The 115343-nt window shown below is 40.5% G+C and carries 74 protein-coding genes, 1 tRNA gene and 2 pseudogenes (2 of these 77 cut by a window edge); 51 read left to right on the forward strand and 26 right to left on the reverse strand.

Annotation, left to right across the window (positions count from 1 at the left end):
- From IPO27_03560 to IPO27_03615, 12 genes are all read left to right on the forward strand, one after another.
- Positions 1–1631, forward strand: partial view of a peptidoglycan DD-metalloendopeptidase family protein gene (locus IPO27_03560; protein ID MBK8845674.1) — the 3' portion only. It extends 418 nt beyond the left edge of the window; only the last 1631 of its 2049 coding nucleotides appear in the window; its start codon lies off the left edge, out of view; the stop codon is at positions 1629–1631.
- A 294-nt stretch (positions 1632–1925) separates the two neighbouring features.
- On the forward strand, positions 1926–2117 hold the full coding sequence (locus IPO27_03565; protein ID MBK8845675.1) for a hypothetical protein: 192 nt from the start codon (positions 1926–1928) through the stop codon (positions 2115–2117).
- 75 nt (positions 2118–2192) lie between these two features.
- Positions 2193–3899 (forward strand): hypothetical protein, encoded by a 1707-nt coding sequence (locus IPO27_03570; protein ID MBK8845676.1) that lies wholly within the window; start codon positions 2193–2195, stop codon positions 3897–3899.
- A 310-nt stretch (positions 3900–4209) separates the two neighbouring features.
- Complete coding sequence (locus IPO27_03575) at positions 4210–6255, forward strand: T9SS type A sorting domain-containing protein (protein ID MBK8845677.1); 2046 nt, start codon at positions 4210–4212, stop codon at positions 6253–6255.
- 21 nt (positions 6256–6276) lie between these two features.
- Positions 6277–8328 carry a PKD domain-containing protein gene (locus tag IPO27_03580; GenBank protein MBK8845678.1) on the forward strand — a complete coding sequence of 684 codons (2052 nt, stop codon included), beginning with the start codon at positions 6277–6279 and terminating at the stop codon, positions 8326–8328.
- 22 nt (positions 8329–8350) lie between these two features.
- Entirely contained in the window at positions 8351–10402 is a 2052-nt protein-coding gene (locus IPO27_03585) for a PKD domain-containing protein (GenBank protein ID MBK8845679.1), read from the forward strand.
- 12 nt (positions 10403–10414) lie between these two features.
- Positions 10415–12451: a T9SS type A sorting domain-containing protein gene (locus IPO27_03590; GenBank protein ID MBK8845680.1), complete on the forward strand. Its 2037-nt coding sequence runs from the start codon at positions 10415–10417 to the stop codon at positions 12449–12451.
- A gap of 11 nt (positions 12452–12462) precedes the next feature.
- Positions 12463–14493, forward strand: a complete 2031-nt coding sequence (locus tag IPO27_03595; protein ID MBK8845681.1) for a hypothetical protein — start codon at positions 12463–12465, stop codon at positions 14491–14493.
- Positions 14494–14606: 113 nt separating this feature from the next.
- A complete protein-coding gene (locus IPO27_03600; protein ID MBK8845682.1) occupies positions 14607–16628 on the forward strand; it encodes a PKD domain-containing protein in 2022 nt (673 codons plus the stop codon).
- Positions 16549–16755 (forward strand): T9SS type A sorting domain-containing protein, encoded by a 207-nt coding sequence (locus IPO27_03605; protein ID MBK8845683.1) that lies wholly within the window; start codon positions 16549–16551, stop codon positions 16753–16755. The genes IPO27_03600 and IPO27_03605 overlap by 80 nt, the downstream gene beginning before the upstream one ends.
- Positions 16756–16904: 149 nt before the next feature.
- Entirely contained in the window at positions 16905–17408 is a 504-nt protein-coding gene (locus tag IPO27_03610) for a biotin/lipoyl-binding protein (protein ID MBK8845684.1), read from the forward strand.
- A gap of 33 nt (positions 17409–17441) precedes the next feature.
- Positions 17442–19511: a tungsten formylmethanofuran dehydrogenase gene (locus tag IPO27_03615; protein ID MBK8845685.1), complete on the forward strand. Its 2070-nt coding sequence runs from the start codon at positions 17442–17444 to the stop codon at positions 19509–19511.
- Positions 19512–19519: 8 nt separating this feature from the next.
- Here IPO27_03615 and IPO27_03620 read toward each other — a convergent pair whose 3' ends face one another.
- The 7 genes from IPO27_03620 to IPO27_03650 form a co-directional block, all read right to left on the reverse strand.
- Positions 19520–19942: a CAP domain-containing protein gene (locus tag IPO27_03620; protein MBK8845686.1), complete on the reverse strand. Its 423-nt coding sequence runs from the start codon at positions 19940–19942 to the stop codon at positions 19520–19522.
- Between the two features lie 260 nt (positions 19943–20202).
- Positions 20203–21240, reverse strand: a complete 1038-nt coding sequence (locus IPO27_03625; GenBank protein MBK8845687.1) for an asparaginase — start codon at positions 21238–21240, stop codon at positions 20203–20205.
- A 69-nt stretch (positions 21241–21309) separates the two neighbouring features.
- Positions 21310–22200 carry an ATP synthase F1 subunit gamma gene (gene atpG, locus IPO27_03630; protein ID MBK8845688.1) on the reverse strand — a complete coding sequence of 297 codons (891 nt, stop codon included), beginning with the start codon at positions 22198–22200 and terminating at the stop codon, positions 21310–21312.
- A gap of 383 nt (positions 22201–22583) precedes the next feature.
- Positions 22584–22655: transfer RNA gene (locus IPO27_03635), tRNA-Arg, on the reverse strand.
- Positions 22656–23337: 682 nt separating this feature from the next.
- A complete protein-coding gene (locus IPO27_03640; GenBank protein MBK8845689.1) occupies positions 23338–23817 on the reverse strand; it encodes a sterol desaturase family protein in 480 nt (159 codons plus the stop codon).
- A 74-nt stretch (positions 23818–23891) separates the two neighbouring features.
- A complete protein-coding gene (locus IPO27_03645; protein MBK8845690.1) occupies positions 23892–24425 on the reverse strand; it encodes a YceI family protein in 534 nt (177 codons plus the stop codon).
- Between the two features lie 26 nt (positions 24426–24451).
- The gene (locus tag IPO27_03650; GenBank protein MBK8845691.1) at positions 24452–25162 is read right to left on the reverse strand and encodes a pirin family protein; all 711 of its coding nucleotides are present in this window, start codon (positions 25160–25162) and stop codon (positions 24452–24454) included.
- Positions 25163–25342: 180 nt separating this feature from the next.
- On the opposite strand from IPO27_03650, the gene IPO27_03655 reads away from it, so the two are divergent.
- Positions 25343–25663 (forward strand): RNA-binding protein, encoded by a 321-nt coding sequence (locus IPO27_03655; protein MBK8845692.1) that lies wholly within the window; start codon positions 25343–25345, stop codon positions 25661–25663.
- Between the two features lie 77 nt (positions 25664–25740).
- Here the strand turns inward: IPO27_03655 and galE are convergent, their stop codons facing one another.
- Both galE and IPO27_03665 read right to left on the reverse strand, forming a co-directional pair.
- A complete protein-coding gene (gene galE / locus IPO27_03660) occupies positions 25741–26763 on the reverse strand; it encodes a UDP-glucose 4-epimerase GalE (protein ID MBK8845693.1) in 1023 nt (340 codons plus the stop codon).
- 1001 nt (positions 26764–27764) lie between these two features.
- The gene (locus tag IPO27_03665; protein ID MBK8845694.1) at positions 27765–28169 is read right to left on the reverse strand and encodes a hypothetical protein; all 405 of its coding nucleotides are present in this window, start codon (positions 28167–28169) and stop codon (positions 27765–27767) included.
- Positions 28170–29248: 1079 nt separating this feature from the next.
- Here IPO27_03665 and IPO27_03670 point away from each other — a divergent pair.
- Both IPO27_03670 and hemW read left to right on the forward strand, forming a co-directional pair.
- Positions 29249–42502, forward strand: coding sequence for a T9SS type A sorting domain-containing protein (locus IPO27_03670; GenBank protein MBK8845695.1), 13254 nt, complete (start codon positions 29249–29251; stop codon positions 42500–42502).
- A gap of 356 nt (positions 42503–42858) precedes the next feature.
- Entirely contained in the window at positions 42859–43989 is a 1131-nt protein-coding gene (gene hemW, locus IPO27_03675) for a radical SAM family heme chaperone HemW (protein ID MBK8845696.1), read from the forward strand.
- Between the two features lie 74 nt (positions 43990–44063).
- On the opposite strand, the gene IPO27_03680 is transcribed toward hemW, so the two are convergent.
- Both IPO27_03680 and IPO27_03685 read right to left on the reverse strand, forming a co-directional pair.
- Entirely contained in the window at positions 44064–45545 is a 1482-nt protein-coding gene (locus IPO27_03680; protein MBK8845697.1) for a hypothetical protein, read from the reverse strand.
- Positions 45546–45641: 96 nt separating this feature from the next.
- On the reverse strand, positions 45642–47135 hold the full coding sequence (locus IPO27_03685; protein MBK8845698.1) for a hypothetical protein: 1494 nt from the start codon (positions 47133–47135) through the stop codon (positions 45642–45644).
- Between the two features lie 214 nt (positions 47136–47349).
- Between IPO27_03685 and IPO27_03690 the strand changes: the two genes are divergently transcribed.
- The 4 genes and pseudogenes from IPO27_03690 (at position 47350) to IPO27_03705 (ending at position 52530) form a co-directional block, all read left to right on the forward strand.
- Complete coding sequence (locus IPO27_03690) at positions 47350–48825, forward strand: proline--tRNA ligase (protein ID MBK8845699.1); 1476 nt, start codon at positions 47350–47352, stop codon at positions 48823–48825.
- A gap of 288 nt (positions 48826–49113) precedes the next feature.
- Complete coding sequence (locus IPO27_03695; GenBank protein MBK8845700.1) at positions 49114–50292, forward strand: hypothetical protein; 1179 nt, start codon at positions 49114–49116, stop codon at positions 50290–50292.
- A gap of 168 nt (positions 50293–50460) precedes the next feature.
- A complete protein-coding gene (locus tag IPO27_03700) occupies positions 50461–51024 on the forward strand; it encodes an NfeD family protein (protein ID MBK8845701.1) in 564 nt (187 codons plus the stop codon).
- Between the two features lie 13 nt (positions 51025–51037).
- Positions 51038–52530: pseudogene (locus IPO27_03705) on the forward strand (flotillin family protein).
- A 108-nt stretch (positions 52531–52638) separates the two neighbouring features.
- Here IPO27_03705 and IPO27_03710 read toward each other — a convergent pair.
- The 3 genes from IPO27_03710 to IPO27_03720 form a co-directional block, all read right to left on the reverse strand.
- The gene (locus IPO27_03710) at positions 52639–54882 is read right to left on the reverse strand and encodes a M4 family metallopeptidase (protein ID MBK8845702.1); all 2244 of its coding nucleotides are present in this window, start codon (positions 54880–54882) and stop codon (positions 52639–52641) included.
- 48 nt (positions 54883–54930) lie between these two features.
- Complete coding sequence (locus IPO27_03715) at positions 54931–56013, reverse strand: hypothetical protein (GenBank protein ID MBK8845703.1); 1083 nt, start codon at positions 56011–56013, stop codon at positions 54931–54933.
- Positions 56014–56268: 255 nt separating this feature from the next.
- Complete coding sequence (locus tag IPO27_03720; GenBank protein ID MBK8845704.1) at positions 56269–57054, reverse strand: hypothetical protein; 786 nt, start codon at positions 57052–57054, stop codon at positions 56269–56271.
- Between the two features lie 104 nt (positions 57055–57158).
- Here IPO27_03720 and IPO27_03725 point away from each other — a divergent pair, with 104 nt between their 5' ends.
- Both IPO27_03725 and IPO27_03730 read left to right on the forward strand, forming a co-directional pair.
- The gene (locus IPO27_03725) at positions 57159–57740 is read left to right on the forward strand and encodes a thymidine kinase (GenBank protein ID MBK8845705.1); all 582 of its coding nucleotides are present in this window, start codon (positions 57159–57161) and stop codon (positions 57738–57740) included.
- Positions 57741–57884: 144 nt separating this feature from the next.
- Positions 57885–59450, forward strand: coding sequence for a glutamate--tRNA ligase (locus tag IPO27_03730; GenBank protein ID MBK8845706.1), 1566 nt, complete (start codon positions 57885–57887; stop codon positions 59448–59450).
- 3 nt (positions 59451–59453) lie between these two features.
- On the opposite strand, the gene IPO27_03735 is transcribed toward IPO27_03730, so the two are convergent.
- Genes IPO27_03735 through cyoE form a run of 3 tightly spaced genes read right to left on the reverse strand, consistent with a single transcriptional unit; the run spans position 59454 to position 60954 of the window.
- Complete coding sequence (locus tag IPO27_03735) at positions 59454–59735, reverse strand: cytochrome c oxidase subunit 3 (protein ID MBK8845707.1); 282 nt, start codon at positions 59733–59735, stop codon at positions 59454–59456.
- Positions 59671–60042: a hypothetical protein gene (locus IPO27_03740; protein ID MBK8845708.1), complete on the reverse strand. Its 372-nt coding sequence runs from the start codon at positions 60040–60042 to the stop codon at positions 59671–59673. The genes IPO27_03735 and IPO27_03740 overlap by 65 nt, the downstream gene beginning before the upstream one ends.
- Positions 60043–60054: 12 nt before the next feature.
- The gene (gene cyoE, locus IPO27_03745; protein ID MBK8845709.1) at positions 60055–60954 is read right to left on the reverse strand and encodes a protoheme IX farnesyltransferase; all 900 of its coding nucleotides are present in this window, start codon (positions 60952–60954) and stop codon (positions 60055–60057) included.
- Positions 60955–61159: 205 nt separating this feature from the next.
- Between cyoE and IPO27_03750 the strand changes: the two genes are divergently transcribed.
- The gene (locus tag IPO27_03750; protein MBK8845710.1) at positions 61160–63580 is read left to right on the forward strand and encodes a choice-of-anchor B family protein; all 2421 of its coding nucleotides are present in this window, start codon (positions 61160–61162) and stop codon (positions 63578–63580) included.
- Between the two features lie 50 nt (positions 63581–63630).
- Here the strand turns inward: IPO27_03750 and IPO27_03755 are convergent, their stop codons facing one another.
- Entirely contained in the window at positions 63631–66246 is a 2616-nt protein-coding gene (locus IPO27_03755; protein ID MBK8845711.1) for a lamin tail domain-containing protein, read from the reverse strand.
- Between the two features lie 325 nt (positions 66247–66571).
- Here IPO27_03755 and IPO27_03760 point away from each other — a divergent pair, with 325 nt between their 5' ends.
- Positions 66572–67456, forward strand: a complete 885-nt coding sequence (locus tag IPO27_03760; GenBank protein ID MBK8845712.1) for a hypothetical protein — start codon at positions 66572–66574, stop codon at positions 67454–67456.
- Positions 67457–67493: 37 nt separating this feature from the next.
- On the opposite strand, the gene prfB is transcribed toward IPO27_03760, so the two are convergent.
- A protein-coding gene (gene prfB / locus IPO27_03765) for a peptide chain release factor 2 (GenBank protein ID MBK8845713.1) occupies positions 67494–68571 on the reverse strand; the annotation gives its coding sequence in 2 pieces (ribosomal slippage) (positions 67494–68510 and positions 68512–68571; 1077 coding nt in all).
- A gap of 100 nt (positions 68572–68671) precedes the next feature.
- Between prfB and IPO27_03770 the strand changes: the two genes are divergently transcribed.
- The 10 genes from IPO27_03770 (at position 68672) to IPO27_03815 (ending at position 78957) form a co-directional block, all read left to right on the forward strand.
- On the forward strand, positions 68672–69190 hold the full coding sequence (locus IPO27_03770; protein MBK8845714.1) for a TlpA family protein disulfide reductase: 519 nt from the start codon (positions 68672–68674) through the stop codon (positions 69188–69190).
- A 12-nt stretch (positions 69191–69202) separates the two neighbouring features.
- Complete coding sequence (locus IPO27_03775; GenBank protein MBK8845715.1) at positions 69203–69838, forward strand: thioredoxin family protein; 636 nt, start codon at positions 69203–69205, stop codon at positions 69836–69838.
- A gap of 101 nt (positions 69839–69939) precedes the next feature.
- Positions 69940–71568 (forward strand): hypothetical protein, encoded by a 1629-nt coding sequence (locus IPO27_03780; GenBank protein MBK8845716.1) that lies wholly within the window; start codon positions 69940–69942, stop codon positions 71566–71568.
- A 25-nt stretch (positions 71569–71593) separates the two neighbouring features.
- Complete coding sequence (locus IPO27_03785; protein ID MBK8845717.1) at positions 71594–72412, forward strand: Omp28 family outer membrane lipoprotein; 819 nt, start codon at positions 71594–71596, stop codon at positions 72410–72412.
- 20 nt (positions 72413–72432) lie between these two features.
- Positions 72433–72930: a YkgJ family cysteine cluster protein gene (locus IPO27_03790; GenBank protein ID MBK8845718.1), complete on the forward strand. Its 498-nt coding sequence runs from the start codon at positions 72433–72435 to the stop codon at positions 72928–72930.
- A 6-nt stretch (positions 72931–72936) separates the two neighbouring features.
- Positions 72937–73413 (forward strand): nuclear transport factor 2 family protein, encoded by a 477-nt coding sequence (locus IPO27_03795; protein ID MBK8845719.1) that lies wholly within the window; start codon positions 72937–72939, stop codon positions 73411–73413.
- A 74-nt stretch (positions 73414–73487) separates the two neighbouring features.
- On the forward strand, positions 73488–74015 hold the full coding sequence (locus IPO27_03800; protein ID MBK8845720.1) for a 3-hydroxyanthranilate 3,4-dioxygenase: 528 nt from the start codon (positions 73488–73490) through the stop codon (positions 74013–74015).
- 22 nt (positions 74016–74037) lie between these two features.
- Entirely contained in the window at positions 74038–75048 is a 1011-nt protein-coding gene (locus IPO27_03805) for an amidohydrolase (GenBank protein ID MBK8845721.1), read from the forward strand.
- Between the two features lie 451 nt (positions 75049–75499).
- Entirely contained in the window at positions 75500–77308 is a 1809-nt protein-coding gene (locus IPO27_03810) for a hypothetical protein (protein ID MBK8845722.1), read from the forward strand.
- Positions 77305–78957 carry a T9SS type A sorting domain-containing protein gene (locus IPO27_03815; GenBank protein MBK8845723.1) on the forward strand — a complete coding sequence of 551 codons (1653 nt, stop codon included), beginning with the start codon at positions 77305–77307 and terminating at the stop codon, positions 78955–78957. Before IPO27_03810 ends, IPO27_03815 begins: the two co-directional genes overlap by 4 nt.
- A gap of 1222 nt (positions 78958–80179) precedes the next feature.
- On the opposite strand, the gene IPO27_03820 is transcribed toward IPO27_03815, so the two are convergent.
- Positions 80180–80593 carry a hypothetical protein gene (locus IPO27_03820; protein ID MBK8845724.1) on the reverse strand — a complete coding sequence of 138 codons (414 nt, stop codon included), beginning with the start codon at positions 80591–80593 and terminating at the stop codon, positions 80180–80182.
- Positions 80594–80690: 97 nt separating this feature from the next.
- On the reverse strand, positions 80691–83684 hold the full coding sequence (locus IPO27_03825; GenBank protein ID MBK8845725.1) for a GH92 family glycosyl hydrolase: 2994 nt from the start codon (positions 83682–83684) through the stop codon (positions 80691–80693).
- Positions 83685–83810: 126 nt separating this feature from the next.
- Between IPO27_03825 and metF the strand changes: the two genes are divergently transcribed.
- On the forward strand, positions 83811–84764 hold the full coding sequence (metF, locus tag IPO27_03830; GenBank protein ID MBK8845726.1) for a methylenetetrahydrofolate reductase [NAD(P)H]: 954 nt from the start codon (positions 83811–83813) through the stop codon (positions 84762–84764).
- A 74-nt stretch (positions 84765–84838) separates the two neighbouring features.
- Here metF and IPO27_03835 read toward each other — a convergent pair whose 3' ends face one another.
- Positions 84839–87487 carry a M1 family metallopeptidase gene (locus IPO27_03835; protein MBK8845727.1) on the reverse strand — a complete coding sequence of 883 codons (2649 nt, stop codon included), beginning with the start codon at positions 87485–87487 and terminating at the stop codon, positions 84839–84841.
- Between the two features lie 617 nt (positions 87488–88104).
- Here IPO27_03835 and IPO27_03840 point away from each other — a divergent pair.
- The gene (locus IPO27_03840; protein ID MBK8845728.1) at positions 88105–88977 is read left to right on the forward strand and encodes a YicC family protein; all 873 of its coding nucleotides are present in this window, start codon (positions 88105–88107) and stop codon (positions 88975–88977) included.
- A 288-nt stretch (positions 88978–89265) separates the two neighbouring features.
- On the opposite strand, the gene IPO27_03845 is transcribed toward IPO27_03840, so the two are convergent.
- Entirely contained in the window at positions 89266–90756 is a 1491-nt protein-coding gene (locus IPO27_03845; GenBank protein ID MBK8845729.1) for a T9SS type A sorting domain-containing protein, read from the reverse strand.
- A 194-nt stretch (positions 90757–90950) separates the two neighbouring features.
- A complete protein-coding gene (locus IPO27_03850) occupies positions 90951–92963 on the reverse strand; it encodes a choice-of-anchor B family protein (protein ID MBK8845730.1) in 2013 nt (670 codons plus the stop codon).
- Between the two features lie 344 nt (positions 92964–93307).
- Here IPO27_03850 and IPO27_03855 point away from each other — a divergent pair, with 344 nt between their 5' ends.
- Both IPO27_03855 and IPO27_03860 read left to right on the forward strand, forming a co-directional pair.
- Entirely contained in the window at positions 93308–94312 is a 1005-nt protein-coding gene (locus IPO27_03855) for a T9SS type A sorting domain-containing protein (GenBank protein MBK8845731.1), read from the forward strand.
- 16 nt (positions 94313–94328) lie between these two features.
- Positions 94329–94822, forward strand: a pseudogene (locus IPO27_03860) (ferritin).
- A 45-nt stretch (positions 94823–94867) separates the two neighbouring features.
- Here IPO27_03860 and IPO27_03865 read toward each other — a convergent pair.
- Positions 94868–96298 carry a hypothetical protein gene (locus IPO27_03865; GenBank protein ID MBK8845732.1) on the reverse strand — a complete coding sequence of 477 codons (1431 nt, stop codon included), beginning with the start codon at positions 96296–96298 and terminating at the stop codon, positions 94868–94870.
- Positions 96299–96459: 161 nt separating this feature from the next.
- Between IPO27_03865 and gcvH the strand changes: the two genes are divergently transcribed.
- Together gcvH and IPO27_03875 are read left to right on the forward strand one after the other, a co-directional pair.
- Entirely contained in the window at positions 96460–96840 is a 381-nt protein-coding gene (gene gcvH, locus IPO27_03870; GenBank protein ID MBK8845733.1) for a glycine cleavage system protein GcvH, read from the forward strand.
- An 11-nt stretch (positions 96841–96851) separates the two neighbouring features.
- Complete coding sequence (locus IPO27_03875) at positions 96852–97250, forward strand: VanZ family protein (protein ID MBK8845734.1); 399 nt, start codon at positions 96852–96854, stop codon at positions 97248–97250.
- Position 97251: 1 nt separating this feature from the next.
- Here the strand turns inward: IPO27_03875 and IPO27_03880 are convergent, their stop codons facing one another.
- Entirely contained in the window at positions 97252–97659 is a 408-nt protein-coding gene (locus IPO27_03880) for an SRPBCC domain-containing protein (GenBank protein MBK8845735.1), read from the reverse strand.
- Between the two features lie 120 nt (positions 97660–97779).
- On the opposite strand from IPO27_03880, the gene IPO27_03885 reads away from it, so the two are divergent.
- The 12 genes from IPO27_03885 to IPO27_03940 all read left to right on the forward strand — a co-directional run.
- A complete protein-coding gene (locus IPO27_03885; protein ID MBK8845736.1) occupies positions 97780–98544 on the forward strand; it encodes a T9SS type A sorting domain-containing protein in 765 nt (254 codons plus the stop codon).
- Between the two features lie 217 nt (positions 98545–98761).
- A complete protein-coding gene (locus tag IPO27_03890) occupies positions 98762–99088 on the forward strand; it encodes a SprB repeat-containing protein (protein MBK8845737.1) in 327 nt (108 codons plus the stop codon).
- An 8-nt stretch (positions 99089–99096) separates the two neighbouring features.
- Complete coding sequence (locus IPO27_03895; GenBank protein MBK8845738.1) at positions 99097–100140, forward strand: T9SS type A sorting domain-containing protein; 1044 nt, start codon at positions 99097–99099, stop codon at positions 100138–100140.
- Positions 100141–100628: 488 nt separating this feature from the next.
- Positions 100629–101651 (forward strand): SprB repeat-containing protein, encoded by a 1023-nt coding sequence (locus IPO27_03900; protein ID MBK8845739.1) that lies wholly within the window; start codon positions 100629–100631, stop codon positions 101649–101651.
- Positions 101560–106545 (forward strand): T9SS type A sorting domain-containing protein, encoded by a 4986-nt coding sequence (locus tag IPO27_03905; protein MBK8845740.1) that lies wholly within the window; start codon positions 101560–101562, stop codon positions 106543–106545. The genes IPO27_03900 and IPO27_03905 overlap by 92 nt, the downstream gene beginning before the upstream one ends.
- Positions 106546–106797: 252 nt before the next feature.
- Positions 106798–107016 (forward strand): T9SS type A sorting domain-containing protein, encoded by a 219-nt coding sequence (locus IPO27_03910; GenBank protein MBK8845741.1) that lies wholly within the window; start codon positions 106798–106800, stop codon positions 107014–107016.
- 633 nt (positions 107017–107649) lie between these two features.
- Positions 107650–111612 carry a hypothetical protein gene (locus tag IPO27_03915; protein MBK8845742.1) on the forward strand — a complete coding sequence of 1321 codons (3963 nt, stop codon included), beginning with the start codon at positions 107650–107652 and terminating at the stop codon, positions 111610–111612.
- On the forward strand, positions 111560–113935 hold the full coding sequence (locus tag IPO27_03920; GenBank protein MBK8845743.1) for a SprB repeat-containing protein: 2376 nt from the start codon (positions 111560–111562) through the stop codon (positions 113933–113935). The genes IPO27_03915 and IPO27_03920 overlap by 53 nt, the downstream gene beginning before the upstream one ends.
- The gene (locus tag IPO27_03925; GenBank protein ID MBK8845744.1) at positions 113901–114410 is read left to right on the forward strand and encodes a hypothetical protein; all 510 of its coding nucleotides are present in this window, start codon (positions 113901–113903) and stop codon (positions 114408–114410) included. Before IPO27_03920 ends, IPO27_03925 begins: the two co-directional genes overlap by 35 nt.
- Positions 114400–114588 carry a hypothetical protein gene (locus tag IPO27_03930; protein ID MBK8845745.1) on the forward strand — a complete coding sequence of 63 codons (189 nt, stop codon included), beginning with the start codon at positions 114400–114402 and terminating at the stop codon, positions 114586–114588. Before IPO27_03925 ends, IPO27_03930 begins: the two co-directional genes overlap by 11 nt.
- On the forward strand, positions 114548–114742 hold the full coding sequence (locus IPO27_03935) for a T9SS type A sorting domain-containing protein (protein ID MBK8845746.1): 195 nt from the start codon (positions 114548–114550) through the stop codon (positions 114740–114742). The genes IPO27_03930 and IPO27_03935 overlap by 41 nt, the downstream gene beginning before the upstream one ends.
- A 554-nt stretch (positions 114743–115296) precedes the next feature.
- Positions 115297–115343 carry the 5' end (the start) of a hypothetical protein gene (locus IPO27_03940; GenBank protein ID MBK8845747.1) on the forward strand. It continues 310 nt past the right edge of the window, so 47 of the gene's 357 nt are visible here — the first part of the coding sequence; it begins with the start codon at positions 115297–115299; its stop codon lies off the right edge, out of view.

Here is a 115343-nt window from a genome sequence, read left to right on the forward strand (position 1 = left end):
AGGTTGAAGTTATAGCTGCCGCTCCTGGTACTATAATCTATAAAAGCAATGGTAACTTTGACCGCAGTTGCACTACCAACAACAACCAATGGAATGCCATTTATATTCAGCATAACGATGGCAGCATTGCCTGGTATGGTCATCTTAAAAATAATTCGATTACCTCCAAAGCTGTGGGTGCAACGGTGACCCTTGGCGAGTACCTGGGTGTAGTAGGAAGTAGTGGCAACAGCACCGGCCCACATTTACACTTTGAAGTATACGATCCCAACGGTGCGCTTGTAGACCCCTGGCAAGGCACATGCAACACTAAGAACGCAAACTCCTGGTGGGCGGCTCAAGTTCCCTATACAGAGTCAGGACTAAATGCATTGAAAACACACAATGCTGCCCCGGTTTTTCCCGCATGCCCTGCTACAGAAACATTAAACTATAAGGATAATTTTTGTGGAGGCAACACGGTGTATTTTGCCAGCTACTATCACAATCAACAAAATGGCCAAACTGCGCAGCATAAAATTTATATGCCTAACAATTCCATCTGGCAACAATGGACACAAAACTTTACTGTTTTCTACTCCGCTTCGTGGTGGTACTGGACATGGGTCTTGCCAACTAATGCAAGTACCGGCACATGGCGATACGAGATTACCTACCTTGGAAATACCTATACACATTTCTTTACAGTTGGTGCGGTGGCAACTATATCGCCCGCAAGCCCAACAATACTTTGCCAGGGGCAAAGCACCGTTTTAACTGCTAATGGTGGTAACTCCTATCTGTGGAGCAACGGTGCTACAACACAGTCTATCAGTGTGTCATCTTCAGGAACATATACGGTGTCAGTTACTAATAGCTGTGGTGCAGTCAGTTCATCGCCACACCAGGTAACAGTGAATTCGTTACCCACAGCTACTATTACTCCTGCAGGTGCCACTACCTTTTGCAAAGGAGCTAGTGTATTGTTGCAAGCCAATACCGGCCAAGGGCTATCCTATCTATGGATGAAAAACAATGTAAGTATTTCGAATGCTACGCTCTCAAATTATACAGCTACGTTATCAGGAACCTATAAAGTGCGGGTAACCAATGCCAATGGATGTACTAAAGTTTCTGCCGGACGGGCAGTTACAGTTAGTCCTATGCCTGCTGCTACTATTACCCCATCGGGCAATGTAAGTTTATGTGCTGGCGATAGCCTCCAGGTGCAAGCCAACAATGGAAATGGCCTTGCCTATCAGTGGCGTAAGGGATCCAATGCCATCAATGGCGCAACCGCAAATAGTTATCAGATTAAGTCTGCAGGAACGTATAGGGTAGTAGTTACAAATTCATTTGGCTGTACCAAAACTTCTCCGTCAACTATAGCAACTATCAATTGCAAAGTTAGTTCTGAGTTAAAATCGGGTCCGTCATTTTCTTTTGATTTGGGTACACAAGCCGTCAGCTTGAATACGAACGATAAGCAATATGAATTTATAGTTGTCAATGACTTGGGTGAGCTAGTGTGGAGCCAAATGGTGAAAGGGATAAACACGTTTCAGTTGCCACAAGAGTGGCAACATGGTGTTTATATTGCTTCGTTATATAGTAATGATGATGTGCATACTATAAAGTGTATTAAACATTAATAATATACCTTTTCATAAAAGTAAAAGGGCTGCTGTGGCAGCCCTTTATTTGTTTGAATTAGAAGATTTAACATGTAATTATTCATGCCATTTAACAAATCGACTTCTTGTTTGTTTATATAAATAAATTTTAAGGCAAGAATAAATAAGCCTAAAAAGAATTGTTGGTGGTAAGCATAAAGAAAGCATAGGCAAAAATTTTATGAACAAAATTGGGTAAATCATAGATAAAAACTTTGCATACTATTTGCTTTACATCATCGTTTGATATTAGTTAATTAGCACCACTTAAATCTGAACCATATGTTTGAATACACCAAGCAGGTTTTGCAAAAGGTAAGTTTTGACCGAGAACTATTTCGCAAAGAATTATATAAAGCCCTCCAATGGCTTAAGAATGATGAAAAGAAAATGCTTATGATGTGGTGCATTGCCACTTTTGGAGCAAAATACATGGACATTATACAACAGGCGTTTAAGAAATAAATTTTATTTTTTCTTTTTCCTGCAGCAGCGGGCTTCAATTCTATTAAATTTGGTAGCCCAAATAATAAGCTGTTTATGAAATCACTTTACCTTGCAATCGTAATGTTTACGCTAAGTCCCTCTGGGTTGCACCTTGCCGCTCAAGACGTTTCGAAAAAATATTTAAAGAACCAAACGGTAACAGTTGCCGAGTGCAATAGCTTCTACTTTAACCTTAGCGATAATTTCGAAAATGTTACTATAAACGAAGAAGGCCTAAGCGATGCCAATCGCCCTATATATTCCGTATTACTCACCTCTGATGCCAAGTATGATAGTACTAAGCTTTGCCTGATGATAATGAATGGCATTCATCCCGGAGAGCCTTGTGGAATTGATGCTTCAATGAATTTTGCCTATTGGTTGCTTACCGAAAGCAAGGCAATTCTCTCCAAAATTAACGTGATAATTATTCCAATATATAATGTGGATGGAGCACAAAATCGCAACGGTTTTTCACGAGCAAATCAAAACGGACCAGAAGAATATGGATTTAGAGGCAATGCGATAAACCTTGATTTAAACCGTGACTTTATAAAAGCTGATTCACGAAACACCTTGGTGTTTCAGCAATTGTTTCATCGATATAAACCGCATATTTTTGCCGATACACATATTAGTGATGGAGCCGACTATACCTATACGATGACGCTGATTGATTCACAAAAAGATAAAATATCTCCAGTAATTTCCAGCTACATGCAACAATCTTTTTTGCCTCAACTGTATAAGATTATGAAAAAAAGGAACGATGAAATGATTCCCTATGTTGAAACCATTGACGAATCGCCCGATTCGGGGATAGTTGCCTTTATGGATGGTTGCCGATATTCTACCGGGTACACCAGTCTGTTTAACACATTTTCGTTTGTTACTGAAAGCCATATGCTAAAACCATACCCGGAGCAGGTGCAATCAACATTTAATTTATTGCAATCAATAGCCGAGTACTCCTCGCAACATGGTAACGATATAATATCCATAAAGAAAAAAGCAGAAGAGTATACCAAAACACAAAAAGTGTTTGGATTAGATTGGCAACTGGATAAGACGAAAAGCGATAGCCTTTTGTTTAAAGGATATGGCGCAGAGTATGTTACAAGCACAGTAACTAACTCACCTTACATAGTCTATAACCGCAGCAAGCCTTACGAAAAGATGATACCATACTTCAATACCTATACAGCAACCGTTACAACAAAATTGCCACAGGCGTATGTAATACCCCAGCAATGGGAAAAGGTAGTTGAGCGGTTAAGACAATCGAATATCGAAATGAGCAGGCTAAATGCAGATACTACCATATTGGTTACTGCTACCTATATTAAGGATTATAGCTCGCCCAAGCGTCCTTATGAGAACCACCATCTTCACTCAAAAATTGAACTTACCCGGGAAAATCATCATGTGCAGTTTAGCAAGGGAGATTTTGTTATCTACTGTAATCAGGCAGGTAATGCTTACCTGGCAAATGTGCTTGAAGCAAATGCTCCGGATGGTTTTTTTGCATGGAATTTTTTTGATGCCATACTTAATCAAAAGGAATGGTTTAGCCCTTATTTGTTTCAACCAATTGCACAAAAACTTTTGTCTCAAAACCCCGAATTAAAATCGGATTTTGAAAAGTATGTGCGTGATAACAAATTTGAGAAAAATGAATGGGAACAGCTAGCATATATTTACCGCCACTCTCCTTACTACGAAAAATCACACAATCGTTACCCCGTATTCCGTATCGAATAATCTTTGATTACTTATTTTTTTGAATTCAGGTTTTAGCCTGCTGTAATGGGTAATACTTGTCAAAAAATAATCAATACCCAACGGGAAACTGTGTATTTATTTGTATGAAAATTCGTGACTACACCTTTTTGATTTTTATTGTGCCTTTTCAATGCCTTTAGATTAAAGCAATTTTGATAGCATAAGATGCATTTTAACAAATAAATCTGCTTTTCAACCAATACTTACTTTCAAAGGTTTATTTTAATATGGTTTTTTAAAAATAAGCTTACATTTGAAACCAACTTTACAAAACCTAAATTGTCAAAATATGAGAAAAATTTACTCGATTATCTTTTGTTTTCTTACCACAATATCAGTAGCACAAAAGGAGACCATCCTGTGGTATTTTAGTAATACCTGTGCGCTTGATTTTACAAGCGGTGTTCCAGTGGCTTTGGGCAACAGTGCGATGAATCAATATGAAGGCAGCAGCAGCATCTGCGATAAGCAAGGCAATTTGCTGTTTTATACAGATGGTATGAGTATATGGAACAGCAATCATGTTAACATGCCCAATGGTACCGGCTTAATGGGGAATTTCTCTTCCAATCAGTCGGCACTCATCGTGCCCGATCCTGCCAATACACAACAATATTATGTGTTTTGTAATTCGATGTCTGACCTTTATTACTCGGTAGTTGATATGACTTTAAACGGAGGACTAGGTGATGTTACCACAAAAAATGTCTTTCTTAAGTCGAACATTTCAGAAAAACTTGCGGGTGTAAAACATGCCAATGGAAGTGATTATTGGATAATGGTTCATGGTGCTGGCAACAGTGAATTTTATGCTTATCTGCTAACTTCTGCAGGTGTAAATTTGGTTCCGGTAACCACTACAACCGGAGCGCCTGATGCAGGTTCAATTGGTCAAATGCAGTTTTCGCCTGATGGTAAGTGGGTTGCGTTTACCACCTACGCTTCATCAACTAATGCATGCGTATCAGAGTTTGATAATACTACAGGAATTCCTTTTAATTCATTTAGCATTCCATATTCCAACCAAATTTATGGCTGCACTTTCAGTCCAAATAGTAAGTATTTTTACCATCAGGGCAATCCATCTCCGGCAGGGGTTTTTCAATATGACCTCACCCTGGGCAATTCGGCAGCAATTATTGCTTCGGGCACAAGTGTGGGCACAGGAGTAAGCGGACATCATATGGGTCAAATGCAAATAGGGCCTGACAAAAAAGTATATCTTGCAATGGATGGCTTAAATTATTTGGCTGTTATTAATAATCCTGACTCGCCTGCAGCTTCAGTAAACTTTCAGCAAAATGGGGTATCATTAATTGGAACCAATGGATTAGGATTGCCCAACTACGTAGCAAGTTATTTTACGAATAACGCCATCATTCAAAATTTCTGTTTTGGCGATTCTACCTCGTTTGTTGTAGCCGACTCTGCAGTGCTTGCTGCTGTAGCATGGGACTTTGGTGATCCAAGTACAGGGCCACTAAATGCAAGTTACAGTTTCTCGACCAATCATGTTTTTTCTGCTCCGGGTACATACACTGTGCAACTAATAGTTGTGTATCTAAATACTACGGTCGATACACTGAGTTATCAGGTTGAAATAAAATTATGCAATGCTGTAGTTGCAAACCTTGCATCAAGCGATACGCTTTTCTGCGATAAGAATTGCATCGACTTTTACGATCAATCGCAATTTAACCCTTCTTCTTGGCAATGGACATTTACAGGCGCATCGCCATCTTCGTCTACCGATCAGAATCCAACTAATATCTGTTATAACAATTATGGCAGTTTTAATGTCTCGCTTATTGCCTGCAATGCTGCAGGTTGCGATACGGTCACCTTCCCCAATTTTATTGTCGACTTTCAATTGCCAGCGGCACCCGTAATTACCTTAACCGGCAATGTTCTTAGTTGTACGCCAGCATTTAGTTATCAATGGTACATTGTAGGCGATACCAATGTGTATAGCACCGCACAATCATTTACTCCTACTGTTAACGGAAATTATTATGTTCTCATTACTGATAGCAACGGATGTCAGAATCCAAGTAATGTTATCGGGTTTTATTTGGATGTGTCAACGGTGGTTTCAGCAAATGGTTTTGTAATTTCTCCTAATCCATTTAATGACTTTATTAATGTGCAGTATTTGAATGGATTAAACGGACAATTAAACTATGTGGTTTATGACATTACATCACGGGTAGTTAAGCAAGGTATAGTAAGCGAACAGAACAATTTAATTAATCTTCAAAAGTTGTCACGTGGAGTATATACGCTTGCCTTGTTAAGCGAAACAGCGAGCTACAGATTTACGCTCGTAAAACAGTAACAATTAAAAATTCTTAATTATATGAAAACAAAAATCACTCTTGCACTGATTATATTGGTGCAAATTTCTTTTGCTCAATATGAAACTACCAAATGGTATTTCAGCAATAACTCGGCACTTGATTTTATAAGTGGAACACCGGTGGCATTAACAAACAGCGCCATGAATCAATATGAAGGCAGCTCAAGTATTGCCGATAATCAGGGAAATCTATTGTTTTATACAGATGGTGTTACAGCGTGGAACGCCAACCATCAGGTAATGCCCAATGGCAGCGGTATGTTTGGTAATTCTACTACTAATCAGTCGGCTCTTATTGTTCCCGACCCGGCCAATACCAATCAATATTATATTTTCTCTAACTCTACCGTTTCAATTTATTACTCCATTGTAGACATGACACTGAACGGAGGCCTTGGTGATGTAACCGCTACCAAAAGCGTCTTTCTTGTTTCCGGTATTTCGGAAAAACTAGCTGCGGTAAAACATGCTAATGGCACCGATTATTGGATAATGAGCCATGGTAACAGTAACAATACGTTTATTGCATTTTTGCTGACAGCGGCAGGTGTAAACAATGTACCCGTTAACTCCAATGTAGGGATTGTGGATAATGGCGCTATAGGTCAAATGCATTTTTCGCCTAATGGAAAGCATGTAGCCTTTAGCACAGTAAGTGGAACTTCTACAGCAAGTGTTTGCGATTTTGATAACCTTTCAGGTGTTGTTTCAAATGCTACCAATGTGCCTATCAGTACCCAAATATATGGATGTGGATTTTCACCTAACAGCCGCTTTTTTTATCATATACAAAATCCAACACCCGGTGCGGTATATCAATATGATTTAGATGCCGGTAATTCGGCTGCCATCATTGCATCACAAGTTAATCTTGGTCCGGGCCCTAACCAATACAATCTTGGGCAAATGCAAATTGGACATGATAAGAAATTATACATTGCACTGGATGGGAATACTCAATTGGGGGTTATTAATTATCCCGATTCGCTTGGAGCAGCTTGTGGATATTCGCTCTCAGGACCATCGTTGGGCGGCAAAACCTGTGGGCTTGGTTTACCTAATTTTACCTCCAGTTATTTTACTCAACAAGCGCTAATTAATAATTTTTGCTTTGGCGATACAACCACATTTGTAGCTTCTGATAGTTTGGCGCTTGCAGCCATAGCATGGGATTTTGGTGACCCAAGTACAGGGCCATTAAATGTGAGCTACAGTTTTTCAACCAGCCATGTGTTTTCGGCACCAGGCAATTACACGGTTCAAATGGTAGTGGTTTATCTCAACACAGTAATTGATACATTAACTTTTGATGTGGAGATTAAATTATGCAATGCAGTGGTTGCAAACCTTGCCTCAAGCGATACGCTTTTCTGCGATAAGAATTGCATCGACTTTTACGATCAATCGCAATTTAACCCTTCTTCCTGGCAATGGACATTTACAGGCGCATCGCCATCTTCGTCTACCGATCAGAATCCAACTAATATCTGTTATAACAATTATGGCAGTTTTAATGTCTCGCTTATTGCCTGCAATGCTGCAGGTTGCGATACGGTCACCTTCCCCAATTTTATTGTCGAGTTTCAATTGCCAGCGGCACCCGTAATTACCTTAACCGGCAATGTTCTTAGTTGTACGCCAGCATTTAGTTATCAATGGTACATTGTAGGCGATACCAATGTGTATAGCATCGCTCAATCGTTTACTCCTACTGTTAACGGAAATTATTATGTTCTCATTACTGATAGCAACGGATGTCAGAATCCAAGTAATGTTATCGGGTTTTATTTGGATGTGCAAACGATGGTTTCATCAAATGGTTTTGTGATTTCTCCTAATCCATTTAATGACCTTATTAGCGTGAAGAATTTAAATGGTATAAAAGGAAAATTAAACTATGTGGTTTATGACATTACATCGCGTGTTGTTAAGCAGGGTATAATAAGTGAACAGAACAATTTAATTAGTCTTGAAAATTTGTCACGGGGAGTATATACGCTTGCCTTGTTAAGCGAAACAGCGAGCTACAGATTTACGATCATAAGACAATAGTAATTTATAAGTTCTTAATTGTATGAAAACTAGATTCACTCTTGCACTGATTTTATTAGTGCAAATTACTAATGCGCAATATGAAACAACCAAATGGTACTTCAGCAATAACTCGGCACTTGATTTTATAAGCGGAACTCCGGTGGCATTAACAAACAACGCCATGAATCAATACGAAGGCAGCTCAAGCATTGCCGATCAGCAGGGTAATCTGTTGTTTTATACAGATGGTGTTACGGCATGGAATGCTAACCATCAGGGAATGCTCAATGGCAGCGGCATGTTTGGTAGTAATACTACTAACCAATCGGCTCTTATTGTGCCCGACCCGGCCAATACCAATCAATATTATATTTTTTCCAACTCTACCGTTTCAATTTATTACTCCATTGTAGACATGACACTGAACGGAGGCCTTGGCGATGTTACCGCTACCAAAAATGTGTTACTTGTTTCGGGTATTACAGAAAAACTAGCTGCGGTAAAACATGCTAATGGCACGGATTATTGGATAATGACTCATGGTAGTAACAACAATACGTTTATTGCATTTTTGCTGACTTCGGCAGGTGTAAACAATGTGCCTGTTAACTCTAGTGTAGGAATCATTGATGCTTCAGTTGGCCAAATGCATTTTTCGCCCAATGGAAAGCATGTTGCCTTTACCACATTAGGTGGAGCTTCAACAGCAAGTGTTTGCGATTTCGATAATCTTACTGGTATTGTTTCAAATGCTACCAATGTGCCTATCAGTACCCAAATATATGGATGTGGATTTTCGCCTAACAGCCGCTTTTTTTATCATATACAAAATCCAACACCCGGTGCGGTATATCAATATGATTTAGATGCTGGTAATTCGGCTGCCATCATTGCATCACAAGTTAATCTTGGTCCGGGCCCTAACCAATACAATCTTGGGCAAATGCAAATTGGATATGATAAGAAATTATACATTGCACTGGATGGGAATACTCAATTGGGAGTTATTAATTATCCCGATTCGCTTGGAGCAGCTTGTGGATATTCGCTTTCAGGACCATCACTAGGCGGCAAAACCTGTGGGCTTGGTTTACCTAATTTTGTAGCCAGTTATTTTACTCAACAAGCGCTAATTAATAATTTTTGCTTTGGCGATACAACCACATTTGTAGCTTCGGATAGTTTGGCACTTGCCGCCATAGCATGGGATTTTGGTGACCCAAGTACAGGGCCATTAAATCTGAGCTATAGTTTTTCAACCAGCCATGTGTTTTCGTCACCAGGCAATTATACGGTTCAAATGGTAGTGGTTTATCTCAACACAGTAATTGATACATTAACTTTTGATGTGGAGATTAAATTATGCAATGCAGTGGTTGCAAACCTTGCCTCAAGCGACACATTATTTTGCGATAAAAACTGTATCGACTTTTTCGATCAGTCGCAATTTAATCCCACTTCCTGGCAATGGACATTTACTGGTGCATCACCATCTTCATCTACCGATCAAAATCCAACTAATATCTGCTATAACAATTATGGAAGTTTTGATGTGTCGCTTATTGCCTGCAATGCTGCAGGTTGCGATACGGTTACTTTCCCTAGTTTTATTGTAGAGTTTCAATTGCCAGCGGCACCCGTAATTACCTTAACCGGCAATGTGCTTAGTTGTACGCCAGCATTTAGTTATCAATGGTACATTGTAGGCGATACCACTGTGTATAGTATATCACAATCGTTTACTCCTACCGTTAACGGAAATTATTATGTTCTCATTAATGATAGTAACGGATGTCAGGCGCCAAGTAATGTTATCGGGTTTTTTTCCTCCACACCCGAGCTTGTTGTAAACAATATTTATTTCATATACCCCAATCCGGCAAATGATTACTTTATAATAGAAAGCAAAACCCAAGTTAAGCAGAATGTGCAAGTGGAAATTTATGATGCCTTAGCAAGATTGGTATATAGCGAAATTTTTGTTGGAACTAAGAAGCGTATAGTAACCAAAAATTTGTCACCTGGATATTATACGTTGTTAACCAGAAGCATGGATATGATAAGTTATTCACGATTGGTAATTTCAAACTAAAATATTTTAATCATGAAAAAATCTGGTGCCCTTCTATTATTAATGCTTGTTTTTGCTGTATGTATAGTGCACGCCCAAAAGCAATACAATCAGTGGTTTTTTGGAATGGGTTGCGGAGTTGATTTTAATTCCGGTACTCCCACATTTATGAATGGTTCACTTTTAACTGATGAAGGTTGTGCCACCTGGTGTGATGTTAACGGACAGGTTTTAATTTATACCAATGGGGTTAGCGTTTATAATAAAAATCATGCGCTGATGCCAAATGGCACTGGACTAAACTCAAGTGTAAGCAGCACCGAAGGTGCTATCATAGTACCATTGCCTGGCTCGGCAAGTATTTTTTATATTTTCACAACGTTTTCAGAAGGCATGTATTCCATTGTCGATCTATCGCTTAATGGTGGTAACGGAGACGTTACGGTGAAAAACACGTTGTTGCAAAGTAATACTAACGAACGTTTGAGCTATTGTAAACATGCCAATGGAGTAGATTATTGGATAATGTTTCATGGAGATAATACAAGCACCTTTTATGCATTTTTGCTTACAAGTGCCGGTGTAAGTTCTGCGCCAGTTACATCAACAGTGGGAGTGGTTCAATCAACCTTTCTTGGCTATATGAAATTTAATGCACAGGCCTCCAAGGTGGCATGTGCACTCCATTATCAAAATACAATAGAACTTTTTGATTTTGATAATGCAACAGGAATGGTAACCAACCCGGTATTATTTCCGGCCAATTACCCGAATATTTACGGATTAGAATTTTCACTTTCAGGTAAGTATATGTACATAAGTTATGGTTTGCAAAATGGAGTAATTAAACAATTTAATATTTCATCCGGTTTGCTATCGGCAATTCTTGCCAGCGAATATCAGGTTGGTACCATATCATCGCTTGCTTGCGGTGCTTTGCAAATGGGCCCCGATCGAAAAATATACAATAGCAGTTGGGGTAACTATTATCTGAGTTGTATTAATAATCCGGAAGATTCGGGAGTTGCTTGTAATTTTGTTTTACAACAAGTACCCATATCGTTAAGTGTTACAGCAGGTTTGCCAAACTGCCTTTCTTCTGCTTTTGGATTTGCTGAGTTTGATAAACTTTGTTATGGTGACACCGCCTTGCTTATGATTCAGGATAGCGGTTTATTTGCTGCTGTAGCATGGGATTTTGATGATCCAACAACAGTACCACTCAATGTTAGTTATGACTTTTCTACATCTCATGTTTTTTCTGCACCCGGTATGTATAAGGTGCAATTGGTGTTGGTGAGTTTAAATGCTTCCGTTGATACTTTTTATTATGACATCGAAATAGAAACTTGCAATCAGGTGGTTGCTGCATTGGCATCAAGCGACACATTATTTTGCGATAAAAACTGTATCGACTTTTTCGATCAGTCGCAATTTAATCCCACCTCTTGGCAGTGGACATTTACTGGAGCATCGCCCGCTGCATCTACCGATCAGAATCCAATTGGAATTTGTTATAACAATTATGGAAGTTTTGACGTGACTCTGATAGCTTGCAATGCCGCAGGTTGCGACACTGTTCTCATGCCTAATTTCATTACCGAGTTTCAGTTGCCAGCGGCACCTGTAATTACCTTGACAGGAAATATACTAAGTTCAACACCTGCATTCAGCTATCAATGGTTTGTTGTTGGCGATACAACCATTTATAGCACATCACAATCTTTTACTCCCACTGTTAACGGCAATTATTATGTTCTTATAAATGATAGTAATGGTTGTCAGAGTCCTAGTAACGTAGTTGGTTTTTATACCGGCATTCATTCATCTGATGACCACAGTATTTCGATTTTTCCGAATCCGTTTAATGAATATATTACTGTTAGCGATAATCAAAACCGCATGTTAACCTATACCATATACGATGTTGCAGGTAAGCAATTGCAACGTGGTAGCGGGCACAGCCTGATACTAATTGATGCGCGGAAATTGGCGCCAGGATATTATACCATTGTCATTATATCTCCAGACAAAACCAAAAGGATACCTCTTGTAAAATCTCAAAATTAAAATTCACAGCAATGAAGAAAGCATTACTAATAGTTTATTGTATTATCATCGTGCTGCAAGGGCAAGCGCAGAAATCTTATAACCAGTGGTTTTTTGGGTCTAATTGCGGACTCGATTTTAATTCAGGTGCCGCAATGAGTATTGGCTATGGGGCATTAAATAGTTCCGAAGGGGTTGCTACCTGGTGCGACAGCAACGGCAAAGTCAGAATATATACGGATGGATTAACTGTTTACGATAGCAGCCATGCAGCCATGCCAAATGGAAATGGACTTGGCGGTGGCGCATCATCAAGTCAGTCGGCTATCATTGTTCCAAAACCTGGTAGCCAAACTATGTTTTATGTTTTTACTGTAGATGGTGATGGCAGCTATTCAGAACTCGATTTGAGTTTGAATAATGGGAAAGGAGATATTACTATAAAGAATGTGTCTTTGCAAACTAATCTTACCGAAAAATTATGTGCCCTAAAACATGCTAACGGAGTTGACTATTGGGTATTGTATCATGGTTTTAATAACAGTGATTACTATGCTTATTTGGTAACTAGTATTGGTGTTTCTACCAACGCAATCATATCGTCTGTAGGGTTATCGCACTCAAACCAAATTGGATACATGAAAGCTAACAGACAAGGAACCAAATTGGCATGTGCTATCCGTTACATGGATACGTATGAGCTGTGTGATTTTGACAATGCCACCGGCATAGTTAGCAATCCTATTCCTTTTCCGGCAATCTATCCACATTCATATGGCGTGGAATTTTCTCTTGATGGAAAATATTTGTATGTATCAAGAGGATTAGCTGCCGGAGAGATTCGTCAGTTTGATATTTCGAGCGGAGTTGCAGCCACTATTTTTGCATCCGATTATCTGGTAGGCTCAGTAAACTCATCTACTTGTGGTGCTCTCCAAATGGGGCCTGACAAAAAAATATACAACTGTGGTTGGGGAAATAATTATTTAAGCTGCATAAACAATCCGGAGAATGGGGGTGCTGCCTGCAATTTTGTATTACAACAAACCACATTGAGCAATGTGGCAAATGGTGGCTTGCCCAATATTATCTTCGGCTTTTTGCAAGTGGCAACTATTCAGAATTTTTGCCTGGGCGATACTACTACATTCCTCATTGCTGATAGTTCAGGATTTGCAGGTGTTTCATGGGACTTTGGTGATCCCGGGTCGGGTCCATTAAACAACAGCTACAATTATGACGCCTCCCATTACTATTCGTCACCTGGTACTTACAACGTGCAGTTAGTAACGGTGTCCTTATCAGCTGCAGTTGATACACAATATTATCAGGTCGAAATTGTACCATGTGGTAGTGTTGTGGCGGCATTTGCTTCAAGCGATACGTTATTTTGCGATAAAAACTGCATCGATTTTTTCGATCAGTCGCAGTTTAACCCAACTACCTGGCAGTGGACATTTACAGGTGCATCGCCAGCAACATCAACCGATCAGAATCCAACAGGGATTTGTTATAATAACTTTGGCTCTTTTGATGTAACACTTATTGCTTGCAGCATCAATGGGTGTGATACGATTGTGATTCCTAATTTTATTACAGAGTTCCAACTTCCAACAGCACCGGTAATTACAATGCAGGGCACTACCTTAACGTCCACACCGGCATTTACATACCAATGGTATATTGTAGGTGATACTACCGTGTATTCAACAGCACAAACGTTTACACCTACCGTTAACGGAAATTATTATGTACTAATAAGCGATAGCAATGGCTGCCAGGTACCAAGCAATGTAGTTGGTTTTTACGCTAGCACTAGCAATGTTATTGTGCAAGGTATTACCTTAAGCGCATCTCCAAATGGTGAAACCATTTTCATAGAAAATAAATTTCAACGTGAAGTAACATACTCCCTATATGATGTTACCGGTAGAATTGTGATTCGTGGAAAATCAACCAGATCGGAATTAATAAACTGCATCATGCTTCCAAAAGGATATTATACATTGTCAGCAATATGTGAAGGAGTGCCAATGCAAAAGTCAATAGTAAAATCATTTTAAGTGCTTAAAAATATGAATAGAAAAACATTTGTATTCTTGTTGTTGCTCCTGGTCATTCAATTTGGCTATGGGCAAAAAATTTCAATCAATGGTTCTTTGGCCTTGGTTCGGGATTGGATTTTAATTCGGGTACTGCTACCTATTTAGGAGGAAGTATTAACACTGAAGAAGGAGTTTCAACCTGGTGTGATGACAATGGTCAGGTATTAATTTATACCGATGGTTCATATGTGTATGACAAGAATCATACGGCCATGCCCAATGGCACAGGATTAATGGGAGGGCCTTCTTCTACCCAATCGGCTCTAATCATTCCTGCACCTGGGAACCCTAACTTGTTTTTTGTTTTTACAACCATGAGTATCGGATCTTACTCTACTGTTGATTTAACTTTAAATGGTGGTAATGGCGATGTGGTAGTAAAGAATTCTTTTCTGCTTAATAATGTTACCGAAAAACTGTGCGGTTGCCGACATGCTAATGGGGTTGATTATTGGGTGCTTTATCATGGGCTTGGTAATAACACCACCTATGCATACTTGCTAACAGCGGCCGGAGTATCGGGTGCACCTGTAGTTTCTAACACCGGCCTTTTACATAATGATGCAATCGGGCAAATGAAATTTAACAGACAAGCTACTAAATTGGCAACTGCTATGTTGTTTATGAATCAATATGAACTTTTAGATTTTGACAATAGTACTGGAGTGGTAAGCAATCCTATTCCTTTTCCAGCAACCTATCCGTATCCTTATGGTATCGAGTTTTCGCTTGATGGCAAATATATGTACACCGCCCACGGGCTTGGTACAGGAGAGATACATCAGTTTGATATTTCTAGTGGAAATGCTGCTGCCATTTTTGCCAGTGATTATTTAGTTGGTACAGTACCTGCTGCTGAGCTTGCAAGTTTACAAATGGGACCAGATAAAAAAATATATAGTGTAGGTTGGTATAATTTTTTTATCAGTTGTATTAATAACCCTGAGAATGGTGGTGCTGCGTGCAACTTTGTTCAACAACAAATTATTACTCCAACTGGTGTAAATGGTGGATTACCAAATATTGTTTATTCTCTTTTAAGTGCAGCCACCATAAAGAATTTCTGCTTCAACGATACTACCCAGTTCTTAATTAGTGATAGTAATTCTTATGCCGGGGTGTCGTGGAATTTTGATGACCCATCTTCCGGATTATTAAACAGTAGTTATTCATTTAATACCGGTCATGTATTTACCGCACCGGGCAACTACAATGTGCAAGTGGTTACGGTATCATTATCAGCAGCAGTCGATACACAATATTATCAGGTAGTAATCAATGCACCCCCTGCGCCCAATTTGGGCGCAGATAGCACCCTTTGTATCGGCCAATCGTACACGCTAAACCCCGGAACATTTTCCTCTTATGTATGGAGTAATGGAAGTACAGCATCTACGCTGGCTGCCACAACAAACGGTACTTTCGCGGTGATGGTAGAGAATACTGAAGGTTGTAAAGCCTCCGATTCGGTCAACCTTAATTTTATTCCATGCGCAAGTGTAGTCATCAATATTTCGGCAAATGATTCTGTATTCTGCGATAAAAACTGTATTAATTTTACTGACCTTACACAGAATAATCCTTATTCCTGGATGTGGTATTTTACCGGTGCTTCGCCCGCAACCTCCACCGATCAAAATCCTGTAAATATTTGTTACAATACATACGGTGTGTTTAATGTAACCCTGGTTGCATGCAATCTGATAGGGTGCGATTCGGTTGTCTTTCCTGCCTTTATTACTGAATTCCAGTTGCCGCAGGCACCTGTTGCCACATTAAGTGGAAATACGTTAAGCTCAACTACTGCTTTTAGCTACCAATGGTTTATTGTGGGCGACACTACCGTTTATAGCAATGCGCAATCGTTTACACCAACCGTTAACGGCAGCTACTATGTACTTATTAGCGACAGCAATGGTTTGTCAGGTACCAAGCAATGTTGTTGGATTTTACTTGTCTCATCAGGAGTTGGTGAACGAAACTTTTGCAGTTGCACCCAATCCTGTAAACGATATGTTTACAGCTACATTCTCAGAATTTATTCACGATGCAAAAATTTCCATTACCGATATTGCAGGAAGGTTGGTCTTTGAAAATATGTTTTCGGGCAATAAATTAATTATTGATGCCTCCATACTTTCCTCTGGAAGTTATTCGGTTGTAGTTTTTAATAGTAACAAAGTGTACCACAGTCGTTTCGAAAAAATTGATACGAATTGATTCTTTTAGCTTGGCACATTGCCTTAAACATCTTATAAAAAACAGTTGATCAAGCTATTAAAAAGGCTAACGTCTTGTTCGACTATTTTCTAAAATCATCTTGATACATAGTTGCCTAATGTGTAACATTGCAACTAAATTTTCATAAAATGCAAAAGGCAGAAGTTAATGAAAAGAAAACACTTTCATTATTGAAAGGCGAAGGAAATGAATGGATCATCGATAATGAAAAAGTTGTTCTTGATAAAGTAGTTGTTGCAAAAAACAAATGGCATGTGCTAAAAAATAATCGAGTGTATAGTGTTGAGTTGGTTAGCATTGATAAGGGATCTCGAAATGCTATTATAAAAGTTAATGCAACCATTTATACTGTTTCTATTAAAGATAAATTTGATGAATTGCTGCACGATTTGGGAATGGATGCAGCCATAAAGCCCAAGCTGAATGACATAAAAGCACCCATGCCGGGCTTAGTAGTTCAGGTATTGGTTAAGGAAGGCGATGAGTTGCTAAAAGGCGATACATTGTTGGTATTAGAAGCAATGAAAATGGAAAATGCCATTAAAGCCCCTGCAGATATGAAAGTAAAATCTATAAAAATCAGCAAGGGACAAAAGGTTGAAAAGGGCGAAGTATTAATATTGGTAAATTAATTTTTTCAAAAGCAAATTTTCAAAAAAAGTCAAATGCTTACTCAACACAAGCGAAAGAATAAAATAGAAGATCATACACTTTTGCGCGCATACGAATTAATATGCACAGCAAAAGCAATGACCGAGATTTACGAGGCCAATGCATCGTTTACAAGCAAGTATGTGCATGCTACTTCGCGAGGCCACGAAGCTTTTCAGATTGCACTGGGATTACAACTAAAACCGATAGACTATTTATCTGCTTATTACCGTGACGATAGTATTTTGCTTTCGATAGGCATGGAGCCATACGAACTTATGTTGCAATTGATGGCCAAACGTGATGATCCGTTCAGTGGTGGTCGTACTTATTATTCGCATCCTTCGCTTCGTAGAGAGGGAATGCCGGTAATACCTCATCAGAGCAGCGCAACAGGTATGCAAGCCATACCTACCACAGGCATTGCAATGGGTATACAATATGCACAGCAAATGCAATTGATGCCCGATGAGGTAAGACCTGTAGCCGTATGTTCTCTGGGTGATGCTTCGGTTACCGAAGGTGAAGTGAGCGAAGCCTTTCAAATGGCAGTGCTGCGAGGGTTGCCTATTTTATATTTTATTCAGGATAATGGATGGGATATAAGTGCCACTGCTGCCGAAATAAGAGCTATGGACGCTAATGAATATGCCGAAGGGTTTAAAGGCTTAAAAGTGTATTCCATTGATGGAACTGATTTTTCGTTGTGTTATAATACCTTGCACGAAACATTGGCCTATATTCGTAAAGAAGGAAAACCAGTAATGGTGCATGCAAAAGTGCCTTTGCTTAATCACCATACAAGCGGTGTACGCAAGGAGTGGTACCGTGATGATTTGGAAGAAGCTTCTGCGCGAGACCCCTATCCGCTTCTGCGCAATCTTTTATTGCAAATGGGCATGGATGAAAGCGAGCTAATCATTATTGAAAATGATGTGCGTACTAAGGTGTCAGCAGATTTTGAGCGTGCACGCAATGCCCAGGACCCTCTCCCCGAAGATTTATTTTTACATGAATTTGCTCCCACTCCTGTTACCGAAGAAAGAGGAGTACGCGAACCGGTAGGGAAAGAAAAAACTGTAATGGTTGACAGCGCTTTGTTTGCCATTCAGGAACTGATGGCAAAACACCCCGAGTGCTTATTGTATGGTCAGGATGTTGGCCGCAGGCTTGGAGGCGTATTTCGCGAGGCGGCTACTCTTGCTCAAAAGTTTGGTGACCACAGAGTTTTTAATACCCCTATACAGGAAGCATTTATTATTGGAAGCACCGTGGGGATGAGCGCTGTTGGGTTACGGCCCATTGTTGAGGTGCAATTTGCTGATTATATTTGGCCAGGACTTAATCAATTATTTACCGAAGTAAGCCGAAGCTGTTACCTCACAGTTGGAAAGTTTCCGGTAAGTTGTATTGTCCGTGTGCCCATTGGTGCCTATGGCAGCGGAGGTCCTTATCATAGTAGCAGTGTAGAAAGTGTGCTCACCAACATAAAAGGTATAAAGGTTTTATATCCAAGTACCGGAGCCGATTTAAAGGGATTGCTAAAGGCTGCCTACTACGACCCCAACCCTGTAGTAATATTAGAACACAAAGGATTGTACTGGAGTAAAATAAAGGGTACCGAAGAGGCTAAAACAATTGAACCCGATGAAGATTATATCATTCCAATTGGGAAAGCGCGAATGGTGCAGGAAGCCGATTCGAATTCGACAACTAATACGGTTACCGTTATTACTTACGGCATGGGTGTTTATTGGGCGCGAAATGCAAGTAAGGAGTTTGCTGAAAAAGTAGAAATTATTGACCTGCGCTCACTATATCCGTTGGATGAGCAAGCTATTTTTCAATCAGTAAAAAAACATAACCGTTGCTTGGTAGTTACCGAAGAGCCATACAACAATAGTTTTGCACAGGCGCTATGTGGACGTATACAGCAACAGTGCTTTCAAGATCTTGATGCACCTGTTATGGTTATTGGAAGCGAAAATTTGCCAGCCATTCCTCTTAACGCTATCCTCGAGCAAACCATGGTGCCCAATACAGATAAAGTAAGGGCAATGATTGAGCGCGTGCTGCAATATTAATTCACTTATTATTTCTTTTTATTTCCTCCATACACTTGCACAGCATACAAGGCTTGCTCTTTATAAGAAAAAGCAATTGCAATTCCGGAATGAGTAAATTCTTTTTCAGTTAAATTTTTAAAGTGTTCTGCAGAGTGCTTCCACATCTTTACCAGATCATCAGCCACTTCTTCGTAAGTAAAGTTAGTGTGTGGTTTGCCATAATTACTTTTAGTTAATTTTCCGATATAGGTAAAGGCAATATTTTCTCCTACTGTTCCAAATGCGGCCTTGTAAAATACCGCCCTATCAAAAGGGTCATACAACTGACGGCTACCAGCTTGAAAGTGCGTTAGCGTGCCCTGCTGCATAACATAGTTTACATGATTGGTTGCCGCTTTTTGTAAATTACTATCCGGGTTAAGTGCAACAGTTTTATGATGTATGCGCACGCTGTCTGTTTTTGATTGTATTAAAAAAACGAAGAGAGAGTCGTTTATTGCATCTATCTCAATCCGAGTTGATGAACTTTGTGAATACGAAAATTGGGAGACAAGTAAACACAACACGAATATGAAAAAGGATTTATTGAACTTTGTATCTATAGATTTCATATTTCTACAAACGGCTTTGGGAAAGGGAAATTTTATAAGCAGTAAAAAAAAGCAATTAGAGCAGCCGGATATTTATAGTATTTATAACAAAACTAAAACTAACGAAGATCCATTTCGCCCCTAAGCGAAATTTCCATTTGCAACGCTACTTGTTTTGACTCAAGGCCTTTAGAAAATAAATACATTAACTTGGCAAGTGCTGCTTCGGTTGTAAGGTCATGGCCATTGATTACACCCAATTGATGCAAGCGATAACTGCCGGCATATTTGCCCGGTTCTACAGCGCCTCCTATGCATTGCGAAACATTAACTACCACCATATTTTTCGCAATGGCATCGGATACAAATTCTTCAAAACGTTTATCGGTTGGAGCATTACCAGCACCAAACGTTTCGAGTAAGATGGCTTTTGGTAAGCTTGCATTATTTTGAGCATTGAGGCAAGCCATCATGAATTCGAGGTTCATGGATGGATGTATTTTAATCAACCAAACAGGTATATGTAACAATGGCTGTATACGTAGCGATTGTGTTGGTATTGCCAAAAACAACTCAGGATGAAATTCTATTTCAGTGCCGGCATCGGCAAGTGCAGGAAAATTTTCAGACCTGAACGCATAGAATCGTGATGAAGTAAATTTTTCGCAACGATTGCCACGAAGGAGTAAATCGTCAAAGCAAATGCATACTTCGTTAAGAGCAATATTTTTTTGAATGAGTTGACAGGCAATTTCAACGGTAGTTATTAGGTTGTTACGTGCATCGGTACGCACAGCGCCAATGGGCAATTGCGAGCCGGTTAACAGCACTGGTACGTGTTTCCCTTCCAGCATAAAACTCAAGGCCGAAGCGGTATAGGCCATAGTATCTGTACCATGCAAAATTATGATTGCACCATAATTAATTTGGTTGTCATAAATGGTTTGCGCCAGTTGATTCCATAAAGTAGTGGTAACATCGCTGCTGTCAATTAGTGGGTGATAGCTGATAAAATCAATAGCACACGAAAATGATTTTAGCTCAGGTATGCGATCTTCTATTTTTCCAAAGTCAAATGGAACCAGGCTCCCGGTATCTTTATCGTGCACCATGCCTATGGTGCCCCCGGTGTATACAATTAATATGTTAGAAGGCATAGCGGTATAATGTGTTGATGGTGTCAATCAAACATAAAATTTGCATCGCTATTAAATAATGGAATTTAATTAACCTTTTAAGGCTTCGGCACCTGCAACAATTTCAAGAATTTCATTTGTAATGCTTGCCTGACGTGCTTTATTATAAGTAATGCGTAAGTCGCGAAGAAGTTCTTGTGCGTTGTCGGTAGCCTTACTCATAGCGGTCATACGTGCACCATGCTCACTGGCTTGCGAATCTAAAAGTGCTTTGAACAATTGTGTTTTTACTGCACGTGGTATCAGGTCATTTACTATTTCCTCTTTGCCTGGATTATAGATATAATCAGATGATGTTTTCGATTTTGCTTTGGCACCCACAATTGCGGTTGCAGTAACTGGTAATAATTGTTCATTTTGTACATTCTGTACGGCAGCATTTTTAAACTGATTGTAAACCAGTACTACTTTGTCAAAAGTACCATCGGCAAATTGTTTCATTATTGACTCGGCAATTGGTGCTACTACATCAAATTTTAAAGAATTGTAAACTTCATTATGGTGGCCGGCAAAACTGGCCGGTTTCTTATTAAAAAAGTCTGAAGCTTTTTTACCGATTGCTAAAATTTTTACCTGACCTGCATTTGCCTGAGTAGCGTATTCGTGATTTAATAATCGGTTCACTGTACGGATGACGTTGGCATTGAAACCACCACACAACCCACGGTTGCTATTAATAGCAACTATCAATACCTTTTCTACTTTGCGTTCCTTAGCATATTGGCCACCAGCATTTCCGTCTAAGGAGCCGCTCACATTTTCCATAATGTCGCGGAGTTTATTTGCATATGGACGCATTTGAATGATTGCATCTTGAGCTCTGCGTAATTTTGCTGCGCTTACCATTTTCATAGCTTTGGTAATTTGCTGCGTACTCGATACCGATGTTATCCTTAATCGTATTTCTTTAAGATTTGCCATTGCTCTGTGATGCTGATTTTTTCAGGGCGCGAAGGTAAAAAAGAAAGTAAGAGTAGCAATAGCACTCCTTAACTTATTTGCTTTTATAATAAAATAGCACAATGAGTTGAAAACAATGACAATACTGATTGCTAATCAAACTATTGTATTGAAAACGGAAGATATCGAAATCGTTAAATCAGGTTGGATTTTAGTACCCATGCCCGTTAAATTTTGAAAAAATAGGGAGGGCTTAATATTTTTATAAATTCGATATAGTTGGTCTGTTATCAAGCGGATTACTTTTGAAGCAAGTAAGAGCATAAGAATAACTATAATTGGAAGAGTTATTGGGAAGGCCACCAAGTCAAAATACTTGGTAAAAAGAGGGTGCAAATAAGTAGTAGCTTCGACAGGAATCGAACCTGTATCAAGGGCTTCGGAAACCCCTATACTATCCATTGTACTACGAAGCCGGAAAAATGCCTTCAGGCATTTGCATTTTTTAAGCGCTCAAAAATAGTAATGTTCATTAATAGCATCAGCATGCTGTAAAAGAAATCTTCTGCAGGAATAGCGCCTGCCCGAATGCCACAGTTTTCTGTATTGCTTTAAATCAATACTGGCATAGCCGTTAACAATCCAGTTACAATGGCAAAGGGAATGCACGAAACCAAAAAGCTAAAATAAAACCTGCCTTTAATAAAAATTGATTAATACTCAGCACAATGCCAAGCAGTATAAAGGTAGTTCATGTGTAATAGCGGTCGTGATATGGTGCAATCATCAATACACACAGAGCCAACGTTGCGTTGGTGATTTGTTTGCCATAATTATGAATAAAAATTTTAGGAATTAAATACTTGAGTGGTTCATGTGTAAATATGCATGCAAATAGAATAAAGATAAAAAACATCCACACCTCAAAAGGTAAGTTGTCCAACGTATAGCCTAATGCGAGTTGTAATTGAATTTCCAGATTCCAATTTGAGTAAACAAGCCAAAAAGTCCCAAATCAAAAAGAGTACCGCGGTTAAAACAAGCGCAGTGGCAAGAATTTTTCAGTTTTATTAAAACCGAGTCGTTTATCAAAGCTAAATAAAAAAGGCACCGTTACACTGCCAACGTTAAAGGCAAGGTATAACCACTTCATTAGCGTTAGTTTTTTTCAAACAAATTATTGGAAGTTGGTTTCATTGCTTCGACAAAGTATCTGAAGGGCACAAATAACATTCCGAAACACTCACCCTCTTCCTTGCCTAAATGCTTGTGATGCACCTTGTGTGCCTTACGCAATCCGCGTGCATACCAGGAAGAAGAATTTCGTAAAAAGCGAAAACGTTGATGTATAAAAATATCGTGCACAAGGAAATAAGCAAGACCATATAGCATGATGCCCAAACCAATATAAAACCACCATGTAAAGCCAGCATTGGCTCCTGTAAGAATGAGTAAAAAACTTGGTATGGCAAAAATCAGAAAGAAGGCATCGTTTTTTTCAAAAAAACCTTCGTGTGGCTGATGATGATCGCGATGTAAATACCATAAAAAGCCATGCATTACAAATTTATGAGTGCACCATGTTACAGCTTCCATTATGGCAAAGGTGAGTAAGCAAATTCCAATTCCTATTAACATTCAGTTTCTGATTTTTAGTTGGTAACAACTTGCAATCTTTAAAGTTTGCTTTGTTGCTATGTTGTGTTTGATAACTATTGTTTCACTAGTTGTATTTCGCAACTAACACGTATGTCATCGCTCACTAGTACCCCTCCGGTTTCGAGTGCCTGATTCCACACAAGTCCAAAATCGTTGCGGCTAAATTTGCCGTTGATTGTGAAACCTGCCTTGGCATTACCCCAGGGGTCATGCAACACACCCCCAAATTCAACATCAAGTTTAACAGGTTTGGTAATATTTCGTATGGTCAAATCTCCATACAATTCATACGAGCCATCATTATCAATACTCTCGTATTTGGTTGCTTTAAAGGTAATGTTAGGGTAGTTGGCACAATCAAGAAAGTCGGCCGACTTAATGTGTTCGTCCCTTTGTCCATTGCTGGTACTTATGCTGTCGCTCTTTGCACTAAATGAAATCATGGCATGCATAAAATCTTCGTTTTCAGTTTCTATTGCCGAGTCGTAATTCAAAAATTCGCCAGAAACATAAGTAAGCATCAGGTGCTTTACCTTAAAACCAACAGTGCTGTGCGCATGGTCTATTATCCATTTTGACTTTGACATATTCTATCTTTTTTAAACTTAATTAATTACACTTGCATAGGCACTTCAATTAGCAGTACCATCGATTTTTCGGTTGCAAGTATGTCAATTTTTTCTTCTTTTTCAATGGATAGTGCGTCTCGTCTTGCTAAAATTTGTTTTTCAACTGTGCATGCCCCCTCTATTAAAAAAATAAAAATTCCATTTTTAGCCTGATTGAGCGAGTAGGTGATTTCTTTATCCTTTTCGAGGAAAGCAATTGAAAACCATGCCTCCTGATTAATCCAGGTATCTCCTGCCCCTTTGTCCAAAGGCGAAACAAGGCACTGCCACTTATTTAATTTTCCTATATCATACGTGCGTTGGGAGTAGCGTGGCGAAACATTACGCACATTGGGATACAGCCAAATTTGTAAAAGTTTTACCGGATCGGTTTTGCTATGATTAAATTCACTGTGTAATATGCCTGTTCCGGCACTCATAACCTGAATTTCGCCTTTGCGAATTAGGCCGGTATTGCCAAGACTATCGGTGTGACTTAAGGCTCCCTCTAATGGAATGGTGATAATTTCCATGTTATCATGAGGGTGCATGCCAAAACCTCCCCCTGCGGCAACTATGTCGTCATTAAGTACACGTAATACCCCAAAATGCATGCGCTTTGGGTTGTGATAACCGGCAAAACTAAAGGAATAGCGAGCATTGAGCCAATCTAATTCCATACTGCCTCGGGTGTTAGATTTTATTAATGAAATCATAAATTATTGGATATATTTAGGAACAGAATTTTCTTATTAAGCCATGGTAAGGGACTATCTATTACTTAATTAGCCAAATTTACCGGATAAAAACGCACTGATAATATTTAAAATTTATTTTTTTTATAAATTTATTATCACGTTATTCGTAGCGTTTTAATAATTTATATACTTTATCAAATGAACATTTATGTAGGTAACCTTGAATATAAGGTTAAGGACAGCGATTTAGAGGAAACATTCCGCTCTTATGGCGAAGTTTCTTCTGTAAGAATTGTGTCCGACAAATTCTCTGGCAGAAGCAAAGGCTACGGCTTTGTAGAAATGCCCAATGATGCAGAAGCAAGTAACGCTTTAAATGCATTGAATGGCAAAGAAATTAATGGCCGTGCCATTACCGTTTCTGAGGCTCGCCCTCGTACAGAAGGCGGTGGCGGTGGCGGAGGTGGCGAAAGAAGAAGTAACTTCAGACGCGGCCCTCGTAACAACGACAACTATTAAGATGTAAAGAACTTCGTTGCCCTAATCCAGATTAATCATCTGGATTTTTTTTTGCCCTTTGCTGAGCCAATTTCCGCTTAAAGGCCTTTTTCTTTAAGCTTTTGCTCCCATGCCCAGGCACTTTTTACCATATCCTCAAGGTTTAGCTCTGCTTTCCATCCCAGTTCTTCATTTGCCAACTTAGTATCAGCAAATACCTTTACCACATCTCCAGCCCTGCGTGCAGCTATGGTGTAATTCAGCTTTTCACCAGTCATTTTTTCAAATGCTGCAACCATTTCTACAACGCTTATACCATTGCCGGTACCAATATTAAACACTTCGTAGTCCGTTTTGTTTTTGTTGTGTATCATACGTTCTATGGCAACTACATGTGCCCGCGCAAGGTCAACTACATGTATATAATCCCTGATGCATGATCCATCAGGTGTATCATAGTCATTTCCGAAAATATTGAAACCCGCCAATTTACCAATGGCTGTTTGGGTTATGATGGGCATCAGGTTGTTTGGCCTGCCAAGCGGATACTCGCCTATAAGGGCAGAGTCGTGCGCCCCAACCGGATTAAAGTACCTTAAGGCAATAGCTTTGTTATGGCATGCCCGGCTTGTATCGCGTATAATGTCTTCACTCATTTTTTTGGTATTTCCATAAGGCGATTCGGCAGGTTTAATGGGGGCTTTTTCATCAACCGGCAAATAGTCGGGCTCGCCATATACGGTACACGAAGAAGAGAAAACTAAGTGAATAGGGTGTGGGCTGGCCACACATTGATCTAATAGATTTAGCAACGATACAATGTTGTTGCGATAATACATTAATGGTTTTTCTACCGATTCGCCCACCGCTTTGTGCGCGGCAAAATGTACCATAGCATGAATGGTATGCTGCTGAAAAAAATCGGAGATTTTTTCTTTTTGGCAAATATCAAATTCGTAAAAATAAGGTCTTATTCCGGTTACTTCCGTTATGGCATCAACAACTTCGGGACGCGAATTGCTGAGATTGTCTATAATAAAAACATTGAAACCTTTTTTTTGTAACTCAACTACGGTATGCGATCCTATAAAGCCTGTGCCTCCTGTAACTAATACGTTCATTTTTGCAAGTCATTTTATTATCAATGCGCGAATATGCATGGATAAAACATAATTGCAAGTTACTTGGTGTAAAACAATTGACCATACTCATGACACCAACATTTGGTTTTTTATTTTGGTGACTATGAATTCCTAACTTTTTTAACTCATTAAAAAAGCCTTACGGGGCTTAGATGGATAACCGACCTTACGGGGTCGGACAAGTTAGGGTTAGGTTAATGATTGGTTGCGTTACTTTGGTAAAGCCGTATTTCTTTTTTTTTCTAAAACAGTATTTAATTACTGATACAAATGTATTGCGAGGCAATGCGCTATAAAAGATGGCAAACCCCTGTTTTAAAAAAACAGGGGAAAACCCTTGGTACTGTATTTAGTTGAACAGATGTTTGTTTTTTGTAAACCGACCTAAATGATTTTTCTTTTTCATAATGAAAAAGATTAATGAATAGAAGGTGGCAGATAACTTGCCTTTATATTAGCGGTGCCAGATATTAAGATAGAAGAAAAACATGAATAGTAATATGCTAAATTGGTGAAGAATTAACCCCCAACCCCAACTGGGGGCTTACCAATGCTCGGCTGGCATTATCTTAATTGTGAAATGTCTAGCTGAAAAAGAAAATCGAGATTTTTGAATTTCGTTTTAGTAATGAAATTATCTTAAATAAAATAACCAATGCATCAAAAGAAATAGAAAAAACAAATTCCATTACAAACAAAAACTAAATGATACGAAAAACCCAGCGCAGTATAGGTTGCCCCCATGTGGGGGTTGGGGGTGTATTGGCTGAGCAATGGTGATTTGAAAAGTTTAATCAAATTATCGTAGTCGATATAAAATATATCTTTGATAAATAAAAAAATGGATGAAAAATGCACAAAAAAACTACAAGCGTGTACGCTTTTGTGAGTACGGAACTATTAGTTAGATAAATAAATAATAAATCTAACAAGCATGATTAAACGCCAAAGAAAAGATTTAACGCATAAAGCTTCTTGGTTTAATTAGTCTTATACTTTTTATATAAGTGATACACTTCGAAAGCTGTAAAAATCAAATACAGTAAGAAAAATTTAATAATAAATCCTTGGGCTGACTGTGGTAATGCCATGCTAAACAAAACAAGAACAGCCAACATGATAAATAATTTAATGGTAGTTCCTGCAAGGTAATAGCGAACAAATGCTTTAGGGTCTCCATCTGAACTATAAAATAATCCTCCATAGAACCCAACTCCCATCAAATAAAAGAACACCACCAACACCCAAGGGTGTGGTGTATGCCAATGGGCAGGTTCCACTGCCTGAAGTGTGTAAACTATGGCAAGCCCCAGGGCTGCAATTATTGCCAATTGTTTGGCAAATTTTAATACATCTTCCATGTACCACTCATTTAAGTTGTGCAAAGATGCACCGAAATTTTACGAATACTAGTTACCGCATCACATTAACTTGACATGGTATCAAAATTGGAATAATCAATAACCTTATTACCCTATTGAATTGAGAGCAATTTTTTGCCTTCCATTTACACAGTAGTTAAACCAAAGGAGAAGATGGCTTTTTATTCTTAAGGAATTTCTAATAGGTTATTTGAATATTTTTCGGTTGAGAAGCTAGTTCACCAAGCTTTACTACCCCCGGTTTGTGCTATTTGGTATACTTTGACCTCCTTTTTCAGTTAATAGCCTAATAAAATAGATTGTTTACCAACAAAAATGGCTATTATACATAGTCATATTGGTGATTATTTTGCTTTTCACATTTACTTAAATTATTGAAATATAATTACTTATATCATAATATTAGCTTTTTTTGGCGAATATTCTATCAATGCTTGTCGTTGTTAATAACTATATGTTCTTTTGCCACAGTAATTAGATGATTCGCCTACAAAAATGTCTACTCTATCTAACATCAATAAGGGCGGCTTCTAATTCGGGGCAAATTAAACGGGGCAAATAATACCATCAACTATTCTATTCTAATAGGTAAATGGTAGATTTTGTTAAGCAAAAATTTTTATTTTAAATAATTCTGGGATGATTAATTCTATTCTGACACTCAGTTTTTTCCAAATGCTAAAAGCTGTTTTCACCGAGTTTCATCGGTTTATGGCCAAAACATGATTTAGCAGATTACCGCTTATGGCTTTTTATGCCTTAGCAGTATTGTTATCCGGCAGCTTCTTGCAGCCAGTTTAAAGGATAACATAAGGGTTTGCAACTATCGCCTTTCAAATTGATTGAAAATCGAGGCCTGGCAGCGCTATGCTCAAAATCTATCAAATCGATATAACACATCAAATAAATAGAATAATGATAATAAATACATTTTCGAACACCTCTTAGGTAAAAAAATTAACGCGAAACCATAAAAGTGAAATCAGGGCGCAATTCAACAACTTTTTGGTTCTCGCTTAGTATCCTTTTTCAATCAACACACTTTAAAAATGAAATTAAGTCAAATCAAAAATCAATAAAAAATGAAATTATTTAAACTTCTATTACCGGACATTAAAAAGGCTAAACCAAAAACAAAGCCTGCCGGAAAAAAATCTTCCACTACGTGGGAGGAAAAATTAAAACAAGTCAAAGACTTGGAAAACACCATGCGACCACCACTGTTTCGTAAGGCGTTTGGATTATCCATTATCATGATGTTAAGCTACATAACTACGCAGGCACAGCTTAGTGGCTATGTATTCAGAGATTACAATGGTAATGGAATTCAGGGAAAAACTTTTCCCAACATGGAGCCTGGCGTGGCCGAGGTTGCTGTATGTGCTTTTGATAGCACCGACAATTTGTTGCATGTTACCTTAACCGATGATAACGGTTTTTATAGTATGACAGCTGCGGAAGTGCCATCTGGAGTTTCAACCCGCCTCGAATTTATTATTCAAACTCCTGGCTCTACTTGCTATAACGATCGTACATATGATTACAGTAGTTCTGGAGCACAAACTTATGGCTCGGCCATACAATTTGTAAAAGGGGGAGCAACCAATGTAAATTTTGCTTTGAACTATCCTGGCGACTTTACTTTGGATAATAATCCATATATATATATGTCGAAATTTGTCACTGGCAATCCACTAGGTGGAGGAACAGCCGGGACGACTTCGGCATTTGTGGCTGTACGTAAAAACTTTTCAGGAACTCCTGCTTCGCAAGGAGGAGCAAGTTCTGATGAACCTATTAATATTGCACGAGCAGATTCTATTGGTTCGGTTTGGGGTGCTGCATACAGCCGCCAATCAAGAAAAATATTTGCTTCGGCATTTGTAAAGCGTCATGCTGGTCTTGGACCATTAGGATCAGGTGGTGTTTATCTTATCGATCCTTCGGCAGTCTATCCGGCTACTACAACACGTTTTTTTAATTTGGATGGTTTAGGCTTTCCAACACATGCAGCATCAGGTTCCTTGCAAGTAAGAACGAATGCGCAACGCGGCCTTTCTGCAGACGCTAACGATCCTAGTCATGATTCTCTTGCATACTTTCAAGTTGGTAAAACCGGAATTGGTGGAATGGATGTTTCTGCCGATGGCCAGTTTTTGTTTATGGTAAATTTATATGACAATAATTTGTATAAAATTGATTTACGCAATCCATCTTCACCATTAATTCCAACGGCAGCACAAGTAAGTGCGGTTGCTGTACCAGATCCGGGTTGCAACCTGGGGGTGGCACGTGCCTTTGCAGTAAAGTACTTTCGCAACAAAGTTTATGTTGGAGTAATATGCACTGGTGAAAATGGTGGTAGTAATAATACCAGTGGAGCACCAACAGATTTATATGCATATGTTTATTCTTTTGATGTTGCCGCTGACGCATTTGATGCTACTCCAGCTGTTGATGGAATTGCATTAAACTTTCATAAGGGAAGAACAAATGATGAAATAAATCCAAACGATACCTTATGGAATCCATGGAGTGATGACTGGCATCCTGATGGAGGAGGAGAAATTACCTATCCTCAGCCTATAGTTTCGGATATTGAGTTTGACAACGATGGCTCTATTATTTTAGCATTTATGGATCGTATGGGTCATCAAGGGGGTTCTGGACAATATAATTTAAACACGGCATCTTTTGATTTTTATTCGACTTCTGCCGGAGGTGATTTAATTAGAGTGTATAAAAATGGATGTTCGTATGAAGTAGAAAATAATGGAACTGCAGGTCCTATAACTACGAGTGGTAGTAATAATTATCAAGGTATAGGTGGAGGTGAGTTCTACCATGGCGAGTTTTTTCAAGATCCTATTTTCCCAATAAATCCACTATGGTTTGATGAAACTTCATTAGGTTCCGTGTCAATGCTACCTGGAGATTCATCGGTAACCTTAGGCGCTTTTAGCGTGGCACAGTCATTTAATGCTGGAGGTTTGCTACGTTTATCCAACACAACGGGCGAACGTATTAATGAGTTTCAAATTTTTGATGCTACCATAGCTGGTAATTTTGGAAATGCAAACGGTATTGGTAAAATACGCGCTGCATCTGAAAAACCTGATATTGAAATTGGTAATTTGGTGTGGAGAGAAAAAATTAAAAATGGAATTGCCGATGCTCATGAATCAGGAATTGACAATGTAATTGTTGAATTAGTGCGCAGTAGCGATGGAGTTGTAATTGGCAAAGACACTACAGACAATAAAGGAAGATATTATTTCAATATGACCAATGTAACCTTAAATGGAGCCAATGGTTTATTGCCAAATGTAAGTTATAAATTACGTATTGCATCTTCACAGTTTAATAACACTGGCACGGGAGTGCTTTCGAATCTGGAATTAACTACACAAAGCGCAGTCGGTAATGGCGAAGCAGGAATGAGTGATAATGATGCATCATTAGTTGGAGCACGTGCCGAAATTGAGTTTGCCACAGGCGCTGAAGGTGTACATAATCATAATCTTGATTTTGGTTTTAAGGAAACGCAAGTTTGTACGCTTTCAGTTTCGATGAATAGCGTCAACATATCTTGTAATGGAGGCAACGATGGTACTGCTACTGCTTCTGTTACGAATAATACTGGTTCACTTACGTATCTTTGGAGTAATAGCCAAACGAATGCTACGGCTGCAGGGCTAGCAGCTGGAACGTATACCGTAACAGCTACCGATGTTGATGGTTGCACAATAAGCAGTCAGGCAACTATTTCGGAGCCTTCATCGTTGAGCCTTACCTGCAGTGCAGGAGATGTTTCGGTAAATGGCGGAAGTAATGGAACAGCTTCAGTTGCTGTAGCTGGTGGTACGCCAGGCTACACCTACCTGTGGAGCAACAATGCTACTACTGCAAATGTTAACGCTTTAACGGCAGGTACATATACTGTTACAGTAACTGATGCGAATGGATGTTCAAAAGAATGTTCTTCGGTAGTAAACGAACCACAACCACTTAGTATAACACTCACAGCAAATGATGTGGAATGCAATGGAGGCTTAAATGGTTCCATCATAAATACGGTAACCGGAGGACTTACTCCTTACACCTATCTGTGGGAGAATGGCGCAACCACTAAGAATCGTAGTAATTTAGCAGCAGGTACATATACAGTTACAGTTACTGATGACGGAGGCGCTTCTATTTCTGATCAAATTGCAGTTATCGAGCCGGCAGCATTGGTTGCCAATTGCTCTGCAGTAAATGTTACCATCAATGGAGGAAGCAATGGTATTGCCACTGTTTCTGTTTCTGGAGGCACATCACCATACTCCTATTTATGGACTAATGGTAATACAAGCAGTTCCAATACCGGCCTTGTTTCTGGAACATATACGGTTACAGTTACGGATGCTAATGGATGTGCTACATCTTGTCAATCAACCGTAAACGAGCCCAATGTGCTTACAGCAACTATTAATGAGGTTTTAGGAGTTAGCTGCAATGGTTCCGCTACAGGGGAGTTGGAAGCAACTGCTACTGGCGGGCTTTCACCGTATACTTATGCATGGTCAAATGGCACAACTTCTGCGATTAATTCTAACCTTATTGCTGGCATTTATACAGTAATCGTGACAGATGATGCAGGAGCATCAGCATCTACATCTTATACTTTGTCTGAACCTGTAGCCCTTACAGCCAATTGCAGCTCGACCAATGTAACTATTAACGGTGCATCAGATGGTACCGCTGAAGTTACTGCTGCGGGCGGGGTAACACCTTACACCTATTTATGGAGTAATGGACAAACCACTGCAAATGTTAGCGGCTTAAATGCCATTGCGTATACGGTTACTGTAACTGATGGCAATGGTTGTGAGGCTACGTGTAACGTTTTCATAGCCCAGCCAATGCCACTTAATGTAACCATATTAAAATCAAATATTTCTTGCTTTAATGGAAGCAATGGTACGATGGACGTAGTTGTTTCAGGAGGCGTTCCAGCATACCAGTTTTTATGGAACGATGGTAATACAGATCAAAATCGCACCGGGTTATCTGCTGGAACATATACTGTTACAGTAACCGATGCAAATGGGGCTACTAAGACCAAGGCAACGTCTCTAACTGAGCCTACTGAACTTATAGTTAATTGCTCATCTACTAACATTACCGTATTTGGTAGTGATAATGGAACGGCATCGGTTTCAGCCAGTGGCAGTGTTGGTCCTTATTCGTTCCTCTGGAGTAATGGTGAAACAGCCGCTTCGATAAGCGGCCTGGCAGCTAATTCATATACAGTAGTTGTATCAGACGATAATGGTTGCACCGCTTCGTGCAGTGTTGCTGTAAGTGAGCCTACCGCATTGGAGGTAAATGTTGCAGGTACCGATGTTACTTGTTTTGGTTTAAATAATGGCAGTATTGATGTTACCGCATCAGGTGGTGTATCGCCATATGCCTATTTATGGAATAATGGAGATACCAACGAAGACAGAAGTAATTTGGATGGTGGAACATATACTGTTACAGTAACTGATGCTAATGGCGCTTCGGTAATTCAGGTAATATCAATACTGGAGCCAGCAAAGTTGACTAATACATGTTCACATACCAACGTTTCTATCAATGGCTTAGCAGATGGATCAGCTTGTGTTGTTCCTGCTGGCGGAACAACTCCATATACCTATCTTTGGACCAATGGGGAAACAACAGATTGTATTAATAATCTTACAGCCGGCACTTATACTGCCACAGTAACAGATGCAAACGGATGTACAAAGACATGCTCACAAACCGTTACCCAGCCTGCAGCGCTTGATCTTACTTCAGTAATTTCACCTGTTTCCTGCAACGGATTAAATGATGGATCAATTAATGTGTCTATCTCTGGGGGTGTGTTGCCTTATAGTTTCCTTTGGGATGATGGTACTACAACGGCCGATCGTAACGGACTAGTGGCCGGAACCTATACGATAACAGTTACAGATGCTAATGGTGCTGTATCTTCTTTAACAAATGCAGTTATTGAACCAGCACTTTTAACCACAGCTTGCACTTCAACAGATGTAACTATTTTTGGTATAAATAATGGCACTGCTACCAGTTCGCCAAATGACGGAACTGCCCCTTATACCTATAGTTGGTCTAATGGTGCCACTACTCAGTCTGTTACAAACCTGGCACCAGGTAACTATAGTGTTGTTGTAACTGATGCAAATCTTTGCTCAGCAACATGTTCAGTAAGCATTTCAGAACCTAATCAATTAGCTATCCTTCTTGTTGGCACCGATATATCTTGTAACGGGTTAACAGATGGTGCCATCAACGGAACCACTAGCGGTGGAATTGCTCCTTATACTTACGTATGGCAAGACGGCAACACGAATGAAGATCGCGTATTGATTGGTGCCGGAACTTATCAGGTTACTGTAACAGATGCAAATGGTGCAACAGTTTTTGAATCGGTTGTTATAAACGAACCTATAGCCATCAACAGCCAATGTGTGCATACCGATGTTTCTATAAATGGCGGTAGCAATGGCAGCGCCTGTGTGTTTGCTAATGGAGGAACGGCTCCATTCACTTATCTATGGGATAATGGTAATACAAATCAATGTATTAATAACCTCACAGCGGGAATTTATTATGTAACGATAACCGATGCAAGTGGTTGTACTACTTCTTGTTTTTCGCTTGTTGACCAACCCGATGCTCTTTCAGCTTCAGCTTCTATAACCAATGTTACTTGCAATGGATTGAGCGATGGTGCAATAGAAATAACAACCACTGGTGGTGGCTCACCTTATACCTATTTGTGGGATAATGGATCAACCAGTGAAGATAGAACTAACTTATCAGCCGGATCATATACTGTGGTAGTTACTGATAAGCATGGTGCAACGTTTGAACTTGTAAGTACAGTAATTCAACCTGATCAGGTTGCAGCAACATGCACAGGCAATAATGTCTCTATAAATGGAGCCGACAATGGCAGTGCAAGCGTAACCGGTAGCGGTGGCGTTAGCCCATATGCGTATCTTTGGAGTACAGGCGCGGCAACTCCTTCTATTGGGAATCTGGCACCTGGTACATATACAGTAACGGTTACAGATGCCAATGGATGTTCAGCCAGCTGCAATCTGCTAATTACAGAACCGGGAGTACTTTCAGTTACCGGAACTACAGTTTCGAATTTGTGTAATGGTGATGCGAATGGTTCAATTGATGTTACCGTAAGCGGTGGAACCGCACCTTATCAATATACATGGGAAAATGGAAGTACCGATGAAGACAGAAATGGTCTTACAGCGGGTACGTATACGGTGGTAGTTGTAGACGCAAATGGAGCTATCGAAAGTTATTCAGCTACCTTAACGGATCCAGATGCGTTGTCTTCTACTTGTTCATCAGCAGATATTACCATAAATGGCAATACGGATGGAACAGCGAGCGTTGCAGTTGCTGGCGGAACATCGCCATATACTTACCTTTGGAGCAATGGAGCAACTACATCAGCTATCTATGGATTAGCAGTGAATTCTTACGCAGTAACAGTTACTGATGCTAATGGTTGCAATACCTCGTGTTCAGTATCTATTATACAGCCTGATGTTTTATTGGTTGCTTTAACAGGCAATAATATTTTATGCTATGGCAACAATACCGGAACCATCCTAAATGATATAACCGGGGGCGTTCAGCCTTATAGCGTTGTATGGAATGATGGCAGCAACGATGAAGACCGTACCGGATTATATGCCGGAACCTATATTGTTACCGTAACAGATGCCAATGGTGCATCTGCCACCGCATCTATAGAAATAACTGAACCGGATGCGTTGAATTTAACTTGCCAACATTTTGATGTGTCGGTAGCAAATGCCGGTGACGGCAGTGCTTGTGTGCTTGTAAATGGAGGCACAGGAGCATATTCATATGTATGGAGCAATGGGGAGTCTACACAATGTATTAATAGCCTTAGTGGAGGAGTATATTCAGTGATTGTTACGGATGACAATGGATGTACGGCAACTTGTAATTCAATAGTATTTGAACCAGGATTGTTCTCTATTTCTGCTATTGCAACTGATATTACCTGCAATGGTTTAAATAATGGTAGTATTGATATTACCACTATATCAAGTAATCCTCCTGTCACTTATTTGTGGAGCGATGCAAGCACAAATGAAGATCATACCGGCTTAGCTGCCGGAGTTTATACGGTAACAGCTACGGATGGAACAGGTGATACACGAACATCATCCGTTGTTATTTCTGAACCATCTATTTTACAAGTAACAATGTCCGGTACCGATGTCACATCAAATGGTGGTAACGATGGTACTGCTTCGGTATTAGCATCTGGAGGCTCTGGTAACTATACCTATATATGGAGCAATGCTGAAACTACGAATGCTATTTCGAATCTATCTGCCGGCACTTATACTGTTACCGTAACTGATCTTAATAATTGTACAGTTGAGGATTTTGTAGTTATTGCTGAACCAATGGTTTTAGCCGTTTCACTTTCTTCTACAAACATATCATGTAATGGATTAAGCGATGGTTTGGCTGAGGCAGTTGTTACCGGTGGTGTGAGCCCTTATGCTTATACCTGGAGTAATGGATCTGTAGCAGCGCAAATAGGCTCATTAAGTGCTGCAACATATACTGTAATTGTTACTGATGCGAATGGAGTATCTGTTACAGATGCAGTGACTATAACTGAGCCCGCTATTTTGTCAGCAAATTGCTTTAGCACAAACAGTAGTTCTAATGGAGCAAATAATGGATCAGCATTGGTTGTTGGTGCCGGTGGCACATTACCCTACACGTATGCATGGAGCAATGGTGAATCATCTTCATCTATAAGCAATCTGGGTCCTAATATTTACACCGTGATCATTACTGATGACAATGGTTGTACTACTACATGCGAGGCAACCGTATTAGAGCCTGGTGCTTTATTGATAACCGAAGTTATAACCCCTAATGCATGTGCAGGAGGGAATACAGCAACCATTGATGTTACTATTGCCGGTGGTGTTGCACCATACTCTTATTTGTGGGATAATGGAGATACTTCTGAAGACAGAACTGGTTTATCTGCAGGTACCTATACGTTAACGGTTACAGATGACAATGGAATAAGTAATATCAGGAATATTGATATCGTTGATCCTGCAGATGTTGTAGCTGGTTGTACATCAACTGATGTAACAACTAATGGAGGCATCGATGGTACAGCTTCTGTAACTACTTCGGGTGGACAAGCCCCATATAGTTACCTATGGAGTAATGGCGAAACAACTGCGGCAATAACCGGATTAATCGCAGGTACATATACAGTTACCGCTACAGATGCCAGTGGTTGTGCAAGCAGCTGCTCAACTACAATCTATGAACCGGGTGTATTAGTAGTGACTTGTAGTTCTACAAATTGCACCGCTTTTGGATCTAATGATGGTAGTGCAAGTGTGATTGTAAATGGAGGTGTAACTCCTTACCAATATTTATGGAGCAATGGTGTGACATCATCATCTATAAGTAATTTGGGACCAAATGTTTACACCGTCATTATTACTGACAACAATGGTTATACTGCTACATGTGAGGCAACCGTATTAGAGCCTGGTGCTTTATTGATAACCGAAGTTATAACCCCTAATGCATGTGCAGGAGGGAATACCGCAGCCATCGATGTTACTGTTGCCGGTGGTGTTGCACCATACTCTTATTTGTGGGATAATGGAGATACTTCTGAAGACAGAACTGGTTTATCTGCAGGTACCTATACGTTAACGGTTACAGATGACAATGGAATAAGTAATATCAGGAATATTGATATCGTTGATCCTGCAGATGTTGTAGCTGGTTGTACATCAACTGATGTAACAACTAATGGAGGCATCGATGGTACAGCTTCTGTAACTGCTTCGGGTGGACAAGCCCCATATAGTTACCTATGGAGTAATGGTGAAACAACTGCGGCAATAACCGGATTAATCGCAGGTACATATACAGTTACCGCTACAGATGCCAGTGGTTGTGCAAGCAGCTGCTCAACTACAATCTATGAACCGGGTGTATTAGTAGTGACTTGTAGTTCTGCAAATTGCACCGCTTTTGGATCTAATGATGGTAGTGCAAGTGTGATTGTAAATGGAGGTGTAACTCCTTACCAATATTTATGGAGCAATGGTGAGGCTACTTCATCAATAAACACCTTAGTGGCGGGCTCATATACAGTTACGGTTACCGATGCAAATGGAATTTCTCAAACTTGCAATGTAACCATAACACAACCTGATCAATTATTAGTAACACTTACGCCAACCAATGAAACATGTTACTTATGTGACGATGGTTCAATTACCTCTCAGGTTTTAGGTGGTGTGCCTCCCTACTCATATTTGTGGAGCAACGGTGCAACTACAGCTAATATAGCAAACTTGCAAGCAGGTGTATATACAGTTACCGTAACTGATGCATCAGGGGGTTCATTATCATTAGCCTCAGTAACTGCTCAAACAATAGTAACTCAACCTGCTCAACTAGTAGTAAACTGCATGAGCACCAATGTTACAACGAATGGTGGTAGTAACGGTACGGTATCAGTTATTGCAGTAGGAGGAGTTCCAAGCTATACCTACTTGTGGAGCAATGGTGCTACCACGTCTTCGCTAAGTGGTTTAATTGCAGGCACATATACAGTTACAGTTACCGGTCTAAACGGTGAATCAGTAACTTGTCAAAGTGTGGTATCGGAGCCCGGAGTTTTATATGTGAGCATTTCTACTACCGCGGTTAGTTGTTACAATGGTGCAGACGGATCTTTGACAGCAAATGTCACTGGTGCTCAGGGTAACGTTTCTTATATATGGAGCAATGGAGCAACTGATGCTACAATCTTTAATGCAACAGCTAATACGTATACTGTAATTGTTTTAGATGGAAATGGTAATAGTGCGAATGCTACCGCTACGCTTAGCAATCCTTCGGAGCTAATAGTAAGTTGCAGTAGTACAGATGTAACAAGCTGCAATGCAGCTGATGGTTCGGTAAGTGTAAGTGCAATAGGTGGTACAGGAAATGTTTCCTACTTATGGAGTAATGGTGCAACAACTATGGCTCAAAGTAATCTAAGTGCCGGTACATATACCGTAACAGTTACTGACGGCAACGGATGTGAATCAACATGTAGTGTTGATATTAATGGTGTTTCATTAGGATCATGTACTATAAAGAAGACCCATTCTATCACTTGCCACAATGGAAGTAATGGAGCATTAACGGTTAACATAGCCGGTTTAAACAACAGCAATGGGTTAACTTACCTTTGGAGTACTGGCGGAACAACCGCTACCGTTTCAGGGTTATCTGCAGGGTTCTATACGGTAACTGTAACGAATCAGGCCGGATGTTCAACAACTTGCTCAGTTTGCCTTGTAAATCCAGCCCTATTAGTATGTAATACAACAGCAACAGGAACATTGTGTGGTACTTGTAATGGCTCGGCAAGCGTTATTGTTACCGGAGGTATTACGCCTTACACCTATTTGTGGAGTAATGGAGATACTTCAAACAGTATAGCCGGACTTTGTGCAGGTAATTACACGGTAACTGTAACTGATAAACGCGGTTGCAGCAGCGAGTGCAATGTAAAAGTGGATGACTTGTCAGGTTCTTTGGCCTGTTCCATTGCTAAGGATAAATTGATTATCTGTTTTGGTGATAATTCAGGAGCATTAAGTGCTACTGCTACCGGAGGGTCTCAGCCATACACCTACTTATGGAGTAACGGCTTTACTACCGCTTCTGTTACAAGTTTGTATTCAGGAACATATACTGTAACTGTTACAGATGCTAATGGATGTAATTCACAATGCAGTATATTCCTGGGACAGCCAGCGATATTGACATGCAATGCCAATGCCACCAACGAAACTTGTGGTCAATGCAACGGTACTGCATCGGTTTCTGTTAATGGTGGAGTAGCTCCTTACACCTATCAGTGGAGCAATGGTGCTTCTGCAACGACTGCCACAGGATTGTGTGCTGGAAATTATGATGTAATAGTTACTGATGCAAGAGGCTGTTCTACAGTTTGTACTGTAAAAGTGGATAATATCAATGAGCAGCTTATTGCTAATATAACGAAAGACAAGACTATTTCTTGCTTTGGCGGAAATGACGGAGAACTTACAGCAAGCGCTACGGGTGGCACAGCACCTTACACCTATCTGTGGAGCAATGGTCAAACTAATGCTACTATTACTGGCCTTGGTGCCGGAGCGTATACGGTAACTGTTACCAGTGCCTTAGGATGCTTTGATACAATCAGTGTTTGTTTGTTCAATCCTGACCAACTGGTATGCGCCACCACTGCTAACAGTGCTACATGTAATGCTTGCAATGGCTCAGCCACCGCTACTGTAACAGGAGGAAAGGCTCCGTATACCTTCTTATGGAGCAATGGTGCTACTACGGCTGCCATCAATAATCTGTGTGCAGGTAACTACTCGGTTACTGTAACAGATAAAAAGGGTTGTACTTCTGCTTGTACAGTAAAAGTTGATATGATTTCTGATGAAACAAAAGTTAGCATTCTTAAAAAGCAAGGAATCAGTTGTAATGGAGCGAGTGATGGCGAACTTACTGCATCACCTGCCGGAGGCACTGCCCCTTATACTTACTTGTGGAGTAATGGTTCTACAAATATAACCATATTTGGTTTAAGTTCAGGAACATATAGTGTAACGGTAACAAGCGCTATTGGATGTCAGGCTTATGCGCAGTATACCTTAACCCAGCCATCTAAGTTGGTATGTAATACACTCACAACTGAGTCGACCTGTGGTGCTTGCAACGGAACCGCTTCGGTTACGGCTTCGGGTGGTAAGAGTCCGTATACGTTCCTATGGAACAATGGACAAACTTCTTCGGCTATTACAGGCCTGTGTGCCGGAATGTATACCGTGACTGTTACCGATAGTAAGGGTTGTACTACCATCTGTAATGCAACGGTTACCGACAACATGGAAATTGTTGTGTGTAATATTAACCTGGTAACTCCTGTAATGTGCAGTGGAACTAACACGGCAGTATGCGAAGTGCAGGCAACCGGTGGAAGTGCGCCTTATACTTACTTATGGAGTAACGGTTATACAACAGCAACTGTTAGTGGACTAGCTGCAGGAACATACACTGTAACCGTTACAAGTGCATATGGTTGCACCTCTCAATGCATGATTAAAATTGACAACCCTGCTCCGCTAATTGCAGGAATAAGCAAGAAGAATGCAGTATGCTTCCAATGTAATGGTGTAGCACAAGCCAATCCTGCGGGTGGTGTAGCTCCTTATAGCTATAGCTGGACGAATGGAAAAACGACTAAAGTAATTACCGGCTTATGCGGTGGAACATTCCATACGGTTACGATAACTGATGTAAATGGTTGCACAACCATGGCTACAGTATATATCGATGATGAGAAGCCAATTTGCGGGAACTTTATGTCCGGATTTAAGCAAAATTACTATAATCCAAACCCGGATGATCCAAATGGAGCAATGCTCGCTGATTACCTTGACGTTCATTTTGCTGATGTATTCCCTAATGGAATGGTACTTGGTGGGCCATGTAACAACAATACGATTACGCTTACCTCGGCAGCGGCAGTAAAAACCTTCTTGCCAAGTAAGGGATGGACGCATATTCTGAATCAAACCGTTGTTAATCCATTACCGGGCGACTTGGATAATGGACTGGCATCGCAATTGGTTGCATTGTCGCTTAATATCAACTTTGATTTGGCTGACCCGGGATTTGCGCCAATGAGCAACGTAATGTTTAAGGACTTGATAGTAGACTCAGGAGCTTACAAGGGTTATACGGTTGAGCAGGTGTACACTGAGGCAAGTAGATTGCTTAGCGGTTGTACTGGCTTGATTACACGTAGCGAGATGCGCAACTTGTTAGCTGCTATCAATAGTAGCTGGTCATTAGGCACGAAGCGTCACAACTTGTTGGTATGTCCAAAGTTCAATTGTAACGATGTTACCAAAGTGGATGTGAAAGCCAATGATTTCTTACAACTCAATGCATATCCGAATCCAAGTTCTGGAGTTATCAATATTGAGTTTATAGATAGCGATGAACATGATGTAACCGTGGATATATATGATTTAAATGGTAAATTGGTTTACGAGACTACTCAACGTAGTATGGCAGGTAGCAATTTATTAAAACTGGATTTGACACATCTTAGTAAGGCTGTTTACATGCTTAAGCTACAGGTGAATTTCGATATACGTGTGAAGCGCGTAATTTTACAATGATCAATTGCCCCTGATCACTTTTATGTTCGCCCTTGCCGTCAGGCAAGGGCTTTTTTTTTAGAGTGAATTAGTGTATACTTCCTATTGTTTTTGAACTCTTTATGAATATATTGCAGGCAATGCCATTAAAGAATTAGGTAATTCATTTTGGAACTCGTTATAATTTATTTTTTCACGCACATCAATTACTTATAATGATTTTTGCGAGTTCGAATTAAACTATGGCTTACGCTAGTAGTAAAACTATGGAACCTTGTAGTTTTCATTGTGATGCATTTGCATTTACTGAACCGAGGCTTATCTAAAAACAGATTAGCGCATACCTTTGTTCTTTATTTACCTTTGCAACATTGTAAATGCATTCATTATACATACATATTCCTTATTGCAGTCAGGCTTGCAGCTATTGCAATTTCCATTTTTCTACTTCGAAAGAAAATGTGGACATGATGATAAATGCTATTTGCACAGAATTAATGCTTAAGAAAAAGTATTTTGATGAGCCATTTATTCTTCAGTCAATTTATCTGGGTGGTGGAACACCATCTATATTAGGTCCTAAGCAGATTGAAAGAATTTTTAACGCCATAAGAACTAATTACGTGCTAGCTGATAAGGCAGAAGTTACTATCGAATGCAATCCCGAAGACATAAAGGCTGAGCTATTAAAACACTATCAATTACTTGGAATCAATCGTTTAAGTATTGGGGTGCAAAGTTTTGACGATGCCGATTTGATACGCATGAATCGGTCCCACAAAGCAGCAGAGGCTATTGAGTCAATACAGCTCGCAGCAAGTGTTGGTTTTGATTATATCACAATTGATTTAATGTATGGCTTACCTTTTCAGGATGAAAAGGCATGGAGGAAGAACCTTGATTTAGCGGCTACATTGCCTATTAATCACCTTTCGTGTTATGCGCTTACCATAGAAGAAAGAACAGCGCTTGCCAAATTGATTGCCCGGAAACAGTTACCACAAACAGATGAAATAGTTTATTCAAACCACTTTCAGCAATTGCTTCAATGGTGCGAACAACAACAATGGCAGCAATACGAGATTTCTAATTTTTGTAAGGGCGACAATTATGCAGTACATAATTCGGGATATTGGAAAGGGTGGAAATATATTGGCATAGGACCTTCGGCTCATTCTTACAATGGAAACCATAGACAGTGGAATATTGCAAATAACCCTCAATACATAAAATTAATGCAGACTGGCTCGCCCGATTATTTTGAGATTGAATTACTATCGGAGCAGAATAAGTATAATGAGTTTGTAATGCTTGGCCTGAGAACCAAGTGGGGCGTTAATATTATCAACATGGAAAACACATATGGAAAACAACGGGTAGCTTATTTTGAACGGTCAATTTCTAAATTCATTTCTTCAGGCGAAGCGATTTATAAAGATGGAAAGTATATTCTAACCGATACAGGGAAATTGAAAGCCGACTTTGTAGCCACTGAATGTTTTTTCTAATCTATTTCAGCAATTTGCATAAAAAAACGGCTAACAAATTATTGCTAGCCGCTTCTATCGGTTTATTGCATGTCTTAAAATTTAAAGCCAAGCGTAATCATTACCCTGTGATGTGTTACATCTTGAAGCGAAGTAAGCGGGGCTTGTTCTGCAAGTGCATAAACCTGCTGACTGTTTTTACTCTTTGTATAAGCATATCCTAAATCAATAAAATAGCCAGACTCACGCATTCCCAAACCTCCAGAGTAGCTTATGGCATTAAAATCTGATGCACCATTTGAATAACTGTTACCAACAGCACTGCTGTACATGGCAATTCCTCCACGGAATGCAAAAATATCATAGCGATATTCAGCTCCGAGACGGATGTTTGATGAGTTTTCGAATTTCTGTTTAATTTGGCTATTCTCAGATGCAAAGGAATAGGTGCCCGAACGAAAACGTGTGGCTTTGTTATTTACTAATTCATAATCCAGACTAATAAGCCCGTAAGATTTATAAATTAATGCAACACTCCCCGTAATACGCATAGGTGATATTAATCTGTATTTGAATACGCTACTTGCCGAGTCAGTATAACTGCCTTCCTGATAGTCGGCATTCATGCTGTACGTGTCTTTATAGTTCATACGGTATGAGCGCGGAGTTTGAACAGAAGCTCCAAATCTAATCCAATCAATTGGTCGTATAAGAATTCCAAGCGTGGCGCCAATGCTGCTTCCGGTAGTATTTTTATATTTGGAATAGGAAAAAGATTTAATGTCGAGCGATTCTTTGGGAACCGAAACGCTGTCAAACTTATCTGTTTCGGTGTGTGTATATGTTTCTTCGAAGTTAAAAGTGCCTATATCCAGCGAACCACCAAGCATTACTTTGTCTTTGTAATTGTTGCTGAATGCAAAGGACCATGCTCCCCGTCCACCTTTTATATCACGCGATATGGTTTGCAACATACCTCCATTTGGCACCACTGTAGAATAATAATTGGTGTCGGGTGCAATTGGATTAAGCAGGTAAGTTTGATATGCAAGCCCTACATCAAAGGCATAATTAATTTCAGAAAAATTTGAAGAGGATACCCCATTCGCTTTGTCAACAAACGAGGTTAAAAGAGAATTTTTTGAATTTACACCTTCGGCTAAGGTATTTGAGCTAAAAGTGTTTTCACGATTGTATGCAATAGCAAAATTCAAACCCTTCCAACGTGAACGTTTTTCATTATAGCCAGAAAAAACAAATGCAAAGTTAGATACATTAAAAATAAACCTGGAGTCATCAATTGAGTTATTTAAAAAGTTTGATTTAACATTAGCACTACCTAACTGAGGAGTAAACGTAAATTCTGATTTGCGAAATATGGCAAGTCCGGCAGGGTTAACAAGTATACCAGCAGCGTCACCACCCATAGCACCTATGCCACCACCCATTCCCAGTGACCTTCCTGTGCTGCCAAAATTAGTTTGGGTGTATGTATAAGCATTTTCGATAGTTTGAGCATTTGCAGCAGTTGTGCAAATGCTAAGTACTAACAGTAACTTTGAAAGTAATTGCTTCATTTGTTTTGGAAAGTTAATTTTCAAGTTTATTAATAGAAATGAAAAAGCGCCTCACCTGATGAGATACCCGATGAAGCGCTTCGTACATTAGACAAATTAGTTGCGATTTCTTTTGCCACCGCTATTCCCAGAGCTTCCGCTGCGCGGAGCAGATTGTTGTGGCCGTGGTGATGGAGCAGGCGAATAGCTGCGAGGTGCACTTGACCGAGGTGTAACCTTTGGTGTGCTGCTTTTGTTTCCCCTAGGCTTCGATTCGTAATTTTGCTTTGGCGTATTATCGCGTGGTGGCACATAGTTATTTTGTGGTTGGTTACCTCTTGGCGTATCATACTTCGGGTTACTACGTGGGTCATTTCCTCTAGGATTTACATCCATATTATTGCGTGGGTCATTTCCTCTAGGATTTACATCCATATTATTACGCGGGTCATTTCCTCTAGGATTTACATCCGTATTATTACGTGGGTCATTTCCACGTGGATTCACATCCGTATTGTTGCGCGGATTGCTGTTGCCTCCAGGAGTTACCGTGCTATTGCCTCGTGGATTACTATTGTCGCGAGGATTAACATTATTAGAAGGACGAGGATCGGTGGTATAGCTATCCACATTACTGCGTGGATTCTTTACATCCGCATTATTACGTGGATTGCCGGTCGAACGTGGGTCGCTACTGTAATCAGTATTGTTGCGGCCATCCATCACATTTTTAACCTGACGTGGTTCTGATTGTTCAGATACATTACGAGGATTGCTTTTTACCTGGTCTTGATATACTGCAGCTATCGGGCGCGGGGTGCTGCTATGTGTGCCATTGTACATAGATCCTGCACTTTGCTCACTTTCACGACCATGCCATCCATAATAGGTATTGTTAACTGTATTGTCAAAGCTATTATAGTAGAAGGGATTAAACCCTCCTCCATAAAGACCATTATAGTATCCATCCCAATATCCATTATAATATCCATTCATGTATCCATTATTAAAGCCATTCCAATAGGGGTTAAAGCCGAAGTAACCAAAGTTATTGCAACCTCCCCAAGCCCAGCGATTCCAACCCCATGGATTATAGCCCCAGCCTAAACCTCCGCCCCAAGGACCACCCCAGGGTGAGTAATACATATAAGATGGTGCCCACCAGTTATATCCTGTATAAATACTTACACCCCAACTTAATGGGTTGTAATCATACCAGTACGCATTGGTATAAAAATTATCATAATAACCCCAGCCCATCGGATTATGAAATCTACGCAAACGTGCTGAGTATGCGTAATCATAGTATTCATCATCCTGATAATAATTGTTTGTTACATACGTGTTACCATCGGCATCCTGTGTAGTGTAAGATGATGAAGGTTGTCTTCCATTGTCATCGTATCCAAAGCGGTTATTATCGCTTTGATTATCTTGTGTGTAGTTGTTTGCCGGAGCAGATTGCGTTTGCTCTTGAACCTGCTGCGAAGCTGATGGTGTGGAGGAAGCATACACATCATCATATGAATTACTCGTGCCTGTTTGTTTGCTGGCACTACACGATACCAACACAAACGTGCTGATAAACGAAGCTAAAATTAGTTGTTTCATAGAACTTTGATTTTTGAATTGATTACTCATAACGTATTACCTGTTTTATTTTGATGCTATAACTAAAAAAACATTTAACCGAATGTTTTGTTACAACCATGTTTTGTTTCTCTCTGTTTATTTCACAATTTTGCTGCCACAATACTTTCGAAAGGTGCAAGTTTAATCTGCATTTCACAAAAGTGTATACTATATTTCATAATAACTTAATTTAATGGCAAAAGATTTTCCAAAACGAAGCGAAAATTATTCGGAATGGTACAACGAGTTAGTTTATAGGGCCGACTTGGCCGAAAATTCTGCCGTACGTGGATGTATGGTAATCAAGCCATATGGCTATGCCATATGGGAAAAAATACAACAGCAGCTGGACAAAATGTTTAAAGATACTGGACATGTTAATGCTTATTTTCCTTTGTTCATTCCCAAATCATTTTTAAGTAAAGAGGCAGCGCATATCGAAGGGTTTGCAAAAGAATGTGCAGTTATCACGCATTACCGCCTTAAGAATAATGAAGAAGGCAATGCTGTAATTGTTGATCCTGATGCCAAACTGGAAGAAGAGTTGATAGTGCGCCCAACGAGCGAAACCATCATATGGAGCACTTATCGAAATTGGATTCAAAGCTATCGTGATTTGCCTTTATTAATTAATCAGTGGGCCAACGTTGTCCGATGGGAGATGCGTACCCGTTTATTTTTGCGCACCACCGAATTTTTGTGGCAAGAGGGACACACCGCACATGCTACCTATGAAGAGGCATTGGAAGAAACAAAAAAAATGTTGGATGTGTATACCACCTTTGCCGAAAAATTCATGGCACTGCCTGTAATGAAGGGAGTTAAAACAGCCAACGAGCGCTTTGCCGGAGCTATTGACACGTATTGCATAGAGGCGTTGATGCAAGATGGTAAGGCCTTGCAGGCTGGTACTTCCCATTTTTTAGGACAGAACTTTGCTAAAGCTTTTGATGTAAAATATACGACCAAAGAAGGTGTGCAGGAATATGTATGGGCTACTTCGTGGGGAGTAACCACACGACTTATAGGTGCATTAATTATGGCACATAGCGATGATGATGGATTGGTGTTGCCACCTAATCTGGCTCCAATACAAGTAGTGTTTATTCCTATTTATAAAAGTTTGGAACAGTTGGAGCAAATTGACAATTACGCAAAACCAATTATCGAAAAACTCAGGCAGCGCAACATTAGCGTAAAGTACGATAATCGTGATACGCAAAAGCCAGGATGGAAATTTGCTGAGTACGAATTTAAAGGTGTGCCTGTGCGCATTGCTATTGGCCCACGCGATATGGAGAACAATCAAGTAGAGGTTGCACGCAGAGACACCAAAGAAAAAGCAACCTACAGCACTATTGATTTGGATGTAAAAATTGAAAATCTATTAGTGCAAATTCAAGACAATATTTTTGAAAAGGCAATTAACTTCAGACAGGAGAACACCTATCATGCCGATACAATGGAAGAACTTGAAAAACTGCTGGACGGAAAAGGTGGGTTTATTTATGCGCATTGGGATGGAACTTCAGAAACGGAAATTGCGATTAAGGAAAAAACAAAGGCCACTATAAGATGTATTCCTCTCGATAATAAAAAGGAAGCCGGAAAATGTATTTTGACAGGCAAACCATCAGAACAAAGAGTTGTGTTTTCAAGGGCTTATTAGGATACTGTTAAAGATTTATCTGATTGTTTTTGTTTGACAATTTCTCCTCTTATTTTAGAAATGCATCTTACAAAGCTGGCGTAATTGTCAAATTGCAATTGCACTTCCTATAGTTCGCTTCTATGGCACGCAAAACATGCTTTAATAATTTAAAAAATCGCGCCTAATAAAATATAAAGTTTCAAAGGTTACTGAAAAGGAGTTATAGGTGACCAAGTTCCAACACTCGATTTAACTATCTCAAAAAAAAATGCACTATCTAATTTTTGCCATAAGCAAGTAAGGTCAATGATTCCTAACGATTTAACTTCGCGCCTAATATCTACTGCCGAACCAAACCGAGCGCTGCTTAAACGAGCAAGTCAGGTTGAGCCTGAGTCGGCTTATTACCTTGCTATGGCAAGCCATGCCCAGTTCGAAATTTATAAAAGCAACTTATCATACTATCGTTGGAAAACGATAGAACAACTTGATAAAGTAATAATCGCGTTTGAATCAAACGCTAAAAAATATGGCGTGCAAGTGAGTTATGCCAGCACTGTTGTGGAGGGGCAACAAGTTATTAAATCCAAAGTTGGAGTTAATGAACGGGTCTATATCAGCAATGATGAATTATGTCAGGAATTGCAACTTCAATCATTTGCTACCACCGAAAAAATAAATGTTACCCGCACGGGTGATGGCGCTAATCTTACCATTGTTGCCGCAGCAAAATACCTGATTGCAGAGCCTGCAGCATTGGTTATTCAAATAGATTCGCTTGCCAAAAACAAGGCATTTTCAAGATGTACTAAATTGATACTAGTGGCAGGCATTAACGATTTTATTACTAATTATAATCAATATGATTTTTTCTTTCACTTCGATAGGCAGGCAACTCTAAATGGTAAAAGTTCATCCCAGTTAAAAATTATTCATCTAAATGGCGAACCTGTTTTTCCAATAGAAGTAGTACTAGTTGATAATGGACGGAGTAGTTTGCTGGAGCATCCTCTTACCAGACAGATAGCGCGCTGCACGCATTGCGGATGGTGCCACAGCCTGAGCCCGGTTTATAAAAGACTGGGCGATACAAAAAACATTAATAAAACGTATACAGCTATTGAAGCATTAAGTCAACTATATACCTTAGGTATTGACACCAATACAAAACTTGCACGCTTGCATACGCAATGTTACACCGAGGCAATAGTGTGCCCGGTTGGGATTGATATAAAAGCCCTATTTCAGCTTGCCGCAGAGCGCTGCGCAGAAAAGGGCATTGGTGATACGCATAAAAAATGGTTCCAATTTATTTGGAAGAAGGCAACCCTCAAACGCGAAGCTTTTGGCTTGCTCAAAAATCATTCGCGCAAAATAATAATGCAAACGGTATTTAATTTTATGTGGAGTAAAAAGGAAGACACTCCGCAGCATGCGCCCCAAACCTTTAACGACTATTGGAAAAAAAATAACAACCTGAAATAAAAAAATTATTACGTCTAAAATATTTTCGAGAGGTAGTCGATTATATACAATTATGTAAGTTCAACAATAGATTTGCAAGGCAATTTTAAAGTAGCATATTTGCAACAGGATATTATAAGTTACTTTACATACTCACCTCATTCAATAAACTTAAATTAACTACCTGCTATGGAATTTTTATCGCAAATGGAATTATTAGAGCGCGCCTTTTGGTACGTTGCCATACCTGCCAGCATCATTTTTATTTTGCAAAGTGTGATGACATTTTTAGGAACAGATTCACATGATGGTACGCAAGCAGATTTTAGTGGCAACCTGGATGGTAATGATGCACCTTTCCAATTATTCTCGTTTCGTAACCTGATTAATTTTTTGCTAGGCTTTAGCTGGTCGGGCATTTCATTTTATTCAATAATTTCGAACAAGCTATTGCTTGTTGTTGTTTGCCTTATGGTGGGTGCATCATTCGTTTATTTATTTTTTTTCATCATAAAAAATTTAATGCGCCTTTCCGAAGACAATTCACTTAAACTAACTAGTGCACTTAATCAAACTGCTGAAGTGTACCTTAAAATACCTGCAAGCAAAAATGGAAAAGGCAAAATAATGGTAAGCATTAATGGATCCTTTCACGAACTTGATGCCATGACCAATGGTGAGGCTATACCAACTGGCGCCATCGTAAAAGTTGTAAGTATAGACAACAACATCCTGATTGTAAATAAATTTTAATACCTAAATAAAAATGGCATTCATAGCAATTATTGTAGTTGCTGCTATAGTTATATTTGTAACTATATCAGCCCTGGTATCGCGTTATAAGCGATGCCCTCTGACAAAATCCTTGTAATATATGGCCGCACCGGAGGCACATCGGCACGCTGTGTGCATGGTGGAGGCGCGTTTATATGGCCGGTAATACAAGACTTTGCTTACCTCGACCTTAAGCCATTAAGCATTGAGGCAAACCTTACTAATGCGTTGAGCCGACAAAACATACGGGTGGATGTGCCTTGTCGTTTTACGATTGCAATTAGCACCGAAGCTGATAGCATGAATACTGCTGCTGAGCGTTTGCTTGGACTAACACACGAGCAAATTCAGGAACTTGCCAAAGACATTTTGTTTGGTCAGTTACGACTTGTTATAGCAACAATGACCATTGAAGAAATAAATTCGGATCGCGATAAGTTTCTTGATAACATATCGAAAAATGTTGACACCGAATTAAAAAAAATTGGATTAAAACTCATTAACGTAAACGTTACGGATATTAAAGATGAGTCGGGTTATATTGAAGCATTAGGAAAAGAAGCTGCAGCCAAAGCAATTAACGAAGCAAAGATTAGCGTTGCCGAGCAGGAGAAAATAGGAGAGACAGGAAAGGCACTTGCCGATCGCGAAAAAGATACACAGATAGCAGAAACACATCGCGATCGCGATGTGAAAATTGCCATCACACAAAAAGACAGAGAAATAAGCATTGCTACAGCAGCAAAGGATGAAACCATAGGTAAAGCAGAAGCAGAACGTGAAACGCGCGTAAAGACTTCGGAAGCAAATGCGGTAGCCATCAAAGGAGAAAATGAAGCTAAGATTGCAATTGCACAATCGGATGCGGCACGCAGAGAAAAAGAAGCCGAGGCATTGCGTATAGCTTTGGCCTCCGAAAAGGTGCAGCAAGCCAGAGCATTGGAAGAGGCTTACTTAGCAGAGCAAAAAGCAGAAACTGCACGTGCCGAAAGAGAGCGTTCAACTCAAAATGCAAACATTGTTGTGCAAGCTGAAATAGCAAAGCTAAAGGCAGTGATTGATGCACAGGCCGAAGCAGAAAAAACAAGAGTGCAGGCCAAAGGAGAGGCGGATGCCATATTTGCAAAGATGGAAGCAGAAGCAAAAGGGTTGTACGAAATTCTTACCAAGCAAGCACAAGGATATAGAGATGTGGTAGCAGCAGCAGGTGGCGATCCTAACAAGGCTTTTCAATTATTATTGATTGAGAAATTGCCTGAATTAGTGCGTACGCAAGTGGAAGCAGTAAAAAATATTAAGATTGATAAAATTACTGTTTGGGACTCGGCCAATGGTAATGGAGAGCAAGGAACAACCACAGCAAATTTTGTTTCAGGTATGATGAAAACAGTGCCACCGTTAAATGATCTTTTTAATATGGCAGGATTAAATTTGCCATCGTACCTGAAAGGAAATGCCGAGCAGGGAGATAAAAAGGCGGAGTAACTAAAGGTGATATTTAATAACCAAGCGGCCGGAAATTTCCGGCCGCTTTAGTTTTTAGGAATTATAAAGATGTTTAAACAGTATTCTTAAACATGGCTTAACTAATGTTTACAGTTTGGTTATTTTCTGAACCATCGATTGGCCATTAGTTTTTACATCCAACATATACACCCCCTGTGACAAGTGACCAATATTAAAGTGCAATTGATGATTGCCTGTTTGAGTTTGTTGCTCATGTTGCAGCACTTCTAATGTATTGCCTAATATATTATACAATGTAATTTCTACAAGAGCATCATCTGTTAGGTCTAATGTAAGTGTAAATTCATTCGTGATTGGATTAGGGGCGATAGTGTACAGTGCTTTTTCTGATTGGATGCGAGTGTCAGTATTGTTTTCAGATATTGGCACTAGTCCTTTTTCAGCATCGCTGCCTGCGTCAGTATTTGCAGCCTTCCACATAGTAGAAGAGCATGGCTCCAGGTAAGCAACAAAATTGCTTCCTGCTTGAGCTATAAATCCCGGCTTCAGGTAAACATTATCGCGAGCGGTAAAGTACACTGTACTGGCACTGGGTGTAATAGTTGTTGCACATCCATCAGCGGCACGTAATATAGAAATGGCTTGTATGAATGTGCCCGATGCAGGATAGATACCACATACATTCTTGTTAAACTGCCACGATTGAGACTCTACGCCTACAGCTTGCCAGGCATTGCCTACCTGTATAATTTCGTTGCTGCATTGGCCATACAAATCCCATGCAGCATGCAGTGAAGCTGCACGTGCATCTATATATTGCGATGAACTTGTAAGATAAAAAGCCAAGGCACGATACATAATCTGACGAGCTTTGAAGCGCGATATTCCGCTTACATTGTAAGCAACTCCAAAATCTGTAGTACCGCTTCCACCTTCTGAAAGTAAATGGAAAAATCTGTTTTGTACTCCACTATTATAATGAACACCACCATTATCACCAGTGCCGGTGTACCATAGCGTGCCCAAATAAGTATCAGGCTGGCTATAACTATTAGGATTGGTAAAGCTACGGATTGCGCCACGGTCGGCACCTACCAGATAATCGCAATTGCCTTCGCTCCAGCTTTCAACCATTTCTCCAAAAATATCGGAGAAGGATTCATTTAACGCACCCGACTCATAACTGTAAACCAACCCGGCTGTTGCTTGTGTAACGCCATGTGCAAACTCATGACCCATGATGTCATTGGTGTTCCAATCATCGGTAGCTGCAGCAGTGCTACCGGCATAATAGATGGTTGAGTTTCCGGTACAACCCCAACATGCATTATTGCTTCCTGCATAGGCATTGTTATAAGCAATCATGTTTCCGTAGTTTCCATCCCAACTGTTGCGGCCATGTTCTCCGGTGAAATAATTGTTAACCATGGCAATACCCCATTGTGCCTGCACAGCACTAGCATTGGTCCAGGTATTATCGCCATCTAAATATAAGTTGTTGGCAGCTCCACCGCCATTGCAGTTGTACACATATAAATCTGTTGTTTGGCAATCATTGTGCGAGTAATAGCCTATGGGAAAACTATATCTGGTGTTTACAGTAACACTGCCATTAAAGGCACTAGCACCACTTCCGGCACTGCACTCCATCGCTATTGCATTGCTGTGTATGATTGCTCCGGTATTGGCATCTACACAAACCAACTTTGCTATTACATCATGATCATCGGTATAAATTTTAAAAGTCCAGGCAAGGCGATAATCAGATGCTAAGAAGCTTCCATTATTTGCAGCTGGCACAAGTGCCAGTTCTCCTTTAGGATAGTAGGTAGCACGCTCATCATTTTTTTCAACCTTCAAGGCACTTTCAATTTCTGTGTTTTCCCACAAATATTTTTTGGCATTCATAAACTGCAGCGATAGTTGCAATGCTTCTGTTTCGTTTAATGATGCGGTGGTATTTGTGTTAAGACCTGTTAGAAGTCTTCCATTGGCTGTTTGTACTTCACCTTGTGGATTGCTGTGAATTATATATTCACCATACATTACTTTTACATTTTTGTAAAATTGCTGATATCGGTTGTGTGTGAAACCTAACTCATCGGTTTCTGTTTTTACCAATTTCATTTTATCATTTGCACCAAGGTTAAAAGCTGCAGCATGTTGAACAAATAATGTTAAGGCATTCAAGCTAACATCATCGCGAAAATCTACCCAGTTTTCAGTATGTCCTGGTTTTGCTATGGCATCTATTGCAGTGGTATGTATTCGATTGGTTTGAGCCTGCACAAAGCCCGTAGCCATTATGGCTATTATTATTATACAATGTGGGCTTAATTTTAATTTGATTAATTCTAATAAACGTTTCATCTCTTCTTGTTTTTTAATTGGTTTAATTATAGTGACCTTATGAAAAGATTATTTTTTGATAGAAGTAACCTGTGCCTTAAGCTCGTCAATTTGTTTTTGTAATTGAATAATGTATAGGTGCGCTTCTTCTAATTTCTCAACCATTTTGGTTTGCATATCGCCAAGGTGTAACCCGTTTTCTTCTACTTCACAAGCAGATGGTATGCCCGGTAAATGTTTGTTGGTTTGAATGCTTTTTTCAAGTTCGCTTATTGACATGAGTTTATAGTCGTCAGCAAAAACATAATCGGGCCAGTTTGCTTTTAAAGCTACCCTAACTTCTTCTGCTATCAACTTACCACCAATGCTGGCTACATAGCCATTTGCTCCAGTGGTAGTATTCACCATTAATTGTGCAGTGTACGTATTTCCGGAAAAATATCCGGCCCATGCCACACCGCCTGAATTTGATGCAGCTCCATATACACCATAGCGTGTCCCCGCTGTCCCTGAAGCATATCCATAAACACCAAATGCACCACCGGTGTACGTACTACCTGAAGCAGATCCATAAACGCCCATGTATCCCCCAGAGCCTTCAACACCAATTCCATATCCAGGGTTACACACACTATTCCCGGAAACACCGCGTATATCGCTGTTGCCAACATAGTTTGAGTGTGAATAAAGTGTATAATAGGTTGGCGAGATAACTTTGCCTTCTACATGTAAGGTGTAAGCAGGTGTTGTTGCATTACCTATGCCTACATAATCATTACTAGTTACTACCATTGGAAGTGTTCCGGTGGTAAAATTTTTAAGCGAGTAATTTTCATTTGCAAACATGCCGGTTTGCCATTTGGCAATACCTGCGGTGCGGTATCCTAAGATGGTGTTTGAGCTTGCTGCAGATTTGTCAAGATACAAAGTTGCTCCCCCACTCAAAGAGCGTACACCTAATATAGATGTGCCTGATTTTTTTTCAACGTACAGAGAAGCGTTGCCGCTGCCTGCGGTGCCAATTGATACTGTGCGGGTAGTATCGGTAGGGCGTATTACGGTTCCTGTAGTGGTCCATTGCGCATAAACTGCGTTGGTAAACATGAATGCCGATGCTATGGTAAGCATCATTGTGAAAGTTTTCTTTCTCATTTTTTTAAATTTTTTTTTGTTAGTATTGTTTGAATTAAAACGACTCTTATAAATGTGTCATTTATTAATTGCCCTTAGATGATTGCAGTGTGGTAATTAAATGACGATGCAAATGAATAGCAAGATTGCACCTTTAAAAAGATGATTACTACCTGAATGTAAAAACAAGGGTTTACCCTTGTCAGCAAGGGATGTGTGCCTTACTGAAAAATAAGAAAACTAATTAACGATGATAATATACGTTGGAGGTGTCTATCAGGCAAACCTGCGCTGTATCAATTCGAACATGCGCAAATAGGCAGCATGACTGCTGTCCCAGTTGTATTTTATTTGCAACGATTCTAAAATATGGTTAGCCTGCATTTTGTCGGCTGCCGAGTTTAATTTATCAATGGTGTCGGTGTATGCTTGCATACTGCCTTCGAATAATTCGTTTATAAAAAGGAATTTTTCATTTATCCCAATAGCTTTTTTCAAGTCTTCGAGAGGCGACACATTCATGGCTTGTGCCACACTTGCTTGTGTTTGGCTGCGGGCAAGATTATCGGCTACCGAGGCATTATTATCAAACAAGCCTGCTACTACTTCCGGAGATTCGAACAAACTGGCTGCCGATTTTTTCTTCGGCAATTTATCTTTGCTTTCTACTGTTGATTGCAATTGTACATTGCGCGAAGCAATGGTGTGTGCCGGTATTGGATTTTCAATTGGTTCCATTGTCGGTGTTACAGGCACTGCTTCTGTAGCAGTGGATTTGGTTTCATATATTTTTTCTTCTGTTTGAGCGCCATAAATGATGCACGACTCAGGCACAGTGTACGTTTGTGAATTAGAAGGCGTTGAAGGCAATGTTTCTTTTTCTGCCTTTTCGGTCTTTTCGTTTAAAAGTTGCAATGCTTGTGAATATGCCTCGCGCAGGTAATTGAGCAATACATCTCGGTCTAACTCATAAATCTCATTTTCTTTTGCAATAAAATCTAATTGAAAGGAAATTTTTTCAATGGTGTCTTTCAGGCTGTTCAGGTTATGCGAAGCGCTCATTTATTATTTCTTTTTAACAGGTGTTTTGATAAGTTTATTTGACATTCAAAAGTATTAAGTATTTTTTTGCTTTTAATAAGGAAATCTTAAGAGTTGCCAACATTATGTTTTTAGAACAAACCAAACATTATCAACCCCGCAAAGGATGGATAGAAGTGATTTGCGGATCAATGTTTTCGGGTAAGACCGAAGAACTTATACGCAGATTGAAGCGTGCACAAATAGCTCGTCAACGAATCGAAATTTTTAAACCTCAAATTGACAAACGGTATAACGAAACAAAAATTGTTTCGCACGATGCGCAAGCTATACACTCCACCCCTGTAGGTAGCGCTGTCGAAATATTAAAGTTTGCCACCGAAATGGATGTAATTGGAATTGACGAAGCACAGTTTTTTGATGCAGCATTACCTGATGTATGTGCACAAATTGCCAATCAGGGTACGCGTGTAATTCTTGCCGGGCTCGATATGGATTTTACCGGCAAGCCATTTGGCTCTATGCCCGTATTGTTAGCCCAGGCCGAATACATTACCAAAGTACACGCTATTTGCATGTATTGTGGCGAGTTGGCGCAATTCTCGCACCGCACCGTGCTCAATGAAGAGCAAATTCTTTTAGGCGAAAAAGACAGTTACATGCCGCTATGCCGGGCATGCTTTACTAGCGAAACCGGAAAAAAGTAGTTCTCCTTTTTAATTCATTTTTTGTTAAAATATTTTGATGGCCTCTTGGTACGACATGGAGTTTTTTTGGTTTCATCTTTGGTTACAACTAACTGCCATTTCAATTCAACTATATTTGCGAACTTAATTTTTTAAAAGAAAAAAATGTCGAAACGTTTTCGTGTGCGCTTTGCACCCAGCCCAACCGGACCATTGCATATGGGAGGTGTGCGTACTGCTTTATTCAATTATTTATTGGCTAAGCAAAATGATGGTGATTTTATTTTACGTATTGAAGATACCGATCAGGGACGCACCATAGAAGGGGCCGAAGCTTATATTATACAAGCATTGCAATGGTGTGGCATTACACCTACCGAAGGCGTAGGTTTTGGCGAAGGCCCGCATGCGCCCTACCGGCAAAGCGATCGCAAGCACCTTTATCTACCCTATGCTGAGCAACTTATAAAGAGTGGTTTTGCCTACTACGCATTCGATTCAAATGAGCAATTAGAAGCTATGCGCAAACAAGCAGAAGGTAACAACAGTATGTTTGCTTACAATGCAGTTACTCGAAAAGCATTATGCAATTCGCTCACATTGAGCGAGGCCGAGGTAGCTGATAAGCTCAGTAAGAACGAAGCCTATGTTATTCGTTTTAAGTTGCCCGAAAACGAAGATGTACATCTACATGATACCATTCGCGGACATGTAACGGTAAATACATCGCAAATGGATGATAAGGTCTTGTACAAAAGTGATGGTATGCCAACCTATCATCTAGCCAATGTAGTAGATGATTATCTAATGCAAATAACTCATGTGATACGTGGCGAAGAGTGGTTGCCTAGTGCACCCTTGCACGTATTATTATATAGAAGTTTGGGCTGGGAGCAGAGTATGCCGCAGTTTGCCCACTTACCACTTTTATTAAAACCCGATGGCAAAGGCAAACTTAGTAAACGTGATGGCGACCGACTAGGCTTTCCGGTTTTTCCATTAACATGGACGGACCTTGCTAGTAACGAACTAAGTATTGGTTACCGTGAGCGATTTTACTACCCCGAAGCTTTTACCAATATTCTTGCTTTGTTAGGATGGCATCCCGAAAGTGAGCAGGAAATTTTTTCGATGGATGATTTGATAAAACAGTTTACACTTCAACGAGTAAATAAATCCGGTGCGCGATTCGATCCTGAAAAAGCAAAGTGGTTCAATCAGCAATACCTGCATAAGCAAACCAATGCAGCGCTTGCGGCACAACTTGTACAAGTAATTCAAGGTGCTCAAGCCGGAGAAAAGCATACTACATTATTAAGCAATTCTCATTTTATGGAAAAGATATGTGCATTGATGCGGGATAAGGTGCAATTTGTAAACGAGATATGGGAGCAGGGCCAATACTTTTTTGAGCGCCCGGTTTCGTTTCCTGAAAATATTTTACAAAAAAAATGGAATGATGATGCAGCCAGGATAATGGCACATTATGCAAACCTATGCCAAACGCAACCTTTTATTTCGCGCGAGGATTTTGAATCAGGATTTAAAAATTCGGCAACAGAGCTTGGGCTAAATGCAGGTAATTTTATGCAGCTATTGCGTATATGTATAACAGGAATGGCAGGAGGTGCCGACTTGTTTGAAACTTGTGCGTTATTAGGTAAAGTGGAAATAGCCGAACGAATTATTCTGGCAATAAATGTTATTAAGGAATTACGAAAGGGTGCTTAGCGCTTAACGTAAAACGGTAAGAAAAACAAAGAGAATCACCCACAACAAATCAAGGAAGTGCCAGTAGGTTGCGCATTGACGAATGCCTAAATAGGATTGTTGGTTGTACTTATTTGCAATAGAGCGATAACATACAAACAAAAGAAAAATTACTCCTCCTATAAGGTGGGCTAAGTGCAACCCTGTTAGCGCATAGACAAACGACCCACTAACGTTATCCTTAGATGCGAAAAAAATACTTTGTGAGGTTAGCGCTTTCCATCCTAAGAATTGAAAAAAACACAAAAAAGAAACTTAGGCCGAGAGTTGCAATGAGCATAATTCTGCTTAGTTCCTTTTGATTTCGTTTGATAGCAAACAAAGCCCATTGCACAGTAATTGATCCTAATACAATGACGATAGTGCTGATGGTAAACTGAAAAGGCAAGGCAAAGCTATCCCAGTTGCCTTCGGCTCGTCTTACAATATATCCACTAAGCAAGCCGCCAAAAAGCATGATCATGCTGCCTATGCCAAGCCATAATAAGATGCTTGGTGTTGGAATTCCTGTCGTGGTTTCTTTTTCGTTACTAATTACGTTTGTATTGGTCATGTTAATATTTTTTTACTTAATAAAGAACCGGTCAATGACCAGTGCAAGTAAGATTATTGGTAAATAAACAAATGAGGCAAACATAAGTTTGCGGGCACTTTCAATACTGCAATGCCTGTACAGGTTTATAGATAAATAAAGTAGCCAGCCACCGGCAAGAGTGAGTGCTGAAAATCCAAACCATCCGGTAAGATTGTACCCAAACATGAGCACTCCTATAGGTAACAGCGCTGCGGTATAGATAATAGTGAAATAGGCACTATGCTTATCGCGCTGTGTTGATGGAAGCATTACAAAGCCCGCTTTTTTATAGTCATCATCGAGCACCCATGCGATGGTCCAAAAATGCGGAAATTGCCAAAAGAACTGAATAGCAAATACAATTAAAGCTTCAAATGAGAGTACCCCTGAAGCTGCCGTATAGCCAAGCAAAGCAGGCAATGCACCGGGTATAGCTCCTACAAATACAGAAAGCGGAGTAATTCTTTTTAATGGAGTGTATAAAAGCACATACAATAATAGCGATATAAGAGATAAAGCGGCTGTAAGTAAATTAGCTGTAACGTACAACATAAGCACACCAATTATGCCAGTAACAAATGCAACCATAAGTGCTTCGTTTACAGTAATTTTATTTGAAGGTAGAGGTCGGTTAGCGGTACGGTTCATCATCTTATCGAGATGGCGTTCGCAAATTTGATTAAATGAATTGGATGAGGCAACTACCAGTATTCCACCAAGAATGGTTCCTCCAAAAGCCAACCAGTTGAATGGTCTTATGTTGGCAAGAATAAAAGTAATTGCTGTTGAGAATATAACCAGGCTTGTAAGCCTAAGTTTCATCAAAGCAATGTATTCGCGCACTTTGCGGGTTTTGGTGGTACTTACAACGGTTGCCTGAGATAGCTGCATTAACTTTGGAATTCCTTCAATTTTTTGGCCTGCAAAAGTAAGCCAATATTAGTTAGCTTTCAAACATATATGCGGTTTCTTTTGTTTCGATGATGTAACTCTCATTTTACAAAATATTTTGCTGGTTTAGTGGTCAACGGAAAATGTTTTGTAAAAATTTCTGCACTTTTGATTTCCAAAATTTCAAATTTTAAAAATCAATACTATGTCAAAAAAATGCCTGCTCACCATAATTGGGCTATGGTTGAGTTTTCAACTTCACGCACAATTGAACACTGCCTTTCAGTCACAATTAACATTTCCGGGCAAAACACTTGCTAACTTATGGGGCTACACTGACTCGCTTAATCGTGAGTTTGCCTTAGTGGGTACCACTACAGGTATGTCAATTGTAAATGTTACTAATCCAACCACACCGGTACTTCTTTTTAATATTTCCGGTGTAAATTCGCAATGGCGCGAAGTAAAAACGCATGGTAAATATGCCTATGTAACTACCGAAGGGGGAGGAGGTTTGCAAATAGTAAACTTATCATACCTGCCCGATAGTGCGCCTAGTAAGCTTTGGACAGGTAATGGCGCCATTGCCGGACTTTCGCGTATCCACGCACTCCATATAGATAATGGATTTGTCTATTTGTATGGTTGCCGAGACACAGTCGGTTCTAATCTTTTTAATGGTGCGGCTCTTATTTGTTCATTGAGCGATCCATGGAATCCAAATTTTGTTGGCCATACAAGTACCGGAGTGAGCACAACGGTTGATTATATTCATGACGGAGAAGTGGTTGATAATAAATTTTATGGAGGTCATATTTATGCTGGCAAGTTCTCTATTTACGATGTAACCAATAAAGCTGCTCCCGTACTAATTAATAAACAAACCACCCCTAATGCTTTTTGTCATAATACCTGGACAAACAATGCCCGCACCGTTTTATTTACTACCGATGAGGTAAGTAACTCGTATCTGGGTTCTTATAATATTAGTGACCCCAATAATATTGTCTTCCTTGATAAAATTCAATCGCAAAATCCGGGGTCCGGGTCTATTATACATAATACCTATCAGTTGAATGATTACTGTATAACATCTTACTATCGCGATGGATTTACGATTGTAGATGTTACGCGCCCTTCCAATATGATATTAACCGGATGGTACGATACATCGCCACTTTCAGGTAATGGTTTTAATGGAGCCTGGGGGGTTTATCCGTATTTCCCATCCGGAAATATTGCGGTAAGCGATATGGAGAATGGGCTGTTTATGATAGCCCCTACCTACACAAGAGGTTGCTATCTTGAAGGTATTGTAACTGATACCCTAACAGGGCTATCCATTGCGGGTGCCACGGTGCAGATAGTAAGTACTACTGCTTCAGATGTGAGTGTAGCATCAGGGGAATACAAAACCGGTTTGGCAGCAGCCGGAACGTATAGTGTTATAGTTACAAAGGCAGGATATGAAACCAAAACAATAAACAATGTTGTTCTTACAAATGGGGTACTTACTACTTTGAATGTACAGCTAAGCACACCAAAGATTAGTATCAGCGGCACGGTATATAGTGCTACAGGCTTGCCCATTAGCGCAGCGACAGTTAGAATTGAAAGTGCTACAGCAGGAAGTTTTTCAGCCTTATGTAACAGCAGTGGCCAATGGACAATTAATAGTGTGTATCAAGCTAATTATAGTTTTTATGCCGGTAAATGGGGAAGCATTACTAAATGTGTGCCTGCTACTTTTAATACCATAAATACTACACGAACCGATACCCTTGGTGTTGGCTTTTATGACGACTTTACTTTTGTTACCAGTTGGAAACCTAGCAACAACGCTAAACGTGGTAAATGGGTGCGTGCCAAGCCTATTGGAACTACATATCTGAATCCCAATGATGCTAATCCGGCAAGCGATTATTTTGACGATTTTACTAATTGGTGCTATGTAACCGGAAATAACGGGGGTTCTTACAATTTTGATGATGTTGATAACGGGTATGTAAATCTAAATTCTCCGGCTTTTAATCTTAGTACGTATACCGAGCCGTATATCAATTATGCACGTTGGGTTTTTATTGAGCCCGGTAGCAACGATAGTGTACTTTTCAGGTTGACCAAGTCGGGAGTTACCGTAAATATGGAAACCTTTACTGCGGCTAGCTCCGGGCAATCGGTATGGCAATACGTAAGTCTTAGGGTGAAAGATTATTTTGGCTCCTTAGGCTCTATGCGGTTTAGTGTATATGCTCGCGACAATGCACCTGAACATGCCATTGAATCAGCGCTGGATAAATTTTCGATTACCGAGGGCCCTTCACCGGGAATTGCCAATCCCAACTACAATGTAAGTCGACTTTCAAATGGTGCAGCCTATGCAGGAGATGTTTTTCCTAATCCTGCAAACAACATGCTAAATATTCGTATAACCGGAGAAATTGATACAGATAATCCTGTAACCATTACCATATATGATGTTAACGGAAAAGTGCTTTTACAAAGAAATGGCGAACAAGCTAAAACAGTTATCAGAATAGCTGTAGAATCATTATCTGCCGGATTGTATATGGTTAGAGTTGCTTCAGGCGAAAAGGTGTTTACCTCCAGGTTTATGAAACAATAAATACTGACTATAAAAAATTAAGCCCCGACATGCCGGGGCTTTTTTATTGATTAAAACTTTCCTCCAAGAACAAACGCGTTTTTAAAGTACTCCACCTTTCCATTTGTCCTAAACACTTCGGTATATAGAACATATATACCCATGGTTGCTTTTTCATTATTTAAATCGGTGCCATCCCAGCTGAGGGTTCCGTTGTTTCCTATTAATTTATTTTCAAGAAGATTAATTACAGGAATTCCATTGCTATTGTATATCGTCATGTTCAAGGTTTGCCCTGTTTCTTCAAATTGATACGTAATATTTAGTACATCATTGTAACCATCATTGTCAGGCGAAAAAATTTCGGGATAGGTAATAATGTTTTGCGAAGAAAGCTGAACATCGCTGCGTTGCGAATTTGTATAGCCAGGCGTTGCATAGCGCACATTGGATGCTGCCGAATGCCAGTTTGTGCTGTCGTTGCTTGGTCGTGTGTAACTAAGGCGCTCAAGCGATACACCTTCAACATCACTTAACAACGAGTAATGAAATTTATCGCTGTAATAAATGCTGTCCAACATTTGCAATTGTAAATTATAGATAATGCAAATTCCTTCGTCATCATTGTAAGTAGGCAAATCGGGAATTAAACTAATGTGAGCACCGGCAGGTGGTTGATAGTACTGTGCAGTAGACGTGGGGTTTTCTGTAATACATAAATGTTCATTGGGGAAAATACTTCTTCTTTCGGTGCTAATTTGAGAAATTGAAACTACAAGAGGCGTATCTGTTCTGGCATTGGCAATATACAAACTACTCAAGTCAATAACCTTGTTTGAGTTATTATAGAGCTCTACAAAATCAACATAATCCGGTGCGGGGTTAAATAAAATTTCATTAATAACAAGGTCTCCGTTGGTTGCATTTTCCGGAACTCCTACACGTACGTTGGCCGAAAGCAAAGGCTTGCCGGGGCAATCAGTTAGGTTTGAAAAACTAATGTAATAAATAATGCCGGGCTGAAACGCCTGCGAAAATTTTAATGTTACCAAAGTGTATATCGGGTTCGTATTTATCAAAGCTATCGGTGCTCCTATGCCTTGACTGCATTGATAGTTTGATAACTGTGTTAGTGTAGATGCTGACATTGGTTTTTTAAAAAATATTTCAACCATGTCGGGGGTTATTATTCGGGCATAATCAACAAGTGGTATTTCTGGGTCTGTAAAGGTGCCATCGACTGAGTTTAGTTGCCCTGGGGTTCCCCCTGACAAAGAATTGCTTGCCCTCCAGTTATTCTTATCGATGCATAGATATTCACGGTCGATACGTTCGAGCGAGTATCCTCCCTGGCCTTTAACCGGATCCTGATACCAGGTATCAGCATACGTTACCGAGTTGATGATGTTGCCCGAGTTATCAGCAACCGAAATTTTATCTCCTGAGTTGTTTAGCGAGGGCATGTTGCTTACTCCTATTACATTACTGGTAATGCCAATAAACAAGTTAGTCAAGGTAGAAGAGCAAACTATAACATGCGAATCGGGCAATAAGATGTAATTGCTCATCGGGCCGCTGCTGCTACTCAAATCGCTAAGGATGAAGTCTTGTAAATTCAGCGTTTTGTTCGAACGATTTGTTAACTCCACATATTCTGCATTTGGCAATCCGGGACTTCCTTCAGGGTCAGCCATAATCTCGCTGATTATGATATCATCGTTCGAAACAAGCACCGGATAGCTGTATACAAAGTTAGTATTGGCCGCAACCATCGTATTACCAGCCAGATCAGTTATTCCTGATACAGAAAGTATATGGTTATAGTTATTTACAAATTTATTATTGAATTGCAAATGCACCAGCGCTTTATTTCCATTATCGAGCAAAGCCACCGTAGGTGAGCCTATGCCATTATCCACCAAGAAGTTGCTAATAACCTGGGAGGTATTTGCATTAAGCGCTTCGCTAAAAAGCACATCAAGATTTAACGAATCAAGGGCTGTAGCAGAAACTAAAGTGGGGGGCGTAAGATCCACAATGATTGGGCCAGCGTACACATCATCGAAGTAATGCTTATTGAAAAAACTTGAGGTGGATTGCTTTGTAACGATGCCCATATATGAACATGTAAGGTAGGTGTTGTCTGTTACACTGCCTTCGGCAACAAGCGAATTGCCTGTGCCGGTAATGTCACTCTGCAACACAAACAGGCCGGCAGCATCGCGGGTTATTTTTAGCAAAATAGTATTATCGGTACCACCTGCTTCGCTTCGTCCATCAGTGCCATCTATTAGCAGGGTTGCAGCGGAGCCATCTTTTCTATAAAGGCAGATTTCATCCTTGGTATTGCCAACGCGTACATAGTATCCATTTATGCTGCCTAGCAAATCCTGGTTGTCTGCTATTATGTAAAAGTCAACATAATTAGTGCTTGATGTTTGAAATTTTAGGTTCATCCACAAACGCCATTCCGAATTGCTTGATGTTGCCGAAGTGGTAGCAAGATAAAAGGACTTGTTGGTGGTTTGACAATTGCTTTGCAGCATCTGGTTGGTAACAGTGTATAAACTATCATCGCCAAGCCAGGTAGGATTTGAAGTAAAGTTTCCATCGCTAAAGTCATCACTTACTTGCGCATGAACTAATTGGCCAATAAAAATAAATAGAATTAAAATTTTCTTTTGCATTCTCTTGCTATTTGGGGCTACAAGGTAAAAATTAATTAGGTGCCTTTTTAAGATTTTTGATTTTGAATTTTTATGCTAGTTTTTTCTGAACACGGCAAGTATAAATGGATATGTGGAGCGAGGCTGGTTTCATACAAATATGTTTTGGCATACAAAAATCTTTGATTCTGTTAAAGATCACACCACGCACTTGCAGTCATGAGGGCACATAGTCAGGCAATAAAAGTTGATTCCGGTTTTTCATTCAATTTTCAATATGATAATGTGCGTAAATAGGGTTACCCTATATTCGATTATATTAAAACGAAACTAATTTTGCATCATCATGACACGAAATAAATTATGGATTAGTTGCCTAAGCGTGGTTATAGGCCAGGCAGTATTTGCCCAAAAAAAAATGGGCGATGTTAATGTGGGCCGCCCAAGCCGCTGGTCGGTTGGACTTATGGGAAGTGCCGACTGGCAAGGACGTTTTTTTAAAGCAGAGCGAAAAGAAAGCTTTGATGCTTACGGTGTGGCAGATAATGAAGCACAAAATAAGGTACTTCGCAATTTGCTTAAAGCAAATGAATTTGCTGGATTTTCGTATAGCGGGGGATTGCATTTTCAATACGATCTTAGTAAGCGATGGTTTGCGCGGTTAGGAGTTTACTATTCAAACAAACCAATAAGAACGCGAAACCTTGTAAGCACTGCCGCCATACTTCCGGGGCATATTGCGATTCCCGCCACCGGCACAAAAACAAATTATCCGTTTATAGAAGTGCCGCTTACCTTTCATTACATGCTCAACCGGCCTTACGACAAAAATAAAAAAGGAACCTGTTATACCGACTACTCGCAATACAACCGTAAGAAGCCATTGTTTTATGTATTCATAGGTCCCGCATTTGCAACTAACCTAAGGCAATATGATTATCGTGCAAGAGTATTTGCTGATACTAATCTTGAAACTAACACGGTATATGTTAATCCCCTTACCATCTATCACGCAGGTGTGCACGGTGGTGTTGGTCTGCTAAAGTATTTAAACAAAAGGTTGTTTCTAACAGTTGATTTAGCTGGCAGATATTTGCCGGCCCGATGGTATGCCAAAACATTTAAGAATAATATTGACCCTGTAACTAAAGAGGCTACAGCTGTAAGTTATCATGTAGTTGAAAAACCGTGGAGTGCAGGATTGCAATTAGGTATCAATTACCATTTTTGATAGAAGTGAATATTACTATATTGAATAGACAGCCCAATTAAAATTCCATCAAATAGGCTTTGATAAATTCATTAATGTCGCCATCCATTACTGCCTGCACATTGCTTGTTTCTGTGCCTGTGCGCAAGTCTTTTACCATTTTGTAAGGATGAAAAACATAACTGCGTATTTGGCTTCCCCATTCTACACGCTTTTTAGTTGCTTCAGTATTTGCGCGCGCTTCATTCTTTTTGCGCAATTCAAGCTCATATAGTTGGCTTTTTAGCATTTTCATAGCACGCTCGCGATTGGCACTTTGTGAGCGCTCTACCTGGCACACCACAACAATACCCGAAGGCAAATGCTTTATCTGTACTTTAGTTTCTACTTTATTTACATTTTGACCCCCGGCTCCTCCGCTTCGGGCAAATTGCATTTCGATGTCACTGTCTTTTATTTCAATATTGATATGATCATCAATAATGGGATAGGCATAGACGGAAGCAAACGAAGTGTGACGCTTGGCATTCGAATCAAACGGGGAAATACGAACCAGGCGGTGTACTCCATTTTCGCTTTTTAAATAACCGTAAGCATAATTACCTTCAAATTCGAGCACAGCACTTTTTATACCGGCACCATCGCCCCATTGCTTATCAACCTCGGTTACTTTATAGCCATTTCGCTCACCCCACCTGATGTACATGCGCATCAACATTTCGGCCCAGTCCTGACTTTCGGTTCCACCGGCACCTGAATTAATTTCTAAAATGGCACCGCAAATATCTTCTTCGGCACTAAGCATGTTTTTAAATTCGAGATCTTCCACCAATACCATTGACTCGCGATAGTGTTTTTCCACTTCTTCTTCAGTGGCGCCCCCTTCATTATAAAAGTCGTTAAGCACGCATAGGTCATCTACCGATGCTTCAGTTTTTTTAAAACTTTCAGTCCACAATTTGGTTTGCGAAATTCCTTTCAGGATTTTTTCGGCAGATTTTGGGTCATCCCAAAATCCATCGGCATGCGTAAGTTTTTCTTGCTCTGTAATAAAAGCTATTTTACTTTCGATGTCAAAGATGCCTCCTTAACGCATCCTTACGCCCAACAATATTTTTTAATTCTTCAGCATTCATAGTGGGTGCGAAAATAGTTATTTTTAAACTTGTAATTTTTTTTGATGTAAATAATTTTCGAATTCATACTTTCAACTATTATATTTTGTTTTTTTGTGAAATGCGCATTTTTTCTTTGAAAGAATATTTAATAACCATGATGGTTTTGAGCAGCTTCATTTTGGCATGTATCAAGGCACAGTCTCAATCAGTTCCTATTATTAAGTTTCATTCCCTTAATTCTATTTTGCAATCAACTGCCGATACCACTTATGTTATCAACTTTTGGGCAACCTGGTGCAAGCCATGTGTGGCAGAGCTTCCTGCTTTTGTTGCTTTGGACCATGCGTATAAAAATAAAAATGTAAAAGTGATTTTGGTAAGTCTGGATTTTAAAAGACAATACGAAGAGCGGCTTTTGCCATTTGTAAAAAACAAGCATATCGCACCTTTGGTGATGCTGCTTGACGAGCCCGATTACAACAGTTGGATTGATAAAGTTGATTCCACATGGAGCGGGGCAATTCCGGCATCTTTAATTATAAATGGTAAAAAGGGCATTCGTAAATTTTATGAAAAAGAATTTACCTTTGACGAATTAAAAAAAGAAGTTGAACAAGTCTGCAACACGCAGAAGTAAAAAATTAAACAAATGATAAAAAAAACATTTCTCCTGTTAACCATGGCAGTATGCATAGGCGTATTTCCCTCGTTGTCGCAAACTGCAGGCACCGGTTACAAAGTTGGTGACAACGTCACCGACTTTAAATTAGCAAATATCGATGGATCAAACTTTGCATTTGCGTCAATACCTGATGCTAAAGGCTACATTGTCATTTTTACGTGCAACCACTGTCCATTCTCCATTGCGTACGAAAAAAGAATTATTGCCCTCAACGAAAAGTATGCTTCGCAAGGCTATCCGGTTATTGCTATTAATAGTAATGATCCTGCCATAGTTCCTGATGATAGTTTTGAAAAAATGCAAGAACATGCAGCTGAGGTTGGTTTTAATTTTCCCTATGTTTTTGATGAAACGCAGGAAGTTGCTAAAAGATTTGGCGCTACCCGCACGCCACATGTTTTTATACTAAGCAAAAGCGATATAGCCTTAAAGGTTGAGTACATAGGAGCAATAGATGACAATACAGACAATCCGGAAGCTGCAACAAAGCATTATGTAGCAGAAGCCGTTGACGAGCTACTTGCGGGATCTAAAGTAACAACCAATTTCACCAAAGCAGTAGGCTGTACCATTAAATGGAAGAAAACAGCAGAACAGAAATAACCTTCTTATAGAGCGCCACTGGTGCTCTTTTTTTTGCATTAATTTCATCGACAATAGATTATTAAAGTACATTCGCATAGCAAAAAAAACTCGTAAAATTTATGAATCCTTTTTTTACAATGCGAATTTGTGCGTTGATGACTTTCGTTGCAACTCTTACAAATGCACAACTTAATCTACCTTCTGGTATACATGGCAATTTTCAAACCGATGCTCAATATTATTATGTTGATACTGCAATTGGGGCGCCTGTTGTTGCCGAAAAATTATTGAACAATGGTTTTGCCAACATCAATTACATTAACGGAAATTTTAGCTGTGGCCTCCGGTATGAGTCTTACTTGAATGTACTGCAGGGGTTTAATCCAAGATTTAAAGGAAATGGAATTATGTATCGCTATGCTAATTATACAACCGATGACCTTGAAGTTACACTAGGAAGTTTTTATGAGCAGTTTGGCAATGGACTTGTGTTGCGTGCTTACGAAGAGCGAGGATTGGGGTATGACAATGCCTTGGATGGCTTGCGCCTCAAGTATAAGATTGCGACCGGAGTAACTGCCAAAGCATTTATTGGAAAACAGCGTGCTTACTTCGACTATGGGCCGGGTATTGTTAGAGGGGCTGATGGAGAGGTTGACTTCAACGAGATTTTTCCAAAGCTAAATGACAAACAATTGCAATTTACCATAGGCGGAAGTTTTGTAAGCAAGTTTCAGAAGGACGCTGACCCTGTTTACAAACTACCGGAAAATGTAGGCACCTATGCCGGGCGTGTCAACTTTGGCTTTAAAGACTTTACGTTTAATGCAGAGTATGCTCATAAAATAAATGACCCTTCGGTAGTAAACAATTTTATTTATAAGCAAGGCGATGCTTTGTATACCGTACTAGGATATAGCACTAAGGGACTTGGTGTAAATTTATCGCTTAAGCGAGTAGATAATATGGACTATCGTAGCGATCGTAGCGAAACAATTCAAACGTTGCTTATCAATTTTTTACCAACTATATCACGTCAATACACCTATCGCCTTGTAACCCTGTATCCTTATGCAACGCAAACTATGGGCGAAATGGGAGGCATGCTCGAGCTATTTTACACCTTCAAGCCCAAGTCATTGTTTGGAGGCAAGTATGGGACATATTTAGCAGTAAATTCTTCGTATGTAAATAATATTGAGCAATCTCCCGATACAAATGGATTTGGATATAACAGCGATTTTTTGGGAATTGGAAAGCAACATTTTTACAGTGATGTCAATGTTGAATTAACCAAAAAGCTTTCGCCTAGGATTAAGATGACACTTAATTACGTTTACATTGAGTACAATAAGGATGTGCTGGAAGGAAAAAACATCTATGGAATTATTTACTCACACTCAGGAGTTGTAGATCTAACTTATAAAATAAATAATAAGCAAAGTATTCGTACTGAACTACAGCATCTTTATACCAAGCAGGACTTTGGTAGCTGGGGTATGGCATTACTTGAGTATAGTTACGCTCCTCAATGGATAGTTAGCGCCTTTACCGAGTATAATTATGGCAACTATGATAAGAGCAAACGCTTTTTTTATCCAAATATATTGCTTACCTATGTAAAAAATACGAACCGAATAGCGATAGGATATGGAAAACAACGAGCTGGTTTATTATGTGTAGGTGGGGTTTGCAGACAAGTTCCTGCTTCCAATGGATTTTCGTTATCGGTTTCAACAACATTCTAGAAAGTAATTTTAAAAAATACAAAAAATGAAACACATAGCATGGATAGTACTGGCAATTGCATTAAGTGGTTGCGATAAAATTGATCAGCCGTTTACAGAAACTCCAACTGGTGGAGGTGGCCCAAATCCGCAAACCTACATTCGTAAGGTATTGATTGAGGACTTTACAGGTGCCGCCTGTAAGAATTGTCCGGATGCTGCAAACACAGCAAAAAATATTCAAAAAAATTTGTATCCTGGTAAGGTTGTAGTGATGGCCATTCATTCAGGATTTTTTGCAGTGCCGGGAGGCCCTTTTCCTTACGACTTCCGCACACCTGAAGGCGAGCAACTTGCAACCGATTTTGGTGTGCAGGCATATCCAAATGGAATGGTTAATCGTTCAACCTTTGGGCTTGCAACTTCCGTAGTTGGTCATGGCGAATGGGCATCACGCACCGATTCGCTCTTAAAATTGCCTGCCGTAGCCACTATTAATATCGCAAATGCTTATAATGATGTGACCAGAGTAATTTCAACTACCATTACTACGAAAGCATTAACTGCATTAACAGGGACATTTAAACTTGCTACTTTTTATTTAGAAGATAGCCTTATTAAGCCACAACTAAATGGCAGCGTTTTGGACCCCAATTATGTACACATGCACGCGCTCAGGGGAGCATTTGCCGGAACATATGGCGAAACAGTTTTTAATAACGCTGCTGCTAACGACAGTATCATAAAGCCATATTCGCTTACAATTAAAGCAGATGCAGTGTCCAAAAATTGCATTGTTGTAGCCTATTTATACGATGATACAACAAAGGAAATAGTACAGGTAGAAGAAAAGCATTTTGACTAGGTTGACAATTTGTGTTGGGCATGATTTTTAATGAAAGGTATACAGTCCTGGTTAACAAAGCGCGTAAAGACAAAGCACTCAACCGAAAGTTTCTTGATAAGCTAAAAAAGCTTAAGCCTGCGAACCTTGATAGCCAATGTTCTAAATTGCACGATGAAGTTTTTCAACAAATTGATTGCCTGCAATGCGGCAATTGCTGTGCAATTGCCGGCCCTCGTTTGCTTGGCAAAGACATAGATAGAATGGCAAAAGGCATGAAGCTGCGCCCAGCAGAATTTACAACTACCTATGTACGTACAGATGAAGATGGTGACTATGTATTCAAACGCATGCCCTGTCCCATGTTAAAAGAGGATAATTATTGTTGTATTTATAACGACCGTCCCAACGCCTGTCGCGAATTTCCACACACCAATCAAAGCAAAATGCATAATAAACTGGAAATAACGTTTCAAAATACGATGATATGTCCGGCAGTTGCACTGGTAGTTGAAGGGTTGAGAAAAATTTACTTATAACCTAAAATGAACAAAAAAGCAAAAAACGTTATTCGAAATAGAATGATGCTAAAGTGTGGAATGCTTCATGTGTTTGTAACAGTAGGGGTATACGTTTTAACACCCTGCAAATTAATAGCCCAACCAAGGGAGGTAGCTACACGTGTTCATGACCTGCATATAGCCCTAATTACTAAAGATATAGAAAACCTCAATGTGCTTTTGCATGATAGCCTGTGCTATGGACATAGCAACGGATGGGAAGAGACGAAACAAGAACTAAAAAGTAACCTGCAAAATGGCAAGCTCAGTTATCTCAAAATTGAGGAAGAGCCTGTGCAAACAAGATACACAGGTAAGCAATGCCTTGCACGCTATAAAGCAGCATACAATGTGGTACTTGAAGGAAAGGAAATTTCGCTCCAATTATGGGTAGCACAAACGTGGATATACGAAAAACGAAAATGGAAATTGCTCATGAGGCAAAGTACTAAAATGCCTTAATCTCTTTGGAATTATTCCGTTGCAGGCACAGTAAAAAAACATTTTCTTTACCAATCATTTAAACCTTTAATAATATGGCAATAGCAGCACCTTTTAATTTGCAAAAATGGATTGATGAGCATCGTCACGAATTAAAACCTCCTGTAGGCAATCGCAATTTATATCATGATGCTGGAGACTACATAGTGATGATAGTAGCCGGTCCCAATGCCCGCAAAGATTTTCATTATAACGAAACCGAAGAGTTGTTTTATCAACTTGAAGGAGATATAACCGTTACCATACAGGAGGATGGCACAGCTGTGCCAATCACCATAAAAGAGGGAGAAATGTTTTTGCTGCCGGCCCGGGTGCCGCACAGCCCTTCTCGCCCCGCAGGTACCATCGGCTTAGTAATAGAATGTAAGCGCAAAGTTGCAGATACAGATGGCCTTGAGTGGTACTGCGAAAAGTGCAATGCTCCATTGCATCAATATCGTTTTCATCTGGATAATATAGAAAAGGACTTTTTCCCCCGTTTCAAAGAGTATTACTCAAATGATAAAATGCGCACATGTCATCAGTGTGGGCATGTAATGGAAGTGGATTCAAGATTTATTTAAAGCATAATCTTTGCAAAGCTATATGCTTAAAATAGATATACATACACACATCATACCTGAGCATGTACCCGACTATGCCAAAAAATTTTGCTATGGAGGCTTTGTACATTTGGAACATCATAAGCCTTGCTGCGCACGCATGATGATTGGCGATAAATTTTTTCGCGAGAGACAGGACAATTGCTGGAGCCCCGAAACACGCATGCATGAATGCGATGCACATGGAGTGCACGTGCAGGTACTTTCTACCATACCGGTTATGTTTAGTTATTGGGCACAGGCAAAGCATTGTCTCGAAGTGGCTTGTTTCTTAAACGACCACATTGCAGAAATTTGTAACGGTAACCCTACACGTTTTGTAGGACTTGGAACTATTCCCTTACAAGATCCTGAACTTGCTATAAAAGAGTTGCATCGTTGTATGCAAATGGGCATGCGAGGAGTGCAAATAGGATCGCACGTGAATGATTGGAATCTGAATGCACCCGAACTATTTCCTTTTTATGAAGAAGCAGAAAAATTAGGAGCCAGTATTTTTGTACATCCCTGGGAAATGATGGGGCAAGAAAAAATGCAGCGTTATTGGCTCCCTTGGCTAGTGGGTATGCCGGCCGAAACTTCTCTGGCTATCTGTTCTATGATTTTTGGAGGAGTGTTTGAAAAATTTCCAAACCTAAAAGTGGCCTTTGCTCATGGCGGAGGCTCTTTTCCTGCTACCATTGGCCGTATAGAGCATGGCTACCATTGCCGTCCCGATTTGGTTGCTATTGACAATGATATTAACCCGCGCAATTACTTAGGCAAGTTCTATTTGGATAGCTTGGTGCATGATCCAATGATGCTGCAATATCTGCTCAATTTATTCCCCGAAAACAAAATCGCACTTGGAAGCGACTATCCTTTTCCTCTTGGTGAAGATGTACCGGGAAAATTAATTGAAGAAATGAACCTTGCACATGCTACCAAAGAATGGTTGTTGCATAAATCAGCCTTAGAATGGTTGGGGATGCAAAAGGAGAGTTTTATGGTGTGAGTTGATTTTTTATCGACAGAAAAACTTGCTTGAGTAAAATTGCTTAATTAAAAAAACCTTTCCGATATTTAAAGAATACCCCTAGTTTCAATTTTAATTTTTGGCAGAAGTTATTTTAAAATATTACTTGCGTATCTCAAATTGTATAATTACATTTGCTATACAATTTTCTTCTTATACAATTTTCTTCTATTGTGGAAATGTATGTAAATTACATAGCAAAAATTTCTAACATCTTGCATCTTGCATCTTGCATCTTGCATCTTGCATCTTATAGCTTGTACCGGTCTCCATTTTATTGCATATCATAAAAATAAATTTCCCCTTAAAATAGGTACACATGAGTTATTATTAAAAATTTTACATCCACCCTAAATTCAAATAATTGATTAGCTAACTTCCTTAGAAGTGTTTGGTTACAAGAATTAAAAAAAATCTAAAATCAATTATTATGAATATAAAAATTAAAATATTTTCGATTTCAACACTGTTAATTGTTTTGACAAATCTAAATATAAAGGCACAAGTTTACAGAAATGCAATCGCAGCTGAAACAACCATTCCATCAATTAATAATGTTGTTAATACGGGATGCGATGTACGCAATGCTCCCGCTGGTGAAATTAATTCAGCATTCGTTTGGGATGGGCCAAATGCTTCTTTGCAAATATATGTTGAAAACTGCGCAGGTAGTGCTATTAATCTTACTGCAATGATTGCATTGCCTGTTGGGGCTACCGATCCGGATGTGGCAATATGTAATAATAATGCAGGTAGTGCAAACCCCATTTATGTTGTAGTGTATAACCTAAATGGAAATGCAGGAATTAAATTATACCAAAAAACTTATTTTGGTATTTGCACAGGCTTAGGTATTAATGATATTACAGGCAATCCTGTCTATGCCAATGCTGTTAACCTAATTACATCTTCAAATTCAAGTTCAACAATTAAAATTGACTGTAATAATTGGGGTCAATTAGCAATAGTGTGGGAAAGTAATGGCGTAATTAAAAGCATAGGAGGAGTATTTAATGCAGGGCCAAGCACAATTACATTTGCCACGGCTATATCTGATTTTCCAACATTTGGTTCGTTCCAATCAGCCACGCAACCTGATGTTTCTGTGTTTGGTCGAAACAATAATTTTAATGCAAATACAACCCTCAACTATACCTATGTAAGCAATACGGGTTCAATTGTATTACACTTGGTAAGATTTGCAAGCATTTATACCGCTCCCAATACTATAAATGTGCCTACACTTACCACATTTAGTGGCGCAGCACCTGGCTCTCCATTAGAAAGTGGGCAGTTTTATCAAACAGAAGCTGTTGAGGTAGATAATCTTGCCGGGACATGGAGTTACAGCTTACCGCGCATAGCAAGCAACCAAGGCGGTACAGGTAATAACGCTGACCAAAATGAATATACTGCTGTGTTTGAAGCTTTGGAAAACACCACAGGGTATAGTAATATTATTGGGGTGAGTTGTGTACTCGATAATGGATTAACTGGCACATTGGGCGATTATCAAATTCAGTCCAATTGCTATACGGATGGAAGTCAAGTAATTCATGCTACAGCGTTACCAACACAAATACAAGATGTTAATACCCAAACTCAGTACAACTATATGCCTGTAGTTACCTACAATAGGAAAAACACCAATATAATAATTGGCTGGAATATTGAATATGCTCCGCCTATGTACAATTTTCCTAATGTGAGTAGTTTGCCAATTGTTATTTATGCTTCTCCATTACAAGCTTGTTATTTCCCATCATATTCTCTTGGGTGGGTTGACCAACCAACCTGCATGGGAATAAATGCATTTGGGTATCAACTTAATTATCTTGGTGTTCCAACCACACCTTCTGCTTTCCAAAATGCACTGAGTGTATCAAGCAAGGGTATAAATACCAATATTACCTACATGTATTTTGATGGCATTAATGGCACTATTAAATACAAGGATGTAGGTTTTCAAGCACCAAATTTGAAAATGGAAAGTAATGAAAGTTCAGCAAATATTAGTATAGAGCCAACCTTAATACTTGATAGATGTAATATTAACTTGAGTGATGGGGTAGAGCATTTAACGTTATACAATATTCAAGGGGCTGTAATTAATACATTTACCTACATGCAAACAAGGGAGTTAGAATCTATAATTACTAAACTAACGCCCGGATTATATATGCTAAATGGTAAATTTGAAAGTGGCGTATTATTATCCACCAAATTTATCAAGCAATGAAAACTATAGTTAGCATAATAGGATTAATCTTATTTTGGCAAACTGGAGCAGCACAATGGTTTCAAATAACCAAACAAAGAAACATTGGAGCCGAGGGAAGTGGTATTGGTATGTTTAGCTACGATCAAATACACAGGTTGCCAAATGGCAACCTGTGTTTAACTACCTATGCAAATCAAGATACACTATATGATAAAATGATATGGGGTTATGGCGATGGCGATGCCTGGTATCTAGAAATGGATACAGCATTCAGTAGTGTGAAGCAATGGATAATTGGTGGGGATAAGGCTGATCGACTGCAGTATGCAATATTAACTTCTGACTCTTGTTTGCTAAGCTTATTTATGTCAATTAGTGATAGTGGGTATGATAAAAGCCAAAACAATAAAGGCGATAACGATTACTGGATAGTTAAAACAGATATTAATGGTAATAAATTGTGGGATATAACATTAGGTTCTGCTTACGAAGATGTACCCAATCGTATATATGAAACATCCGATAGCACCTATCTTGTATTGGGTAATTCGGCAACGCCTTTTCCATCAGGTGATGTAAGCGACAGCGCACAAAGCGATGCACCTTGGTTTGTAATACTTGATAAAAATGGAAACCTTATTAATGAATATCGAATACATCCTACCTTAACAATACCATACGCATTAAGTTATTTACCATTTAATTTATATGCAATTCATTTTAGGATTGCAGTAGGTGGGGCATGGACAAATAGTCCTGGGCAATTTGGAGCATTAGTATTAGAAAGTGATACAACTATTTTTGCTAGTTGGGGTAACATGTTTGTTGGTGGCCTTGGTGGAGGTTATGGTGGAGTAATTTACGATAATAAAACAGATAATTTTTACTATGCTCTGCATTTTGGAGTAGTTGATACGAATCAAAACTGCCATGAAATTTCAAGGGGAGGAGTTGATGGTATGGTATATAAAACAGACTGGCTTGGCAATATTATATGGACAAAACTCTATGGTAACGATTGCAGAGATTATCTTGCAGGAGTTATAGATTATAACGATACATTGCTTTTGGCCTATGGACAAACAAACTCGTCTGCAGGAAATGAAATTTCTTCTACAGTGCACGCCTATGATACTAATTGTACAATCTCAAGGCCTAATTTGTGGCTATTGCTAATTAATAAAAATAACCCACTTCAATATTTTGACACTATTTTTGGAGGAAACAGATCAGATGGATGTTGGACAAACTCGCTTACTCGCTATGACGATAGTACATTCTATTGGGTAACAGCGAGTTCATCAGATTCGTCTTTTGAAAAAACTACTCATAAGCATGACACTACACTAAATAAAAACGAATTGTGGTTGATAAAAATGATCATATCGCCTTATGCATTATCGGGTGCCGGTTGGCATACAGCTGAGGCAAGTGCACCGCCATTATTATATCCCAATCCGGCAACGGATATACTTAATGTAATGTTTGATTCCAAAAAACCGTACAAGCTTATAATACATAACATACAAGGAGCAACAGTACTAACCAGTAATTGCAGTGCCGGGCCTTGCAATATTTTTATCGGCAACTTGCCGCCTGCAATATATACATACACCGTTACAATGCAAGATGGTACTTCTTTTTATGGTAAATTTATTAAGAATTAATTTGTATTATTATTGCCTTTCAATTAGTCTTTGATTGTTATTTAAATCTAAATTGTACTAAATTGTTTGTGTTGCATAGGCGCATTTGAATAAAATAAAAGCGGGAGGCATTGCCTCCCGCTTTTATAATTTCCCAGTAATGTTTATTCGCGGGGGGGGGGGGGGGGGGGGCGCCCTGGGGGGGGGGGGGGGGGGGGGGCGCGGGGGGGGGGGGCCCCCGCGCCCGGCTGGGCGCCCCCGGCGGGGGGGGGGGGGGGGGGGGGAAGGGGCCCGGGGGTTCCGGGGGGGGGGGGGGGGGGGGGGGGGGGCGGGAGGGCGGGGGGCGGGGGGGGGGGGGGGGGGGGGGCCGGGGGGGGCGGGGCCGGCGGGGGGCGGGGGGGAGGGGCCGGGGGGGGGGGCCGGGCGGGGGGGGGGGGGGGGGGGGGGGGACGCGGCCAGGGGGGCGCCGGGCCCCCGGCCCGTGGGGGGGGGGGGGGGGGCGGGGGGGAGGGGGGGGGCGCGGGGGGGCGCCCCGCGGGGGGGGGGAAGGGGGGGGGGAAGGCCCGGGGGGGGGGGGGGCGCGGGGGGGGGCGGGGGGGGGGGGCCGGGGCGGCGCGCCCCCCCCTCCGCCCGCGGGGGGGGCCCCGGCCGCCGGCGGCGCCCCCGGGGCCCAGGGCCCCGGGGGGGGGGGGGGGGGGGGGGGGGCCGGGCGGGGGGGGCGGCCCCGGGGGGGGCGCCGGCCGCCGGGCGGGCCCCGGGAGGGGCGCCGCCCCCCCCCGCGCGCCCCCCGCGCGGCGCCGGGGGGCGGAGGGGGGAGGGCCCGGGCCCGGGCCGGAGGACGCGCGGGGCCCCCCCGGCCCGCGCGCCCGGGGGGGGGGGGGGGGGGGCGGCCGGGCCCCCCCGCCGGCCCCCCCCGGGGGGCGGCCCCCCGGCGGCCCGGGGGCGGCCCCGGGGGGGCGGGCCGGGGGGGGGGGGGGGGCGGCCGGCCGGCGCGCCGCCCCCCGGGGGGGGCGTCCAGGGCCGGCGCCCCCCCCCCCCCCCCCGGCCCGGGCCGCCCCCGCGGGGGCCGCGGGGGCGCGGGGGGGGGCCGGGGGGGGGCGGGGGGGGGGGGGGGGAGGGCGCCGGGGCCCCGGGCCGCGGGGGGGGGGCCCCCGGGGGGGCCCCGCCCGTCCCCCCCCGCCCCCCCCCCCCCCCCCCGCCCCCCCCCCCCCCCCCCGCCCCCTTGTATAGCTTTTCGATAAATTTACTTTGCCAGATTTTTTGATTTGGAATCAACTCTTGTTTTCTTGTTAATACGTGTATTTAAATACACATTTTTTCCATCTGGTCCTATATAATATTTTCCGCCTTTAGGACCGGTTAATATTTTTTCGCCATTACTTCCTGTAATTCCATTATTGGCATCGGCTAAGTACACTCGTTTGCCATCGGTATGGAAGTAATATAGGACTCCTTTGGGGCCTTGGTAAACTAATTCATTATTAGGCCCCTTCAGGTTTTTCAATAAAGGATCTGCTTCTTGTTTTGGTGTGGCTTGCAAGTCGCCTGCCCGCTGATTTTGGCGAACCTTTTTATCTAATACCGTTGGTGCTTGTGCCCCCGCTTGGATTGCAAATAATGTAAATACAAATAAAAATAAAAGTGTGAATAATCTCATCTAATAAAAAAATTTAAAAGTAAGAGGCAACTAATCACAAGAATGATGCAAAAAATTACAGAGAGGTACCTAAGTAACAAATTTCACCCAATTTTATTTATTTTATTTCAATTTCGTCAATAAAAAGCCACGAATTTTCGCCTTTACTCAGATGCCAGGATGGTAGTTTTCCAAAATTGGGGGCATTCACTTTAATAAATCTTCCAAAAATAGGGTTACCCGTAGTTTGAAATTTTACTACCGTTGGTACACTTATAGTATCTGGCAATTGATTTTGAATTTCCTCAAGCAGGGTAAAGTTACTACCATCTTGCGATACTTCATACGCAACTATTTTAGGTGCCATTATCCAGGGGCTTTGATCATGTAAAAAGGTAGCACTTACGCTGTGTATTGTATCAACCTTGCCGAGGTCGAGTATTGCTTCAAATTTTTTCCCAAAATATCCTTGCCAGTTACCTTTTCTAAATTCCTTGTCTCCATGTATGCCATCAATTAATGCCATATCTCCACCGCTGGTATATTGACTATCGTACTCACTCATTATTTTTATTTTTCGATTTTTATGCAACTCATTAAATTCACCTTTGATGGCTGCGCTAAAAGGGCCTTTAGTTGACTTGGCAAAAGCATTAACCTCGCAAGTTGTATCAATATAAAATGGCTTGGTGTACTTACGCGCCATGCGCATGCCGGGACGTTCGGTGGTCATGTAGTATAATTCAATATCTTTTTGTGGATGCGATATAGTAACCAGCATGCTATCAGTAAAGGTACGTGATGCTACTTCAAAAATTGGCACTTCAATAAACGTTGAGTCATTTGTTTCGCTGAATGGTCGGTTCCATACCGGCTTGGTAGCATCCATAGAGTCGCAGCGATTAAAGGTAAGTTGGCAGCCGTTTTTCACATCTTCGTACGTAATGTAACTACTGCCGTATATTTTCTTGTTTAGGGTAACTTTGTTCCAGTAAGGCGAAGCATCGCCTTTGGTATTTATTTCTATCTGCTCACCGTTTTCAAGATTTATAACAGCCTTATTTACCAAAGGAGAACCAAACACATATTGATTACTGCCGGGGCAAACAGGATACATACCCAAGGCGCTCCATACATACCAGGCACTCATTTGCCCGCAGTCTTCGTTACCGCATAAGCCGTCAGGCTGTGGGTTATACATCTCTTTACAAATGCGGTTTGTATAATATTGTGTTTTGTAAGATTGTCCAACATAATTAAACAGGTATGCCATGTGATGACTGGGCTCGTTGCCATGCGCATACTGCCCTATGAGGCCTGTAATATCAGCTTGTTGACGACCTTTTAATGCCATAGGTGCTGTAAATAAACTATCAAGTTTAGCTGCAAATGCTCCCACACCTCCATGCATTTTCATGAAATTCGTAATATCATGTGGTACATAAAAGTGGTATTGCCATGCATTGGCTTCGGTATAATAATTATTTACTTCCGAAGGAATAAATGGGGTATGCCATGAACCATTATCGCGCCCGCGAATAAACTTTGTTTTATAGTCAAACAAATTACGATAGCTTAGCGAGCGCTTGGTATATATAGGTGTGTCGCGCATGCTGTGCATGCGCTTGGCAAGTTGTGCAATGCACCAGTTATCGTAACTATATTCAAGGGTTTTGCTTACACTTTCGTGCTCAATAGCATTGCTTAAGTACAAATTGCTATTAAAAAAATAGCGGCCATACAGGGTAGTGTCAGCACTTTGTTTGGCTGCCGCTAATGCTTTGTTTATATCAAAACTTGTTACATCTTTAAAATACGCATCCACAATTACCGGCACCGAATGAAAGCCAATCATACAAAAGGTTTCGTTGCTCGACAGTTCCCATACAGGCAATAGTTTGCCTTCTTCATACTGATGCAAAAAGGTATTGATAAAGTCGCCTGTTCTTTTTTTGTCAATCAACGTAAGCAATGGGTGTAAGGCCCTGTAAGTATCCCACAAGCTAAAAACGGTATATAGATTATGCTGCTTGTCGGCATATACATTCATGTCGCGTCCACGATAGCTTCCATCAACATCGTTGTTTAAATTTGGATGTATCATGCAATGATAAAACGCTGTATAAAAGTTATTCATCACCTGTTGGTCTGCTTCAATTTCAATTTTACTCAGTTCAGTGTTCCAGGCTAGTGCGGCCTGTTCTTTTATTTTGTCAAAATTCCAAAGCGGGTTTTCAGTTTTTAAATTAAGCAAAGCCCCATTGCAACTTACACCTGAAATACCAACTTTAAACAAAACTTGTTTGTTGTTTTTGTTTTTAAAATACAAAGCAGCCTTTAAATTTTTCCCTTCAAGGCGATTTCCGTCCATAATAGAATCGTTTCGGTAAATGAAACTTTTATCGAATGGTTCAGAACTTATTAAGTAAAAATAAATGCGCTGATCGGTAGCCCATGATTTGCTATTGCGGTATCCACGTATAACCGTATCGTTAACGAGTTCAATCCACGAGTCAAGCACCTCATCGCGATGGGCAAGGTCTATCAAGATACCATTATTGTCCATAGCGTAGGTATAGCGGTGCATTCCAGTGCGCGGTGTTACTGTTAGCTCTGCTTTAATGTTATGCTTGTTTAATTGCACACTGTAATAGCCGGGAGTTGCCAATTCGGTGGCGTGATTGAACGAACTGGCATAAGCAGTATTAGGTATCTCATACTTCTGGCTAAAGGGCATAATAAGTATATCGCCATAATCAAGACAGCCTGTTCCACTAAGGTGCGTATGTGTAAAGCCATAGATCAAACTATCACTATGGTGGTAACCGCTGCAGCCATCCCAGCCATCAAGGCGTGTATCGGGTGATAATTGCACCATGCCAAATGGGTAAGCCGCACCCGGAAATGTATGCCCATGTCCTCCGGTACCAACCATAGGCATAACATATTGCGAAAAATTTCGAATCTTATATTCGGGTTTTTGACCTACACATGCCGAAAACCACAGTGCGCTTTGCAATAGGCACAACACTAACGCAATAAGTATGTTTTTCTTTAGTGAAAGGTGATATGCCTTATTTAAAAACATTCTGATAATAAATTGAAAGCGCATGAGAAAAAATTTTGTTGCAAATAAACCGAAAAATCCAGTAATCAATAGAGAACATGTGCATTATGCTCAGTTGTCATATAGCTTACAATAAATTATCTACTTTTGCCCACTGTTTAATAATTGTATATGAAGGTCACCGAACATCTTGCCAAAGCAAAGAATACTTTGTTTTCGATAGAAATATTACCTCCGTTAAAGGGGAAGAGCATCCAATCCATTTTTGATTCAATCGATCCGTTGATGGAATTTAAACCTCCATTTATTGATGTAACCTATCATCGCGAGGAGTATGTTTATAAAAAACGCGAAGGAGGCTATCTTGAAAAAGTTTCTATACGCAAGCGCCCGGGTACCGTAAGTATTTGCAGTGCCATTTTGAATAAATATAAAACAGATGCAATTCCACATTTGATTTGTGGAGGGTTTACAAAGGAAGAAACGGAAAACGCATTGATCGAACTGAATTTTTTGGGAATAGATAATGTACTTGCTTTGCGTGGTGATGCTATTAAAACTGAGAACACCTTTATCCCACACGAAAAGGGGCACAATTATGCTCTTAACCTGGTATCACAGATTAGCAGCCTTAATAAAGGTTTGTACCTTGACGAAGATTTGCTTGATACTGTAAATACGGATTTTTGTATTGGTGTGGCCGGTTATCCTGAAAAACATTTTGAAGCACCAAATCTGAAAATGGATGTTTCTTATTTAAAGAAAAAAGTGGAAGCAGGTGCAGATTATATTGTTACACAAATGTTTTTTGACAACGACAAGTTTTTCAATTTTGTAAAGGCTTGTAATGAAAGTGGAATTAATGTGCCAATCATTCCCGGCTTAAAAATACTTACAACAAAAAAGCAATTGACTATATTGCCTAAAACGTTTCATATCGATTTGCCCGATGACCTGATAGACGAAGTAATGAAATGCAAAAATGATATAGAAGTAAAAGAGGTTGGAATAGCTTGGGCCATACAACAGAGCAAAGAATTAATTAAGGCAAACGTTCCATGCCTACACTTTTATACGATGGGCAATCCTGATATTACCCGCAAGGTAGCAACCGCTATATTTTAAAAACTGTAGCAATTATCTTTTGCTTCTTGCAAAGCAAAAGGCATATTTTTGGGTAGCCCTTTTTGTTAAGACCATCAATTCATACGGCTGCGTATTTTTTCGTCAGCTTCGTTTGTTTTTATATCATTCAGGGTGCGGTCAAGAAAATCAAATAGGTTTTGCCATTCATCGCGTTTGCGTTCCTCTGTCACATAAGTACCTATGCCTGATTGTTTCTTTTCGTCTAGTTGTTTTTGAAGTTCGTCCATATTGGTTTTGCACTGGGCGCGCAACTCTTTAATATTGTTGTATGCTACTACCTTCGAAAAGGCACTTCCATTGCGGGCACTCTCATCCAGTAAGGCAACGCCTTTTTTCATTTCAGTATTATCCATTTTCTTTAAATATCTGCCATAGGTTGCAAGTTGTGTGGTCATGTTTTGTGTGCTACTTTTTACTGTATTAAACATAAAGGTTGCTTTGGCAGGATCTCCTTCGTTAGCATAGACACCGGCAAGTATTGAATTTATATTTGTATTGTTCTGCTTTTCGAGGTATGATGCGGCTTTTAGTCCTCGCTCCTTAAAGTGCTTCACATAAGCATTTAATGCCGCTTTAATAACCGCATAGCTACTATCACGTAAAGCATCATGATACACTTGCTCGCAAGTCGAATCGTTAAATGCTTCGCTTAGGATTTCAATGGCTGTTTCGCGCACGCTTGCTTTAGCATCTTGTTGTGCCAATTTAATAAGCGCTGCCTTAGCGGTGGGCTTTGCCTGCTCATTCTTTGCCATGGTAGTGCTAAGCTTTATTGCTTTTTCGCGAATTGCATAGTGCTTGTCATTCATAGCGTCAAGCACCATTTTAGCCTGGGCTGTACCTGCTTTGTAATTCTTCCCGGATTTATCCAGCGGTTCTGTTCGGTCTAAAAAAAGTGGTGCATGGTAAAACATATATGCCCATTCATCCGGAGTGTGATTATCGGTTTTTTTGCACAGCAACATTTTTTCAGAATCAAAATTTACAAGGTTCGGTTTAGTGGGGGCAGCAAAGCTGAAGGTATCTGTTCCTTTGCTAAGGGTAACCACCTGCTCTGTAACTTTACCATCAGCATATATACTTACCGTTACAGGCATTATATACAATGGTGTAGTGCTTAAGTCCTGTGTTTGTTTCACAAACACATATTGTGTTTGTGAGCTATCGACATACGTATATTGAATGTCGAGCTCCATATGACCTTTGTTAAAAAACCATTGATTAAAAAACCAGTTAAGGTCGCGCCCGCTAACTTTTTCCATAGCAAGGCGAAGGTGATGTGCTTCGGCTGCTTTAAATTTATTAGCAGTTAAATACTCTTTTAGTCCTTCAAAAAAAGCCTCATCGCCAAGTACCTTGCGCAACATGTGTAATATGCGTCCGCCTTTGGCGTACGAGTGACTATCGAACATATCTTCCTGTTGCTCATAATAAAAACGAATGAGGTCAACCTGCTTATCTGTACTCGAACTTAAATACCTGCGCAAATCGGCAGCACCACCATAGTCGGCTTCGTCTCGTCCGTATTTGTATTCGTCCCAAAGGCATTCGCCATAGGTAGCAAACGATTCGTTTAAGGGGGTATTGCTCCACGATTCGCAGGTAACTAAATCGCCAAACCACTGATGAAACAACTCGTGCGCTATAACAGCTTCGTTGGAATTGTCAAGTAACTGCCGTGAGTCACGATGCAAAAACGCTCCGTGCAATGTTGCTGTAGTGTTTTCCATAGCACCACTCACATAATCATGCACTACTACTTGCGCATATTTATCCCACGGATATTCTACCCCAAGTTGGTTCGAAAAAAATTCGAGCATCTCAGGCGTGTTGCCAAATATAGCTTTGGCATATCGCTCATAGGGTGCATCCACATAGTAGCTTACCTCTTTGTTGCGCCATTGTTCTTTTACTACTTTAAAATCGCTGATGGCCATCATAAATAAATAGGGTGTATGCGGTTGATTCATTTTCCAGTAGTCGGTTCGCGTTCCGTTACCGTTATTTTTGCTGCTTAGCAACACGCCATTACTCAACGTAGTAAACACGGTATCTATAGTTATATAAATCTCTTGTGTTGTTTTTTGATTTGGGCGGTCTATGGTAGGAAACCAAACGGAACTTGCCTGTGTTTCGCCCTGCGTCCATATCTGCCGTGGCTTTGTTTTGTCTTTTCCATCGGCATTAATAAAATATAATCCCTTGTCGCTTGAAATGGCAGAGCTCCCCCCAACTTTTTTAAGTTCATCGGGTTTGGAAATGTAATCTATAAAAACCGAGATAGTATCGGTACGTGTATATGTTTTGCCAAGATCGATAGTAAGAGTATCGCCCATATAAAAGTAAGAAAGCTTGTTTCTTGTTGCCCCTTGTATCAAGCTTACTTCGTTTATCGTCATTCCCCGTGCATCCAGCACCAATTGCTGCGATGGATAAAAATGTGGCTTACATGTTATAATGGCCTTGCCCAGTAAGTATTTTTTTGTCCAATCGAAACTTACCTCGAGCCGCGTGTGTATAAGGTCGGAAAGTATGGTGGGGGTATAGCGGTAATTGCCCGAAGGTTTATTTATTTTTTTTGACTGCTCACCTGATGCTTCTTTCAACACGGTAGTTTGTGTGTTTTCTTTAGCTGTTTTGCAGGTAGCAAAGCTTATCACCATTGCTGCAATAGCGCAGTATTTTGTCAATTTGTATTTCATTAATATCAATAGATTTTGTGGAGGCGCAAATGTGCAAAAAAGAAAGGCAACGACCACAAGAGGAATCTATATTAATTCGATACCCCGTTCAATAGGAATTTCGATTTATTAATTCCTGAAAGCAGTACTAATGAATAGGTTGGCAGGATAATGACTTGCACTTTTTAAGCAAATACGAAAGTAAAGTTCATGATGGAATATGCACAAGGTTATACACCGTATGCTAAGGTGTTTTTCTACTAGCATGGCATCGGTTGGGCTTCTTTATCAATTTAATGCAGCGTGTTTTTTATGATCCTATAATTAAATGATGATGTTATGATTTGAATGAAAAAGAAATAACCCAACCATTGTTACATTATAAAAATTGGAATTAGAATGGCAACTAGGCATTCCATCAAGAGAAAAATCGAAAGCCGATAGATTTTATTTTCCGCACTTACTTAAGCTACATCAAAAAAACATGAAAGTTATAAATATAATAATCTTATTAAACAAGGAATGATTGTAACTTTGTAAACGTAGATAAATTAAATTTTAATAGGGTCTTTAGTTAGTTGCTGCAAGCGTAATGAAATCGTTGGTAGCGCCATTAAGAACGAAACAAGGTATAACATATGATTAAGTCAATGACCGGATTTGGCCGGGCTTCAGGAGCGGTAAATGGAATAAACGTAACCATGGAAGTAAAATCGCTAAACAGTAAATTTCTCGAAATCAACTTACGCTTGCCTGCCCCATTTCGCGACCGCGAAATGGATATTCGCATGTACCTGACCAAAGTTCTTGAGCGTGGTCGTGTTGATATAAGCATTAGCATGGATGAGTCGATGGTGGATACCGGGGTATCACTTAATACCAAAGCTGCTTCCGGTTATATAGCGCAACTAAAAGATTTGTGCAATGCCAATGGCATTGATATGAAGGACATCATGCCTGCTTTCTTGCAACTTCCTAATATTACAGGTATGCAACGCACCGATACAAGTGACGAAACGTTTGCCGCCCTGCAAAGCCTTACTGCTGAAGCAATAAGTAGGTTTAACGAGTTCCGTGCTAAGGAAGGCAGTATACTCATGCAGGATTTATTGCAATGCCTAACTACCATAGAAAGTGATGCAGAGCAGGTAGCAGCCAATGCGCCCAAGCGTGCCGAAAACATTAGGCAACGTATATTACAACAGTTACAAAGCAACAGCGATAATATTGTGATTGATCACAATCGTTTTGAGCAGGAGTTGATTTACTACCTGGAGCGGATAGATATAAATGAAGAGCGAGTGCGCCTTCATAGTCATTGCAATTATTTTCGCGAGTGCATACATGCGCCCGATGTAAGTGGCAAAAAGCTTGGTTTTATTTTACAAGAGATTGGCCGTGAGATTAACACCATGGGTGCAAAAGCCAACGATGCTGCTATTCAGAAAATGATAATCGGAATGAAAGATGATCTTGAGAAAATGAAAGAGCAAATATTGAATGTTTTGTAATATTGGCTATTCGTAAGGCAATCTGATAACAGCAACATGATAAAAAAAATTGCTTTGCTGAAGGATAAACACAAGCATATTTTTCAGGCTATTAAAAGCCGGGCTGCTGTCGAGGTAAACTAGAACCATATGCCTCTGGTAAAACTAGAATACAAATAAATCAAGCCCCAGATTCTAATGATGGAGAAAACAAATGTTAGATAATAAGTTGAGTTATGGCAGGGATAAAAAGAAAAAAAGCAGTCTTATGACTGCTTTTTAATTTTAAGAAAGCTCCCTAATATATTTTTATTCACGCGCAGGGATTACAAATTTTAGGGACGAGTATCCTGATGCAGTTTGATACTGAACAATGTAAATTCCTGCAGCAAGCATTGAAATGTCGATACTTTTGTCAACAGAAATATCGCTTGAGTAAATTTTAGCGGCACCAATTACATCATAAATACTAGCCGAAATGATATTTTCATTACTATTAAACCTAAGATGATTTTGAAATAAATAAACAGATTCAGTTGTGGTATTGGATATTGATGAGCGAGGCTGTATCGGAAGGTTGTTATAATATAAACTGATCAAGAATCCATGCCATGAATCTATATCGGCTCCATTAGATCCATCAGCCGTAGCAACAACTCTGTTGTTGCCGGATTTGTTTCCATATACAGCATTGTATTCCCAGTAATTTTGGGCATACCCAAAACCATAATACGGGTGGTGTATAGAGTCTTCGCTTATCAATTGGTTATTGTATACAGAAAAGTTGTACAGATAGCTATCATAAAAACCATACTGCCCGGTTTTAAAACCAAAGCAAGCTGCAAGCGGATAGGTAGTTGAGTTTAATGAAAGCGTGGTGCTGCTGTATACCAGGGTAGCATCATTAATAAAAACATCCGGATTAGGGTGACTGTAGTGAGTGCCATTCAGAATAATTTCTTTTTTATTCGCATTTACCAGCAAATAATCATTTACATCAAGGTCAGTCAAACGGAATTTTCCAGTCGTTGTATAATTGTAAAAAACGTTTCCCGAAAAGGTACATTTAGCAATATATGTTTGCAGGCCATCATTGGCTGCAAGCATTAACCAGTTGTTGTTAGATAGTATACTAACACTGTTAACAGGAAAAGGCGTGGGTATGGTAAACGTATCCGTGATAGAATAATATTTGTTAAGCACCGTGATGGTTAGCACGCCATTCAGTGTTCCGGCTAAAAAGCGCTTATTATCTGCCGCACAAACTATCGGGCTGTAATTGCAAACCTGTTTGGTAAGGTCGCGATTGCCACTGTTTTTATTATACAAGCGCATAATACCATCAGAGTAAAACAATTCAATCTTTTCACCACCTACTTCCATGGCGGTATATCCAGTGCGTACTTCAGAAGCATGCATCACCAATTTTAGCCCGCTGTCGTACTTAAAAAGCCTGCTGCCTATTCCTACATAAGCCTGCTGATCATGGTCCACTTCCAGGAATATTTTTTTTGCCTTGATATTCTTTTTTTGTTTGGTCCACTTTATTTCCCTTTCAGCTACATAGCTTCCATCCATTTTCTGTTTAATCAAGGTGTAAGAAGCCGGCAGGGTATCATCATTAAAACACATATCCTTATTTCGAATGGTGTACATATGATAGTCATTATCAAAGGTGACATTGGTAAACCTTGTTCTATCGCACCACCAGCCCGAAGTATAGAGAAACCATTGCGCTTTTTGCGCATTAGCGAGTATGCACATTACCAATATGCATACCATTAGAATTAATTTTTTCACTTTGTTTGATTTTTAAGATTAGAAACTCATTTTAATTTTCACTATGGTCATAGTGATTGAGTCTAAAATTAAACATTATAAATTAGAAATCAAAGTAAAAAACCGGAAGTTTAGCTTAAATCTTAAATAGCTTTGAAAAAAAAACCGGCACTTGTTTACGCTGCCGGTTTTCCTGAAAATAAAGAAGTCTTTATTTAGTTTTTTACAATTCGTGTTTTGTATGAAGTGGTTCCATTGTTTATTTCAACAATATACATTCCCTGATTCATGGCTTGTAACGATAATTGAGTAAGGTTGTCGCCTTCCTTAATTTCAATTTCTGATTGGCTAATTACTTTCCCTAACATATCATACACCCGAAGGCTACCATTAGTTTGCATTTCGCTTGTAAAATAAAAGGCAATATCATTATCGGCAGGATTTGGATATGCGAGCAAACTGCCTTCGTCACCATATTTAGCCGTTTCCTGGTTTAGTGGCATTGTTTTCACAAAATTGGTACTGCTTACATCTACGCGAAGTTTATAGCAACTGTTCGCATTAAATGCACCGTTATATCCATTAACACGCAGCTTGTAAGTAGAGGCAGTAGTTGAGTTTCGTATGATACTTTCATTGGTGGTGCCGCTATTTTGAGATGTTGCAAGTAAACTATTACTGTTGCTGTACAATCTTAAATCATAGTCGGCAGGCAAATTTTGCAAAGTTGCTTTTAGTTTGGTATTAGGTATTACCGTGCTAAAACGAAACCAGTCAACATCACCCGATGCTCCAATCAGTGCATAAATGTCGGTGCTAACAGGTATAGTCTTGGCTTGACTTGAAGAGTTGTTTGCTTCGTAAGTATCGGTGCAGGTAGAACCCGTTTGTAGTAAAGTAATGTTTAACGTAGTCAGGCTGCCGTTGGTTAAAACAACACCGCTTGTTACTTTGGTGACATATCCGGTTTTGCTAACGGTTACGGTATACGTTCCTGCAGTTACAGTGCCTGTTTTGTATTCTCCGGTAGCATTAGTTACTTCATTCAAAGTAGCAGGGCCGGTAATGCTAACCGTAGCGCCTGCTATTACAAGTCCTGTTTGCTGATCAGTAACCGCGCCTTCCAGGTGGCATGCACGGGTATAGGTTGGTTTTAAAACAAACAAGCCATTTTCTATATCGCTAACTACCACATTACCGGATGGAAAATAAGGATACACTCCCCATGCGCCATTAAAACCATTGCCTGCATAAGCAGGCGATGTATCGTACCAACCGGTAAGCACCAAGTTGCCCGGACGCGATACATCTACAATGGTAAAACCATCTCGATAGTAGGAATTAACAGCGTATTCATTGAGTATATACGTATTATGAATTATTGATCCTGAGCCCGGATTTTGCGATTGTACTTTATCAAGTAACTGAATATTGTTTGAATTGCTTACATTATAGGAAGCCAGTACAGAGTTACTTACTTCATCGGTTGTAAATACTACTGTTTGGGCACCATTCAACCAGGTATTGTGGCAAAAGGTATTTGGTGTAGCCTGTTTGTTTATTAGCACAGGTGCTGCTTTATTGGTTACATCATAAATAGAAAACTTTCCATCATAGATATGCGCCCCATAATAAACATTGCCAAGCGCTTGCCCATCGTGCACATAGTCAACGGTAGAACTTGCTCCTGTGCTTGTATGGCCAACAAAGGAAGGGTTCCATGGATCGGTTAGTGAGCAAATCAATGATGAACCATTGAATAAATATCCGCCTCCGGAATTGCGGCAACCATTTAGATAAATAAAGTTGCCATCTACATGCACCGTATGTATCCTCGATAAACCTGTAATTGCTCCATTACCTGTCCAGGTTTTGTATGGTGCTGAGTCGGGTAGATAAGATAAATTTACAATAGTAAGTCCACCGCCACCTTCGGTGCCTACATATGCATAGCTGCCATAGGTGCGCACCTCACGCCATTGGCTGTTTGCTGCAGGAATATCAAATAGCAAAGCCGGAGTGGCAGGGCTCGTTATGTTTACAATGCTCAAGCCTGCTGTAGTGCCCACTAAGGCATATTCGCGATTTTGATTGTCTGTATATCCCCAAATGTTTGCCAGACTTTTTCCCGGAAAGGTTAATTGCGATCGAAAGGTAACGTTCAATTGTGCAAAGGATGATGTTGATATTAGTAAGCATGCCAATGCGAAATGTAGATTTTTAAACATAAGATTTTAAGATCTAATGGTGAAATTTAAGATACAATTGACAAATTTAAAAAAATAAATAATACCACAGAAAAAAATATTTTAGCCAACATATTTTAGCATTTCGTGTATGAATATTCTCGATATTTTGTTAGTTATTCACCAGCATTTTGGAATCTATTGATTGAATTAGAAGGTTCAGGTATTAGGTAATGCGTAACTTGAGTTCAATAGTATCTATGATGAATATGCTGCCACAATAGACCAATTTGCAGGTAGGTTGTAAATAGGATTGTATTCAAAGTAAAGTCGTTTTAATGAAGTCAAAAAAACGATTACTTTAGCCACGTTAAAAAAATCATTGCATGCGAATAATCGTTTTATGGCTTTTTATATTAAGTGCAATTGATTGCTATGCACAAAATGCTATATTTAGTTCTCCTTGTGTGGGGACATTTTCACGTAAGGGCTTGTTTTTCGATGTAGAAGCCAAACAATCCAATATTATTATCAATAAACTTTCGTTACTGGCACAAAATCCCGGAACCCGCGATATTTATATTTATTATAAAAAAGGAACTTTTTTCGGATTCGAAACAAACCCAAATGCATGGACATTGGTAGATTCAGCCATTAATTTCACTCCCAATTCAGCATTAAACTGCCCTATTCCTCCCACCCCTTTTCCAAATGATATGAATATATGTGTTGAAGCCGGTGAGCGGGCCGCGTTTTATTTTATTATGACCAATGGCACAGGAACAATCGAATCGCATAGCAATCTCTCAACAAACTCCCTTGCCGTTTCCGGCACCGATTTAAATTTATACACCGGCATAGGCCAAAATACGCTTACTCCATTTAATGCGGCTGGTCCATTTACCAATGGATTAACCTGGCAGGGCGACATTTATTATACCAAGGTAGCAAGCTTGTTAGGCCCTGATACTACTATCTGCGCTCCTCAATCGCTGCTGCTCAATGTAGGCCTCGGCTATACCAGCTATTTATGGAGCACGGGCGATACAATTCCCTCCATTACCGTTAATCAAAGCGGTACGTATTATGTTGCTGTAACTACCTTTACAGGTTGTAGCTTTACCGATAGCATTGTGGTTAATGTAGACCCGTGTGCATTTTTGAATGAACATGCCGAAAAGAACGAATTTGTGCTTATTGATAAACAAGTTCACTTTCCAGTTGTTATGATAGGGAGCGAATACTATGTGTGGAATGCGATGGGGCAACTGATAGAGCAAAAAATTATCACAGGAGCAACAGTAAGCTTACAGCATTTGTCACCAGGTATGTATACGTTGTCAGTTTTTAACAGTAAGTCAGTCAACACAAGAAAATTCATTATTAATTAGTATAAAAAGAAAAAATATGTTATCAAAAAAATTAAGCGCCCTGCTCAATCAGCAGGTTCATTTAGAAGGACACTCGTCCAATGTATATTTGGCTATGGCATCGTGGGCCGAAATTCAGGGCTTTCACGGCACTTCGGCTTTCTTATATCATCATAGCGATGAAGAGCGATTGCACATGCTTAAGTTATTTAAGTTTATAAATGAGCGTGGAGGCGAAGCAAAAGTACCTGCCATTAAAGATGTGCCACATCAATTATAGAGGAAGTATTTGAGCAAGTATTAAAGCATGAAATTCATGTATCCTCAGAAATAAATAAACTGGTAGATGTATGTCTTCATGAAAAAGACTTCGCTACACATAATTTTTTGCAATGGTATGTAGCCGAGCAAATAGAAGAAGAAAATCTGGCGCGCACCCTGCTTGATAAGTTAAGATTAATAGGCAAGGAGAAGAGCGGCTTGTTTATGTTTGATAAAGATTTGCAAGCCTTGTCAACTGCCACCGAGTAAATATTTTTTATTCCACTTGTTTCTTACTTAGCCAATAAGTTTGGGTTAATACATAATTTGTTTGTACAAAATTCCTTGCTCATTACTTATTAAAAGAAATACAGGGTAATTTATTTTATCCAGTTGAAATCTGCCTGCGTTTTCTACGCTGCGATAAAGAAGTTTTGCATCAATTGAATATAGTTCTATCCTTATTTTTCCTGCCGTGTTTGTTACCAATATTTTATCGTTAGCAACCCATGCAGCTATTCCGTTTTTGGTAATATTGTTTTCGAGGCTCGAAAAAATTACGGTAGATGAAGGGGTGCTGCAACCATTACTATCACTTATAAGAACAAAGTAATTGCCCGGCACGGTAGGTGCAAAGCATTGCGTAGTCGAAAGCACTTGGGTGAGGTTGATGGTATTGTACCACGAATAACTCACTGCCGGTGTCGAGCAATATTGTGAGCCATTTATGCTGATAATGGGTGCCGGTGGATTAGGATACTCCGTAATAAATTGTGAGAAGGTAGCAGTATCGCAACCAGCACCATTGCATGCAATAAGTTGCACATCAAAACTTCCATATCCGGGATAATAAATACCAGTTGGATTTTGCAAAGTAGAACTTGCAGGTGCCGCACCGGTAAAGGTCCATTCCCAGCTTGTTGGCGAATTGGTGCTTAAATCAAAGAAATCGATACTTTGTTTTTCGCAAAAAACGGTATCGCTGCTACTCAGGTTTGCTAATGGCGCTGCGCTCGTTAACGACTGCACACTCACATCATCAATAAAATAATAGCAATAAGGAAAGAATGAGTTTGGATTTACGCATTGCCAGTTTGTATTCGCGTCATTTTTAAAATTGCCGATTACAAAATAATTTTCGTTGCCGGTGGCTACATAGTTCCATTGCAGCTTTACCCATTGTGCAGTATCGCTTAGCAAACCTCCGGTGTAAGTTAATTGAGGAGCTACCTGCAATACCCCGGGCTGTGTTCCAAAATTTTGTTGTATGGGTGTTGGCGAAAAATATACACCAAAGTCACTAACGGCAAACTTAGCACCATTAGCAAGGCTAACATAAAAACTCACTTCGTAAGACTGCCCTGCCTGCAGGGTTGACAATAGTGTGCCTCGTATATACTCACGGTATTCACTGCTGCCAAGGCTAAGGCATCCAAACAAGGCAATTGCTTCATAGGGGATAATGCCGGCATGTGCCACACCGGTGCGCGAAGGTTGATAGCCCAACAAGGCATTGGGACTATTAACTCCGCCTATCTGCCACGAGCAGGCAGCATATAAATCAGGCGATGAGGTGGAGTCAGCTCCAGAGTTTACATCATCCCAATCCTGAGCATTAATCAATTCGCCCGGCCCCAAGGGGCATGGCGACAGTGTTTCGAAGCTTGGATTAAGCACCAGATTTTGAGCATATATGGTCACTGTTAACAACATACACAGTGCCGTTGCCGAAATAGTTGAGCGCATCGTTTTATTTCTATTATTTTTTTAAAAAACAAGAATACGTTTTTTTATCTTGCCTGAATCAGGGTATCTCTTTTTTCCAAAAAAATAATTTGATGATAGCGCGGCATCAGAAAAAAATTATTTCATTCGCAGGTAATAAATTCAATAAAAAAATATCACATATGAGTTATCCGGCCGAATTAAAATACACCAAAGAGCACGAATGGGTTCGAATAGAGGGCGATGTAGCCACCATAGGTATTACACACTTTGCGCAAAGCGAGTTGGGCGATATTGTTTATGTGGAAATTGAAACCGTTGGCGAAACGCTTGATAAAGACACCATATTCGGTACCGTAGAGGCAGTAAAAACGGTTTCTGATTTATTTATGCCATTGTCGGGCGAGGTGCTTGAGATTAATCCGGATTTGCAGGGAAACCCTGAATCGGTAAACAAAGATCCTTATGGTGCCGGGTGGATGATTAAAATCAGAATAACCAATGCTGACGAAGTTCCTCATCTGCTTGCTGCAGAGGCTTATACTTCCTTGATTGGGGCTTAGTTGCTATTGCCTTGTTAGCAAAGCTTTTCAATCGTAGTAATTTTTATACTACCCTACTTTGGGCAATGTTAATATTGGTGTTGTGCCTCATGCCCGGTAAAGAACTTCCCAAAATATGGTGGCTCGAACTGCTCAGTTTTGATAAGGTAGTTCACGCTGCTGTTTTTGCTATACTCACTATACTTTTCATTCGTAATTTAGAGGTACTTAATCCCACTCATCCAATATTCAAAAACAGAATCTTAACTGCTATCGCTATTAGCTCATGTTATGGTGGTGCCCTCGAAGTTATGCAAGGCACCCTCATTGAAGGCCGCAGTGCTGATATTTACGATTTTGTATTTGATGCCTTAGGTTGCTTTTTGGGTGTTTGGGTTGCCCGAAAAAAAAAGTGGATGCTTTTCAGCTGATTCAACGTTGTTCGATCACCCAATCGTTTAAGGGCTCAAATACATTATCTATCCAACCATCCTGATGACTCAGCATTTCTTTTTGGTTAGGAAAATTTTCATGTGTTAATCTTATTTCGCAGCCCGAGGGGTGAGCAGCAAAATTATACGTAACCACACTTGGTTCAGCTTTCTTGCTCCATGTGTTGGGCTTCCAGGTATGTTTAAGCATTTTATTTTTTGTAAAAGCCTGTACTTCACCGGTTACCCAATTATCAAAAAGCATAAACTTACCGCCTTCTTTTAGCTCCAGTAAACTATCGCCACCTCCCCATTCCCTAATTTTTTCAGCATTTACAATTGCCTCAAAAACAATTGCAGGAGCAGCATATACTACATAGGTTATTTCAAATTGCAGGTCTTTATTCATGGCATCTAACTTCTATGTTGCAAAAGTATAAAAGTAAATCCGATTAACTGTATAGCGTGGCAAAGCAACTACAGGCAGTGAAAATGATTACCTGATATTTGCGAAAATTAATTTTAGCAAATGAAAAAAATTCTACTCCTATTAGCAATTGTAATAAAAGTATCAGGTGTTTCTGCACAACAGTGGGTGGTTGGCCAACCGGTTAATCAGTTAATTCTTCCTTCAGCGTTAGGCTATGCGGCATTAGATGGGTGTTATCCTAACCCTTCGGTAAATTGGACATTAAATGTACCATCGGTACCGGGTGTTCAGTTTTCGTTAGTTGTAAAATCGGCCGATGCCAACAGCATGTTTGTACTGCCGGGCAACGATACACTTGCAATTGGTGACTCCGTTAAGATTAGCGGAAGCAATTTTATTTTTTCAATATATTATTTTTCCACCGCTGCACCCACGCAACCGCTCGATTTCGATTTGGTAGCCACAGGTATACCTACACAGGCAGGTGCGGCTTATCCTTGCAATCTTAGTATGCTTATTTTTATGTCAAACCTGTTGCTGTGCCCCGATGGTTTGTCTGGAACTATTCCTGCTAATTGCACAGTGTTGCTTAATTCAGCTATTGAAGAAAATTCATCATTGGCAGGAGTAATAAATTGGCCTTCAGAACAAAATAACTTCACGCTGAATATTGATAATCTGAAACCAGGCACACGTGTTTCAGTTTTTTCTATCCATGGTAATTTAATAGAAGAATTGACAACAGAAATAGCAGAGGTTCAACTTGATTTTTTAGATAAAGCTCCCGGAGTTTATTTATTACGAATCAAACATGGTAATAATGTTTCTTCAAGTAAATTTAATTTACAAGGCAATCGGCAATAGTATAATCCCTGAATTATTAATCAAGAAATACATTACTTCCACATTTGTATTTAACCGTTTTTTTTTAAACTGTTAGAATAATCTTATAGTATTTATTCTATTAATAAGCAAGGTGCAGAATTGACACTACGCTTAGAGTGCCTCTAAAGAAGCAAACTCGAACTTTGATATTTCAGAAATTACATTTTATCCAAACCTGGAAAGCAAAACAACCACATTGCAGTTTGATGGTTTTGCCGATGGAAATGCGACCATAACCGTAACAGATGCCAATGGATGCACAGCTACCTGCGAATATACCATAACCGAGCCGGCAGTATTAACCGTTTCGTTAACACCTACCAATGTTACTTGCCTTGGAGGAAGCGATGGTAGCATAGCTGCCAACCCAGCGGGAGGCACCATGGCGAATAGTTATATGTGGAGCAATGAACAGACTACGGCAACAGCCACAGGCCTTATAAGCGGAACATATACCGTAACGGTAACTGATGCCAATGGATGTACGCCACGGCTTAAGCTACCATCACACATACCCTTGTAATACCGGCAATGCCGGGTGCTATAACAGGCCCAACGTTGGTATGTCGCAACACTACACAATCGTATAGCATAGCTGCTGTACCCGGTGCATCAACCTATACCTGGACAGCCCCTGCCGGAGCAACAGTTACCGGTGGTCAGGGAACAACCAATGCAACCATCTTCTATAGCAATTCAGCGGTTACAGGCAATGTAACGGTAACAGCGGGCAATGTGTGTGGCACCAGCGGCCCACGTAGCGTATTGGTAACCGTTGTACCAAACAAACCTGCCATGCCAACCGTAACCGGTTTGCAAAATGGAGTGTGCGGACGTAAGAACCTGGTTTACACATGTTCGGTTGTAGCAGGAGCTACATCTTATACATGGACCGTTCCTACAGGAGCAACATTAGCAAGCGGCCAGGGAACCAACAGCATACTAGTACACTTTGGCAATACATTTACAGGTAGTGGTTTTATTACTGTAACAGCTAACAATATATGTGGAAGTAGTAATGTACGTTCGTATGCAGTATATGGTAAATTGCAAACACCGGTTATTTCAGGAGCCAACTATACTTGTAAGTTTCAAACCGGGGTAACCTACTCATGCGCACCGATTGCCGGGGCCACTAGCTATACGTGGACCGTTGTACCTGGTAGCATATTGGTTAGCGGGCAAGGAACAACTTCGATAGTTGTAAATTGGGGACATATAAATGGTGTTATTAAAGTTAAGGCCAATTCTGTTTCAGTATGTAGTACCAGCCCTAATTCACTTCACCCGGTTTCATTTACTTGTCGTGAGGGTAATGAATTGCTAAGCGGAATAGGAATTTACCCTAACCCAACCAATGGACTCACAACGATTGATTTTGACGCATTTGAAAGCGGAGAAGGAGCAATGCAGGTGTTTAATATTTTGGGTGAGCAGGTTATGTTTAATCCATTATCAGTTAATGAAGGCTTAAACCGCATAAACCTTGATGCTACACAATTTGCAGCAGGTTGTTATATTGTTAAGGTATCTTGCAAAGGAACCACCCAAGTGGCCAGAATGGTTGTCAATTAAAGAGTGTAATTGAATATGAATTTCTGAAATGAGCGTCATTTATGACGCTCATTTTTTTTGTCTTTTACTGCAAGATGGGTTGGATAATCCAAGACCAATATGACTAGTTTATAGCTGCTCGAATGTTGTCTTAGCTTTTATGGTAGTGGAAAATTAGCAGGTTGATAAGTGCCTTGGTTCTTTTTTTCAAAATATGATAATTATCTTGTTATTATTAAATTATTAAGCATAGAATATTTATTACACAAAAATGTTTTATTTGCATTTAGATTTTACTCCTTCAATCGTATTTTTTGTTGTTTTATAGAATGGATTCAAAATAAATGGAGTGCATTTATTATTTTGATATTTCATTCTGAAATAACGAAGCATTTATTAAACAGGTAAATACAATATAAAAAACCAAATAAGATGAACAATTCAAACTTTACTTTTTTAATTTATTAGGTGGTTGCAAGTCAATCTTTCGCATTGCAGCCTTTATGTCTATGGTTTTAATCGCGGTAGATTCTTACGCACAAAACGTATACTCTAGTGAACCTGTGCAATGGGTAGGTAGGCCCAATGGTTATTCTACCACACCATACAATAGTGACTATCGCACTACTGTATATCGGAAATTGTCAACCACCACAGCTAACCCTGCAGATGGCAGAGGCCAATGGAGTACAACCATTAATGTGCAAAATGCCGGTGGAGACATAGCTCCTGATAATATGCCGGGAGGTGGAGGTGCTGGATGGCTGCTTATAAGCGGTCCTTTATCCAATCGCTTTCAAAACAAATGGAACTTCAATGGTATCGGCCAGGGAGCCCTTAATGCATATAATGATGTTGTTTTACAATTAGGCGGTCAGGATATGGGCTTAAATATGGGTACCAGCGGTTATTATCATTTTAACTTTAGAGATGCCGGATATGTAAACAGCAATTTTTTTGTAGGGTATACGCTTAACGCTCCTGTTACCTGTAACTACTCTTCGTTGAGTTATAATTCCATAACTCACAATGCCCAATTATCAGTTTCAACTAGTGCAACCCCATCAAGTGGCGAGGGCGTTTTTGTTCGATATCGTGTTGGAACGAATGATTTTACAGCATCCACATCAGTGGTTGAAGCAACAGGTTCCGGCACTTCGTGGACCGCAACTATTCCTGCTCAAACTTGCAGCACAACCGTCTATTTTTATGTCTTCACATCCACGCGCAGCTTGGCACAATTAAATACTGATAGCGAACAAAATCGTTTTTTGGCTGCATTAAGGTATGATGATAATAGTGGCAATAATTATTCGTATACCAATATCCCGATTACAGCAACATGTTCAGGTACAAATGTTACGTGCCTGGGCGGAATTAATGGTTCCGCTTCAGTAAATTCATCAGGCGGCACATCTGCTTATTCATATTTGTGGAATAATGGCAATACGAATGTGTTCATACACCGTAACGGAACCAGCTATGTTAACAGCAATGTGCAGTGGTGCCAATGTTTCATGCAACGGTGGTAATAACGGCAGCGCATCAGTTACAGCAGGTGGAGGCACATCACCATACATATACTTATGGAGTAATGCATCAACAGATGCTTCTATAACAGGGTTATCCGCAGGAACGTATACGGTGACTGTAACGGATGCCAATAGTTGCATTGCAACGTGTTCATACACCGTAACTGAACCTGCTATTTTAACAGCTACCTGCAGCGGAATCAATGTTTCATGCAACGGTGGTAATAACGGCAGCGCATCAGTTACAGCAGGTGGAGGCACATCACCATACACATACTTATGGAGTAATGCATCAACAGATGCTTCAATAACAGGGTTATCCGCAGGAACGTATACAGTAACTGTAACGGATGTCAATAGTTGCATTGCAACTTGTTCATACACAGTAACTGAACCTGTTATTTTAACTGCTACCTGCAGCGGAACCAATGTTGCATGCAACGGTGGTAACACCGGCAGCGTATCAGTTACGGCAGCAGATGGCACATCACCATACACATACTTATGGAGCAATGCATCAACAGATGCAAGCATAACAGGGTTGGCAGCCGGCACGTATAACGTAACAGTAACAGATGCCAATAGTTGCATATCAACTTGTTCATACACAGTAACTGAACCTGTTATTTTAACAGCTACCTGCAGCGGAACCAATGTTGCATGCAACGGTGGTAACACCGGCAGCGTATCAGTTACGGCAGCAGATGGCACATCACCATACACATACTTATGGAGCAATGCATCAACAGATGCAAGCATAACAGGGTTGGCAGCCGGCACGTATAACGTAACAGTAACAGATGCCAATAGTTGTATATCAACTTGTTCATACACAGTAACTGAACCTGTTATTTTATCTGCTACCTGCTCCGGCACCAATGTTTCATGCAGCGGAGGTAGTGATGGAAGTGCCTCAGTTTCTGCACTTGGAGGTACATCGCCCTATGCATATGCATGGAGCAACTCAGCCACCGATGCAAGTATCACCGGATTGATAGCTGGTTCGTATACGGTAACGGTAACAGATGCAAATGGTTGTACCGCTGCATGCAGTTATACAGTTACTGAGCCTGCTTCAGCCTTGGTTGTTTCTTGTTATTCAGAACCCGCATTTTGCTTCGGAGGAAATAGCTTTATAGATATTTCTGTTACTGGAGGAACAGCCATGTATACTTACCTTTGGAGTAATGGAGTAACGGATGAAGATCAACCTTCTATAGGAGCTGGAACGTATACCGTAACAGTAACCGATGCAAATGGTTGTACAGCAACCTGTTCTACAGAAATTACTGAACCAACGGAAATCCTGGTAACCGCTACTGTTGACTCCGCAACTTGTGCAGGCGATGCAAATGGTGCTATACAGATAAATACAGCCGGAGGTACACCTTGTGCCAATAATTCGCGTGGTCTGTTGATTTCTAAATATTTTGCAAACCCTTCCGGTAATGATGCCGCTCAAGAGTTTGTTGAATTAATAGCTACTCGTAATATTGACTTTAGCGTTACTCCGTATACAGTTATTGTTGCTAATAATGGTACAGCCACCAACTTAGGTTGGAAGCGTGGCAGCACTATCACCTATGCATTTCAGATAACATCCGGCACCGCGGTGCAAGGAGGAGTTTATTATGTAGGTGGCACACAAATGAGTAATAGTGGAATTACATCCAATATTCTACGTTCAATAAACATTACCAACACGGGTGGCGATGGAGGATTAGGAAACTTGCAGGCAACCGCGGGTGTATTTGGTAATGGTGGCTCATCGGCTGATGGTATAGCTATATTTCAGGGTACTGTTGCTACCATCACACCAACCGTGCAACCAATAGACGCCATTTTTTATGGCACTGCCATTGGCAGTGCCATGGTAAGTTCGGGCACAGCCGGCTACATGCTTCCGGTTAATGATAAATACGCAGGCGGATTTTTAGATTCGTCCAAGTTCTTTGCTCTTGATCCGGTTTCTGCACAATACACGGTTGCCACTGGTACCTTCAACCCTATTCTGGATGCATTTACAGCAAATAGAACTTTTGCAAATAGTGCATCGTTTACACCGGGTAATTCAAATGTATTGCTTGTAGGAGCATCTGATCCTTACACCTATGTATGGTCAACCGGTGCAACTACCCAAAACATTTCAGGATTAAATCCCGGAATATATACTGTAACCGTTACAGATTGTAACGGATGTACAAAGTCGCAAGAGTTTACCGTACATTCTAAATTAATACTGAATGGAACAGTTGCCGGAACTAACCTTACTTGCAATGGTAATGGCACAGGAGCAGTTGATTTGATGATTACCAATGGTACACCGGCCTTTACGTATACTTGGAGCAATGGCGCCACTACCGAAGATATAAGCGGAGTAGCCGCTGGCACATACACAGTTATGGCTGCGGATATTAATGGATGTTCGTTAACTGCCATGGTTACCTTATCTGAGCCAACCACAATCACTTTGAGTGGAACAGTATCCGATGTTCTTTGCAACGGTGATACAACCGGAGCAATTACACTATCACCTTCAGGAGGAACACCATGTGGCGAAAATGCACCCGGGTTAGTTATTTCTAAAATTTTCCCAAATCCAAACGGAAATGATTCTCCATTTGAATTTGTTGAATTGGTTGCAGTAAAAGATATTGACTTTAGTGTAACTCCGTATTCAGTTGTATTTGCCAATAATGGAAATGCCAATGCCAATGGATGGATACAAGGCGGAGGCGTAACCTATGGTTTCGATATAAATTCAGGTACTGCAACTGCCGGCTCGGTTTATTACGTTGGGGGATCTTCTATGGTTCCTGTAAGCAACCGATTGAGACATATAAACACCGCAACCACGGCAGGTGACAATGGATTGGGCCTTGCTAATGCCACAGGGGTACTTGGCAATGGTGGTACCAGTGCTGATGCTGTTGCAGTATTTAATCAGCCACTAAGCGCATTAACACCTTCAACTGTGCCTGCAGATGCATTATTTTTTGGTTCAGTTATCGGTGGAGCTGCCTTACCCGGTGGTACTACCGGTTATCAATTACCTGTCAATGATCATTACAGTGGAGGTAAATTACAATCTGTTGCTTTCCTTGCCTTAGACTCCAAGACTGATACCGTAATTCAGGCTTCAGGCACCTACAGTTTGCTCACAAGTACATTTACTACCCCGCGCACATTCACCTATGCTAATATCGCTTCGTTTGCACCGGGCGTGTCAGGTGTTAGCATTACTATGGCTAATGCCTACTTGTATAGTTGGTCTAATGGCACCACTAACCAGAATGCCACAGGTCTTTCTGCAGGAACATATACCGTTACCGTTACTGATTGCAATGGATGTATTAATACCGGTTCTTTCACAGTTAATGAACCAGCTTTACTAACGGCAAGTTGTTCCGGTATGGATATAACATGCTTTGGTGCTAATGATGGCACTGCTTCTGTAACAGCATCAGGTGGCGTATTAAATTATACCTATTCATGGAGTAATGGTGATACCAATAGCTCGATTACCGGACTTAGTGCTGGTAACTATTGTGTTACTGTAACGGATGCCAATGGTTGCACCGCTTCTTGTTGTTACCTGGTTGCTGAACCGGCTTTAGTACAAATAAGCTTAACACCAACCAATGTTACCTGCCTTGGAGGCAGTGATGGAGCCATCAACGCTACGGTTACCGGTGGCACACCTGTGTATACATATTTGTGGAGCAATGCACAAACCGATGCCATGGCATCTGGTTTGATGAGTGGAACATATACCGTAACGGTAACCGATGCCAATGGATGTACTGCCACGGCCTCAGCTACCATTACACATACCCTTGCAATACCGGCAATGCCGGGTGCTGTAACAGGCCCAACGTTGGTATGTCGCAACACTACTCAATCGTATAGCGTAGCTGCTGTACCCGGTGCATCAACCTATACCTGGACCGCTCCTGCCGGAGCAACCGTTACCGGTGGTCAGGGAACAACCAATGCAACCATCTTCTATAGCAATTCAGCGGTTACAGGCAATGTAACGGTAACAGCGGGCAATGTGTGTGGTACCAGCGGCCCACGTAGCGTATTGGTAACCGTTGTACCAAACAAGCCTGCCATGCCAACAATAAGCGGTTTGCAAAATGGAGTGTGCGGACGTAAGAACCTGGTTTATACATGTTCGGTAGTAGCCGGAGCAACCTCATATACCTGGACCGTACCTACCGGAGGTACATTAGTAAGCGGGCAGGGAACCAACAGCATAACCGTACACTTTGGCAATACATTTACCGGTAGCGGATTTATTACCGTAAAGGCAAATAACATTTGCGGAAGCAGCAACGTACGTTCATACTTTGTAGGTGGCAAGCTACCAACTCCTGTAATTTCAGGCTTAAACTGGACATGTCCTGACTCAATAAGAACATATACCATTGCTCCAATAACCGGAGCCACCAGCTATACATGGACGGTTGTTCCGGGTAGCACCTTAATAAGCGGTCAGGGAACAACTTCTATTACCGTTAAGTGGGGTTACATTAATGGAGTAATCAAGGTGAAAGCTAATTCGGTATCGGTATGTTCAGGAAGTAGCACGGCCCAAAAGCCGGTGTCTTTTACATGCACGCGCGAGGGCAATGAACAGTTTGGTTCTTTAGGAGTATATCCAAATCCAACCGATAACTTTACCATAGTAGACTTCGATGCATTTGAAACCAGCGAAGGTACCTTGCAGGTGTATAACATGTTGGGTTCATTGGTTTACGATAGGGCAATAAGTGTAGCCGAAGGACGTAACCGCTTAGAACTTAATGTACAGAGTTTTGCACCGGGCACATATCTTATAAGGGTTTCTGCCAAAGGCTTTAGCCGCGTAGAGCGATTGGTAGTAGACTAAGCGTGCGTTGCCAGGCCCTGCCTGCCTAAACCAACCTGCTTAAAACAGGCAGTTTAATATCAGGATAATAGGTATTTGACCTATAAAATTCAGAAGCCCTCTCCACTTTGGAGAGGGCTTTTTTTATGACATGATCTTTATAAGTTACCTAAAAACACTGCCAGAATTTGATTTGCCTCTAAAGAAGCAAACTCGAACTTTGATATTTCAGAAATTACATTTTATCCAAACCTGGAAAGCAAAACAACCACATTGCAGTTTGATGGTTTTGCCGATGGAAATGCGACCATAACCGTATACGATGCAATTGGCAAACAAGTTTTTGCGCAAGAAGTAAGTTTGGAGGAAGGCGAAAATATATTCCTTGTCAATATTTCTAATTTTGCTAAAGGAATATTTTACCTAAAAGTTTTATTTAATGGATTTACAAGAATAAAGAAGTTGATGGTGGAGTATGTTTCTGTTGAATAGCAAATTAAACAAAAAAGCCGGCAAATAATTGTCAGCTTTTTTATTGATGTCGGGTGGTAAGAATGAAAGGTGTTCAATGCAACACGGTTTTTAGAAAAAATTTCGAGTGTGGTGGTAAAGCTTAGCAAAAAGTTTTCTGAGACTAAATAAATTATTAATACAGAAAAGGATGAATTCTCATTAAAGCCGCATTTATCGGTGCATAGAAAATAGAAATTTCTTGTTGTTTCGGCATAAGCAGCTTTTTTCAAAATCAGTCATCTTCCGGCAAGTTTCGGTTCTAAAAATTGTTATTACCCGAAAAATCCAAGTCAGTTAACTTTTTTTTGTTTTGAAAATCAATGGATTATGAAATAATGGAGGATGTGTAAACATACACTCAAAAATTCGTCTACCTTGCACGATATCCCAACAGATAATAATTTCTCCATTTTCTTAACGTCAAGAAACAGAATGTCAAAAAACAGAAAGTATTTTGATTTCGTAAATTGTAGCAAAATTACTTTTTTCAGGAAGACGCGGTACTTTAACAAGGACCACCCACCAGAAGACAGTTCGAACTTTGCTTCCCCTTTCTATTTAACATCATTTCACATTTAAATAATACAAATAATAAATCTAAAATCAATAATTATGAATCAAAGAATTTACACTTCGAATTCACCAGCGCATGCTCGCTGGACTTCAACATTTGTGTTGACCTGCCTGCTACTGGTTAGCGGCTTGTTTAACAACACAGCTAATGCACAATGTATTCAAGGCAGCGCTTTTGGTACAGCTACACTTTCAGCTACAGTTAGCGGTTCTGCTACAATAGGCTGTAACTTTGGTGGAGAATATGGTACCTGGAATAGTGCTGTTACCGGTAATACGTATAACTTTACCTCTACAATAGGTACAGATTACCTTACCATTAGTGCAGCGCCTGGTGGACCTGCCATAGCATTTGGTACACAACCCTTGTCATGGGTATCAACCGTTACCGGTACTATTTATGTGCATGTAAGTACAAACCCTTCTTGTGGTACTGCCAATTCTTGCCGCGATATAACAGGAACTACGACAGCAATTTTTGTAGCTGGCTGTACTAATGGTAGTGCTTTTGGCACTGCAACATTATCTGGCGCACTTAACGGTGCTGCTACTATAGGTTGTAACTTTGCTGGAGAATATGGTACATGGAATGGCGCTGTTACAGGTACTACCTATAACTTTACCTCTACTATTGGTACTGATTATCTTACTATTCACACCGGTAGTCCTGCTGGACCTATAGTTGCATCAGGTACACAACCTTTATCATGGGTTTCAACTGTTACCGGAACCATTTATGTTCACGTAAATACAAACTCTGCTTGTGGCACTGCCAATTCTTGCCGTGATATTACCGGAACTACGACAGCGCTGCCTGTCATTACCTTACTCACACCCTTTACCGGGTCTAACTCTATTGCTTGCGGCACCAACACAACCCTTTGTACACATGCCGGTTGCGGTGTAACTTATAGTAATAGTGTTGATGGACATACCATAATTAATGCGGCCAACTCGGCAGTAATTAATATTAACGGAACGTACAGTACTGAATCTAGTTTTGATTTTATAACCATTTATGCCGGTTCAGGTACAGGTGGTGCTATACTTTTTGGACCGGTTTCAGGTTCAGGAACTATAAATTATACCGGTTTACCAGGCCAAACACTTACTGTGCGGTTTACTTCTGATGGTAGTGTAACATCTACAGGTTACAATTTAGCCGTTACTTATACGGGGTCATGTTTACCACCAAATTTATTGGTTCCGTTTACCGGATCCAATACCAATCCATGCGGCACCAACGTTACCTTATGTTCACATGCAGGATGTGGTGTTGCCTATAATAGTAATGCAAATGGTTCTACCACCTTACTTAGTGGTGGCACTGCAGCCATTAATATAAATGGCACATACAGTACTGAAGCTAGTTTTGATTTTATAACCATATATAATGGTGTAGGCACTGGTGGTACCATATTGTTCGGGCCTGTATCAGGATCTGGCACAATAAATTATACCGGATTACCGGGTCAAATTCTTACTGTTGGTTTCACCTCCGATGGCAGTGTTACCTCTACAGGTTTTAGTTTGGCTGTTACCTACACCGGACTTTGCGCACCGCCTTGTTTAATTACAGCATCGGCAGCAGCAAGCCCTACATCAGTATGCCCGGGTGGCGTTTCTACACTTACGGCAACTGCTGCTTCAAATAACGGGGCCGTATCTTATTTATGGAGCACCAGTGAAACCACTCAATCTATCAGTGCTGGCCCTGGAACCTATACCGTTACGGTTACAGATTTAATTCCGGCAAACTGCTCGGCATCTGCTACAGTAGTTGTTGGTGTTAATTCTACTGCTATCACTACCGCAGCTACAGCTACCACCATTTGTAATGGAGCATCGTCAACGTTAAGTGCTACTCAAGGCACAAGCAACACACTAAGTTGGGTTGAAACACTTGTGGGTGGAGTAACAACACCGGCACAGTGTGCTACATGGGATGCATTTAGAGCCTCATTGGTTCCGGCACCTTATACCTCGTGTGCCATGTCAGGTACATTTGACCCAATAGGCAGAACAGCTACCACTCCTGCAACAGTTCAAGCAATTGCCAATGCATTAAAAAATGCTACAACCTTTAGCGCTCTTGATGGTGCCAATACCTGGGTTGTGGGATTAGCCTGCGGCAGCGGATGCGGTGGTGGTGCTGTTGAATTAAGTGCCGATGGAACTTCATGCTCTTGTACAAGTCCGGGTTATAATGTGCGTCCAAATCTGGTGGGATCCAATTCAGGTGGTGTAAATACTGCTACCTGCGGTGGACCTACTCAAACTATTACGGTTTCATTTAGTTCAAATTCTGTTGGTCCACTTAATACTTATTCTTGGGCACCTGCAGCAGGTTTGAGTTGCACTACATGTGCTACTCCGGTGGCTAGTCCATCAGTAACAACTACTTATACCGTTACCGGAACACTTTCAAACGGATGTACAGGTACTGCTACTATTACTATAAATGTAACTACAGTAAACGCAGTTTGCAATGGAACTAACGTAAGTTGCAATGGCGGCAGCAATGGCACAGCATCGGTAAGTGCCTCAGCTGGCACACCGGGATATTCATATCTATGGAGTAATAGTGGTACAGATGCAAGCCAAACAGGTTTAGTAGCAGGTACGTATACCGTAACAGTAACAGATGCAAATGGTTGCACTGGCACATGCAGTTATACCGTAACTGAGCCTGCTTTATTAGTGGGCAATTGCAGCGGTACAAATGTATCGTGTAATGGTGGTAGCAATGGCACAGCCATGTCAGCCCCATCAGGCGGTACTTCGCCTTACACGTACGTATGGAGCAATAGTGGTACAGATGCAAGCCAAACAGGTTTAGTAGCCGGTACATATACTGTAACGGTAACAGATGCTAACGGATGTACAGCAACCTGCAGTTATACCGTAACTGAGCCTGCCTTATTAGTGGGCAATTGCAGCGGTACAAATGTATCGTGCAGTGGAGGAAGCGATGGTTCGGCTATATCAGCTCCAACAGGCGGTACTTCGCCTTACACATACGTATGGAGTAATACAGGATCAAATGCATCAATAACAGGCTTAATGGCAGGAACCTATACCGTAACCGTTACCGATGCCAATGGATGCACAGCAACTTGCGAATATTCAGTAACTCAGCCTGCAGCAATAGTTGCTGGCTGCTCAGGAACAAACAATGTATGTTTTGGAGGTGCCATTGGCACAGCAAGTGTATCAGCAAGTGGCGGTACAAATACTTTTACATATTTGTGGAGCAATGGTGGTACCGATGCAAGTCAAACTGCATTAATAGCAGGCACATATACAGTAACTGTAACAGATGCTAACGGTTGTATAGCTACATGTTCATATACCGTGACTGAACCTACAGCACTAACGTTATCGACTTCTCATCAGGATGTTAATTGCTTTGGAGACAGTAATGGTTCAGTAACGGCAACTGCAGGAGGTGGTACACCGGTTTATTCTTATTTATGGAATACTGGTGCTGCAACTTCAACTGTTACAGGTCTTGCAGTAGGTACTTATACGGTTACTGTTACTGATGCTAATGGTTGTACAATTACTGGCACAGCCCAGGTTGGATCACCTGCACAGCTTATCGGTACAATAACAGGAACTATAAATGTTACTTGCAACGGTGCCAGTACTGGTTCAGCAACTCTTACTGCATCTGGCGGACATTTACCTTATAATACTTATATGTGGTCTAACGGACAAACAACAGCTACAGCTACTGGACTAGCAGCCGGAACATATACAGCAACAGTTACTGATCATAATGGCTGTACAGCATCAGCTTCGGTAACAATTACGCAGCCGGCATCTTTAGCCGCTACATGCAGCGGAACAAATGTAACATGTAACGGTTTTAGTGACGGTAGCGCATCAGTAGTTGCAGCAGGAGGTACATCACCTTATACTTACGCATGGAGCAACGGATCAACAAATGTCAAGCATAACAGGATTAGCTGCCGGTACGTATACTGTTGCAGTAAATGACGCTTGTGGTGCAATAGCAACATGTTCATATACCGTAACAGAGCCAGCAGCGTTAACAGCCTCATGCAGTGGAACAAATGTTCTGTGTAATGGAGGTAGCACCGGCAGCGCAACGGTAACAGCGGCAAATGGTACTTCTCCTTACACGTATGTATGGAGCAATTCAGCAACAGATGCAAGCATAACAGGATTAGCTGCCGGTACGTATACTGTTGCAGTAAATGACGCTTGTGGTGCAATAGCAACATGTTCATATACCGTAACAGAGCCAGCAGCGTTAACAGCCTCATGCAGTGGAACAAATGTTCTGTGTAATGGAGGTAGCACTGGCAGCGCAACGGTAACAGTGGCAAATGGTACTTCTCCTTACACGTATGTATGGAGCAATTCAGCAACAGATGCAAGTGCAACCGGATTGTCGGCAGGAACATATACGGTAACCGTAACAGATGCAAACGGATGTATAGCAACATGTTCATATACCGTAACAGAGCCAGCAGCGTTAACAGCCTCATGTAGTGGAACAAATCTTGTATGTAATGGCGCCAGCAATGGCACAGCAACGGTTACTGCAACAGATGGTACACCGGGATATACGTATCTATGGAGCAATGGCAGCACCGATGCAAGCCAAACAGGATTAACAGCAGGAGCATATACTGTAACAGTAACAGATGCTAACGGATGTACAGCAACATGTAGTTATACAGTGACAGAGCCTACAGCAGTCGCTGCCGCTTGCAGTGGCACCGGTACAACTTCCATAGGAGGTTCTGATGGAACAGCCAGCGTAGTAGCAAGTGGTGGAACACCGGGTTACACCTATTTATGGAGTAATGGTAATACAACCACAAGTCAAACCGGCTTAATAGCTGGTACATATACCGTAACGGTGACTGATGTAAATGGTTGCACCGGCAATTGTTCATATACGGTAGTAGATCCGGTAGTGATAATAGCTACCTGTTCGGGTACCAACGTAAGTTGTAATGGCGGTTCAGATGGCTCGGCTTCAGTAACCCAATCAGGTGGTATGATGCCTTATACTTACTTATGGAGTAATGGCGGAACTGATGCAAGCCAAACAGGCTTAGCAGCAGGAACATATACAGTAACCGTAACTGATTTTTTTGGTAATACAGGTACATGTTCTTATACACTAACCGAGCCTGCATTATTAACTTCCACTTGTTCGGGCACCAATGTAACATGTAATGGAGGTAGTGATGGCAGTGCAAGTGTAACAGAAAGTGGAGGCACTTCGCCCTATGCTTACTTATGGAACAATAGTGCAACCACCGCAGCAATAACCGGTTTAACAGCTGGAACATATAAAGTAACGGTAACTGATGCCAATGGATGTACAGCAACATGTGAATATACAGTAACCGAGCCTGCAGCACTTATGGCAAGCTGCTCGGGTACCAATGTATCATGTAATGGCGGAACTGATGGCTCAGCAAGCGTAATAGCAAGTGGTGGTACAAGCCCATACGGTTATGTGTGGAGCAATGGTGGAACAGATGCAAGCCAAACCGGCTTAGTAGCAGGCACCTATACAGTAACCGTAACAGATGCCAATGTATGCATCACAACATGTGAATATATAGTGACCGAGCCGACAGCTCTAACTGCCACTTGCTCAGGCACCAACGTATCATGTAACGCAGGTACTGATGGAAGCGCTAGCGTAGTTGCTGGAGGCGGCACCGCTGCTTACTCCTACCTATGGAGCAATTTAGGTACAGATGCTTCGCAAACAGGCTTAATGGCGGGAACCTACACAGTAACCGTAACAGATGCCAATGGATGTACAGCTACCTGCGAATATACCGTAACCGAGCCGGCATTATTAACCGTTTCGTTAACACCTACCAATGTTACTTGCCTTGGAGGAAGCGATGGTAGCATAGCTGCCAACCCAGCCGGAGGCACCATGGCGTATAGTTATATGTGGAGTGATGGTCAGACTACGGCAACAGCGACTGGCCTTATAAGCGGAACATATACCGTAACGGTAACCGATGCCAATGGATGTACTGCCACGGCCTCAGCTACCATTACACATACCCTTGCAATACCGGCAATGCCGGGTGCTGTAACAGGCCCAACGTTGGTATGTCGCAACACTACTCAATCGTATAGCGTAGCTGCTGTACCCGGTGCATCAACCTATACCTGGACCGCTCCTGCCGGAGCAACAGTTACCGGTGGTCAGGGAACAACCAATGCAACCATCTTCTATAGCAATTCAGCGGTTACAGGCAATGTAACGGTAACAGCGGGCAATGTGGTACCAGCGGCCCACGCAGCGTATTGGTAACCGTTGTACCAAACAAGCCTGCCATGCCAACAATAAGCGGGTTTGCAAAATGGAGTGTGCGGACGTAAGAACCTGGTTTTATACATGTTCGGTAGTAGCCGGAGCAACCTCATATACCTGGACCGTACCCTACCGGAGGTACATTAGTAAGCGGGCAGGGACCAACAGCATAACCGTACACTTTGGCAATACATTTACCGGTAGCGGATTTATTACCGTAAAGGCAAATAACATTTGCGGAAGCAGCAACGTACGTTCATACTTTGTAGGTGGCAAGCTGCCAACTCCTGTAATTTCAGGATTAAACTGGGCATGTCCTGACTCAATAAGAACATATACCATTGCTCCAATAACCGGAGCCACCAGCTATACATGGACGGTTGTTCCGGGTAGCACCTTAATAAGCGGTCAGGGAACAACTTCTATTACCGTTAAGTGGGGTTACATTAATGGAGTAATCCAAGGTGAAAGCTAATTCGGTATCGGTATGTTCAGGAAGTAGCACGGCCCAAAAGCCGGTGTCTTTTACATGCACGCGCGAGGGCAATGAACAGTTTGGTTCTTTAGGAGTATATCCAAATCCAACCGATAACTTTACCATAGTAGACTTCGATGCATTTGAAAACCAGCGAAGGTACTTTGCAGGTGTATAACATGTTGGGTTCATTGGTTTACGATAGGGCAATAAGTGTAGCCGAAGGACGTAACCGCTTAGAACTTAATGTACAGAGTTTTGCACCGGGCACATATCTTATAAGGGTTTCTGCCAAAGGCTTTAGCCGCGTAGAGCGATTGGTAGTAGACTAAGCGTGCGTTGCCAGGCCCTGCCTGCCTAAACCAACCTGCTTAAAACAGGCAGTTTAATATCAGGATAATAGGTATTTGACCTATAAAATTGAGAAGCCCTCTCCGCTTTGGAGAGGGCTTTTTTTATGGATAATTTTGAAAATTGCCAAAAAAACAAATTTAAAAAGTACTTTTAACATGCAAAAAATGCCATTATAAAGCTGGTGAGATTGTCCATGGAAATGACCTCTAAAACATACCTCATGGCCAAATTTTAGAGTAATAAACATGCAATAAGTGCTAAGCTGGTTTTGAAAATAGAACTTATTAACAGGCTATTTTTTAAAAGTTGAAAAAATACCATGTACTTTTAATCTGACAATTATATCTTTACAGCCTTATAAAAGCCCCTTTAAGTTAAATTTTTTTAAGAATTTTTTAGTTGTCGTACTCCTTTATACGCATTTCTAAAGTAACTGTTTATCTTGATTTATCAGGTGTTCTATGCCTATTGAGTTTAACAAAGCAAGTAGTGATTATAAGAAATAATTAATAATATTTTAAATATAATAAAAATGACTAAAACAAACAATTTCAAAATGGCCGGGCTAGGTAAGCGCTG

It is taken from the genome of Bacteroidota bacterium, from assembly GCA_016714535.1.
Lineage (GTDB): Bacteria > Bacteroidota > Bacteroidia > AKYH767-A > OLB10 > JADKFV01.

Excerpts from the sequence above, each read along its gene's own strand:
- IPO27_03570 (MBK8845676.1), top strand. The coding sequence starts at position 2,193 with ATGAAATCACTTTACCTTGCAATCGTAATGTTTACGCTAAGTCCCTCT.
- IPO27_03575 (MBK8845677.1), top strand. The coding sequence starts at position 4,210 with ATGAGAAAAATTTACTCGATTATCTTTTGTTTTCTTACCACAATATCA.
- IPO27_03580 (MBK8845678.1), top strand. The coding sequence starts at position 6,277 with ATGAAAACAAAAATCACTCTTGCACTGATTATATTGGTGCAAATTTCT.
- IPO27_03585 (MBK8845679.1), top strand. The coding sequence starts at position 8,351 with ATGAAAACTAGATTCACTCTTGCACTGATTTTATTAGTGCAAATTACT.
- IPO27_03590 (MBK8845680.1), top strand. The coding sequence starts at position 10,415 with ATGAAAAAATCTGGTGCCCTTCTATTATTAATGCTTGTTTTTGCTGTA.
- IPO27_03595 (MBK8845681.1), top strand. The coding sequence starts at position 12,463 with ATGAAGAAAGCATTACTAATAGTTTATTGTATTATCATCGTGCTGCAA.
- IPO27_03605 (MBK8845683.1), top strand. The coding sequence starts at position 16,549 with ATGTTTACAGCTACATTCTCAGAATTTATTCACGATGCAAAAATTTCC.
- IPO27_03610 (MBK8845684.1), top strand. The coding sequence starts at position 16,905 with ATGCAAAAGGCAGAAGTTAATGAAAAGAAAACACTTTCATTATTGAAA.
- IPO27_03615 (MBK8845685.1), top strand. The coding sequence starts at position 17,442 with ATGCTTACTCAACACAAGCGAAAGAATAAAATAGAAGATCATACACTT.
- IPO27_03625 (MBK8845687.1), bottom strand. The coding sequence starts at position 21,240 with ATGCCTTCTAACATATTAATTGTATACACCGGGGGCACCATAGGCATG.
- atpG (MBK8845688.1), bottom strand. The coding sequence starts at position 22,200 with ATGGCAAATCTTAAAGAAATACGATTAAGGATAACATCGGTATCGAGT.
- IPO27_03640 (MBK8845689.1), bottom strand. The coding sequence starts at position 23,817 with ATGTTAATAGGAATTGGAATTTGCTTACTCACCTTTGCCATAATGGAA.
- IPO27_03645 (MBK8845690.1), bottom strand. The coding sequence starts at position 24,425 with ATGTCAAAGTCAAAATGGATAATAGACCATGCGCACAGCACTGTTGGT.
- IPO27_03650 (MBK8845691.1), bottom strand. The coding sequence starts at position 25,162 with ATGATTTCATTAATAAAATCTAACACCCGAGGCAGTATGGAATTAGAT.
- IPO27_03655 (MBK8845692.1), top strand. The coding sequence starts at position 25,343 with ATGAACATTTATGTAGGTAACCTTGAATATAAGGTTAAGGACAGCGAT.
- galE (MBK8845693.1), bottom strand. The coding sequence starts at position 26,763 with ATGAACGTATTAGTTACAGGAGGCACAGGCTTTATAGGATCGCATACC.
- IPO27_03670 (MBK8845695.1), top strand. The coding sequence starts at position 29,249 with ATGAAATTATTTAAACTTCTATTACCGGACATTAAAAAGGCTAAACCA.
- hemW (MBK8845696.1), top strand. The coding sequence starts at position 42,859 with ATGCATTCATTATACATACATATTCCTTATTGCAGTCAGGCTTGCAGC.
- IPO27_03680 (MBK8845697.1), bottom strand. The coding sequence starts at position 45,545 with ATGAAGCAATTACTTTCAAAGTTACTGTTAGTACTTAGCATTTGCACA.
- IPO27_03685 (MBK8845698.1), bottom strand. The coding sequence starts at position 47,135 with ATGAAACAACTAATTTTAGCTTCGTTTATCAGCACGTTTGTGTTGGTA.
- IPO27_03690 (MBK8845699.1), top strand. The coding sequence starts at position 47,350 with ATGGCAAAAGATTTTCCAAAACGAAGCGAAAATTATTCGGAATGGTAC.
- IPO27_03695 (MBK8845700.1), top strand. The coding sequence starts at position 49,114 with ATGATTCCTAACGATTTAACTTCGCGCCTAATATCTACTGCCGAACCA.
- IPO27_03700 (MBK8845701.1), top strand. The coding sequence starts at position 50,461 with ATGGAATTTTTATCGCAAATGGAATTATTAGAGCGCGCCTTTTGGTAC.
- IPO27_03710 (MBK8845702.1), bottom strand. The coding sequence starts at position 54,882 with ATGAAACGTTTATTAGAATTAATCAAATTAAAATTAAGCCCACATTGT.
- IPO27_03715 (MBK8845703.1), bottom strand. The coding sequence starts at position 56,013 with ATGAGAAAGAAAACTTTCACAATGATGCTTACCATAGCATCGGCATTC.
- IPO27_03720 (MBK8845704.1), bottom strand. The coding sequence starts at position 57,054 with ATGAGCGCTTCGCATAACCTGAACAGCCTGAAAGACACCATTGAAAAA.
- IPO27_03725 (MBK8845705.1), top strand. The coding sequence starts at position 57,159 with ATGTTTTTAGAACAAACCAAACATTATCAACCCCGCAAAGGATGGATA.
- IPO27_03730 (MBK8845706.1), top strand. The coding sequence starts at position 57,885 with ATGTCGAAACGTTTTCGTGTGCGCTTTGCACCCAGCCCAACCGGACCA.
- IPO27_03740 (MBK8845708.1), bottom strand. The coding sequence starts at position 60,042 with ATGACCAATACAAACGTAATTAGTAACGAAAAAGAAACCACGACAGGA.
- cyoE (MBK8845709.1), bottom strand. The coding sequence starts at position 60,954 with ATGCAGCTATCTCAGGCAACCGTTGTAAGTACCACCAAAACCCGCAAA.
- IPO27_03750 (MBK8845710.1), top strand. The coding sequence starts at position 61,160 with ATGTCAAAAAAATGCCTGCTCACCATAATTGGGCTATGGTTGAGTTTT.
- IPO27_03755 (MBK8845711.1), bottom strand. The coding sequence starts at position 66,246 with ATGCAAAAGAAAATTTTAATTCTATTTATTTTTATTGGCCAATTAGTT.
- IPO27_03760 (MBK8845712.1), top strand. The coding sequence starts at position 66,572 with ATGACACGAAATAAATTATGGATTAGTTGCCTAAGCGTGGTTATAGGC.
- IPO27_03770 (MBK8845714.1), top strand. The coding sequence starts at position 68,672 with ATGCGCATTTTTTCTTTGAAAGAATATTTAATAACCATGATGGTTTTG.
- IPO27_03775 (MBK8845715.1), top strand. The coding sequence starts at position 69,203 with ATGATAAAAAAAACATTTCTCCTGTTAACCATGGCAGTATGCATAGGC.
- IPO27_03780 (MBK8845716.1), top strand. The coding sequence starts at position 69,940 with ATGAATCCTTTTTTTACAATGCGAATTTGTGCGTTGATGACTTTCGTT.
- IPO27_03785 (MBK8845717.1), top strand. The coding sequence starts at position 71,594 with ATGAAACACATAGCATGGATAGTACTGGCAATTGCATTAAGTGGTTGC.
- IPO27_03790 (MBK8845718.1), top strand. The coding sequence starts at position 72,433 with ATGATTTTTAATGAAAGGTATACAGTCCTGGTTAACAAAGCGCGTAAA.
- IPO27_03795 (MBK8845719.1), top strand. The coding sequence starts at position 72,937 with ATGAACAAAAAAGCAAAAAACGTTATTCGAAATAGAATGATGCTAAAG.
- IPO27_03800 (MBK8845720.1), top strand. The coding sequence starts at position 73,488 with ATGGCAATAGCAGCACCTTTTAATTTGCAAAAATGGATTGATGAGCAT.
- IPO27_03805 (MBK8845721.1), top strand. The coding sequence starts at position 74,038 with ATGCTTAAAATAGATATACATACACACATCATACCTGAGCATGTACCC.
- IPO27_03810 (MBK8845722.1), top strand. The coding sequence starts at position 75,500 with ATGAATATAAAAATTAAAATATTTTCGATTTCAACACTGTTAATTGTT.
- IPO27_03815 (MBK8845723.1), top strand. The coding sequence starts at position 77,305 with ATGAAAACTATAGTTAGCATAATAGGATTAATCTTATTTTGGCAAACT.
- IPO27_03820 (MBK8845724.1), bottom strand. The coding sequence starts at position 80,593 with ATGAGATTATTCACACTTTTATTTTTATTTGTATTTACATTATTTGCA.
- IPO27_03825 (MBK8845725.1), bottom strand. The coding sequence starts at position 83,684 with ATGCGCTTTCAATTTATTATCAGAATGTTTTTAAATAAGGCATATCAC.
- metF (MBK8845726.1), top strand. The coding sequence starts at position 83,811 with ATGAAGGTCACCGAACATCTTGCCAAAGCAAAGAATACTTTGTTTTCG.
- IPO27_03835 (MBK8845727.1), bottom strand. The coding sequence starts at position 87,487 with ATGAAATACAAATTGACAAAATACTGCGCTATTGCAGCAATGGTGATA.
- IPO27_03840 (MBK8845728.1), top strand. The coding sequence starts at position 88,105 with ATGATTAAGTCAATGACCGGATTTGGCCGGGCTTCAGGAGCGGTAAAT.
- IPO27_03850 (MBK8845730.1), bottom strand. The coding sequence starts at position 92,963 with ATGTTTAAAAATCTACATTTCGCATTGGCATGCTTACTAATATCAACA.
- IPO27_03855 (MBK8845731.1), top strand. The coding sequence starts at position 93,308 with ATGCGAATAATCGTTTTATGGCTTTTTATATTAAGTGCAATTGATTGC.
- IPO27_03865 (MBK8845732.1), bottom strand. The coding sequence starts at position 96,298 with ATGCGCTCAACTATTTCGGCAACGGCACTGTGTATGTTGTTAACAGTG.
- gcvH (MBK8845733.1), top strand. The coding sequence starts at position 96,460 with ATGAGTTATCCGGCCGAATTAAAATACACCAAAGAGCACGAATGGGTT.
- IPO27_03880 (MBK8845735.1), bottom strand. The coding sequence starts at position 97,659 with ATGAATAAAGACCTGCAATTTGAAATAACCTATGTAGTATATGCTGCT.
- IPO27_03885 (MBK8845736.1), top strand. The coding sequence starts at position 97,780 with ATGAAAAAAATTCTACTCCTATTAGCAATTGTAATAAAAGTATCAGGT.
- IPO27_03895 (MBK8845738.1), top strand. The coding sequence starts at position 99,097 with ATGCCGGGTGCTATAACAGGCCCAACGTTGGTATGTCGCAACACTACA.
- IPO27_03900 (MBK8845739.1), top strand. The coding sequence starts at position 100,629 with ATGGTTTTAATCGCGGTAGATTCTTACGCACAAAACGTATACTCTAGT.
- IPO27_03905 (MBK8845740.1), top strand. The coding sequence starts at position 101,560 with ATGGCAATACGAATGTGTTCATACACCGTAACGGAACCAGCTATGTTA.
- IPO27_03915 (MBK8845742.1), top strand. The coding sequence starts at position 107,650 with ATGAATCAAAGAATTTACACTTCGAATTCACCAGCGCATGCTCGCTGG.
- IPO27_03920 (MBK8845743.1), top strand. The coding sequence starts at position 111,560 with ATGTCAAGCATAACAGGATTAGCTGCCGGTACGTATACTGTTGCAGTA.
- IPO27_03925 (MBK8845744.1), top strand. The coding sequence starts at position 113,901 with ATGTGGTACCAGCGGCCCACGCAGCGTATTGGTAACCGTTGTACCAAA.
- IPO27_03935 (MBK8845746.1), top strand. The coding sequence starts at position 114,548 with ATGCATTTGAAAACCAGCGAAGGTACTTTGCAGGTGTATAACATGTTG.